Below are 94886 nucleotides of genomic sequence, written 5' to 3' on the forward strand. Positions count from 1 at the left end.
CCAGTTCGGAGCCGGGTTGAGCCTGCCGTCCGGCGAAAACGGGACGATATTCGTGGATGCTACGGCAGACATCCGCAGCCGTATGACGTCGGCGAGCGGCAGCATCGGCTATCGTTACAACTTCTAAAGTAGACGCAATACAATAGAATACACCGGGGCAGTTCCATTAGTCGCAAAGTGGAGCTGTCCCGGACTTCTTGTTAATGCAGATGACTTTTGGAGTCCTGAACGCATATTGACATTGGATAAATCTGTTTTACTTTTTCCCTCATGCAATTTGTTTGCCGTTTATTCGCTTTTTTGTTTGCCATTATTGTTTTGTCTTCATGTTCTGTTACTTATGGGAATAAAGAAATTCAAGATGAAGTGCTGGTCGCCAAAATCAAGGCGGGGGAATACAGTAAGCCCATGCTCTATGAGCGTCTCGGACAACCGTCTGATGTTAAATCCGGTTCCAATCGCGAAAGCCGGTGGATTTACCGTTTCCGCAAGGCGGACAATGACATGTTCGCCTATGCTCCGATGGGGGCGGGATTACTGATCGGAGGAAAGAATGGCGACGTGCTGACACGTACGTTTTACTTTAACAGCAACGGGATTTTAGAGAATGCTACGTATTCGGTCGAGAAACTTTATACCTCCAATTTGATGTCTCTGGGCAGGACGATTCGTGCAAATCTGGATTCGAACGACTCTCAGAAGAGGGTCGAGAATGAAATGAAGGTGATCGGGAAACCGTTCGATTCCGATTTGGCTGCTGATAATCAGAAACTTGAAGATGCATTGTCCTCGGATTGAATTCGTATGACAAAAGGAATTTTTGCCGATTGAACGAAAAGCGGGACAGAAGTGTCGAACCGTTATCAATGATGCTCTGAAGAGTTTGGAAGGAGAGAGCCGAATCTTTAGCTAAAAAGGCATTATTGAGTTTCATATATAGGTAGTAGTTGGGAATCCCGCAGATATAAGGTCAAGGCCGTCTGCGGGATTCTTTTTTTGCGTTGCCTGCCTGCCGGATTGACTGCCACCGTGCGGGAAGGCATGATGGAAATAAATATGAAGAGCAACGTTCTTGGTATAGCTTTGGTTCTGGCAATGACCGGAATGGCATCGGCCGACGAGGCCCGGATGAAGGATATTCTGACATCATGGGATTCCCGGATGACCGAATGGAATGCGGCCTATGAATTTGCCCAGCCGGAACGGCGTGCAGAACTGGAGAAGACGAAGCCCGATCCCAAGACGATCGTTCGTGCCCTCTGGAAGGAAACATCCCCTCTTCTTCAGAAGCCGGAATCATTGCCAGCCGTGGTGTGGCTGCTGGAACATCCCGAGGCGATTGCTTCATCATTCGATGCGGCTTCTCAGAAAAAGATCGCTGCTTCTTTGCTTGAATCCGTGGAGCATTATCTGGTCAGTTCTCCGGGTATTGGTCGGGTGGCTCCGGTGCTGGGACAGTCGAGTAATTTGCGTTGCCGTGAAATTCTGGAAAAGATCCGTACGGTGAACCAGAATCCCAAGGATCAGGGGATGGCGGCGATGGGGCTTGTGCTGTCCATGCGGGAAAAGAATAGCATGCTGCAGGATGATCCGAAGCTGAATGCCTTCCGCTTGAAATATTTGCGAGAAGCCATCCAGAAGAGTTTCGAGGAATCTTTTGGTGACTTGGGTAAAGTGAAGGATATTGCTCGGGAATTGCTGTACGACATTAACAACCTCAGTACCCGCCGCAAGGCCCCGGCGTTCAGTTTGCCAACGGCAGAAGGGGCTTTTGTCAGTATTCCCAAGGCTGTTCCTACGCTTCTTGTGTTCTGGAAGCCGGATTCCGTTCAATCTGCGTCTCTGGTGGCTAAATCCAATGTGCTGAAGGAGAAGTATCCGAATCTGGATATTGTGCCGATTTGTCTTTCTGAACCGGCGAAGGCTGCGGAGACGATCCGCGCCATGAATATTTCTATTCCCGGGTTGTATGATGCGAAGGGCAGTGTGTTCCAACTGTATCGAATTGCCCAGGTTCCGTCCGTATATTTACTGGACAAGGAAGGAGTGGTGCGTCTGAGAGGTGTGCCGGACATGTTGTTTGAATCAATTTTGGACCAGACGATGTCCCGGCTCAATAGCGGGCAGAAAGATCCTGCCGTCGTTCCTCCGCCTTCTGCCGCCTCTCAGCAGCAGGCCGTTCCTGTCGTCCCCAAACCTGTCGCTGTGCCTGCGCCCGTGCCGAATGCGAATGATTCTCAATCGAAACCGGCCGGACAGGGGGGACTTATTGCTCCTCCCCCTCTGCGGCCCATGCCGGAAGATGCGTGACCTTATGGATGATTGCCGATTGATTGAGTCAGCGCGCAAGGTGGCTATCCGTCTGCGTAGTGCGGGATATGTTTGCTATTTTGCCGGGGGATGCGTCCGAGACCGTCTTTTGGAGGTGCCTTTGCATGATGTGGATATCGCAACGTCTGCCGTGCCGGATGAGGTATTGGCCCTGTTTCCGAAGGGAAGGGCGGTAGGAGCCCATTTCGGTGTCGTGCTGGTTCCGTGCGACGACATTTACTTTGATGTGGCGACATTCCGCAAGGATGGGGACTACAAGGATGGGAGACGCCCGGAATCGGTCCATTATTCATCCCCCCGAGAAGATGCCTTCCGCCGTGATTTTACGGTTAACGGGATGTTTGAAGATCCGGAAACCGGGGAAATTATCGACTATGTGGGCGGCCTTGAAGATTTGGAGAAGAAGCTGATCCGTTGTATCGGTCATGCGGAGGAGCGTTTCCGGGAGGATTCCCTTCGCCTGATGCGCGCCGTGCGGCTTGCGGTAACGAAAGGGTTTGATATTGAGTCTTCCACCTGGGATGCGATCCGAGATCATGCCGACTGGCTGGGACGGATTGCTCCGGAGAGGATTCGTGACGAGTTTGACAAGATCCTGCTTTCGCCGCATCGCCGCCGCGGAGTGGAAATGCTGGTGGAGAGCGGCCTGATCAAATGGATCATTCCGGAAATCATGGAACTTGTCGGTTGCGACCAGCCGCCCCAATGGCATCCGGAGGGCGATGTTTATATCCATACGATGATGATGCTGGATCGCTTGGAGGACGATGGTACCGAGCCGTCGCTGGAATTGGTGCTGGCAACGTTGCTCCACGATATCGGCAAGCCTGCGAGCAGGTTTCTGGATCCGGAAGATGACCGCATCAGGTTTTCCGGACATGAGGCGGTGGGACGCGACATGGTATCCGGTATTTTGCGGAGACTGCATTATCCGAATTCTGTGGTGGATGCGGTTTCCTTCATGGTGGGGCGTCACATGCAGTTTATTAATGTGGACAAGATGAGACGCGGGAAGGTACGCCAGTTTATGGCGTCTCCCGTGTTCGATGATGAAATGAAGCTGCACCGCGCCGATTGCCTGTGTTCTAATGGAGACTTGGGACATTATCGTTTTTTGGAGGAAAGACGGCGGGAGATAGAGAATGAACCTATTCTTCCTTCTCCCTTCGTGACGGGACGGGATCTGATCGCGATGGGGATGAAATGCGGTCCCGTTTTCAGAACGATGCTGGATGGCTTGTTTCTGGAGCAGATTGAAGGACGCCTTAAAACGCGGGAGGAAGCTCTTGAAGCGGCCAGGCAATACTGGAAGTCCGGCAAGTTTCCAGGCACGGAAGGCGAACCTCCGGTTTGAAAAGCGATCTTGTCATTTTGAAAACGGGGTGCCTATTTGAATTGAATCTCCGGAGGGATTCTGTTAAGTGTAACTAGAAATATGTATCCGGAGATGGCGGTGTTTTGGATGATGAACGATTGACGCCGGCACCCATCCGGAGTTTCCCAGAAGGATTTTGTTATGATGCGCCCCGTTATTTATCAGCTTTTTGTCAGACATTTTTCCAATGACAAAATAGACGGCATCCCTTGGGGGAGGAAAGAGCAGAATGGATGCGGGACATTTAACGGAGTTACGAATGAGGCTCTTGACGGACTGGTAGCCATGGGTGTAACCCATCTTTGGCTGACGGGGGTGATCCGGCATGCGACGTGTACGAATTATCCCGATTTGCCGGCCCAGCCCGAGAGTATTGTGAAGGGATTGGCAGGAAGTCCGTATGCGATCGTAGATTATTATGATGTGGATCCCGACCTGGCGGAAAATCCCCTGTTACGGATGGAGGAGTTCGAAGATTTGCTGGCGCGCTGCCATCGCAAGGGGCTTGTTCCGTTGATTGATTTTGTGGGGAACCATGTGTCGCGCGGGTATGAATCCCGTCATGGCGACCATGACGGATTCGGGGATCATGACGATACGTCTTGTTTTTATCATCCGGACAATTCCTTTTTCTACCTGCAATACGGAATCGGGGAGGGCAATCCTCCTTTCCGCCTGCCGTCGGGGGAATGGAAAAAGGAACTTTTCATGGCAAGAGTGACGGGAAACAATGCCGTGACGTGGCAGCCGAGCCGGTATGATTGGTATGAAACCGTCAAATTGAATTTCGGCTTCAATTTTCTGGATGGTCCGGGAGCAGCCCGGAATTTGCCCGGAATAATGGCTGCCGGAAACCAGGTGCCCGGGACGTGGCGGAGCATGGATGAGATTCTCGCTTTCTGGCAGGCCAAGGGAGTGGGCGGATTCCGGTGCGATATGGCGCACATGGTGCCGATGCCGTTCTGGAAGTGGGCGATTGCCCGGGCACGCGTGCGTGACAGGGGCGTTTTCTTCATCGCGGAGGCGTATGACGACCATATGAAGACGACGGAGGGTGATCCTATGCCTGATTTGCTCGATTGCGGGTTTGCTGCGGTGTACGACGCCGGCATGTACCATTTGGCGACGGATATTTACCAGAAGGGAGCCTGGGCCAACGATATGGACCATTTGAATAAAACGGGCAATATGTTTATGGAACGCGGGGTGAGGTATTTGGAAAACCACGATGAACCGCGCATGTCGTCTCCGGAGCATTGGGGAGGGAAGGGCCGGGTTGTCATGCCCGCCGTGGAAGCTGCTGTTCTGGGAGCGGGAAGAGGGCCTGTGCTGATATACAATGGACAGGAAGTGGGGGAGGATGCCCAGGGACCTTCGGGTTATGGCGGGACGGATGGCAGGACGAGCATTTTCGATTACACATGCTTGCCCAGGTTGCAGAAGTGGCTGGATCACGGGAGATTCGATGTAGAGAAGCTCCCGGAGGAAGACAGGCGGCTGCGGGAGTTCCATGTAAAATTCCTTAACTTGCTGAAACATCCCGCAATGGCGGAGGGAGATTTTTACGGTCTCAACTGGGCCAATATGCAAACTCCCGGATATGGCAGGGAGAAGGGGGAAAAGGTTTCCGGTCATTGGGTGTACAGTTACCTGAAGCATGATAGAGCGTCTGGCCGGAGCGTGCTGGTTGTGGCCAATCTGTCGCCGCACAAGAATTTCCCCGATCTGCGCGTATCCATTCCGGAGAATGCTTTGACGTGGTGCGGCAAGGCGGGTGGCGGGTATGTGCGATTTACCGATCTTTTGGAAGAAGAGACTCCGGCTATTGAGGTATCTGTCCGGGAATTGCTGGAGCCCGGGATTAGGGTGCCTTTGGATAGCGGGCAGGTTTGTGCGATGGAGTTGACCTGTGATGGGGAAGGAATAAGTACCGACTAAAAACAGTATCCCATGAAGAACAGGAATTACAGAGAATTGAAAGGAGTTGCAGAATCCGCCCGTCTGGCTCTTGCCCCGACATTGGCAACCAATGCTCTGGTAGCATGGGTTTGGACGGCTGGTCAGATTCCGGAAGGGAACGAGTGGACAGGGTGGTGCATGATTGTCTTGATGGGGCTTTGCTTCTATCTCTACGGAATGTGGGAAAATGACCGTCTGGATGCCCGTTGGGATGCAAGACATGGCTTGGATAGACCCGTACCCCGGGGCGATGTGAGTGTTTGGACTCTGCGGTGGCTGTCGATGGCGGCCGGGACGCTTGGTCTGATTTTGAGCGGGGCTGTCGGGGGGAATGTCCTGCTGGGCCTGCTTCTGATTGCAGTGATCATTTTCTATAACTGGATGCACAAGCAGTGGTCGAAGGTGGCGCTTGTACTGATGGGGGGAAGCCGGGGTGTATGGGCTTTTCTGGCATGTGTGGCTGCCCTTGTGCAGATTTCAGGGATGAGCTTCGATGCCTTGATAGGAGAGAAGCTGCTGATGTATAACATTCTCTGGTACCCGGCGAGCCTGGCTCTTTATACGATGATTTGCACGTGGGTGGCTCAAGGTGAGACGGAGAGTCCGACGCGGAAGAAATTTGCCGTGGCCCTGCTCTCGGGAATGTGCCTTCACGATGCCGTGTGGCTGGCGTGTTTGCAGGCATGGAGTGCCTGCGGGATGGCTTTTGGAGTGTATGGTCTGGTTCTTTTACTGAGGCTTTTGAAACAGAAGGTTTCGTGACGGAATGGATGATTAGGTTTGTAATAAGCCTGTGGATGTGAATAATCAGTTGGAACGCGAGAACGATGACTGAGCTTATTGAACAAATAGGACCTTTATTTTGGGTTTTGTGCGCCTTTTCCCTGTATGGACTTGCCGTTGTGGCGGAGCGCTTCCTGTATTTTCACCGTGTACGGATTAATATCGGGGATTTCTTGAAGGGACTGGCTCTGTTGATCAGAAAGAGGAATTTCAATGAGGCATACCATGAGGCATCCATGATGCCCGGCCCGGTAGCCCGCGTGGTGGAGTCGGTGTTGAGCCGTCCTTCCCTGCCTTTGCTGGAGCTGAGGTCTGTGGCGGAAGAATCCTCTCAGCTGGAAGTGTACAAGATCGAAAAGAATATTCGCGGCTTGCTGGTGGTGGCGACTTTATCTCCTTTGATCGGTGTGCTGGGAACGATTTTTGCGTTGGTGAGGTTTTATTCTCAACCAGGTGTTTTCGAGGGCAAGGTGCCGAACCTGGTGATGTCCGAGGCAATGTTCCAGGCATTGTTGTCTTCGGCATTCGGACTTTTGGTGGCTATTCCGGCCTATATTTTTTATGCTTATCTGTCGTCTCGGGCTCGCCTGGTGATTCACGAAGTTCAGCGTGCGGGGATGGAAGCGGTTTATCTGGTTTCCGATATGCGTCATGAGGAAGGTAGCGAGGCGATTGACGATGACGGGGATGAATCCGATGATGAGGAGAGAGGAAAGCCTGCCGGGGCTGTTTCCCGTGGATAAATTCCAGCTCTGTTTGCTATGAAATTGGAGTCCACATTGCCGAAAGGCGCTTTTTTCGTGCATCTGGCAGTTATCCTGGATGTCGTGGTTCTCTTGTTTGTAGTGACGTTGATTACGACGGGTATTGTTCCCAAGTACGGATTCAATGTGAAGACGCCTCCTTCCGAATTTTTGATTAATATCCAGGGGGAATACTATGTCGTATCGGTTACGGCCGGCGAATCTCCCGTGGTTTTCTTCGATAACCGCAGGTTGGAGAATGGCGTTGCCGGGCTGGAGAAGGAATTGGATGATATTGTCGCGAAAGAGGGTAGCGAGGGAGCGGGCCGCATTACGATTATTTTGAATATGGATCAGGCTGTGAGTCGGGCCATGGAGCAGAAGCTGATTGAGATGGTGTTGGAACATGGGTTAACGTGCGCCGTGGCCGGATCGCCTTTGGATTAACCGTGTGTGTTGTTGTTCAATAGTTGTGAAGGGTTAAATCCGGTATGATGGTCAAAATCCCAAGGAAGTGGAGAAAGAAAAGGGAGGATCACAATGCCGGGCTGGTGTTCGACTGGAGGGGGACGGGATTTTTCTCCTGGCGGGTGGTTTTATTTTTTATCCCTTTTGCTCTGTTGCTGATTGTGGGGATGAATTGTGTCGAGGTATCCGTTCTGGATTCGAATTTACGCAAGTCGCATTATTCTGGGATGGTGTTTTTTTTGGAGTCGGACTCATCCGGGAAAACGATTCCGGGCAGAAACAATGCTTCTCCTATTCTGGATCGGACTCCGGTTTGGGCAGATCCTGCCTACTTGGGGAATAGCGGCGGTGCTTTTGTTCCGTTGACTGCCGGGTTGGGAGACCATGAGGCGCACCTTGTGGATGTCGACATGGGAACGCCCAGTAAGTTGCAGACATCTCTGTTGTCGCAATTATCCTATCCTTCCCCTTCTGTGGAAAAATGGCTGGTGCCGTCTGCTGACAGGCCGGTCGTTTTTATTCCGGAGGCTTCGTCTCCCGACGATGATTTGTCCGGGATGGAGCCGGTGGCTGATGTGAAGCCGACCATGGGCAGGAATTTCATGGGGCTTCAGACGTCGTTTTGGGTTGTCGTATCGCCGTGGGGTGTGCCGACGCATGTTGTGGTGACGGAAGGCTCGGGAAATGAAGCAGCCGACGAGGCGGCCATGGGGTATATCCGCGAGTTGAGATGGATTCCTTCCCGGAAAGACAGGAGCGGGATGATTATGGTAACATGGAAAGAGGAAGAGGAGGAGGGGATATGATGTTTCAGGTGGAGGAATTTCTGGTATTTCTTTTTTTGGCGGCGATGATCTTCTTCGCTTGCGTGTATGTAACGGCTTTGCTGTGGGATTGGTGGGCGAAATGGAGAAGAGGCGTTTCCCGTTGGGTTTGCAGGCTTTGCGGCATGCGTTTTTATGTACGTCGCGGTACGGGTACCCATGAATGTCCGCACTGTGGAGCGCTGAATAGTGGACAGAGGCGTTTCAGGCGTTAAGGGAGCGGGCATGAATTGTCCGGTTGTTTTTTGTGGATTACAAAAAATGTTTTTTGTGGTTGTGATCATTCGTTCACGGACGAAGGAACATCACAAATATGAGAATTTACATTAATCCTGATTACAGCATTGCCGGCGAAGAGCATTTCCGGTTATCGCGCGGCGACTCACGGGAATTGGAGGTCTTTTTCATGGAACCTTATCCCGGTACCGGATTCCGGAAACTGAATCACTTGACGATGCGCTTTGGCGCCAAACCGAAGGGAGATTACCAGTTCGATGGTTTTCTAGTTTATACGGATCATTTTGAATTAAGGGAGGATTCGAGGAAAAATCCGTACTACGCAGGCATGATTCATTTTGATTCGGCTGTTTTGTCCGATCTGCTGGCCAATGACGACTATGTAGAACTCATTGCCGAATTGGAACTGAAGATCGGTTCCCTGACTGTGACCGTGCCGACGAGGCAGTTGAACCTGCAAATTCATAATGATGTGATCAAGGGGACGGAGGGACTGCCGGTACCGGTGCCTGAGTATGTGACGGAGGAATATGTTGCTTCAGAACTGCAGCGTCGAATAGATGCAAGCTTGGAAGGCTATACGGTTCGCCTTGAAGGGGCAACCGGAGAGGTTGAGGAAGCTGTCTCCGGTATTCGCGAGGTAAAGGAAACGGTGACATCCGCTGCTGCTGCTGCTGCATTGTCGGCTGAAGGAGCATCCGGTTATGCCGCAACTGCGCTTGCCGCCGCAAAGGAAGCGAATCAAGGGGCGGCTGTCGTTGCTGCGGCTTTGGCCGAAATGCAAGGACTGACAATCGGAACAGTAACGACTTTGGATGCGGGGACACAGGCAACGGCTTCCGTGGTAAATGGTAAACTGAATTTAGGAATTCCACGAGGAGAGGTAGGCGCTGCCGGTTCTCCCGGCGTACAGGGACCCAAGGGGGAACCCGGGGCTCCGGGAGCCAGAGGGGAAACCGGAGCTCAGGGGCCGCAAGGCATCCAGGGCATTCAGGGGCCGAAAGGCGATCCGGGCGGAGTCACGTCGATTGGCGGGAAGACGGGGGCGGTTCTCCTGGGCGAGAATTTGTCGATGACGGGGCTGACGTTGAATGCGGCAGGCGGCGGGGAGATTGATTTGTCGAATTACGACGGGCCTGTCCATCTTTCCTACAAGGGAAAGAATGTGCTGAGTACGCGTGATGAAACGTGGGAGAGGACGGCTGTGCTTGATCTGGGGCCGTTGAGCGGCAGCGGCAATGTGAGCGTAGCGGTTGGACAGGGAATAGCCGTTGCCGCGGGGATCAATGCATCGACCCTGGATGGATGGGGGGCATCGAGCTTTGTTCGCACGGCAAATATCGGGACATACGCGGTCACCTCATTCGGCGGTAAGAAGGGGGCTATTGGCGTCGGCTCCAACCTGAGCATGTCTGGAAATACGCTGAACGCCTCCGGAGGAAGTGGCGGCGGAGGAGTATCGTCCGTGAATGGGCTGACGGGAGCTTTGGAATTGAAGATGGGGACGATAAGTCACCCGGATGATTCGGAGGTTATGGCGTTGTATGTGTATGCCTCAGATGAGTACGGAAATCAGTCGAATGCTTCCGATGCGTATATGATGGGGATGTATGGGGCGGCGGGCGGCCCGTATACGCAGTGCCTGGATTTCTCGCACATTCCGGCGGATTTGTCGAATTACCAGGGGGAAGTGAACATCCGTGATGCCTACGGGAACCGCGTACTCTATGGCGCATCAGGCGAGGTGCATGTGGGCTCCGGCACCGGGAAGGTGGCTTTGTATGGGCCGGCTTCGACGCTGGAGGTGACGGGGGGCATCAATATTTCAACCCAGGGTGGAATGTATCTGAACGGGACGAAGATTCACAATTGAACAAGATGATGAAGAAGATGGAAAAGAAACAGACGGTGTGTATGTTCTGCTACAGGGGCGAGGAGGAGGTGATCCTGATGTCGGTGGATACTCTCCGTCGCCGGATGCCTTATGCGAACATTCATATATTCGATGACGCGGGGGATCCGCTTCCGGATCATATCGTTGAAAGCCTCCGGCAATCCGCCGGCGTGCATTACCACGTAACCGGCTTTGCCCGCGGAAGGAACCTGAATGGGAAAGCGGCGGTATGCGGAGTGCTCGACAGCCTGCTTGCAGCGGCGCGGGAGGATGGAAATGAGGAGGGGTATGTGATCAAGACGGATCCCGACACATTGTTTTTGAGGCCGGACGAATATCTGGCGATGATGGAGTCCGGCTGTGCCTGGATGACTCATCCAGTGGTGGACCGTTTTTTCAGCGGCATGTTCTATGCTTTATCGGTGAAGTATTTGCCGCAGATATCGGCGAATGCCCGTCTCATGGAGATGCCGGAAGATGCGCACGAAGACTCCGTAGTAGGGAGCCTTGCCAATATTGCCGTGCACAACAGTCCGGATGGGTTCCATTGGTTCAATGTGTGGAATGAGAGGCACCGGCACCGTTTTTGTTCGTTTGATCCGCACCGGATGGATGAGCGGGAGTATGTGCGCTATTGCACGCGCTACGCGCATATCCTGACGGTAGGCAATACGGGAGTGGCAGGTCTTCCCCAGGCCTACCGGGTAAAAATGATGCGGGACGTACTGGATGAGTTTTACAAGATCGAACAATCGGCGTCCGGGTTCATGAAAGAGGAGGAGCCTGAACGGAAAAGAGAATAATTCGATCAAGAGAAAGGAATGGGCGTGAGGTATGTTAAAGTAGCCTGTTCCATGTAATGGCCGGATACGCATTGGACTGGAGGAAGGGAGAGCAAGGGATGGATGTGCGTATCCGGCTTTTGATGAAAGGTTGCCGTTTTTGGGATCGTATTTAATTAGTAAATGAAGAAGTTATTGTGGATTTCATGCCTTTGCCTTGCGATGGCTCTGTTTGTATCGTTTAAACCACGATATACGATATCGCTTTTGCAGTTCAATATATGGCAGGAAGGTACGGTTGTTTCTGGAGGTTTTGATACCGTTGCTGATGAAATTGCCAAGGCGGATGCCGATTTTGTGACCTTGAGCGAAGTGCGCAATTACAAGGACACCCGATTTTGTGACCGGATTGTGGAAAAACTACGAGAGAAGGGGAAAACCTATTACTCATTTTATTCCAACGATTCCGGAATTTTGAGCAAGTACCCGATCAAGGAATCTTCAACGGTTTACCCTCTCAAGAACGATCAGGGATCGATTTATAAGGCGGTTGTGGACGTGAATGGCCGGGAGTTTGCCGTCTATACGGCTCATCTTGATTATCGTCACTGTGCTTCCTACCTGCCGCGCGGTTATTCCGGGACGGATTGGCACCGGTTGCCGGAAGCTGTCAAGGATGTGGATGCCGTGCTGAAGGATAACCGGGATTCGCAGCGGAGTATAGCTATTGCCAAGTTTCTGGAAGAAGCAGCCAAAGACAAGGCTATGGGACGCATTGTCCTATTGGGGGGAGATTTCAATGAACCATCCCATTTGGATTGGACGGAGAGTACGGCCCGTTTGTTTGACCACAATGGTCTTGTCATACCGTGGGATGTAACGGTTGCTCTGGAGAAAGCGGGATTCATGGATGCCTACCGAGAAAAGTATCCCAATCCCGTGACACATCCCGGCTTCACGTTTCCGACGGATTGTCCGGGGGTTCCTCTTCAGAAACTGGCTTGGTCTCCCAGTGCTGATGACCGGGAACGTATTGACTACGTTTTTTATCTTCCGGAACAGAAATTATCATTGAGCAAGATTCATATGATTGGTCCCAGCGGAATGGTGTGCCGCAATCAGCGGATTCCTGCCGATACCAAAGATCCGGTAGAAAAACCTTCCAATCTGCAAAAATGGCCAACGGACCATCGCGCCCTGTACGCCGAATTTGCCTATTAGACAATTTTTTTGGAATAGCAGCAGTGGATTATAAGAACAGCCGTCTCCGTTGCAAAACGGAGACGGCTGTTCGAATATATCGTTACGATAAGGTGGAGAATTGGAAGTGCATCCAATCGTAGTCGCGTTCTCGTCCGAGGGAGATTCCTCCTTCACTTTCGACGATCTTCCAGAATGTGTCGTATTCCGGAGAGGAAAACCTGGCCTTGGGGGCGTGGGTGTTGAGTCCGTTGTGGTCGGGATCCAGATCGATAGCTATCCCAAAAGCATGCATGGAGAGGGATTTTCCTCCGACGATGGCGCGATTGGAGTAGCAACCTCCGTAGAGATCCAACCCCAGAGCTGAGATTCTATCTATGCCGTAGGCATCTTTCGTTTGTTGGAAGATGCTGGTGATGGCATCGGCAACCTGTTCGTGACAGGTGATTTTTTCTACACTGGTTCCGGTGTCCCAGGAGAGTTTTAGCGGGTAGGGTACACGAATGGTGACGAGGTGGGTTCCCGGTTGTCCGAAGATGGATTTGCCGGAGCGAACTTCGGCTTGGGTAGGCCAGTGGCGGGAGGGAGATTCGAGGTTGAGGGCTTCTGCGACGGCATGGAGGGTTTTGTCTCCGGGAATTCCGTCGGCATCAAGTCCGAGGTCGGTTTGGATATCGTTCCAGTTTCCCTGGGGGAGATCGAGGATTTTTGCGATGGCTTCCGCAGTCTTAGGACCGGGTATGCCATCGGCATTAATGCCGAGTTGGCGTTGTATGGTTCTCCAATTCATGAGTATATGCTGTAATGGTTGTGTGGTGGAAATATTCCCCGATTGAGTTGGGAATTGGTTTCCTTTCCTGTGAATATATCAAACATTGTGAAAAATCGGGACAAAAGTCGAGGAAGGAGAATATGTGCCCGGATTTGTTTCTTCATGGAGAATGAGTTATTGCCGGCGGAACGGTGCCGAATATTTCCTTGGGAAACGAAAGAGAATGGCCAGGATCGCAAAGGCCCCCATGACGAATGGATAGTACAGGTAGCGCATAATACCGACGGGGGAAATACCGGATAGACCAGTAGCCATGAGGAGTTGCGCTCCATAGGGAATAAGGGCCTGGGTCAGGCAGGAGAAGGTATCCAGCAAACTAGCGCTTTTGCTGGGATTGATACGGAATTTTTCCGAAATGTCTTTGGTGATAGAGCCTACGGTGATGATGGCTATCGTGTTATTGGCGGTGCAGAGGTTACAAAGACAGACGATGGCGGCGATGCATCCTTCGGCTCCGCGGCGTCCGCGAATTCGGCTTGTGAGTTTGTCAATGATGTAAGTGATGCCTCCGTTGAGACGGATCATTTCCAACATTCCTCCAGCCATGAGAGTGACGATGATGAGTTCTCCCATATCGGCGATGCCTTTGCCCATGGCGTTGATCCAAATCAGGGGCATGCATGACTGCGTAGCTGCTCCAATGATGCCCGTAGCGGCGATTCCGATGGCCAGGACGGCGAAGACGTTGATGCCCGCAATAGCCATTCCGAGGACGATCAAGTAGGGGAGGACTTTGATCCATTCCACTTGAGAGACGGGAACGACATGGCCCATTCCGGTGCCTTCATAAATGTAGAAAAGGGTGACGAGGAGAGCTGCCGGAATGACGATCAGGCTGTTGGCTTTGAATTTGTCGCTCATGGCGCATCCCTGGGTTCGTGTGGCGGCAATGGTGGTATCGGAAATGAAGGAGAGGTTATCGCCAAAGAAGGCTCCTCCTACGACAATGCCTACCATGAAGGGAAGGGGAATCCCGGATTTTTCTGCGATGCCGATAGCAACCGGAGTCAGGGCTACGATGGTTCCTACCGAGGTTCCTACGGAAAGGGAGATAAAACATGCGGCGATGAAAATACCAGCCATGAGCAGATTGTCCGGCAGGATGAAGAGGGCCAGGTTGACGGTGGCGTCAATGGATCCCATGGCCTTGGCCGATTGGGCGAAGGCTCCGGCAAGGATGAAAATCCAGATCATCATCAGGATGTTCCTGTTGGCCGTTCCGGCGGAGAAATAGTCGATTTTCCGCGAGAGGGACATTCCCTTGGTGATGACGATGCTCCAGGCACTGGCTAGCAGGAAGGCGACGGCTATCGGTACCTTATAGAAATCCTGGGCGATAAGAGCTATCAGAAGGTAGAAACCGGTGAAAACAAAGAGGGGACTGAGTGCCCAGAGGCTTGGCTTGGGTGAGGGGGGATCCTGGAGCGAAGATTGAGTCATGGGAAGGAACGAATGAGAACGAAGGAATGCGCTGGGAGATTATAAATGATGATATTTCCCTTGTCTGTCATGATTTTTTAATTCCTTGTCCCGTGCCCGAATGTCCCCAATGCCAGTTCCGGCAGCAATGTTGATTTCATCAAGGGACAAAACTTTTTCTTTTTCCTTGGAAGCGAGTTGTACAATCGTCTTTTGGAAGGTTGATTATTTCATTACTCTGCGAGAACGCTCATGTTAATCCGGTATGTATTCGCCGGAAGCGATGGCCCACAAGTAAAAGGAAGCGATCGAACAGAACGGGGAATAAAGCTCTTGGAAAGCCATAAAGCATTTTTTATCCAATTCTTCCCGGTGGTGGAGGAGTGTCAATCCTTTCCGAATCCCGAAATCTCCCCAGCTGAGAACATTCGGACGCTGGAGAGAAAAAATCATCAACATTTCAGCAGTCCAGGGACCGACTCCGGGCATGGATGTGAGGGTACGCAGGAGTTCTGCATCATTCATGAGAAGGAGGGCTTCCCTTGTAATGGCTTTTTCGGCGAAGGCAGCGGCGATGCGATGGATGAAGGTGGCTTTGCGAAGTGACATGCCGCAGGATTTCAACTCTTCCGGAGAATGGGCAAGAATGGCTGGAGAGGTGACGGTTCCCCCGATGAAGTCAAGAAAGCGTTTGGATACGCTGTCTGCCGCTTTGCCGGATATTTGCTGGGCGATGATAGAGAAGGTGAGTGCGGTAAGGGGATCCGGGGTGAGCTTTCTTTTGATGATTCCGAGAGAGGCGATGGCATGAGCCATGCGAGGATCTCTTGATGAAAGATGGTCGGTTTCCCTGGTTCCGTATTCAAAATAATTCATGAGCTTCGAGAGAGAGAAGTTGCCGTTTGATCGGGAGCCCGCCCGAGTAGCCTACGAGACTGCCATTGGTACCGATGACTCTGTGGCAGGGGATGATGATGGGGATGGGATTGCGTCCATTGGCCATACCGACGGCTCGGACGGCGCGAGGGTTTCCTATGGCGGTGGCAATGGTTTTATAAGAAACGGTTGTGCCGTAGGGAATGTTCCTGAGTTCTTGCCAGACGCAGAGCATGAAGGGAGTGCCCACTGGCGACAGAGGAATTGAGAAATCCGTTAGTTTTCCGGCGAAATACTCGCCAAGCTGGCGGCATGCTTCCTGAAGGATTGGCGATGATGATGCGGATACGATGGGAACGGTCGGATGTGTCGCTGCTCTGCCGGGCAGGAGGATACGGGAAATGGCTCCTCCGGTTTCTTCAATAAGAAGGCGTCCCAGGGGAGATGTCAGTTCGGCGATCATGGTGCTTGCAGAGAGTTATTCCCGGGTGGAGACGACACGTCCCCGGGCAGTTCTCATACTCGGTTCCTGTTCGGCGTCGCATGGGGCCGGCTGTTCTTCGGCAGATTCACTGGTCTGGAATGACGGAACAAAGGAGAGGAAACCTGCCAGCAGAGGAAGCAATGTAGCCAAAGGGGAGGGGATGGCCATGAGGATGGCAATAGCCAGTCCCTTGGCAAAGGCGGTCATGAAGCGGTCTCTGCCGCTGAACCACTGCCAGAGAAAGGCGATGGTTCCTATAAGTATGGAGACGAAGATGGAGATGATGAGGAAGAATCCCCCCGTGCCGGCTTCCCCTCCGGAGAGGAGGATATCGGTTGCTAGAATGAGGATGACCAGTCCTGGGGCAAGACCGAATCGGGAAAGGGTTTTCCTGTGGGTGGGGATGGATGCGGTGTTCATTGCCGTATAACGATTGCCGACAGAATGACGGCATTGTCTATTGGACAGGTTTCGGCTCTTTTCCGTTCAGCTCTGGCGGAGTTTCTTCTTGTCCAGAAAGTGCAGGGCAAGAGCAGCCAGGATGAGAGCCGACTCTACATAGTAAAAGAGGTACAGGGCTGACTTGGCATCGGAGAAGCCGTAGGAATGAAGGCCGACTCCCATGGTGTTGACTCCCCACCATGCGAAAGCGATGATGATGCCTCCGATCATGTTGCCCAGGTGGAGGCCGAAACTCTTGATATATCCCCCGGTTCGGGCGTGGAGAATAATCAATTGCCACAAGACGATCATCAGAGCTCCGTTTTCTTTAGGATCCCAGCCCCAGAACCGTCCCCAGGCTTCATTGCCCCAGATACCCCCGAAAACGGTACCGATCAGGTTGAAGAGGAGGGAGAAGGCGAGTGCTCCGTATGCCATGCGGGTGAGTATTCTGGATGTGTTCTCGGTGAGCAACCCCATGGGTTTGGAGAAGACGGCAACATGAGAAATGATGGCTGCCAGAAGCCCGGCGGCATACCCGAGGACGATAGTGATGACGTGTGTGGAGAGCAGGAAGTTGGAACGGAGGACGGCTACTAGCGGATCCATGTGGTCGGCTGCCTGGCCCGACTCGTAGAGGATGCCCATCTGGCAGGCGAGACCTCCCAGGACGAGTCCGGTGGCTAGGATGATGCCGCGTTTGCTGTAAGCTTCCATGACGAGGGAGACGATGACTCCGGCACAGGCGATGAAGGCGATTGTCTCATAGGTGTTGCCGACCGGGGAACGCAGGGTGATAGTGCTGCGGATGATCATGGAGACGAGCAGAACGATGGCTCCTGCCGCTCCCAGAAACCAGGCTCCATGGAGGCCATTACCGAAGACGAGCTTGTAAATCCTTGCTCCGAGTCCCTGTTTCCCCTGATCGGGAGATGGCAGGAGGCTGCCGATAATCAGCAGGATGAATCCGGCGACAAAAAAGGCTAGGGCCGTGTAGAGGGGATCCATGTTGTAGTAAATCAACTCGCGGTCAAGGCGGTTGCGGTAGCTGACGGAGGCAGCCGTGTTGTTGGCGACCAGGGTGGAGAGGAAGATTTGTTCTGCTTCATGCGTGAAGTCTTTGTCGTTATTGATTGCTCCCTTTCTTGCCTTGATTGCGCAGGAGGTAAAATTGGAGGCTTGCAATTTACTGGGGAAAGACGTCCAGTTGCCATTGATGCGATGGTACCACCTCGGGAAACCCGGGGCGTTCATCCTTTCGGGATCCTGCAGAGCTATGACGGGCATGAACATCCACAGTTCCATTTGGCGGAGGTTCTGGGCCAGACCGGATATTTCGCGGCCGGTGGCATCGGTCATTTGCTGGGAGGCAATGCGGTTGGCATGGGCGTAGATCGTTTCCTTCAGAGGTTCCAATTGCTGGAAGGTATATTGCTTCCTTTTATCCGGCATAGGGGGGAGGCCCAGGCGGGTGACGGTTTCTTCCCGATTGATGAGGAAGACGGGCATTTGAGAAGCAAATTCCGGGCGGAGCATGCAATCCAGTGCCCATTCCTCAGGGGAGAGTGTGATTTTTTTCCCGTTGGAGCGGAAGGAAACGCTCTTTTTTCCGTGGGTTCTCAGGAGGTTGAAGCCGGCATAGGTCGAGAAGGGTTTGATTCGCCCTCCATCTTCTACGGCGATTCCCGCAGCTGCTTCTTTCATTTCTTGGGACCAGGGAATATAGTGGTCGATATCGACTATGCGGACGGCAGGCCGGGCAGCCATCATGCCGATGGCAAAGACGGCCAGAATCCCCAGAACGATTGAGGTAAAGAGTAGTTTTTTCCTGCGTCCTCGCCCGTGGTCGGAGGATACAGGGAGGGGAGTGGCTTCTCCGGTTTTTTCTTCCTGTTTCGGAGAGATTCTTGCATTTTTATTTTTCAGGTATTTGGCAAACATCATCCCGTAATACAGGAGGAGGCCGAGAGTGATGATGTAGGAAGCCCATTTGGGACCTTGTTCCAGAGGATTGTGGGAGGCGCGCAGGATCGAAGTCATTTCTCCTCCATTGTTTCCCCAGCTCATTTGATAGAGAGTCCACCCGTGGATGCGGAAGGGCTCGTTCATGCGGATATGGATATGGTCCGCATCGGTGATCCTGTAGTCTTTGTCGGTGATACTGATGACGGATTCGTAGGATTTCGGTTTCTGGGTACCGGGATAGAATTCCGGCGTGAAACGGTGCAGCATGATGCCGAAATCCATTTCCGGGTAGTATTTGCATTGTCCCGGGGTGAGTGGGATTTCTTCGATGACCTGGGTTTGCCAATTACCCAGGGCGACGCAAGCCAGCAGAACGGCGATACCGGCATGTGCCAGCATGAGTCCCCAGCGGGAAAAGTTTTTGCGAAGCTGGATGATGCCGCCGATGACCAGGTTGATGAGTAAAAGAATGCAGGTGATCAACATTCCTGGCAGAGGAATGCCGAATGTGTTGCTGTTACCTAAGGGGATGATGACGAACAGTGAACTGAAGAAAGAATCTGCCGCCAGTTCAGGCATGGTGCCTCCGGCATAGGATGCCTGGTAAATTGTTCCGTAAAACGTCAAAACCAATAGAATGCCCATCAGGATGATGCCGGTGAGCAACGAGCCGGACAGGCGCATAAGGAAAGCGGAGATCTTTTTGAGGGCTGAGTCTGGAGATGGCGTTTCTTGTTCAGACATGGAGGGAAGGTACACAGTTGAACCGGGAAGGGCAAGAAAGGAACTCTCGGGTTTGGTGAATTTGCCCGGAGGGTAACCGGGATGGAAATGAGGTAAAAGAAACCCGCACCGCCGGGGAGCGCTACGGGTTTCGCAGAGAAAATAATGACGGAAATCTTTAGAAATTATCAGCCAGAAGTTCAAAGAATGCCTGGGGATGTTTACATGCCGGGCAAAGCTTGGGGGCTTCGGTTGCTTTTTCGATGTAACCGCAATTGCGGCATTTCCACCAAACTTCACCGTCTTTGAGGAAGACAGTACCGTCTTTGATGTTTTGGGCGAGCTGGAGGTAGCGGTCTTCGTGATGTTTTTCCACGGTAGCGATGCGGCGGAAGGATTCTGCTATGGCGGGGAAGCCTTCCTGTTCGGCTACGTCGGCCATGGCAGGATACATGTCCGACCATTCTTCGTGTTCTCCTTCAGCGGCGGCGAGCAGGCAGGCGACGGTATCTTTCAATTCAATGGAAGAGGCGGTTGTCATGATGTCCGCACAGGCGTTTTTAAGGTATTTGAAAAAGACCTTGGCGTGTTCTTTTTCATTGTCGGCTGTTTCCGTGAAGATTGCCGAGATTTGTTCGTAACCTTCCTTCTTGGCTACGCTGGCAAAGTAAGTATAGCGCATGCGAGCCTGGGATTCTCCGACAAATGCCTTCAGGAGGTTCTTTTCTGTTTCTGTTCCTTTGAGTTCTTTCATGATTACAGGTGGGTTAGGTTATGGGGGTAAATTATCACTCTTGATGATGAAGACAAGAATTATTCTAAATTATTTTTTCCAATGAAAATCAAATTATTGCTGTGTCAGGCGTAGTTTCTCCGGAGGAGGACGAAGTAGAAGAAGGTGATCAAAATGGCGTCGATTCCGATTAGAATCATGATAAAGAGCGATCTGATTCCATGGATGGAGTTCTTTTGAAGGATGGTGTAGGGATGGCTTTCGATTTGAGTGACGATGGCTTGAAGTTCGTCGTGTTTTTTGTTGCGTTTGTTCGTCAGATCCTGAATTGCCTGGGTGTAGTTTTTGTTGAGAGCCCCGAAGGATGGGTTTTTGGCGAGCAGCTTGCGATAGTAGTTTGAGGAAATGAGGCCTTGCTCGTTGAGAGAGGATTCGGAAATTTGGGTGAGAAGCTGATCAAGCGTGGATTTCTCATCAAGAGCGTTTTGTTCGACTGCCTCGAATTTCTTTTTGAGATTCAGATTTGCTTGCAGGATTTGTTCATTTTTTTTATCGACCGTTTTTTTGAGCTGATTTAGCTTTGCTTCAAGAACATTACGTGCGGCGAGTTCCTTGCCTAGGTCGGGGTGTGAAGAGTAGTAACTGCCAAGTTTGTTGCGTTCGGTGATAATGGTGTTGTCCAGCCGGGTGGTGTTGTTGATGATGGCGTCTTCGTTTTTTTGAATGGTTTTGTTAGTTTGTTCCCGGACCAGATTGAGGTGAGCGTCGATTGATTCGATTCGTTGTTTGATGGTTAATGTTTGCCCGGCAATGTCTTTTTCTTGCAATAGAGTGAGGGTAAATGATTCTGATGGGTTCAAAGCGGAGCTTTTTTTCAGTTGGTCGGCAACTTTACCGATTTTTTCAACGTATTGTTTGTCAATGTCGAGAAGGCGGTTTTGAATATCCGAGATTTCTGCTTTCAATTTTTCCCGCGTAACTTGTTTGGGGGCGCAATCTCTTTGGAAACTGGTGAATTCGTCACTTTGCTCTTCATAGGCCAGACCAGCGTAATAAAGTCCGACGGTGGCTCCGGCAGTAAGGATCAGGAATAGAATAAACCTCATGATGTTCCAATGGTGATAGCAACATACTGGGGCAGATTGCCCGGAAGTGCAAGATAATCGCATAGGAAATATGCCCGGAAGACAGGAATCCAAGCGGGATTTCATGTCATTTTCACGGATGTGGCAAGATCGTGCAGGCACGGGACGGAAAATGTGCTACAGTCCGTCGGGTTCTCTGGAGAGGAACGTTCTTTTTTTCGTGGAATTAGAATTTGTTTTTATTTAAACTTATTTAATATTAGTATTTTATGGAAAACTCAAGGAGAATGTGGGCACATGCTGCCGCTTTGATGACCATTTTTATTTGGGGGACGACATTTGTGTCTACCAAGGTGTTGTTGAGAGATTTTTCTCCCTTGGAGATTTTGTTGACCCGCTTTGTCATCGGATATGTTTTCCTCCAGATGATTTATAGAAAAAAAATCGTATGGGAAAGGCCGTCGCGGGAGATCTTTTACGTTTTGGCCGGATTGTGTGGCGTGACTCTGTATTTCCTGCTGGAAAATATAGCGTTGACGTACACGCTGGCATCGAATGTGGGCGTAGTCGTATGTGTATCTCCGTTTCTAACGGCTATTCTGGCATCCGTGTTTCTGAAAGGGGAGAAGCAGGGGGGATTGTTTTATGTGGGGTTTGCCGTAGCGATTTCCGGCATTGCCATGATGAGTTTTAGTGGTAACAGACTGGTAGAGGTCAATCCATTGGGGGACTTTCTAGCTCTCCTGGCTGCTCTGGTTTGGTCTTTGTATTCTATTCTGATGAAGGTAATTTCCCGCTTTCAGAGCGATATGGTGGCGGCAACGCGCCGGATTTTTTTCTACGGGATCGTGTTGATGTTGCCGGTTTTGTGGTTGGTGGACGAACCGTGGTCATGGGTAGCGTTCGAGAAGCCGGTTAACTGGATCAATATCCTCTATCTGGGGCTCGGGGCGTCGGCCATTTGTTTTGTCTCCTGGAACTGGACCTTGCGGATACTGGGAGCAGTCAAGGTGAGTGTCTATATCTATTTGGTGCCGGTGATTACGGTGATGTCTTCGGCCTTGATTTTGGGTGAGCCTCTGACATGGATGTCCATTTCGGGAACTTTGCTGACGCTGGCCGGACTGGTCATGTCCGGTAGGAAACCGCGAGGACGGAAAGCCTGATTGCTTGCGGCATTTGGGAAAAGACGCTCTAATTGGAGATACGCTCCAGGGGGGCTTCTTTGGAGGAAAGGAGGATGCGCAATGAGTTGCGGTCAATTTTTCCCATGGGATTGCGCGGTACATCCATGACGGCTAGCCTGGAGAGACGTTGGAAGCCCGGGGCGAATGTATTCCATTGGTCGGCAGCTTTGCGCAGGGCGGCAGCATCGGGATGGCAGGCAACCAGCATGGCGCCGCGACGCGAACAGGGAAGGGATTCCACGACGACTCCCGGACACATGCCGGACATGGAGAGTTCCAGTGCATCGGGATCGACGAGTTCTCCCAGGATCTTGACCAGCCGGTCGGCGCGACGGACAAAGGTCAATGTGTTGCCGTGGATTTCTACGATGTCGTTGTTGGTCCACCATTCTCGTGGAGAAATGGTTCTCAGAGAAAAACCGCCCATGCGGTTTTCTGTGACGACGCCGAAGAAGCGCCCTTCTCCCCGCAGGGAGAGACGTCCGTCCTCGGATTCGCGGACTTCCCAATGAGGCAGAATGGTGAGACGGTCGGTATGAAAAGGATCTGATGGTGAAGCGGTAGCAATTTGGGAACCGGCTTCCGTCATTCCGTAGCTTTGGACAACGGGCCATCCCAGTTCACGTGCCCGGAGACCATTGGCCTGCGACAGGGAGCCACCTCCAACAAGGACGCATGCCAATCCCGGAGGGGCGGTGATACCGTCCTGGACAATATCTACAACCTGAGTGGGCACAAGGGAGGTCCATGCAGCTCCGCATTGTCCAAGGAAATCAGTGTAGTCCCGAGCATTCCATTTACCTGTATAGGCGTGGACGTGGGTGCCGGCTATGGCGGCCCGGATGTATGTCATGGCTCCGCCGACATGCCAGGCAGGAAGCGGACAACACCAGTCTCCGTGGTCGGCTCCCATGTGTTGAATGGCTCCAAGCGCATTACATTCAAGAGCATCCCTGGTGAACAGAATAGCTTTCGGAGAACCGCCGGACGAACCGGATGTCGCAAAGGCGATGCAGCCGGGGGGGATTTCACCAATGAGAAAATCGGCAACGCTGTCTGCCCAAGGACGCATATGGGGGGCTGAGGCAAAAAAAGGACGAGGGGAATCCGCGTCCGGAAGTGGCCATGGAAAAATGCGATCCTGGGCAAGCATAGCTTGAAGGGAAGGGTATCAGTGATCCAGACCTGTTTTTCGGAGGGAATGCCAGCGTTCTTCCATTCTGGGGCGCAAGGTTTGTTCGATCCAGGCGTAGGCGGCTTCCAAACCGTCGGATTTGAAGATACGACCAATCTGGGCTTCGACGCCGGTGGGGTTGCCTGTCCGGCGAAGGAATTCGTTACTGGTAAATTCGATGAAGAGTTTGCCGTTGATCTTATGTTCTTCGGAGAGGATCCATTCCCTGACGTAAAGTGCGAGGATGGCGTCGCCAACCCATGCTTCCACTCTCAGACGCTCTTCCGTAGCTTTGTCAATGTGATGGTAAAGGGTATTGTCGGCAGTCATACGCAGGAAGTAAGGAGGTTAGGTTGAAGATAAATAGGCTGAAGGAGAAGAATCATCCTGGCGATGGAAGTGGAACCGATTCCGAATGAAACGGACAATAGGACTTATGCCAGGGATCCGGACTGAGCCCCCGTGAAATTAGGCTGGGGAAGGCTTTCCGGAACACTAGTCGGCTGGGGTGCCGGTGGTGGGGTATTCTGAGGAGATTGCGGTTGGGATTCCGGGCTGGTGGGCAGTGTCGGAAGCGTGCTTGGATTCGGCGAAGCGGGAGTAGGGGAGAAGTTGGGGATGACGGATTTCTGTACCGGATTGCGGGGCTCTATCTTGTTGCGCAGAGCAGCTTCCGATTCCGAGTTCCAATAGCCGGAGTCCAGTTCGATATAGATGTTGGAGTAGGGAAGCGCAGTTGTTGTTTTGATGACCAGGACATTGAATTGCTTGGTAGCATCTTCGATCTGACCGTTGATGATTTTACTGGGCAATTCGAAGTACATGCGCCCGGGAAGCATTTTATACACCTGGTTGCGGTATTTTTTGATGCCGGGGGCATAATCTTCCTCAATGCTGCGGAGCTCGGAACAGATCATGATGCGAGGCTGGACATGGCCTTCCGCCTCAATGGTGTCAAGTACCTGGCTGAAAACGACGTCGGATGGCTGGGTTGCCAGCAGTGTGATTACTCCGGTACCCATGTAGGCCGGATAGGAGGATTCCGCGATGACGACCCAGTTGCGCGCTCCCATCAAAGCAAGGTTGTCCGTAAGCTGAGCCTGCCAGACTTCGTCACCATACATGGGCGACTGGCAACCGGACTGGCTCAGCCCAATAAGGAGGCATACGACAACTGTCTTGATGGGTGACATGAATCTACGTAGGGAGAACTGGCTTTCGCATCTTCGCGTGTATATTCCGGAATTCCCTTATTGCGACATGGGAGACCGTTAGATATCCATATGCCTGGAACGGGCTTCCCGGTCTTGGGCTGTTCCCGTTCCCGGAGTCGTGGCGAACGGCCCTCCGGCAAGCGGTGCTTCTTCGGCGAAGGCAACGCCGGGGGTTTCGACGGGAATTCCCTGAACGGGGAAATCCTTGCGAAGAGGGTGATAGGGATATCCGTCCCACATGAGGATGCGGCGAAGGTCGGGATGGCCTTCGAAAGGAATACCCATGAGATCCCAGATTTCGCGTTCCTGCCAGTTGGCACCGCCATACAGATCCGTGACGGTGGGGATGGATTCTCCTTCGTTGACGCGGACCTTAAAGGTAACATTGACTCCTTTTTCAGCCTGGGAAACGGTGTAGAGGACTTCAAAGCGCGGATCGGAGCCGAAGTTGTCAACCGAGCAGAGATTGACCAGGATATCGAATCCCAGGGCTTCACGGATCCAGCGGAGGGCTTCGTGGATGTCGGCGGCGCCAATGACCAGCGTCTCATCGCCCCGGAAGGAAACACGGTCAAGGATAACCTTGCCGAAATGGGCGACGATCTGGTCGGCTGCTTGCGTCTGGGCGGCTTGGATCTGTTGCATGGACATGAGTGAGAAAACGGATGTAAATTGTATAAGGAAAGGGAGGAAATTACTGAATCGGGAAGGAGGGCGCAGCCGGCTTGGGGGCGTTGGCGGGCTTGGGTTCCGATTTGACGAATAGTTCCTTGGCGGGTTTTTCCGTGGTGATCTTCTTCTGGAGTGTGATCAGGGCTTCAAGCAGTGCTTCCGGGCGGGGCGGGCAACCCGAGATGTACACATCGACAGGCAATAGCTTGTCAATCCCCTGAAGTACGGAGTAGGAACGGAACATTCCTCCGGTGGAAGCACAGGCCCCCATGGCGATGCACCATTTGGGCTCCGGCATCTGATCCCAGATGCGGCGGACGGCAAGAGCCATTTTGTAGGTGACCGTTCCGGCCACAATCATGACGTCGGCTTGCCGAGGGGAGAAACGGAGTACTTCCGATCCGAATCGGGAAATGTCGAATCGGGATGCCGCTGTTGCCATCAATTCAATGGCACAGCAGGAAAGCCCCATGGGCATAGGCCATAAAGAGTTTTTATGCAACCAGTTAAGTGCTGCGTCAATGGTGGTGAAGACGAAATTGCCATCGGCATTTGAATCCAGACATCCGGTTTCCTGCGAGGTGGTGGTATCTTGTGAGCCCATAGGATAGATAAAACTGCTTGCAGTGAGATTAGCGACCTGTCCGCATCTCTCAAGCCTTAAATATCATTTGATGCCAGATAAGTCTTTTTTGTGTCACGGAGAGGAAGATTACAGGATTCTTCATCTCTCTACGCGCGCGATTATGAAAAATTTCCTGTGTTTGGGTCATTTACAGATTGACATTTCATGATCTCGTTAGCAATCTCTCCGAACCCCGTTCGCGTAGGAATTCTTTCATTGCGAAGAATGACGGCGCGTTCGCGGAGTGTAACCCAATTCGACAATATTAGCGACATGTCAACCAATTCCTGCGCGTCAAGCGCTTCCCCTGACAAGATTGTATATACCTTTGGCGGAGGGACTGCCGAAGGTAACTCCAGCATGAAAAACCTGCTCGGTGGCAAAGGTGCCAACCTTGCTGAAATGGCCGGTATCGGTTTGCCCGTGCCTCCCGGATTTACCATTACGACGGAAGTTTGTACGTATTACTACGACAACGGGTGCACTTATCCCGCAACCATGGAAGCCGACATCAAGGCTGGTATTGCCAACATGGAGGCTATCATGGGCACCAAGTTCGGCGATACGGAAAACATGCCCCTTCTCGTGGCTGTCCGTTCCGGAGCTCGCGAATCCATGCCCGGCATGATGGATACGATTCTGAATCTCGGCCTGAATGACAAGAGTGTTGCAGCCCTTGCCAAGGCTACCGGCAATCCCCGTTTCGCTTGGGACTGCTACCGCCGTTTTGTTCAGATGTACGGCGACGTCGTTCTCGGAGTGCAGAAAGCCCCCGGAGAAGATCATGACCCCTTTGAAGCCGCCATTGCCCAAATCAAGGTAGAACGCCATGGCAAAGCCGAAATCGAAGATACGAAACTGACTGCCGACGACCTGAAGGAACTCGTTGCCCGTTTCAAGAAACTCGTCAAGGACAGCGTGGGCAAGGAATTCCCGGAATGCCCGTGGGAACAGCTGCAGGGCGCCATCGGTGCCGTATTCAGCTCCTGGAACAATGACCGGGCTATCGTTTACCGCCGCAAGTACAATATTCCTTCCGAATGGGGTACCGCCGTCAATGTACAGGCCATGGTGTTCGGCAACACGGGTGAAGAATCCGGTTCCGGCGTCGCCTTCACGCGTAACCCGGCTACAGGCGAGAAGGAATTCTACGGTGAATTCCTCATGAACGCGCAGGGCGAAGACGTGGTGGCCGGTGTCCGTACTCCCGCTCCCGTTGCCGAATTGGCCAAGGTGATGCCCGAAGCCCATACGGAACTGATGCGTATCCGTGCCGTCCTCGAAGAACATTTCAAGGATATGCAGGACTTCGAATTCACCATTCAGAACCGTGAAGTTTTCATGTTGCAAACCCGTAACGGCAAACGTACTGGTGTTGCAGCTTTCCGCATCGCCTGCGAATTGGTGGAAGAAGGCCTCATCGACTGGAAGACGGCAGTCCGTCGCGTCCCCGCCGACCAGGTTGACCAGCTTCTGACCCCCGTGTTTAACCGGGAAGCCCTTAAGGAAGCAAAAGTGATTGCCTCCGGTTTGCCCGCAGGCCCCGGTGCTGCTGCCGGTAGGTTTTACCTGAACGCCGAACGTGCCGTTGACGCGGCCGAACGTGGTGAAAAGGTTCTTCTTGTCCGCATGGAAACTTCTCCGGAAGACCTTCGCGGCATGATCGCCGCAGAAGGCATCCTGACTGCCCGAGGCGGTGTTTCCTCCCACGCTGCCCTTGTCGCCCGCCAGATGGGCAAAGTGTGCGTTTGCGGTGCCGATGCCCTGCAAATCGACTACGTCGCCCGTACGATGACGGTTGATGGAGTCACCTACGACGAAGGCGACTACCTCTCCATCGACGGTAACACAGGTTGCGTTTTCGCCGGCAAGGTGGAAACATCTCCCTCTGAGATCATTCAGGTGCTCATTCGCAAGACGATGAAACCGGAAGACAGCCGTGTGTACCAGAATTTCGCCAAACTGATGGAATGGTGCGACGCATGCACCAAGATGAAGGTTCGCACGAATGCCGACTCTCCGAAGCAGGCCCAGACAGCTATTGCTTTCGGTGCCGTTGGCATTGGTCTCTGCCGCACGGAGCACATGTTCTTCGAAGGCGACCGCATCGACTTCATGCGTGAAATGATCCTTTCCGCCGGAGTGAGCGCCCGTGAAGCCGCCGTGAACAAGCTGCTTCCCTTCCAGAAAGCAGACTTCAAGGGAATCTTCAAGGCACTCAAGGGATTACCCGCTACCATCCGCCTTCTCGACCCGCCTCTGCACGAATTCCTTCCCCAGACGAAGGAGCAGCAGCTCGACTTGTCTGAAAAGATCGGTATGCCCGTGGAAGTAATCATGCGCCGTGTGTCGGAATTGCACGAATTCAATCCGATGCTCGGCCACCGCGGTTGCCGTCTCGGCATCTCCTTCCCGGAAGTGACGAGAATGCAGGCCCGCGCCATCCTTGAAGCCGCTGTAGAAGTGACTGAAGAAGAAGGCTACGATGTTATTCCCGAAATCATGGTGCCTCTCGTCGGCTTCAAGAAGGAACTCGACATCCAGAAGGCCATTATCGACGAAGTCGCCAAGAAGGTGTTCGAAGAGAAGGGCAAGGGCGTGACCTACCATGTCGGTACAATGATCGAAATCCCCCGTGCCGCCGTAACGGCTGATGAAATCGCCAAGACTGCCGAATTCTTCTCCTTCGGGACGAACGACCTGACGCAGACCGGTCTGGGGATGAGCCGTGACGACTCCGGTTCTTTCCTCGGCAGGTATGGAGATCTGGAAATCATCAAGAAAAACGTTTTCGCCTCCATCGATCAGGAAGGCGTTGGCAAGTTGATGGAAATCGCCTGCGAACTCGGACGCAAGACCAACCCCGATATCAAGTTGGGCATTTGCGGTGAACACGGTGGAGACCCCGCTTCTGTCAAGTTCTGCAACAAGTTGAAACTGAACTACGTGAGCTGCTCTCCGTATCGCGTGCCGACGGCTCGCCTTGCCGCTGCCCAGGCTGCCCTTGAGCAGGACGCCTGATCAACACCCCTCTGAGGCAGCGGGAGGGAGTTCTTCCCTCCTACTGCCCGATGGTTTTTTCCGAATCCCTGCGGGCTGGTAAAAGCCTGCAGGGATTTTTTTAACGAATTTTTTGTGTAAAATTTCTTGGCTTTTCCCCGAAAAAACGAATGATCCCCCTCCTCCCAGTAAGATGAACGAGAAACAGACAGGAAACATGGACCTCCTTGGAAAGCGCTCGGAAATGAAAACCATCATTTATTTGAGTATCCCCGTGTTGATTGCCAATTTGACCAACATGGGAATGGGGTGTGTGGATACGATTGTTGCCGGCAGCGCATCGTCCGTCGATATGGCCTCCGTATCGCTCGGAGCCTCCGTATTTATTCCCGTCCAATTGTTTGCCTGTGGCATCCTGATGGTGCTGGGACCGATCGTCGCCAATTACCGTGGCAGGGATGTGGCAAGGCGCAGCGGCTACGTTATGCACAACGGTCTCTGGCTTGCCTTGTTGCTGGGAGCTTGCGTAATAGGCATCGAATCCTTTGCCGGCTCGGTCTTCGATTGGATTTCGCCGGACCCGGCTATGCGCCGTATCGCAACGGGGTACTTGCACGCCATCCTGTGGGGGGCCCCGGCCAACTTGATCTTCGTTGCACTGCGCAGTTTGAACGAGGGTTCCAACATGACGCGTCCGGCCATGTTTGTAGGCATTAGCTCACTGCTGTTGAACATCCCTCTTAATTACATATTCGTTTTCGGATGGTTCGGGTTGCCGGCCATGGGGGGCTCCGGATGCGGCGCGGCAACGGCAGTCATTTACTGGTTTCAGGCACTTGCCATGTTCGGGATTGTTTATCTTCACCCGGAACACAGACTTTATCGCCGGCATATCATCGCTTTGAGGAGACCTGCGCGCGACATGTTGGGGCGCGTACTGAAAATCGGATTTCCGGTCGGGATATCCATGTTTTGCGAGGTACTCCTCTTTTGTGGTGCCTCCTTGGTACTGGCTCCTCTTGGGTACATTCAGGTAGGAAGTCATCAGGTTGCCTGTAACGTAGCCTCAATGCTATTCATGATTCCATTGTCCATTGGCCTTGCGGCTTCGATACGCGTTGCCTATCATAATGGGGCACGGGATAGGGCTGGAGCCTTGTCCGCCATTCGTTCATCCTATGCCCTGGTACTGGGAATTCTGGTCTTAAGCGCCCTGTTCATCATCTTTTTCAACAGGCAAGTTGTTATGCTGTTCAATGATGATCCTGCCATTGTAGGTACAGCATCAATGCTGCTCCTGTTGGGGGTTATCTACCAGCTGCCGGATTGTCTCCAGGTCGTGAGTGCAGGCATATTGCGTGGTTTCCGGGATACGGGAGCCATCAGCATTATTACCTTTATCTCCTACTGGATCATCGGGTTTCCGGTTGGATTCATCTTGTCGCGCACGACATGGGTGACATCCGAAATCATGGGAGCAAACGGAATTTGGATAGGATTCATATTCGGTCTTAGTGCGGCATCTATCATGTTGATATTCAGGGTTATTAAAACATGCCGGAGAGAATTTTCCCTGATGAGTGCAGAAACTCATCAATAAAATTATTCCGTTTTAATTAAAAAAATCTTGTCAAAATGAACCTATGTATGTAGCCTATCGTCCGTCCTCGCCGGAGATGGTGAGCGACAAAGAAGGTGTTACGGAGTGGTAGCTCAGTTCGGTTAGAGCGCCAGCCTGTCACGCTGGAGGTCGCGGGTTCGAGCCCCGTCCGCTTCGCCACCACCTTTTTGTCAAAATCGCCGTCCTCTCCTTATGGAGAAGGGCGGTTTTTGTTTTCGCTTCCGGGCTATATTGCTTGTGGCATTTCCTCCGGGCTTTCTGGTGATCTTATACTCTTTATTTTGGACTGTAGTGTTGACAAACCCTACCCGTGTGTGGGAAGAATATACAACTCTTCATGCTCCATTGCGAGCAATGGGGAGTTTCTGGACGATGCGAGGTTCTTTCCCTCTCGTACCGTTGTATTGCGTCTTCTGCTCCTGTCGGAAGGGATTCCGGCAGGAGTAGTTGAAGCTGATGGGGACAGGAAGAAGGAAAGACTTTTCTTGTCCTGAAAGATTTGGAAATTGACTTTTTAGCAGTGGGAGGCTATCCAATTCCGGCTATGTTGCAAGCAGGTATCGTAGGTCTCCCCAATGTCGGCAAATCCACTTTGTTCAACGCCGTTACAAGAACGCGCAAGGCCCAGGCGGCCAATTACCCCTTTTGTACGATTGATCCCAATGTCGGTATGGTAACAGTGCCGGATTCCAGGCTGGATGTGCTCTCGGAAATGTCCAAATCGGAAAAAATCGTTCCGACAGTTATCGAATTTGTTGATATTGCCGGCTTGGTCAAAGGCGCTTCCGAAGGGGCCGGCCTTGGGAACCAGTTTTTGGCCAACATCCGCGAAGTGGATGCTATTGTCCAGGTCGTGCGTTGTTTTGACAATGACGACATCATTCATGAACTGGGCTCCGTCGATCCTTTGAGAGACATTGAAATCATCAATTCCGAACTGATCCTCGCCGATATCACAGCTATGGAAAAGCGTCGTACTTCCCGTGAACGCAAGGCACGGGGAGGTGACAAAGAATCAAAAGAGGAAATCGCGTTGATTGATAAACTGCTTCCCCATCTCTACGAAGGCACTCCTGCCATCATGTTGGAGGAATCTTTGTCGGACGACGAAGTGAAGCTCCTGAAGACCTTCTGTCTTTTGTCCGGCAAAAAGAGTATCTTTGCTTGCAACGTCAATGAAGACGAACTGGCTCAGGCCATCAATGATCCGGAAGGGCATCCATACGTTTCCCGCGTCCGTCAATACGCTGCGGAGCACCACAATGCCGAAGCTATTGTCATCTCCGCCCGAATCGAGGAGGAATTGATCGACATTGATCCGGAAGAAGCGAAAGAATACCTTCTGGACCTCGGCGTCAGGGATTCCGGCGTATCCGATTTGATACGTGCCGTGTACCATCTTCTGGGACTGAGAACTTATCTCACCACAGGCGTCAAGGAAACGCGTGCCTGGACCATTCCGGCCGGTGCCAAGGCTCCCCAGGCGGCCGGTGTCATCCATACGGATTTCGAACGAGGATTCATCGCTGCGGAAATCGTTGCCTTTGACGATCTCGTTGCCTGCGGCTCCAAAGTCCACGCCAAAGAACAGGGCAAACTCCGTATCGAAGGCAAGGAATACGTTGTTCAGGACGGGGATGTCATCGAATTCCGCTTTAACGTGTGATCCGCCGGTAAGGATTATTTCTTCCTCTTTTTTCCAGGAATCATAAAAAGTTCTGGACAATCGTTCTTATCTCATATATACACCTTTCCGCCTTCAAGGCAAAGCCCACAAAAGGCAGGATAGCTCAGTGGTAGAGCAGAGGACTCATAAGCCTTTGGTCGCGAGTTCAAATCTCGCTCCTGCTACCATTTCAGAACAAAAAAATCCCTTGGAATGAATTCCAGGGGATTTTTTGTTTAGAAGGCATCCGCCGCCTTTGACGAAGAGCCAATTTACTTCGGAGACCTACTTTTGAAAAAACTGTGCGTTTGCTCTGTCGATTGCTTGGTTGCCATAGTCCATGCAGACTTTTTGTAATTTTCTTACCGGAGGCGGCGTATATATACCCGTGATACGCGATACAGTGAAATCAGGAAGAACGGATGCCGGAATGAACCGTGACGGCAAGAGTGGGGTGAAAAAGTCGTTGCGCCATGCATTGATGGCGACTGCTGTGGTTGTGGCGGCTTCTTGTATGTATTCCCAGGCCGGGGATGCCGTAGGATCTCCCGTTTTGGGGACTCCCGATATGCCTTTGGAACAGAGGATCGACAAAATTCTTGCCCAGTTGACGACTGAAGAGAAGGTGGCTCTCTGTTATGGTCGGAGCTGGATGGAGGCCGGGGAGGTAAAGCGCCTTGGTATCGGCCAGTTGAAAATGGCGGATGGTCCACAAGGGGTGACGCGATTTACGGAGCCTTGTGCATTGCCTGTGGGTATTAGCCTTTCCTGCACGTGGAATCCTGAGGCGGCGCATGAATACGGCAAGGTGATTGCCGAGGAAATGCTAGCTTTGAAACGTCACATGATTCTCGGGCCCGGAGTCAACCTGATGAGGACTCCGCGCTGTGGGCGCAATTTCGAATATTATGGCGAAGAACCCTATTTGAGCGGGACGATGGCTGCCGCCTATATTCAGGGAGTGCAAAGCCTTGATGTGGCCGCTTGTGTGAAGCATTTTGTAGCGAACAATCAGGAAAATCACCGCTGTTTGTCCAGTTCCAATGTTGATGAACGGACTCTGCGCGAACTTTACATGGTGCCATTTGAAATAGCTGTCAAGGAGGGCAAACCATGGTCGCTTATGTCGTCCTACAATCGTTTGAACGGGATTCATGCTGCTGAACATAAGTGGCTTCAGGATGATGTCCTCAAAAAGGAATGGGGGTTTGACGGTTTGGTCGTTTCCGACTGGAACGCTGTGGTCAGTGCGAAAGGTTCCGCACTGGGCGGACTTGATCTGGAAATGGGGTCAGGGCATTTCAGCAAGGATTCTGCGTTGTTGAATCTTGTCAAATCGGGCGAAGTTCCGATGGATGTGTTGGATGACAAAGTGCGCCGTATGCTGCGTCTGATGGCCCGGACACATGTGCTGGATCCGGAGCTTCAGAAGACCGGGGAAGTTCAAACTCCCGCTCACCAGAAAAAGGTAAGGGAACTTGCCTCCGAGGGCATGGTACTGTTGAAAAATGACAGGGGAGTGCTGCCTCTGGATGCATCGAAGTTGAAGAAAGTGCTGGTGGTCGGCCCCAATGCCGATAAGGAACATCGTGGTGGCGGCGGTTCCGGCGGCGTCAATTCTCCGTATGAAATTACGCCTTTACAGGGTATACGCCAGGTGTTGGGAGACAGGGTGGAATATGTTGCCGGCCTGACTTTTGACAATAATTCCGTGTTCCCCTCCCGCTACCTCCGCTCGGTTGACGGCCAAGAGGGGTTAACAGGAGAATATTACGATAATCCGAATTTGGAGGGGGCTCCCGTTGTCAGGGGGATTTCCAAGGCGATTGATTGTAAATGGGGCAAGGCCATGTTCGGCATTCCTTCCGATCCGAAGATGCCGACCAACCGGCTTTCCGTCCGCTGGACGGGTAAACTGGTTGCTCCCGTGACGGGGCCGATGAAGCTCGGCGTCAATGCCGATGACGGCGTGCGTGTCTGGTTGGACGGCAAGTTGATTATCGACCAGTGGAAACCCGGCATTCACAATCTGTTGGCTGATGTCAGCCTCCAGAAGGGCAGGGAATATGACCTCAAAGTCGAATATAACGATGTCGGAGGGGATGCTTACGCTCAACTGGTCTGGCAGGATCCCCGCCAGAACCCGGATGCCGCTGTTGCCGCCGCCAAGGATGCCGATGCGGTTATTTTCGTCGGCGGCACCCACCATGGCTATGACCGTGAAGGCGGCTGGGGTGAATCCAGTACGGATATTCCCAATTTGGAACTGATTGGCGCCCAGTCCGAATTGATTGAAAAGCTGGCCAAGGAGAATAAAAATATCATCGTTGTTCTCGTCAATGGTTCCGTTGTGAAACTGGATCCCTGGATCGACCATGTTCCGTCTGTCCTGGAGGCTTGGTATGGAGGGCAGGAAGCTGGGAATGCCATTGCGGACATCTTGTTTGGCAAGGTCAACCCGAGCGGTAAATTGACCTGTACCTTTGGGAAAGAGGAGAAGGATTATGCCTGCCATGCCCAGGGAACCTATCCCGGAACTCTCGGTCCCTTGTCCGTCGACCCCCATACCGATTACAAGGAAGGTATCTTCATCGGTTACCGCTGGTTTGATCAGCAGGGGATTGAACCGCGTTTCCCGTTTGGCTATGGCCTCTCTTACACAACGTTCACGATTGCTCCCCCTTCCGTGTCTGCCCGTGAGATCACCGCTGGCGATACTCTCAAGGTGACGACGCAAGTGAGCAATACCGGTTCCCGCGAAGGTGCCGAAATTGTCCAGCTTTACGTTTCCGATCCCAAGGCGTCTGTGCCGCGTCCCCCCAAGGAACTGAAAGGGTTCCGCAAGGTATTCCTGAAACCGGGAGAAACAAAGACCGTGGAATTCGAGTTAGCCCCCCGAGCGTTTTCTTTCTGGGATACGGAAAAGCATGATTGGAAGGCGGAACCGGGAGAATTTGAAATTCGCCTCGGTAATTCCAGTCGCAACCTTACTCCTCCGGTATCCGTGACGATGAGTCGCTAGATGGCTGTACCAACAAGTTATCTTAATAATCCCGGGTGGCAAGAGGGCTGCCCGGGATTGTTGTTGAGGAGCGGGCGAGTCTGGAACAAGTGACTTTTCCAGATTCAGAGAAGCGAGAATGAAGGCGCATTCTGTAGGGAAAGACATGTCATTGACGGAATGGCGTGGATGGGGCTTGCCCAGCTGGAAAAATGTCAGTAAGTACGGGTTTTACATTTTTTTATGTTGAATACAATTTTATCAGGTCTGGGTACTGCCGGGGTTATCGTTATTGTGATCCTGTTGTTCAATTTCATGATTTTTGTTCATGAACTGGGACACTTTTTTGCTGCGCGGTGGAGGGGAATGTATGTGGACCGGTTCCAGATTTGGTTTGGCAAGCCATTGTGGAAGAAGACGATCAATGGCGTGCAATGGGGACTGGGGTGGATCCCTGCCGGCGGATTTGTGTCGCTGCCCCAGATGGCGCCGATGGAGGCGATCGAAGGAGAGGTGGAACTTCCCAAGGATTTGAAGCCGGTAACGGCTCTGGACAAGATTATTGTAGCGGCTGCCGGACCGGTTTCCTCGTTTTTGCTGGCGGTGGCGTTTGCTCTGGTGGTATGGGGATTGGGTAAACCGGGCGTAGAGTTTCCTGTGACGACTGTTGGGTATATTCCTGCCGATTCTCCGGCTGCTGCATCGGGATTGAAGCCGGGTGACAAGATTCTGGAGATTGACGGTAATCCTGTAACGCAGTGGACTGGTAATATGGAGGGGGTACGGGAACGTATTATGCTGGGTGAAGGGACGAAGATCCGTTTCCTTGTCCAGCGTCCCGGTGTGGACAAACCGCTTGAATTCGAGAGTGGGTTCAAAATTCCTGAAACCAGATGGTGGCAGAGAAGCGCAATGCGTCAGATAGGGATCCTGCCTGCCGGTTCCTGTGTGGTCGGTGAAGTCGTGGCGGGAAGTCCGGCGGAGAAGGCCGGTTTGAAGTCGGGAGATGTTCTGATGGCATTGAACGGTGAGAAGTTGTGGAGCCCGGCGGCAGTTGCGTTATCGGCAAAGGCAGGCGTTCCGATGAAGTTGACCGTGCGCCATGCTGACGGCAAGGAGTCTATCGCGGATGTGACCCCTGAAATTCCCGCGAATTGGAAGGGACATTCCGAGGCGCGGGCCATTACGGGAATTCAGTGGAAGTTGGGAGATGAGATCAGGGAGACGACTTTATATCCGACTCCCTGGGAACAGGTCGGACAGAGTTTGAAATGGATGGGGGATACGATGAAGAAGGTTTTTGCCCCCAATAGCGATATAAGTATGGAGCACCTGAGCGGTCCTATCGGTATTGCCGGGTATTTTTACAATATGCTTCAGACGGATGGAGGCTGGAAACTGGCGTTGTGGTTTGCCGTAGTTTTGAATATCAATCTGGCTGTCTTGAATATTCTGCCTCTGCCCGTGGTGGATGGCGGACACGTTGTTCTGGGGACGGCGGAGATTTTACTGAAGCGTCCGGTGAGCGGACGGATCCTGGATTTTGTGCAGACGGGGTTTGTGTTCCTGTTGATGGGCTTTTTCCTGTTCGTATCGTTCAAGGATGTGGGGGATTTCTTCAAGCCGTCTGATGCTGAAAAGGAATTGCCGGCTCCTGTGTTTGCTGCGGTGGCCGGATCTATCTCTTCGGGAACGGCTTCTGTTTCCCAAGATTGATTGTCAGGATTTTTGGGATTGAATCTCAATGAGTTCTCTCGTCTATTCGTTCGCCGTTTATACCGTTCTGTCGCAGTTTACGCCCGGCCCCAATAATTTGATGGCTATGGCGAACGCCTCCCGCCATGGTGTAGAGGGTACCCGTCGATTCACGATTGGGGTTGTGTTGGCCAATGTCGTGTTTCTGTCGGTATGTTGCCTGGCGCAGGAGTATCTGCGCCGTCTGATTCCTGAACTGGGACCGTGGATGAAGTGGGCTTCCTGTGCCTACATGGTTTTCCTCGGGATCATGATTGCCAAGGATGCCGGAAAAGGCGGGAATGGGGAATTGCCTTCCTTTTCCATCAACACGGTGTTCAAAGGGTTTATTTTGCAGACAATCAACCCGAAACTGATTCTTTTTTGCCTGACGGTTGCCGGAGGATATCTTATTCCTATTGCAGACGGTCATCCGTGGATTCTTGTTCTGTTGATTGCGTTTATGGGAGGTTCGGCCTACGTGGCGAATACGATGTGGGCTGTTTTTGGTGCCGGAATCGACCGTTTCCTGTCAAAGTTCAGGAAGGAAATCGATTGGGCGATGGCTATTCTTGTCCTGTTGTGCGCTATTGAGATGGCGACATTTTGATAAAAAAAACCGCAAGGACAAAGATTCCCCTGCGGTTGGAAGTTGTGAATGATGGAGGTCGGTCGTCTTTGGTCCCTCCGATGTTTGTCAGGGGTTTATTCCAGCTTTTTCCAAGGAAGGGCGGCAAGGAGATCGTCATACCCCAGTCCTGTACCTTCCGGGACGGTGATGACGGGAGCAAGACCGCCCAAGGCTTCGATGAAGGCATCTTTTTTGAAGAGGAGATGAGTGCAGAGTCCGCAGAGGGGGATTTCTTCGCTGGGAGTGTCCTGATAGTATTGAGCTGCCGTGTAGGTGGCCCACAGCTGTCCGATGGGATGGTCCATGAACGAGGTGAAGACATGTTTCCCCGAGCCGGGAGACGGCATTTTTTCCCGTGCAGGTTTGATGATGCGGATGGGAGGGGACGTTGTATCCAAATGAGGCTGGTGGTCCAGGTCGGAGCCTTGATCGTAGGCTAGGCGCATGCCTTCCGACATGAGGCGGGACCAGCTTTCGCGGGTGTAGGGGCAAGGATCTTCGACGAAGTCGACCAGCTGCCGCAGGGAAGGGGACATCTCCCTCCAGAATTCATCGGCTTCCCGTTCGTTCAAACTGGAGTTGAAGTCGATTCTCCAACGCCAGTTCGGGGCGATGGATGCCAGAGTGGCAAGTCGTTCCAAGGTAGATTTCGGGCTCGACATCGCTTTGAGCTTACCGGCCCGGAAGCCATTGATACCCATGATGCGGACGGAAGCCGGGCTGACACACGGCGGCAGGGTTGCGTGGCTCTCCGGAATATTCAGTCCGTGCAGGAGGTTGATTCCCTTGTGCCGGGCGTCTGCATCGACATTGGCGCATTTCAAGGCACGCTTGCCGAGAGTAAGAGGGGAGCCTGCTTTGAGTGCTTCCAGTTCTTCATCAAGAGTCGCATCACCGAGTTCGGGCCAGGGATGGATACATCCCACGCCTCCTTCGTCCGTCATGATCAGGGCACCATACCTGTGGAATTCTGCTGCATGGGCATTCAATTGCCCTTCGGCGATCAATGAGTAAATATGGTAAAACACAGTTCTCCAATTACCATATATAAAAGAATTTGTCACGATTAAAAGGAAATCTGATGAGAGAGAATATCTGAATCCGTTCGTTTCTCCGTTAAAAACCCGGTGGGGAATTTTCTGAAAATTATCGCCAAACGTGACGATTTCGTGTAAAACCTCCGTGGCGTTGCACGCGGATGCCCTCCGCCCGCCAAAACCACTACCATATGGACACAATATATTGGATTATCATGATCGCATTGATGCTTCTGGCATCGTTCGATCTTATCAATGGAGTTGCCAACGATGCGGTCAACTTCCTGAATTCGGCTATAGGTTCCAAAGCGGCACCTGTGCGCGTGATTCTGACAGTTGCATCGATCGGCGTTTTGATTGGCGCTGTTCTTTCGAGCGGCATGATGGAAATTGCCCGAAGCGGGATTTTCAATCCCGGCATGTTCACCTTCCATGAGGTCATGTTCCTGTTTCTCGGGGTGATGATTGCCGAGGTGATTTTGCTGGATACCTTTAATACGTTCGGGTTGCCGACTTCGACGACGGTTTCGCTCGTTTTCGGATTGCTGGGATCGTCGGTGGCAACGTCCCTCTTCAAGATTTATTCCGATAGCGGCAAGAATGCTCTTGGGCTTTTAGAATATATCAATACGGACAAGTGCATTGAAATTATCAGCGGTATTCTGCTCTCTGTCGTCATTGCTTTTACCGTGGGCACCATTGTGATGTGGGTATCCCGCCTTGCCTTTTCTTTCCGCTATCAGAAACCGTTCCTCTGGGTCGGTTCCCTGTGGTGTGGTTTGGGAATGACGGCGATTTGTTATTTCGCTCTGTTCAAGGGTATGAAGAGCATGCCGATCATGAATCCGGAGTTCCTGGCGATGCTGGACAAAAACATGGGGATTTCCCTTCTGTTGACTTTCATCGGATGTTCCGCATTCATGGCTATCCTGCAGCATCTCTTCATGGTGAATATTTTGAAACTGACCGTTCTTGCTGGTACTTTTTCCCTGGCACTAGCTTTTGCCGGCAATGACCTTGTGAACTTCATCGGCGTTTTCATGGGAGGGCTTGGCGCGTTTCAGATTGCTATGGACCATGTGGCGGCAGGCGGCAGCCTTGCAGGACTGCATATGGGGCAGCTTGCCGGAGAGGCTCATGCGAATCCAATGATTTTGCTGACAGCCGGAGGCATTATGGTCCTAGCTCTTTGGTTTTCCAAGAAAGCCCGTAGCGTCATTGCTACGGGTGTCGAATTGTCCCGTCAGGGAGATGGAGGCATTGAACGTTTTGGTTCCGTGCCTCCGGCACGCGCAATTGTCCGTTCGGCCATTGCAATGGGAGCGGGAGTGAAGAAGTTGATTCCAGGGCGTATGCTCGTCCGGATAAACCACCGCTGGAATCCGGCCCCTATTCCGCTGGAATCCAAAGACCGGGTGGCATTTGACTTGATCCGGGCAACGGTGAATTTGACGGTGGCCGCCATGCTGATTACTTGGGCGACATCCTACAAACTGCCATTGTCCACAACGTATGTAACCTTCATGGTTGCCATGGGGTCTTCATTGGCTGACAAAGCCTGGGGCCGTGAAAGCGCCGTGTACCGGGTAACGGGGGTTTTGACGGTGATTTCCGGTTGGTTCATGACGGGGCTTGCCGCGTTTACCATGGCCGGCATCATGGCGATCATTCTTCACTACGGGCAGGGATATGCTATTTTCCCCATGCTGGCATTGACAGTGTTTATCTTGGTGAAATCCGCCGTGTTGCACCGCCATCGCGAGAGCAAGTTCTCCCAGGAACGTTTCGATGAAATTACGGAAGACAACATCATCGACGTTTGCAACAAGCAGGTATCCGACAGTGTGAGCACACTGACGAAAATTTATTCCGAAACCCTGGATGCCTTGATCCAGCAGGATCGCAAGGCTCTGAAAGAACTGGCCTCCGATGCGGAGGATCTGGCGACGACCAGCAAGGAACACCACAAGTACGACATCCTTCCGGTACTTTACAAGATGCAGTCCCGCTCGCTGGATACCGGCTATCATTTCGTCCAGGCACTGGATCATTTGAATGAGGCTGTGGCAAGCCTCCAACAGTTTACCGATTTTATTTTCTCCTATGTGGACAACAATCACACGCCGTTGACGGTTGACCAGACGTCTGATTTGAAAGAAGTACATCAGGAGATGCTGAAACTGCTCAATGACGTGTCGCTGATGCTCAAGACGAGTAACTACTCCAAGTTCGACTTTACCGTGGTTGCCCAGGAGCAGTTGTTGCAATTGATTGCCCGTGCAACCAAGCGGCAGATCAAGCGTGCGCAGAGAAACCAGACGAGGACGCGTTCCTCGATTCTGTACCTCAATATGCTTCAGGAGATCCGTTTTATGGCTGTCCAGCTTAGAGCATTGGCCAATGACCAGCGCAATTTTGTGACGGCTTGATTTCAGTTGAGAATCCTGTTTTTCACAAGGGGTGTTCCATATGATAGATGGGACACCCCTTGTTTTTCCCCGGCTCTGGCAGGCTTTTCAGAAGGTAGACGTACGATTCTCCTGGAAATGTATGACAAATACATTAGCTTTATGAAATTTTTTGAAAGGTTCATTCCGATACTACGTATTTATGGATGAAGAGACGCCCCACGAAAGAGAATGAATTAAAGAGAGAGAATCATTCTTTAACAGTAGGTGTTTTTCATAGGTAGTAGTAGCTGAGTCTCAGTTGTAAGAAATTGCAACTGAGACTCTTTCTATTGTTGAGAATGACTTTTCCTTCGAGCCTGGCGAATTCCCATGTTTCGCCCGGACTGTATGGGTAAAGCAAAAGCCAATCGTCTCTTGCCCTGATGCAATGTCGTAGCAGCCCCCCGTCACTGGAGTTGAGGTGTGGCCGGGCGAAGAAATCGTCAAGTCATACAGGTACGCTTTTTCCGGTAGGATGGAGTGGGTACTTTCTTCTTAGTGAGGAGGATAAGGGATATCATACGGGAAGGTAAAGGATAGGACAGAAAAGGCTTTTCTTTTGGGGTGCTTTGCGATACAGTGTTTGCTCCGATATATTATTGGTTATTAACTCCATTATAATCTGCCATGAGCAAAAACGATACACACAACACCTGTCCTGCTGAAAAACAAATGACTGGAGCTGAAGTCCTAGTCGCTTGCCTAGTCCGCGAAGGTGTCGATGTCGTCTTTGCCTATCCGGGAGGTGCCAGTATGCCGATGCACCAGGCTCTCAGCCATGAACCGCGCATTCGTACGATTCTTCCCCGGCATGAACAAGGCGGCAGCTTTGCTGCGGAAGGGTATGGTCGCGTAACCGGCAAGCCCGGTGTGTGCATTTCCACTTCCGGCCCTGGGGCTACGAACATGATTACCGCTATTGCGGACGCCTATCTGGATTCAACTCCTCTGGTTGCCATTACCGCACAGGTGATGACCAGTCTGATTGGGCGCGGCGCTTTCCAGGAAACCGACGTGTTCGGCATGACGGCTCCAATCGTCAAGCATAGCTATTTGGTGACTGATCCGAACGAAATCCCTCGTGTACTCAAGGAAGCTTTTCATATTGCCCAGACGGGACGTCCTGGTCCTGTGGTGATTGATATGCCGAAAGATTGCCAGGAAAAATTGATTACTCCGGATTTCGATCAGCCGATGGATCTTCCTGGCTATCATCCGGTTCCTCCCTGTCCGTCGGAACGTCTCAAAACGATTATTCCCTTATTGCTTGAGGCCAAGCGTCCGGTGATTTATGCCGGCGGTGGTATCATTTCCGCCGATGCCTCCGGCGAGTTGCTTGAATTTGCCGAATTGGCGCAGATTCCGGTTGCAACGACGCTGATGGGCGTGGGGGCTTTTCCGGAAACGCACGAGCTTTCCCTGCGTTGGCTGGGTATGCACGGTGCCGTGTTTGCCAACAATGCGGTGAATGAAGCCGATGTGGTTATTGCTCTTGGAGCGCGTTTCGATGACCGGGTGACTGGTAGTGTGGCTCAGTTCTGTCCCAATGCTACGATTATTCATATTGATATTGACGCCAGCGAAATCAATAAGAACAAGGTGGTTCAGTACCCGTTCCGGGCCGATGTCAAACAGGCTTTGCAGGTGCTGATCGACGGTTTGAAAGATGCCGGTTGCCAGCGCAAGAGTTCTGGCTTCGACCGTAATCCCGACTGGTTCACGATCATCGACGAATGGAAGAAGCTTTGTCCTTTCACCTATGAAGAGCGTTCCGGGTATATTTCTCCCCAGTACGTGATTGAAGAATTATACAATCAGACGGCCGGTCTGGATCCCATTATCGCTACCGGGGTGGGCCAGCACCAGATGTTTGCGGCGCAGTTCTTCAAGTTTGCCAAGCCTCGGCGGTTGGCAACTTCCGGAGGGCTTGGCTCCATGGGATATGGACTTCCTGCCGCAATGGGAGCCCAGATGGCTTTCCCGGACAAGCTTGTCATCAATATCGATGGTGACGGTTCTATTTTGATGAATATTCAGGAACTGGCGACGATTCATGTGGAGCGCATGCCTGTCAAATGTATTATCCTGAATAACCAGCACCTTGGGATGGTGGTGCAGTGGGAAGATTTGAAGTACGATTCCAACCGTGCCCAGACCTTCCTGGCCGACCCCCATGACCAGTATGATCCTACCCACCACACCGAGGAGGTCATTTATCCCGATTTTCCCACGGTATGTGCCGGATTCGGCATCAAATGCGAACGTGTTGTGGACAAGACTGAATTACCGGCTGCTATCAAACGCATGGTGGAAACGCCTGGTCCGTACGTACTTGATGTCATGATCCCTCATGATGTCCATGTCTTGCCGATTATTCCGGGAGGCATGTCCTACAAAGATGTCATTCTGGAACGTATCGCCGGAGACGGAACGGGTAAGAAGGCTTCCGATCTCGGCAAGGAAATTCCGACGGCTCTGTAAAGGGCCTCTCAAATAACGGTTTGTAGAATTCAATCAATCCCCTCTTTCTTTCTCCATGGAAAGGGGGGATTTTATTTTTATGAGTTTAGAGAGGGCGTTTTGAGGCGGTCCCCCCCCCCTCTTAAAGGGAGGTCGGATAAAACAATGAAAATCCTCTCATGCTGTCGGACTGAGAGGATTCTTTTCTGAAAACGGAACAATCAATTTTTCTTTTTCACAAAATCCGCAGGATAACTGATTTTGTTGATGATTTCATCGTTTTTCAGCCGTATCCAGGTTTTGAATCCTTTTTCTCCTTCGGTCAATTCAATAACTCGGGCGCCGTTTGCCAGATTGTTGTAAACGGTATTGCCTCCAGTGTAACGGCCATATGCCAGCAGGATGCCTTTCCAATCGACAGCATAATCATTGTCATGGTCGTGGCCGACAAATACCCCCAGGATGTCCCTCATTTCTTTCATGGAGGCAAACAGGCCAGAGTTGAGCTGGGGGGCGCAGATTTTTTCCTTGCGCGTACCTACCAGGATGGCTGTTTCATCCGAGGCGGCTTGGCTGTATTCCGGTAACGGGATGTGAAAGAATGCCAGCGAGGGCAGAGGAGTACCTCCGTTTTGCTGAGTGTAGCGAGCGCTGTTGTTGCGATACCACTGAATTTGGTCGAATTTGATGTAATCGTAACCTCCTATTCCTTTGAGTTGTGAATTGGAGTGAGAGTCGAAACCGTACAGAACGGCTGTATCTTTTTTATTATCGGAAGATTTAATCGGCAGAACGAAATTGGTGACACCGGAGAGGCTATCGACGGTGGAAGTCATGTTGTACGGTACGGATTCGATGATCCTGAACAGTTGCTCCCGTGACAATCCCTGCTCGTTGTCATGGTTGCCAAATGTCACGGCAAAGGGAATCTTGCGCTTGGAGGGCAGATCCAGGATCGTCCGGAATCCTTCTTCCGCCGGCTTTCCGAAGATAACATCCCCCGTGAAAACGACCAAATCGGGTTTTTCCGTATCCAGGACTTCATTGATTCTCTCTATGGCAATACTCGATTTCGGATTGTTGTAAATGTAATGAACATCGGTAAACTGGACAATTTTGAATTTGCCGTCTTCATTGAATTTCAGCGAGGGACTTAATGCTTGGGCAATAGGAAGAATTCCCAGCAGGAGAAGCATCCCCATAAATGCGGATTTTGTTTTCATGATCAATGTTTTTGAAGGACAATGGCTTTTTTACATGTTAATTGATGGTGATGTCGAATTGGTCATACTGTTCCGTTCACCCAGGCATTGTCGGCTAAACTGGCGAGTGCTGGCAAAAGGCGCCGGATTGTGTTGTAAAAAAATCAGAAATAATCCAATCTTATCCATATAAATTTATGATTGTTTCGATAGGATGTCAAGTCAAATGACAGTGGCATCATTACGCTGCTTACAGATGAGGTGGCAGTGCCTCTTAAGGTTCGATTATCCCAGCATCACGGTATATGCAGAACGCAAAATATCGTTGGCAAAAAAGATTAAAAGTCTTCAACCGGAACTTGATCAAACTGTTGCATCTGGAACTTGTCCTCGAAGCCTCAATTTTTGATTGATTTTGATTATCAATCGTTTCCAAGAAAATAAATTTTAAAATCCATATTGAATTGAAATTTTGAAATAATATGTTTAATTGTTTGCATCGATTTTTTCTGAAGGCAATCGATTGAACTATTAACCAGTATGATCCAGTCTATGAACTATTATTCTCTTGCGAAGACGCTTATTTGTACGGCCATGGTAACGGGCGGTACCGCTTATGCCGGGACGAATGCAACGATTGTTACCTACCAGTCGCCGCAACCCGTATCCAAGCCATTGGTGCCGGTGACTCCCAAGGCAGGGACGAATCCATTCCAGGGGTCGGTAAGCGTAGGCTATGCAACAAAATATACGTCTCGTGGCTTGGCATTCAAGGACTCGGGGAGCGATAACGTTATTCCGGTGGAACTTCTGGGTAAATATCAGATCAACGACAAGTGCGCGGCGATTGCAGGTATCAAATATGTCTGGATGACAGCCAATCGGTTTGATCATGGTCGCGCGAATACGGGAGTGACGGATGAAGGTTCTGCTTTTATTGGAGGCGAGCACAAGTGGAACGATAAACTGACAACGTCCCTCTACTATTCGTTTGTCAATGGAGGGATTCCCGGATCCTTGAATGATTATGGTGCCAGAAAGGATAGTTCCGGCTTCATCTTCAATAGTTCAAAGTTGGAGGAGCATAGTGTCGTTGCCAATATTCATTACGATTTCGACAAGGCGGAGAACGGGTGGTTTGTCAATTCGAACGTGCGGTATACGTTTCGATGGATGTCCGGTTGGTGGTTCGCCAATACATTGGGATACCAGTATGAAATGACCCCGCAGATGTCACTGGTCGTCTCGGGCACGTGGAATGCTACGGCGGGGTATTTTGCCGGCAGTTCATTGAATGCGAATGGTACTCAGGGAATTTCCCTGGATGTGGCGTTGCCGCTTAAAACTACTCAAAACGTGACAGTAAGACCGTTTGTCAGCGCTCTCTGGCTGGGTAACGGCGGTATGGCAGCCAATCACCGTGGTGCAACGGAAAGAAAGCCGTACCACAAGGTGACGCAGGTGTACCGCAATTTTACACCTGTGTTCGGTGTAAACGTCATGTACAGTTTCTAACAGGCATTTCAAGATTCCTGTTCTATTCTACAGCCGTTTCGGAGGAGTTGTTTCCTCCGAAACGTTTTTTTGTCAATGCTAGCGTGCGGTTACGACGATTCCTTTGTTTTTATCGACAAAGGCGAAAATGATTGAACTGGCGAAAGAAAAGAATCCGATTGTCAGAAATGTTTTGTGGAAAGCTTGCAGGATGGAAGACGAACTGGTGTCTACTGCATTGCCATAGCCGTCCATAAGCAGGGAAGCGACGGCGATGCTGATGGCGATGGATAGTTGCATGATCATGGAGAGCAGGGAATTGCCGCTACTGGCGAACTCATCAGGCAAGTCAATGAGGGTGAGGGTATTCATGCAGGTAAACTGGATGGAATTAACCGTGCCGAGGAAGGCAAGCAGGAGGATGAGGATGATTTCCGGCGTAGCAGGAGAAATCCTGTAGAAGCACATGAGAAGGGAACCGATGAGCAATGTATTGGCAACCATGATGTTGCGGTAACCCAGGTGTCGGATCAATGGCGTAGCTATGGTTTTGGCAAGCAGATTGCACATAGCCAGCGGGATGAGCGAAAGTCCGGATTTGAAAGCAGAATATCCCATGCCTACCTGAAAGAAGAGAGGGATCAGATACGGCAGGCAGCTGCCCCCCAGACGACTGGCGAGGTTACCGGCGATTCCAATGGCAAAGTTACGGATGCGGAAAAGAGATGGGCTGAAAAGAGGAGTGTCTTTTCGCATGGAAAAAATCCAGTAGAAGATTTGCAGGAGTCCTCCGGCCGAGCACAGGATAGCCATCCTGGATTTATCGGCAAGTCCTCCCTGTCCTTCGAGTCCCATGGAGACAAGTACGGCCGAGGCGGCAAAGACGAGGAAACCGGACCAGTCGAATTTCTGCTTTTTGACGGCAGTCAGGTTCGGCATGATCTTGAGTGTTGCCCAGAGGCCGACCAGTCCTACGGGAATGTTAATCAGGAAGATCCAGTGCCAAGTGGCATATTGGACAAGAACCCCTCCCAGGACGGGTCCGAGCAAGGGACCGAGGAGGCCGGGAATCGTGACAAAATTAAGGACTTTGAGGAACATCCATCGTGGATAGGACCTCAACACGACGAGTCGGCCTACCGGCATCAGGAAGGCCCCTCCGATACCCTGGATGATACGGGAAGATGTCATCATGCCGACTGAAGTGGAGAGCGCGGATAGCAGGGAGCCGAGCATGAAAAACGAGATGGCAAAGAGAAAAACTTTCCGCGAACCGAATTTGTCCGAAATCCATCCCGATGCCGGGATCAGGATGCACACGGTGAGCATGTAGGCAATGACGATATTATGCAGTTTGAGCGGGTCACTGTGGAAACTGCGGGCGATTGACGGAATGGCCGTGTTGAGGATGGTGCCGTCCAGAAGCTGCATGAAAAATGCCGAAGCAACGAGCAGGGGCAGGTAACGCATGGCCTGGGGTGGCATTGGGAACTTGAACATAATTCCGGCGGAGTATCGGTCTGAATGGAGGAGCGGATCAAGGGTGGTTCGTGTCTGACGAGGCGGAGGAGGAGTGTTTTCGTGTCAGCCTGCGGTTACGGAAGTAAAAAAATCCCCGGCTGTTGTTGCTCATAGGGAACGAAAACAGCCGGGGTGGGTGTGGAGGGAAAGATGCCTCTTAAAGAACCTCGTCCAAAGAGGCAATGATGTCGTCGATGTGTTCCAGACCGATCGACAGGCGCAGCAGTTCGGGGGTGATCCCGCAGTTTTGCAGGGCTTCTTCGGAGAGCTGTGAGTGGGTCGTGCTGGCGGGGTGGGCGATCAGGCTTTTGGCATCGCCAACATTGGCGAGGTGTGAGAAGAGTTTGATGTTGTCGATGATCTGCACGGCTTTCTCGTACCCTTCCTTGGGGCCGAAGACGACCATGCCTCCGAAGCCGTTCCTGAGGTATTTAGTGGCGATATGATATGATGGATCTTCTTCCAGGCCAGGGTAGCGGACCCATGCGACTTTAGGATGCTGCTGGAGGTGGCGTGCGACGGCCAGTGCGTTTTCCGAGTGTTTTCGTATGCGCAGGGGGAGGCTTTCTACTCCTTGCAGAAATTGCCAGGCTGAGTCGGGAGCAAGGGTTGCTCCGAGGTTGCGCAGGAGGACGGTTCTCATTCTCAGAATAAAAGCCAGAGGCTGGAGAACTCCCAGATCATGGGCGAAACGGAGGCCGTGGTATCCGTCGTCCGGCTCGTTGTAGAGAGCGAATTTGGGATCAGTCCAATCGAACTTGCCCGCATCGACGACGATGCCGCCTATGCCTGTTCCATGGCCTCCTATCCATTTGGTGAGCGAGTGGATAACGACATCTGCTCCATAGTCGATGGGACGGAGCAGGGTGGGGGGCGTGAAGGTGGAATCGACGATGAGGGGCAAATGATATTTTTTGGCTATGGCCGAGTAGCGTTCGATGTCCGCCGCATCAAGGGCGGGATTACCGATGACTTCAATGTAAAGTGCCCGTGTTTTCTCATTGATAGCGTCTTCCACGGCATTGAAGTCGTTGACTTTGATGAATTTTGTCGTGATGCCGTAGTTGGGCAGGATGGCATCGAACATGGTGTAGGTGCCGCCGTAGAGGTTGGAAGCGGCAACGAGTTCATCTCCGGCCTTGAGAATGTTCATGATCGTGTACTGGATGGCAGCCGTACCGGAGGCCAGAGAGAGGGCTCCGACGCCACCTTCCAGTGCGGCGATACGTTGTTCCAGTACATCGTTAGTGGGGTTCATCAGGCGGGCGTAGATGTTCCCCAGTTCTTTTAGTGCAAACAGGTTGGCCCCATGTTCGGCACTTTTGAAAACGTAGGAGGAAGTCCGGTATACGGGGACAGCCCGGGATAGGGTATCGCTTTCGACCGGTTGTCCGGCGTGGATGGCAAGTGTTTCTGGCTTGTAGTTCATTACAAATAGTGATAAGGTTAAAAGAACATTCAAAGGAATTTAACCGAGAAGTGCGGTTGTTTCTTCAGGAGTGATGGAGGTGACGGCCAAGTGCTCTGCAGCATTGCGGGAGTCTTCGGCAAGTGGTGTGGAGAGATAGCGCTCCGTAGCGGAAGCTCCGATGGCGACAATGTTTTTACCGGAGTATTCCGGCAATGAGGCCAGTTTCAGGGCCGCAGCAACGGTAGCTCCTGTCGAAATTCCTGCTGGTATCCCTTCGATGGTTGCCAGATTACGGGCTGTCGTAAGGGCTTCGTTGTCCGTGATGGCAAGCACTTCGTCAAGAACGGACAGATCAAGGTTACCGGGAATGAATCCTGCGCCGATCCCTTGGATTTTGTGAGGCCCCGGTGCTCCACCGGATATGACCGGACTGCCGGCAGGTTCAACTGCGATGATGCGAGCGCGTGTATGTTCCTTAAGGAATTTGCCCGTACCGCTGATCGTGCCGCCGGTCCCTACTCCCGCTATGAAAGCGGCTATGTTTCCATCGGTCGCATTCAGGATTTCCGGTCCGGTGGTACGGTAGTGGACCTTAGGGTTTTCAGGATTGTCGAACTGGCTTGGAATGAAGGCGTTACTTCCATATTGCTGCTTGAGTTTGCGGGCGATGGCGATAGAACCTTTCATGCCGAGGGAACCGGGTGTCAGGTAAATTTCGGCTCCCAGATGGAGCAGCAGGGTCCGGCGTTCCAGCGACATGGTTTCCGGCATTGTCAGGATCAGGCGGTAGCCTTTGGCGGCGGCAATGGCAGCCAGGGCGATACCCGTGTTTCCGGAGGTTGGTTCGATGATTGTGCCGCCCTGCTTCAGAAGACCCTGTTCTTCCGCTGATTCGATCATCGCCTTGGCTATTCGGTCCTTTACGCTGAATAGAGGATTGCGGAATTCAGCCTTGAGATAAACGGAGGCCCCGAGGTCTTGCGTCAGGCGGTTAAGCCTGACAAGAGGAGTATTCCCGACTGTGTCGAGAACCGATGGGTAGAGTGTGTTATTTGCCATGACTTAAAGTTGAGTATTTTGATTGATAAACTGGAGAACAGGGCTTTTTTGCCTGAGATCAGAGAGAAAAGCAAGTAAAAATAGAGTAAATCGATTTTTTTTCTTCAGAATATGTAAAAACCAGTGTAAACCGATGGCATGAAGATTCCGCAGAAACTGGATTATGCCGTTCGAGTGATGGTGCAGCTGGCTCGCCGGTACGAACAGCCCGAATTGTCCCAGATAGACGTGTTGGGGGAAAGCGAAGCGATATCGGTTCATTTTCTTGCTCAGATACTGAACGAGTTGCGCAAATGCGGACTGGTGGAGAGCCGGAGGGGTAAGAACGGAGGGTATATTCTTGCCCATACCCCATCGTCGATTTCCCTTCTGGATGTGATTCATGCAATGGACGGAACGCTTCTCGCACATGACACGGCACAATCCGGTGAGTCTTCTCGTTCCGTCAGTGCGGCTTGGGAGAAACTTAATGCCGCCGCTGAACGCGAAGCCGGCAATATTACATTGGAGAATCTTGTCCATGATTCCCGGTTGCCCATGTTCTATATTTGAGTACAATGGCGGCACGCATCATGAAAAGGAAGTTATTATTGTGTTCCGTTCTCGCCGGTTTGTTGGCAGGTTCTCTTGCCGCCCAGGAGCCTCGTACTGACGGAATGACGGAACGTCAGGAGACTCCGGCTGCTGCCGATGCCGGGCTGACGCCTGAGGAAGCAGCCCGGAAGGCCAAGGAGGAACGGTGGGATTTGATGCGCAAGATTTTCGGCTATTTTTTCCTGACCGTTTTGATTGTCTGGATGTTCTGGCCGAAAAAGCGCCATGAGGAGGAACTTGAGGATCTGGAACCGGCCGAGGATGAAACTACCGATGGTAATGATGAAGAATCACGATCCTAAGAGTACGGGAAAATTGAAGGAAGCGTTTCTGCTATTTGACGGAAGGAGCCGTCAGTTTCAGGCAGATGATTTGCGGCGGGCAGTAAATGCGGATGGGAAGGAGGCTGTACCCGATCCCGCGGGTGATGAGGATGGGATGACCGTCGATGTATTGCAGGCCGGAGATCACGTCATTATGTGGAATCTTGCCGATCAGGTCACCCAATGGCCTGCCTCCCGGAAGGCAGATTTGCCCTCCATGCGTATGGCCTGAGACGGTTAGATTGACCCCGTCCGGGATAAGAGGGGCGATATTGTGGGAGTGGGACATGAGGATGTAGGGCATGTCTTTGCGTTCCCGTTTGGGTACTCCGTCCCTGATGACCATGGAGCGTCGCGAAACGATGTCTCCCACTCCTCCAAGCTGGATGACGGCACCGTTTTTTCCGGTGATGGTCGTGGAACCCGGGTTGAAGACGCGGATGCCTGCTTTTTCCAGTTCTTTCTGGATGGCAGGCCATCCGTAATAAGTATCATGATTGCCGAGTACGGCATAGACGGGGGCTTTGCATTGTGCCAGCAGGGGAGCATAAACGGATGGAGCCATAGCGGACGATCTGTTGGAGCCGCTGGGAAAATCGCCGAGAAGGAGGACGGCATCCGGTTGTTGGGCATCGCAGATGGAAACGATCTTCAGAAGGAGGCTCTCGTCGTCGGGTGACAAATGGAGGTCGGAGATCAGGATGAGGCTTATTGATTTGTCCGTTCCCGTCCATTCCGGAATGTTCCATGTGAAGGATTCTTCCCTGATACTTAGCGAAGTAATCCATCCCCACAAGAAGATTGCTGCTATAATTGCCAATGTAATCCAAACTTTGCGAGAATAATTGGGGAGGACAAATACGCGGAACATTGTCAAAGGCGGTAGAGGAGGGAATAAACGGAATAAGATTGCCGGCCAGGTTCTGTAAGCCAGATTCTGTCCACGTCTTTGCAGGCGCTGTGCGACCATTTTTCTCACCGGAAACCGAAGTTTCCGGCGCCCGCCCTTTTCAGGGGGCGAATGCGACTAATACCCGGAGATTCAGCGAGCAGGCTACTCTTCCCCTGTTTGTCTTGCATCGCGCGGGGTTTACCATGCCTCCTCGGTCACCCTTGGAGCGGTGAGCTCTTACCTCGCCTTTTCACCCTTACCCGGGCGAACCCGGGCGGTTTGTTTTCTGTGGCACTTTCCGTCCGGAAGGTCTTTGGACCTTCCGTCTCCCGCTTTCACGGGACACGCTGCCTTGTGATGTCCAGACTTTCCTCTATGCCTTCCCGAGAGAAGGTACAGCGGTCGCCCGAACCTGGCCGGCGCAACAGTTGATACCCGCTAGCCGGGACATGGTAAAGCACAAACTGGCTCTTTCGGTGGCGATCATGACGAAACGGCCTTTCCCGGGGCTGGGCGTTTTGAAACGAAGTAATTCCTGATACCGTCGGCGACGGAGCGAGCGTATTCCCGATAGATGGAGGGAAGCCTTTTTCCGGAAAAGTATTGGTAGCCGGCATAGTCGCCCATCACCATGCGACGTGCCGTGATGGAGTTGAGCATGGCATAAGGTTCGGTATAGATGACAGGACCGGGATAGAGGCTGTTTGCCAGGAGATTGCGGCACCAGAGGTAATCGTTGCCGGGGACTTCCTTGACTTTTTTGCTGGGAACGGCATACACGAATGGAGGGAGTTGCAGGCGCCGAACCATTGAGGCGGCTACATGGGCCGAGAGTTCCGCTTCGACGGGATGAACTTTACCCAGAAGTTTGGAAAGCATACCCCGGCGCAATTCAGGGTCGTCCAGTTCCTCGCGGGAGTAGGATCCGTTGAGGAGTAAATGGAGTTTGTCAACTGGCTTGGGGCCGGAACCGGCATCGAAGTGGATGCAGACGGTGAGATCGGGTTTGAACTCGCGGAGTTTGGCGGCGCGGGCATTGATTTCTACCCGGCGGACGAAAAACATGTCTGCTTCCCGTTGCAGGCTGGGAGTTACCTTGGTATTGCGCATTTTAGCAAGCCTTTTGGCAATGATTTCCGGGGTGAGGGTACTGACCGGCGTGGCGGAGTCGCGCAGGAGGAGGACATTCGCTCCCATGCCTTTGAGGTAGCGGGCGAGCAGTTCTGAGACGATGAGCGTGCTTGTGCCTTCGCGGACGGGATATTTGCCTTCGACGAGTGTTTCCCTCTGTTCACGGTAGGCCCACTTGCCGCCAAGATGTCCCGGATCAATGGCGATACGGACACCGTCGAGCGGTTTGCGTGATGTTTTCATTGGGGGGAGTTCCGACGGGGTTCTCCATGTTTTCCCAATGCCGGAGACCGGCGTATTCCATGGAATGAAACCATCGAACAGGGAGATGCCCCCCGATTTGGGGACAAGCCAGGAACGGCAATCCTCCGGATCGCAAAAAACGCGGTTCAGAATACCGATGAGTTCCTGTTTGCTGGCATAGGGATTGCCGAGTGCCATGATTTCTTCCGGTGACGGACCACCGTAGGGGTAGAGGCGCTGGGAACCGTCTGCATCGGCTTGCCGGGCCGGGGCATGAACGGTCAGAAGCAGGACGGTGCACAGGAAGAGCAGACGCTTTTTGAAGCGGAGTGCGGGAGTACCGGGAACCATGCCCGTTATGATGCCCTAAACTTTGCGGGCGTCAAGGGCTCCCTGATCCACCGTGATATGGAGAAGTTCACCGCAGGAAACGGCGGCGGGATTTCTTACAAGATTACCGGATTCCGTTCGGACAAGGGCATATCCTCGGCGGAGGGTTTTCTCGGGGCTGGTTGCACGGATACGGGATTCCTGAAGGTCGATGGTAGCCTTGAGGGCTTGTAGTTTGTTGCGGACAGCTGTTTCGAGCTTTTGCCGCAGGACATCGAGTTGTTCTTTACGGTGTTCGTTCAGAATTTTGGGATGGCGGGATTTGATCTTAACTTCCAGGGCATCCAGCAGGTGGCTTTGCCGTGTCAGGCGGTTTCCGACGGATTCCCCTAGTTCATATTCGAGGGAGTCCAGTTCCTGGGCAAAGGGGGCGATCAAATCGGAGGGATGCGTCAATCGGCTGCGCTCATAGAATTCCAGATTAAGTCTGGCTCGGGAGAGCGTATGCGAAACCCTGGCCATCAGGGAACGCCGGGCCGTTTCGAGTTTCTGGAGAAGGGCTGGGCCGTCCGGTGTTGCGAGGACGGCAGCTGCCGTGGGGGTGGGGGCACGCAGGTCTGAGGCGAAGTCGGCAATGGTGAAGTCGATTTCATGTCCTACTCCGCTAATGACAGGGAGAGGACAGGCGACGATGGCTCGCGCGACGATTTCTTCGTTGAAGTTCCAGAGATCTTCAATGGAACCGCCGCCCCGGGCGACAATCAGGGTATCGATGGCGGGCAGTCCGTTGGAGGGAGCGTTGCCCCAGGCGCGGATAGCCGAGGCGATATGGACTTCCGCTCCTTCTCCCTGGACGGGGACCGGAATCAAATAGACGCGCACCCATGGGGCTCTCTCTTCAAAAATATGCCTCATGTCTTGCAGAGCGGCTCCTGTGGCGGAGGTGACCAGTCCGACAGCTTTCGGGAATGCGGGAATAGGTTTCTTGAGTTCGGGGGCGAAGAGGCCTTCGGCTTCCAGTTTCTGCTTCAATTCCATGAAGCGCATCTGGAGTTCCCCGATGCCGGATTCTTCCACCTTCGTCAGGTTCAACTGCACCTGTCCCCGTTTTTCATAGACTGAGGCTTCGCCAAAGACGCGCACCTTGAGCCCGTCGCGGAATTGGACTCGGCATGACGTAGCGCGGAAGCGGAAGAAGACACAGGAGATCTGCGCTCCAGCATCCTTCAGTGTAAAGTAGATGTGGCCGCTGGAGGGTATGCTGAGGTTGCTGATTTCGCCCTCGACCCATTGGGTGCCGACAGAAATGCGCACCGCATTGCCGATGCGGTCCATGAGCTGGGTGACCGATAGGGCGTTCCTGGCGGGATCGGGGGAGACGGAGCCCGGCTGTTGCAGGGAGAAAGCCATGGAGGGGGAATTAAATGTCGTGCTGGGTGAGCTTCAGGGCTTCGTAAGCGATTTGCTTGCACTTGGCCAGATCAAGCTTGCCCGTGGGCAGAATCGGGATTTCGTTGACGGGAATGATCTCCTTCGGACACCATATCGCCGGATTGCCTTGATCCAGAAGGGCATACCGTAACGACATGATTTGCTGGGGAATATACTCGCGAATGGTCGTGGAAAGCATGGCGATGGCCTCGCCTCTTTGCTGATCGGGGATGGAGACGACGGCTAGATGGCGTTCTTCATCTCCCGGATCCATATGGAAGGCTTGCATGAGGGCGGCTTCCACGGCTTCGTGGGAAACCATTTCTCCGGCGATTTTCGAGAACCGAGCGAGTCTGCCTTCAATACGCAGGAACCCCTGCATGTCGCAGGAGCCGATATCTCCCGTACGGAACCATCCGTCCTGGAATATCTGGCGGTTGAGTTTCTCTTTGCCGAGGTAACCGCCAAAAATGTTGACCCCTTTCAGCCAGATCATCCCCTTGTAGTTCATGGGGAGGCGTTTGTCGCTGTATGGATCGGTGATGCGGACGGCAATTCCAGGCAGACATTCTCCGACGGAGTTTTTCTTGAATCCGGGGATGACGTGGGGAGAACCGGGAACGGGTTTCGGATTCTCGAAATTGACCGCACAGACGGGAGACGCCTCAGAAAGGCCATAGCCTTCCAGCGGAGTTACGGCAAATTTATCAGTGAAGGACTTGGCGAGATCCGCCGGAAGTTTTTCTGCTCCTACAATGAGGTACTGTACTCCGCTGAACGTGTCGGCTGGGCAACGACGCATGAATCCGCGCAGGAATGTGGGCGTTGAGACGACCAGGCCGGTATTATACAGCTTGATCAATTCTCCTAGACGCTTGACTTCCACCGGGGAGGGGTAGGTGACGTAGTCGTGTCCGGCTATTAAAGGAAAGAAGAGACCGATGGTAATACCGAAGCCGTGGAAGACGGGCAGGGAACTCAGGAAACGGCTTTTGGGTTTCAGGACAATTCGAGAGGCGCACTGGGCAATGTTGCCCATGATGTTGCGGTGGGAGAGAGGAACTCCCTTCGGTTCGCTGGATGAGCCGGAGGTAAAGAGGAGGATGGCCTCGTCTTCCGCTGAAAAGTCGTCGAGCTTCAACCATTTGATCAGCATGTGGGCCGGTGTGATGCGGGAGATGATGACCCAGCGGGCTACACTCTTGGAGATTCCCTGCAGTTCACGTTCAATGAAAATCAGGTCTCTCTGGGGCGGCCAGGGGAAAGCCTGGAGTTTGCGCATGAAGGTATCCGCCGTAATAAACCGTTCGATGCCCGATTGGACGACGGCACTTTTGAACGCGCTTTCCGAGTTGGCGTAGTTGATGTTGACGGGCACTTTGCCGGCGAAGATGCAGGCCAGGTTGGCGATGGTGGCACCCTTGCCAGGCGGAAGAATGATACCGATGCGGCGGTCGGAGGTAATTTGGGTCAGCCTTTTGGAAAAGGCGATGGAGGCGCCGAGGAGCTTGCCGAATGTGAGGGTGGAGTCGTCGATGCCGTCGATAATGCGGGCATCCATGTGCTGCTTCATTCCCGTAAGGACGGCAGCGGCCAGGGAGCCTTGCAATTGAGGAAGGGTGGCGAACTGATCGGCGGAGGCTTCCATCCAGGCTTCGGCTGTTCGTGTAGCGATATCGGGTCCTTCCTCCAGCTTGGGGAGAATGGATATGTAGGTAGTCCCTTCAGATTCCGTAGGTACTTCAGCTTTCAGAATGGAGGATCCGTAATAGGCGACAAATACCGGAGTGGGAGGGATGTTGAAGTCTCCCAGGGCTTCTAGAATGTAGTCGGGGATATGGCAGAGGGAACCTTTGATTGAAGAGACAACGCCGGGAAGATAAATAATGGTTTTGTGGTCGGCGAGTTTTTCCTGGAGAAAATCCCGCAGTTTTTTTAGGTCGCTCATATCCACCCGGAAAGAAATGCCGGCGGAGGACTTTGCGTTCAGATAGTGTTCGACGGGAGAGTCCAGGGGGCATGTCTCTTCCATCAGGTAAAAGGCGTTGGCGGTTCCGACTTGTTTTTCAAGGGCGAGCAGAGCCTTGAGCGAAATTTTGTTGAGGATCAGGAAGTCTCCCTGTCCTGTCAGATTGTGTTGTCCTGTCAATGGCATGATGCAGATGTGGGGGAAAGTCGGTCTCGGGTCATTGTAACTGCATCCTGTGACAATTCAAGATGGAATGCCGGCGCATCCCGAATGACGGGGATGAAAAAAGACGGAGAATCGTGCTTGCCAAGGTCGTCCTCTCATGGCTTGATGCGGTAAGCCTGTTTCTGCATTAGCATTTATGATGACGAATCCATTCCGGAAGTTTGCCTTCAAACTCACATTTTATTCCTTATTTCTCCTTTATATAGTAGGGGATCTTTATGTATGGGACGGGTATCTTTCCGGGAGATTCCGGGCGCATTTCAAGCCGATGGACAACCCGTTCAACGATAATTCGGATGCGATCGCTCTCGTTTACGGGGAACCTATTACCAGAAACCAGCTTGAACGCCGCAAGGCGGAAATCGCCTACACGCGCGGATGGCGCCGGGGGTGGGATCCCACTTCGTCAGAAGTGTTGACTCCCCAGCAGCAGGAGACTTTGCGCATTCAGGCTATGTACGACTTGGTTGAAGCTGCCCTGCTGCGTTTGAAAACGCGTACCAATGACATGAGGCTGCCCGATCAGGGAGAATTGTCCGGCCGGTATTTTAAGGAGCTCCGAGCGCGTTTCCCAGAAGGGGAACAGGCGTTTCTTGAGGCGCTTCATGTGCAGGAACTAACTGATAAGGAGTTGGCTGACAAGATTACAGCTCGCTTGAAACAGCAGGCGATGCTAGTTCGGAGCATTGATGAGTCGGTGCCCGTGTCCGATACGGATCTCAAGGTTTATTATGATCGCGTCCGGGAAAAAATCAAGGTTCCCCGCCACCGTACGCTCAAACACATTTTCAAGGCGGGTCTGCACCATGATTCCAGTGAGGTCAAGAAGAAGATGGAGGCTGTGGCTGCCGAATTGCAAAGCGGAGTTTCATTTTCCGATCTGGCGGCAAGGCACAGTGAGGACACTGCCACCGCCAGGAAGGGCGGGGAACTGGGCGTGGTGACGGCAGACAGGAAGGATTTGCTGAAGGGTGTAGATTTATTTGCCCTCCCCGACGGCGAGCCAGTGCTGGTGGAAAGTCCTTTGGGCTGGCACATTTTCCAGGCCGGACCTGTTGTCGAGGAGAGAATCCCTTCTTTTGAAGAGGCAAAACCGACATTGAAGAGTGCGCTGGAGAGTGTTCGGCGTGATCGTGCGGCAAGTCTTTATGCCGATGAACTTCGGCGGGAGGCTCATGCCAAAAAGAGGATTATTGTTTCGGACGCAAAGTAGGTTTTTCCCTTTTTGACGGTTCCATGCAAACGCCCCCGGAGGAGACTTGTCCGCCGGGGGCGCGTTGTTGCGAATACGGGAACCGTACTCAAGTAGTTTGGGTGGGAGGCTCTTCGTTGGTTTCCGCTTGACGGAAAACAGGATTGGGTGGAGGCAGTGTCGCCAGGAGGTGGAGCAGGCTGTCCCTGTCCGTCCGGCGTTTTTTCTCGTTGTGTTCTTCCTCCTCCTGTTGAATGGCTGCAAGTTTGGTGTCTTCCACGAGGGCTTTGAATTTGTCCGCCTGGGAGTATTCTCCTGTTTCATTACGGAAGATGTCGGCGAGCCAGAGCCGTTTTTCCCTGATACTCAGAAGGTCGTTGTCCATGCTGTGCGACGGGGCGTTTTATCGATTGTTGTTGTCGTTGTTGTTTCGGAGCAGCCGGATGCAGATGGTATTGCCATTCTTCGTTGTGCGATAAACGTAGGGGCGTTCGTCTCCGAATTTACGGACGTATCCCTGGCCGATCAGATCCCTGAGGATATTCGTGACCGTATTGGGATGGAGCCCCGTATGCTCGACAATGGTGCTATGCCGGTGATGACCGGATACGATGGACAAGATCACCTGGGCGCTGCTGAGCCTGAAGTTTGCCAACCGGACATTGGAGGCAAAGTTCTGGATGCATTCGATGGCTTTCATATCGGTGTTTTTATTTGTGCCTCGGCATGAGGCCGTATTGTGGATAACTGCTTGTTCCGCGATGGGTGAAGATTGTTTATTCTCACCTTGTTCCCGTGTTATTCACAAGTTGTCCACAGTACTTGAATATATTGTTTATTGTTGTTGGTTAGTGTATTATATTATGTTTTGATAGGAGTTGTTGCAATTATTCACATATCCGGCGCGGGTTATTCACACGGTTTCCGAGAATCCGCTTGAGCGGATGGGTATCGTTGGAATGTGACTGGACGGCATTGGTCGTGGCGGCCAGAGGCAGGATGACCTTGTGGAATTCCTGAGCAAGGCTTTGTCTGAGACTCTGGCTGGTAGTCAGAGGGACGGCGAGTTTTTCCGCCAGGTGGGTAACCAACGCTTCCGTGAAGAGCGGATCGAATAATTCTCCGTCTTCCAGATCGGCGATGTAGGAGATTCGGAGGCTGGAGGCACGCGCCAGGATCCGTCTTCCCTGGAGAGTCCAATCGTTGCAATCGACATCAAGTACGCGCAGGCAGTCTGATGGCAGATTGAACCGTGCCGCATAAGGCGAGTTGGTATCCATATCTGCTTCTGGGTACAGGGTGGTGCTGCGGGTGGCGAATGTCCACCTGGCGAGTGTCAGAGTTTCCCTTCGTGCCGGATGATAGTGGAGGTGGCAATAGCGTGCTGCCGACGATTGGTTGGGATTCAGCGATATCAAGGGTGCTTCGCCAATCCGGCTTAAGGCGGCGTTGCAAATGCCGAGTACGCTGTAGGGCGATTCTTCGTATTTCATAATGTTCTGTTGATCTCTTCCTTGACCGGAGACGGTGGGGGAACATTGACTTGGAACCCTCCGCGTTCCGGAATTCAGTCACTTTTACGGGAAAAAACAGAATTTGGCTTCTTGTATTCGAAGTGGGGAATACCTGCCTCCGAGGTGTTGTCTGCGGCACGTATTGCGCTGGTCTCAAATATGATGTGAAATTTGGAAAATATGGTTATTTGTTCAACGCATGAGCGAGAAATTGCCAAAACAGAAGATAAGATCCCGGAAGCAATCCCGCTTGATCCGGGAGAATGTACGTGTCGGAGAGACCTACCGTGCAACGGTGCTTTCTGGAGGTTGCCTGGAAGTAAAAGCCGGAAAAACGTCCGGGATTTGCTATGGGGTGGTCGTTGGGAAGACGAGTATTGTTTTCCGGGCCGTATCGCCCGTGCTGCAAATGGAGTGGTTGGGGAAGTCCGTTGGCAGACAGGAAGTTGTCATGATGGATAATCCTTATCTGGTATGAACGAAGAGTATTTCCAACCTCGCCCGGAAGACTGGGCGGATGCCCGGGAGATGACCAGGCGTTACTATGCATGGGCAGGCCGTTCTGCGGAGAAGGATTTCTTGCTTCACTTGGAGCGAGGAGTTCTGGTGAATGAGAGCGGACTTGTCCTGATGGCTCGTCCCGTGTTTTCCCGGGACTTCCGTGCTCATATCATCAACCCCGAATACAGTTATGATGAAAAAGGATGCGATGCCTGGTTCATCCACTTCATGGCGGGGAAGCCTCTTCTGGTCCCCCGGTTTGTGCCGGATTACGCAAGGTTTCCTCTGGCCGGATTCATCCGGGGCGGGCGATTGCGGAACCGTCCTGCATTTTATCCGGTGGAACGGACTCTGAGGCTTGCCTGCCAAGGAAGAAGCATCTGCCATGACAACAACGATTCCAACCAATAATAACAAAAGAAAGAACAACACGATATGGGATTCATGAAAACACCATCCATACCTGTAGCCCCGACTCCTGCCCCCCCCGTGCAGAAGGAAGAGGTGCTGCAGGATACCGCCGGGGATTACAACGCGAGAGTCAGAAGGCGGAAAACGCTTCTCTCTACCGTGATGCATGACCGGGGAGAAGCCGAGGCCAGCCTTCGGGAGCTTTCTTCTCCCGGAGAATTGAGGAAAACACTCGGGTGACGATTTTTCGTCGCTCTATCGACAACTACGATTATGGTTCAATCCAATCAATTGGAATCCACCTTGGCTGCCTTCTCTTCTCTGAAGACAGCCCGCGCTCCCTGGGAGCCTTGGTGGGATGCCCTGCGGGAGTATGTCCTGCCCCGCAGGGTCTCGGAGGAGGAAGAATCTTCCCTTCCCGGCGGCACTGCCGGAGAACACCTCTACGACACGACAGCTGTGGAGGCATGCCAGAAGCTGGCTAGCGGGCATATGAGTTACATTACCCCGAGTCATGAAGTCTGGTTCAAATGGGCCGCTCCCGACGGTATTGGCGGGGATGAGGCGGAAAGCTGGTACAACGAATGTTCGGAAATTGCACTCAAGGAATTATCGGTTTCCAATTTTTATACGGAAATCCACGAATGTTTTCTTGACCGCGTCGCTTTCGGTACGGGGAGTTTGTACTCCGGTGTGAGTTCTACGGGGGCTTTGATGTTCACCCACATTCCCTGCGGCAGATTTTGCTGTGCAGAAAATGAAGAAGGAAAGGTGGATACGTACTTCCGCGAGTTTTCGTTGAGCGCCTACCAGGCGGAACGGATGTTCGGACGGAGGAACCTCGGCCCCAAAGCCCGCAAAATCATTGAAGAAGGCAATGACCTCCATACCGCCGTTTTGCGCTTCCTGCATGCCGTCCGTCCCAGAGTGTCCAGAAACAGGAAACGGGAGGATGCCCTCAATATGCCGTACGAAAGCCTTTATATTTCCCTTGATGACCGTACGCTGACGGAAGAGGGAGGATATCGGGAGTTTCCATACCTGGTAAGCCGGTTCTTGAAATGGGGGGATACCCCTTATGGACTGGCTCCGGGGAGGCTTGTTTTTCCGGAAATTCGGCAAGCTCAATTTCTCAACAGGATACTTGATACACTCGGTGAAGTGGCCGCCTTCCCCCGCATTCTGGAACTTGCCAACCAAATCGGCGAGGTCGACATGCGTGCCGGAGGCCGCACGGTCATTACTCCCGAAGCCGCTTCATTGCATCTGCCGAAGGAGTGGGCTACTCAGGGAAGATATGACATCGGCATGGATCGCCTGGACAAGAAACAGGATGCCATCCGTAGAGCTTTCTACCTTCCTATGCTGGAGTTGTGGGGTAGCCGGGCCGGATCAATGACAGCGACGGAGGTGATGGCCCGGGAAAACGAACGAGTTCTGATGTTTTCTCCGTCTTTTACATTGTTTGTCAGCGACCTGTACCCGATCATGTGTCGCATTTTCGCACTTCTTTTCCGGCAGGGAAAATTTCCCCGGCCACCCGAGGCTGTGATGAAGAAGGGAGCAGACGGACTTCTGGGTATCGGCGAACCGCGTGTCGTGTACCAGTCCCGGATTGCCCTGGTGTTGCGCCGTATCCAGAGCGAAGGAATCGACAGGAGCCTTCAGCGCCTGGGAATGATGAGCTCCTATTCTCCCGGTTTGCTGGACCATGTGGACTGGGATGCCTGTTTCCGTATGGCGTGCCGGTTTGACGGGGCGCCGGAGAAAATGCTGAAGAGTATGAAAGAGGTGCGGAAAATTCGCCGGGAACGAGAAGAAGAATCGCGCCAGACAGTGGCCGGACAAAACGGCGAATCTACCCAGATGCAGCAGGATGAAAGCGGGAATAGTGAAGCACTGGCCTCTCTCCTGGCCGAATTGACCGGACAGAACGCATCTCCGTCCGTGTCTTCAATACCGGAAGGAGGCATGATGCCATGAATGAATATCCTGTACCGTATCGTACGGAGGGAAACGGAAAGGAAGGGATTCTGGAAGAATGCCTGTTCTTGCAAAAAAGCCGCCGCCGGCAGCTTTTACGTGTGATGGGTTCCGAAGAAGGAGGGGAAGTCCTGAAGGAACTGGAAAGACATTTCGAGGTTCATTTGCCCGTCTTTCAAGGGCAATCCGGCTCATTCGATCCTCTGGATGCCATGCGGCGTGATGCGTACCGGGAGGTCTTCCTCTATGTACGGCATCAATTGAATCTTGCCCGGAGGGAGAGGGAAAGCGTTCCTGAACCTTTGGAGGAAGAAATGGAAACGGAGGCCGGATTCCGGACTCCTGAACAATAAGCAACAACAATAATAATCAAATCATATGGAACAACAAAACCAAGATAAGGAACAACTCAGGAAAACCCTCCTGCAAGATGCCGCTGCAGCTCCCGAAGCTGAACAGCAGCCCGGGCTCGCATCTGCCGGAGAGGAAACGAATAACATGCCGGATTCTCCCGCCAGGGAGACCTCTGCGGATGTATCACCGGAAAATTCTTCGGATATTCCGTTTCCGGTCGTAGACGGCATTGTTACTCCGGACGGAAATTTCGTACCGGAATGGTATAAGAAATTCGAGGAGCTCAAGGATGTCGAGAAATCGCTGACTAAATTCCGTTCCCCGGCAGCTTTGGCTAAAAGCTATGCTGCCATGGAGAAGATGCGGAATTATCCCGGACATGATCAAAAAGACAGGATGGTGACCTTTCGCCGTATGGTGGGGTTGCCCGATACGTGCGAGGAATTTTCCCTGGAGTGTCCGGAAGGCATCTCTCCGGAGGAATGGAACACAGAGATGGCCCGTGACATGGCCGGCATTGCCTACGAGTACGGCGTGCCTCCACAGGCTATGGCTGCCCTTAGCCAGAGATATGCCGTGGAATACCAGAAGGCTGCTGCCGATGCTCAGGCCCGGCTGGAAGAACAGATGAACATTGCGGAACAATCTCTCCAGCAGGAGTGGGGGGGGGCCTATGAACGCAATATGAGGCAGGCGGCCACGATGGTGGAGAGACTGTCGGAACGCGCAGGCATTGATGCTTCCGAATTGATGGAGAATCCTTCTTTCGGCGGCAATCCCGAGTTCATCCGCCTGATGAGGGAGGTTGCTCTCATGGTTGGAGAATCTCCCTTGAAGGGAGAAAGTACTCCGGCACCGGATTCCTCCAATGAGGCCAGGCGTATTGAGTCGGATCCCGCGCATCCACTTCACGATGCCTACATGAACGTCAACCACCCCAATCACAAGTTTGCTAACGAAACCTATGATCGCATGATCTTTGGCAGGAGGTAAGTTATTAAGGAACAATAAAACACCACAGTTGAATTTTAGAATTTAACTGTGGTGTTTGTTTTTCATTGGAAGGTTTATTTATGCTTTTTATGTCGCTTGACGAAAAGTTTGGCGGCAGCCATGTAAGCTTGGGAAGCGATACCGGCAGGGTCGTGTTCAAAGATGGTTCTGCCAAAGCTCGGGGCTTCGCCGAGGCGGATGGAACGAGGGATGACAGTGGAGTAGAGGGTGTCGGGCAGGTACTGCTGGACTTGCTCGACGACTTGTCTGGAAAGGTTGGTGCGACCATCGTACATGGTCATCAGCACTCCTTCATGCCGTAGGGTCGGATTGACGCCGGAAAGGCATATTTGTGAGATGACATGCAGGATTTTGGCAAGTCCTTCCAAGCCGAACCACTCGCATTGAAGGGGGGTTAGGACTTCATCGCAGGCGGCGAGGGATGAGGTCATCAGGACGCCGAGGGAAGGAGGTGTGTCGAGAATGCAGAAGTCGTAATTGTCTGCATCACGGAGAGGTTGGAGAGTTTCCCTGAGGCGGACGAGGTGGTTGCCCGACTGGGCAAGTTCGATTTCCACTCCTGCCAGATCCATGTTGGCCGGGATGAGTGACAAGTTTTTACGTCCGGTTTCGAGGATACATTCTTCAATGGACTGGGAACCGATCAGGGCCGGGTAAAGGCTGGTGCCTTCGGGGGCATCTATACCGAGTCCGCTGGTAGCGTTGGCCTGCGGGTCAAGATCGATAAGCAGGATCTTCTTTTTCAACTGGGCAAGGGCTGCGGCCAGATTGATGGCTGTCGTTGTTTTTCCGACCCCGCCTTTCTGGTTGGCAATGGCGATGACGTTCATAGTGGTGTGATGGGGAGGGTGGAGAGACTGAGCGCCGGACGGTTGTTGGGGGCAACAGAACCATCCGGCGCTCGGGATGTGGATAACTGGACTGGCCGGATGTTTTAACGGTCGTCTCCGTAGCCGTAGTGTTCGGCGACGTAATCGACGTCTTTGTCTCCGCGCCCTGAACAATTGATCAGGATGGCTCCGGACTTCATGGTTTTGGCGAGTTTCATACCGTAGGCAACGGCATGTGAACTTTCCAAGGCCGGGATGATCCCTTCATAGCGGGAGAGTTTGAAGAAGGCGTCGATGGCTTCGTCATCCGTGACTGTATCATAGGTGACACGACCGATGTCGTGCAGGTAGGCATGTTCTGGGCCGACGGACGGATAGTCCAGGCCGCTGGCGACGGAATGGACGGGGGCCGGATTTCCTTCTTCGTCCTGAAGCATGATGCTTTCGAATCCGTGCAGGATGCCTTTTTTCCCGTAGGTGATTGATGCGGAGTGGTCACCGAGTTTCGGGCCTTTGCCGAGAGGTTCGACACCGTAGATGTCGACGGGATCACCAAGGAAGGCGGTGAAGAAGCCCATGGAATTGCTGCCGCCGCCGACACAGGCGCAGATGGCGTCCGGAAGGAGTCCGGTCATTTCCAGGAATTGTTCACGTGCTTCAACGCCGACGCACATCTGGAAATCTCGGACCATGAGAGGGAAGGGATGAGGGCCTACGACGGAGCCGATGCAGTAGATGGAATCCTTGTAGCTTTCAAGGTAGGAACGAAAGGCGGAGTCCACTGCTTCCTTAAGTGTCGCATTGCCTTCCGTGACGGGGATGACTTTGGCACCGAGGATTTTCATACGGGTGACGTTGGGCGCTTGTTTGGCGATGTCGACGGCTCCCATGTGTACTTCACATTCCAATCCGAAGAAGGCGGCAGCTGTTGCCAGGGCAACGCCGTGTTGCCCGGCTCCCGTTTCGGCAATAAGTTTCTTTTTTCCCATGTATTTGGCCAGAAGTCCTTCTCCCATGCAGTGGTTAAGCTTGTGAGCGCCCGTGTGGTTGAGGTCCTCGCGCTTGAGGTAGAGCTGGCACGTACCCAGCAGGCGGGAGAGGCGTTCGCAATGGTAGACCGGCGTAGGACGTCCCTGGAACTGGCGCCGGATGCGGCGCAGTTCGTTGATGAATTGGGCGGAATGGCAGATGGCTTGGTAGGCCTCCGCAATTTCCTGAAAGGCGGGAAGGAGTTCCGGTGGGAGGTACATGCCTCCGTATTCGCCAAAATAGCCGTTTTCGTCAGGGAAGTTGCGCAGGTAGGTATTGAGATTGATGTCCATGTCGTATGTTATTGAAAATGGTGCGGAAGTCGGGAAAGAAACTCGGGGACGGGATGACAGAGCATTCCGCGTCAATGATGAATCGGAACGGGAACCCCATCTTCAAAAAAGGGAGACTGAAACAGTCTCCCTTGATGAAGGTTTGGGATGATGCATTTATTCCTCTTCTTCTCTTTCCTGAGAGGAAGAAGAAACGGATTTGCGTATATCCTGCAATGCAGCGATGAAGTCATCCAGAATTTCGGCGGGAACCATAATGCGGTCCCGGTTGGAACTGACCTTTTCAGTAATGCGGATTACCTGTCCTCTGGAATTCTGCTTGAGATCCAAAAAGAAAGTTTTGCGATCGGCTATGATTTTTTCAGTACAAATAATATCGTCCTCCACGGTCGTTTAACGAGCCTCCGGTTTGGTTAGGATTTCTGTATAAACCCGAAGCCCCCGCCGGGTCAAATCAATTTTCCTGCAGGCTGTGTCACGGTTTCGACGTGATGAAAACCTTTTGGACGGGATGACGGAGAAGGGGGGCCTTCTTACCGTGGTGTCATGTCTGACCTGACACAACAACAAAAGGAAAAAGTGCGGGAATACCGTGAACAGGCAGAACGGAAGTTGGCAGACCGCGGGATGAAACCCGTGTGGGCCAGGATTCTGTCCTACCTGATAGCGGCTTTGCTTGCCGGGGCCATAGGCTGGCTGTCCGGCTGCAGCGGATCGTTGACGTGGGATTTCCCAAGCGACGATGGATTGCCGTACGATGGAAAAACAAGACAACAACCGGTTGCGGAGGAGGCTTGAGAAGGTATGTGCGAATACTTGAAAAGTCTTTCCACCGGACAGCTGGCCAAAATGGGCGTCGGTGCCGTGTTTGCCGTCGCGTTCGGGGTCGTGTACCACGATTACCGGACATTGGCGGAGAAACATGCCGAGGTCTTGCGCGAAGCTTCTGTTTCCATTTCGGAGATGGCGCTGAGTATCAGGGATTTGGCCAATCGGGTCGATAAACTCGAAGGAAGGAGGGATTATTAGTGTAATTTGATGTAAAATTGTATGACAAAAAGCTAATCAAAAAAATGAACACAGGAATGTTTCCTGTTGTCTTACCCACATAAGCAACATGGTTTCCAAATGAAGGAGAGAGCATTTGGGGACCCTCACTAGAGAAAGTGTTGGTTTCATAGGTAGTAGTAAACGGATAACGCCTGTATGCTTGATGGCATGCGGGCGTTTATTCTTGTGGTCGTTGATGGAGTCAAAAACACGTCCTGTTTTTAACATGACTTCCAGAGAACTGGAATGATTCCAGGGAAAGTGCTAGCTTGCGCTCATGAGCAGTGACCGCAGGTCCATTTCGATTCGTGGAGCCCGAGAGCATAATTTAAAGAATGTTGATGTAGATATTCCTCTGGGGGCGTTAACTGTGGTAACGGGGCCGTCGGGATCCGGAAAAACGAGTCTGGCGATGCATACTTTGTATGCCGAGGGGCAACGGCGTTATATGGAAACGTTTTCCCCCTATGTCCGGCAGTTCATGGACAGGATGAAGAAGCCCGATGTGGACTCCGTTGGCAATATCCTCCCGGCAATTGCCTTGCAGCAGCGCAATTCAATCCGCACGTCGCGCTCGACTGTGGGTACGATGACGGGACTGCATGAGTACTGGAAGTTCATTTTTTCCCGCCTGGCCGTAGGGCATGACCCGGAGACGGGGAGGGAGGTTCATCCGATGACGCCGGCCGAGATTTGTGACAAGGCTTTTGCCTCATGGCCGGAGGGGTGCAATCTTCTTGTGGCTTTTTGCGTTCGCAGGCCGGAAGGCATGGATGACGAAGCCATGCGCCGCGATTTGTCCGCGCAGGGATATGTGCGGGTTCTGGCAGCCGGAAAGCCGGAACGCTTGGAGGAGGATTCTCCTGCCGGCTTGGCGAGCGGAATTGCTTCTGCTGATGCCGAGGACGGCGTGGTGGTTATTCAGGACCGTATCCGCCTGGTGGAAGGCTCCCGAAAACGCCTGATGGAGGCCGTGGACGCGGCGATGAATCTGGGAGGAAATGTCGTGTGGCTGATTCCCTCCACGGATGGAGCGGAGTGGGGGGATCCGGTGTCTTTCCGCGGCGACTGGTTCCCGCTGATGGAACCCGTTCCGGGGTTGTTTTCATCCAATTCTCCCCTGGGGGCCTGTCCGGCATGCAAAGGCTATGGACGCATTATTTCCATTGATTATTCACGGGCTATCGACCCGGCTCGCAGCCTGAAGGACGGCGCCCTGCACATTTTTGAATCAGGGCGCGTGGCCGAATGCAAAAAGGATCTGATGCGTGCGGTCAAACGCGTGGGCGGCATTCGAACGAATGTCCCGTGGAACAAGCTGACGGACAGGGAACGCAGCTGGGTGATGGAGGGAGAAACTCCCGATTGGAGGGCTGCGTGGGAAGAGGACAAGTGGTATGGCCTGGTCGGTTTCTTTAAGGCTTTGGAGTCCCAGACGCACAAGATGATGATTCGTGTCTGGCTGAGTAAATTCCGTGAATATTCGACTTGTCCGGAATGTTGCGGCAGGCGTCTGCGAAAGGAATCCATGTGTTTTACAATCGACGGAAAAACGCTGCCGGATCTTCACGGAATGCCTATGGACGAATTGCTCGCATGGGTGGATGATCACATTGTACCTCATGCCGGCAATGATTCGTCATTAAAAAACGCGGTTGCTGAATTGCGTTCTCGCATTGCGTATTTGAACGAGGTCGGACTTGGATATATCACGTCCGACCGCACGACACGTACCTTGTCCGGCGGGGAAATCGAACGCGTAAGCTTGACGACTTGCCTGGGGGCCTCTTTGACGGATACCCTGTTCGTGTTGGACGAGCCGACCGTCGGCTTGCATCCTCGCGACACGGGACGCCTGGTGGATGCCATGCGGCGTCTTCGTCACCGGGGCAATACGCTGGTAGTGGTGGAGCATGAGGAATCCGTTATGCGAGCTGCCGATTACCTGATCGATATGGGACCGGGTTCCGGAGCAGCGGGCGGAAAACTCGTATACTCCGGAGAACCGGAGGGAATTTCCGGTATCGATGAGTCCGTGACTGGTGCCTATCTGAGCGGAAGACAAAGTATTCCCATTCCGGAAAAACGCCTTAAGCCTGCCCGCTGGCTCCGTATTCGCGGAGCGTCATGCAACAATTTGAACGGCTTGGACGTGGATGTTCCCCTGGGGGTATACACCTGCCTGACGGGCGTGAGCGGTTCCGGTAAAAGTACACTGGCTCACGATGTCATTTATCTGAACAATTGCCGCTATCGCGGCGAATCGACGGAAGAACGTCCGGGCTGTGTGCGAAGCATTGACGGTTGGCAGCATCTTTCCCAGGCGGTCATGGTTGACCAGAGTCCGCTGATTCGTACGCCCCGTTCGACTCCTGCCGTGTACGCGGGTATTTTCGAAGATGTCCGCGCTTTGTTTGCCAAAACGGAAGCGGCCAGATCCCGAGGCCTGACAAACGGTTTTTTTTCCTTTAACCATGGGGATGGAAGATGTCCCCGGTGTGCCGGTATGGGGAGTGAAAAGGTGGAAATGCAGTTTTTGTCGGACATTTTCGTCCCGTGTCCTCTTTGCGACGGTACCCGGTATGGGCAGGAGGCTCTGTCCATCTACATCCGAGGCAAGAACGTGTCTGACGTGCTGCAGATGACCGCCCGGCAGGCGATGGAATTTTTTGCATGCGAACACTCGGCACAAGGCAGGCGCATCATGTCCAAACTCGACCTTCTGGTGCATGTCGGCCTGGGACATATTGTTCTTGGGCAGCCACTCAATACTCTGTCCGGAGGGGAAAACCAGCGGTTGAAGCTGGCCAAGATCCTGCTGGACGAAGATAAGAACAGCAAGGACGGCAAGGGAAAAGGTAAACTTCTGATTCTGGACGAACCGGGAACGGGGCTTCATTTCTCGGATCTTGACGTATTGCTGAAACTGTTCCGCCGCTTGACGGAATCCGGACATTCGGTACTGGTCATCGAGCACAATATGGAACTGGTCAAGACCGCGGACTATGTGATCGACCTTGGCCCGGAAGGCGGCGTAGGGGGAGGCCGTGTCGTGAGTGTCGGTACTCCGGAGGAAATCGTTGCCGCGCAGCAGGGATTTACTTGGAAATTCCTAGGAGATGCCTTGGAAGGAAGACCCGCCGAGTTCCCGGACAACAGTGAACCGGGGGAAGTAGACGACATTCCCGAAGGTGTTCTGGCCTTGCGAGGAGCCCGTCATCACAACCTCAAAAACGTGGATCTTGATGTCGTGCGCGGCGATATGACCGTGTTGACTGGCCTGTCGGGTTCCGGAAAGAGTTCCCTGGCCTTCGACATCTTTTTTGCCGAAGGACAGAGGCGTTTCATGGATGTCATGTCTCCTTACGCCCGTCAGTTCACCGAACAGATGGAAAGCCCGGATATCGACCGTCTGACAGGGCTGCCTCCGACTGTCGCCATTGAGCAGAATGTATCGCGCGGAGGAACCAAGTCCACGGTAGGAACGGTGACGGAAATCTGGCAGTTCCTGCGCCTCCTGTACGCCAAACTGGGAGTATGCTACTGCCCGAAATGCCAGGTGGAAGTCGGACGGCGTTCCGATGGGGAGGTTGTCGAACTGGTTTCCCGCCTGTTGACGGAACATGGCAGAGTCGCCTTGGCGGCTCCCGTCGTTCGTGGTCGCAAGGGGCATTACAATGATTTGGCAAAATGGGCGGCAGGCAAGGGTTACAAGGCTTTCTGGATTGACGGTGCCTGGGTGGATATGGACAACTTTGTGCCTCTGGACCGCTACTCCAACCACGATGTCGATCTTGTTACGGGACAGCCCGACCGGACAACATCTCCGCAGGAACTGGCGGATATGGTGGCTCAAGCTCTGGAGCTGGGCGAGGGATTCCTCCATGTGGTAACGGGTAAATCCTCCCGGAAAAATCCACCTTTGCTCCTGGGGACCAGGCTGGCTTGCCCTCAGTGCGGAGAGTCTTTCCCGGAACCGGAACCTTCGACATTTTCCTTCAACTCTCCCAGAGGGTGGTGTCCGTCCTGCCGCGGTCACGGCTTTGTGGCCGGTGTTCGCATGAAGGAAGAAGGGGCGGAGTCTCTGACTGAAGCGGAGTTGCGCTACGACCGCGATGTCGAGCGCAGCCTTGGGGATGAAGACTCCTCCCTGCGTGTCTGCCCGGATTGCGGAGGCGAACGTCTGAATGCCTTTGCCCGCAATGTACGCTTGCAGGGGATGCGGCCTGGGGAATTGTCTGCATTGTCCGCCGTGGATGCCGCCCGGCTTGTCTCATCGTGGCATTTTGACGGGCGTGAGGCTGTCATTGCTCGGGATTCCCTGGCGGAAATCATCCAGAGACTCGAATTTCTGGATCGCGTCGGTCTTGGCTATCTGTCTCTGGACCGCAGCGCGACGACGCTATCCGGCGGAGAAACCCAGCGCATTCGCCTGGCGGCTCAGCTCGGTTCCCACTTGCGTGGCATCCTTTACGTATTGGATGAACCGACGATTGGCCTGCACCCTCGCGACAACGACCGCTTGCTGGGAACTCTGGATGAATTGAAGCAGCGCGGCAACACTCTTCTCATTGTCGAACACGATGAGGAAACGATGCGGCGCGCCGATCACATTGTCGACCTGGGACCCGGAGCCGGCATCCATGGCGGTCGAATCATGGCCCAAGGCTCGTTTGCCGAAATTGCCGCTATGCCGGAATCCGTGACAGGCTTGGCTTTCCGGGAACGGCCTAAACATCCCTACCGCGGCCGACGCAGGAAAATTCCGGCAGCCACGGACAAAACCGGATGGTTGTCCATTGAAGGTTGCCGAGTCCATAATCTCAATGATATCCACGCCAGGATACCGATCGGTCTTCTGACGGTCATTACCGGCGTCTCCGGTGCCGGAAAGACGTCTTTGATGAACGATACCGTATACTGGGCGGCCCGTAGCGCTCTCGGAGAAAAGCTTGACCGTGAACGGCGTTCCGGCTGGGATACTGCCATGGGGTTCGGTTGCTTCCGGGCCGTGTACCAGGTAGATCAGTCTCCTATCGGCAAGACGCCGCGTTCGACACCGGCAACGTATGTCGGGTTCATGGATGACATTCGTACCCTCTTTGCCCAGACGGAGGATGCCAGGCGACTCGGTTTCGACAAAGGGCGCTTCTCCTTCAATACATCCCGCGGCGCCTGTGAATCGTGCAAGGGAACGGGCATGCAGAAACTGGAAATGGACTTTCTGCCTCCGTGTTATGTGAAGTGTCCCTCCTGCAATGGGAAACGCTACAATGACGCCACTCTGGCCGTCCGCTATAAAGGGAAGACCATTTCCGACGTGTTGGAAATGAATTTCGAGGAAGCCGCCGAATTCTTCGAATCCCAGCCGCGTATCGGCGCTCCTCTGCAATTGCTGGTGGATACCGGGTTGGGCTATCTGACTCTGGGACAGGCGTCCAACACCTTGTCCGGGGGCGAATCCCAACGCTTGAAACTGGTGGCTGAATTGATCAAGGGACTATTGATTTCCCGGCGAGCGACGTTGAAGGGCAGGGAATTGCCGAAAGACCTCTACCTCATTGAAGAACCTTCCATCGGGCTCCACCCCCACGACGTACGCCGTCTCATCGACGTCCTGCACCGCCTTGTGGATCAAGGCAACACCGTCGTCGTCATCGAACACAACACTGAAATCATGGCGGAAGCCGACTACATCATCGACATGGGCCCCGGACCGGGTGATGAAGGAGGCTCTATCGTAGCGGCAGGAACGCCGGAACGCATTGCCGGAGGTAAGTCACCTACGGCTCGCTACATTGCGGAGGAGTTGAAGGAGAAGGAGTAACGAAACGTTTTTCTGCAAGGCGAAAAAATGCCCTCCCGGGTTTTATCCGGGAGGGGTTGTTAAGCAAGAAGAGGAGAGAGTAAATATCGGCAGGGGACTGTTCTATTCCGTCGTCGTTTGGGCCATTTCCTTCATGAATGGATGGTTTTTGATCGCGATGACTTTGCCTCGATCGTCTACATCGAATTCGTAGACGTGCGGGCCGACCGAGATTTTGGTGATGTAACCATTGTCATTGCGTTCCAGCCAGGAGTGTTGGACGTTGAATTGGACCCTGTTGGGGTTCTGGGTTACGGTGAATGAGTACATGGGAACCTTGTTAAGTCCGGCTGACAGGAAGTCCAGGAAGAGTACGACCTCGTTGATGTTGGCTTTGTAGCCTCTGTTGTAGCGGTCAATGGCTCCCACGAGGCGGGCTTCCGAACCGGCCCAATTGTGGTTGGCCTGCGTTGCGAGGGTTTCCTGCTTGGCGGCGAGGAACCATCCTATGTTGCCGCGCATGAAGGTGAGATCCTTGTACGGGCATGCGTGCCAATAATTGTCCCAAGCCTGGTTCCAGGGGGTGATCCCGTCCCAGAGGTTTTTCTCTTTGAAACGTTCCCGGGTTTTTTCCTGATCGATCCAACCGTCTTCTCCGGGGACGACGACTTCCGTTTCCCCTCCGTTGTTGGCGGCATAGATGAGCATCTCATTCCATCGCTTGGCAAGATCCTTGTTTTTGCGTCCATAGACGTAAGCATCCAGGGAATGGCAGATTTCATGTCCCATGACGAACGTGAAGTAGTCTCCGGTGGCTGCGCCTTTACCGAGATATTTTTCGGCAGCTTCCTTGAGGTCTCCGGCGCTTTCACAGGCAGGGCCGCCAACGTCGTTTCCGAACGTATTCTTATTGGATTTGAAGACATAGGCCATGGCTTCGCGGCCGTCGCCCATGTTTTGGTCAATGGAGATGTGGTCGTCCGGGAAGAGGACGCGCGGGTGGTATTTCAGGAAATCCCTGATAGCAAGGAGTTGGCCTTCCGTACATTTGTTGTTGTCAGCCAAGGCGAGGCCGGAAGCGAGATAGCGTTCGCGGTCCAACCCTTGCAGTCCCAGTGTATTGGCGACGTCAATGCGGTGCTCGGCGCTGTCGGGTTTCATGCAATGCAGAGTGACCCAGTTCATGACGAAGATGCCGGGAACATGATGCATGGGACCGAAAGTCGTGTTGCCGTCTTTATCCTTTTTGACCCATGCATCGAGCTTGCCGCGCTTGAGGAAGGGGAATTTGGCGATGTGGTTTTTGAGCATCTGGTAGGCTTTCTCCCGGTATTCGGCGGAGGGGAGGCTGACGGCCCAAGTGATCCATTCGCGACTCAGGTTGCGGTATCTGTTAAGCAATTCCTGATTGTTGGCTTCGAGAACTTTGCCGAGATCTTTCTCGTGACCGCGGTAGATTTTTTCAATGGCTGCCAGGTTGCGGGCGGCAGCGTTGACGCTAACTCCGTTGGCCATGGAAAGCATGCCGTCGTTGTAAGCTCCCAATACGATATCGATAATACCGTCCCCGTTAAAATCATCCAATGCTCCGAAGGTGCCGTTCATGGCTCTCAGGACGGTATTGTCTCCTTTTTTGGGGATATTGCCCTTCTCATCTGTCAGGATGAGATTGCCTTGGAGATCGGTGTCGAGGATGTTTTTTCCTCCTTTGTTGATCCAGTAGTGAATGGATCCCCAGTTGATCCCGTGAAGGAGGTCGGGTTTACCGTCTCTGTTCAAGTCCGCAAAGTAAGGGGCCAGATTGTATGAGTTGCTGACGATATGTTCCGCTTCGGTTTTCAGTTTGGTTTGTCCGGGCTTACCGACGTTTTTATGGAAGAAGAGTCCGGAACTGCTGTTGCCGACGAGTAGGTCGGGCAGGCCGTCGTTGTCAAAGTCGCCGAATGCGAGTGCATTGGACGGACATTTGAAATCTCCTTCCTGGTCGTTGACAATTGTACCCGTTTTCTGGAAGATAGGGGAATTTCCGGCTGAGGGCTGGAGTTCGTACGTATGCAATGTCCCGTCGTTGGTCCTGACGATGAGAAGAGGGATTTTTTTACGTGGTTGCGGCAGGATGGCGATGGATGCCGCTTCCAGTTCTTTTCCGGAATCGTCCTTGACGACGGAAGGAGCGGAGAATTGCCCCTTCTGATTTTTGTAGGCCCAGATGCGGTTGTTGCCGCAGACGAGCAGGTCGGGTTTGCCGTTGCTGTCCCAATCGAAGGAAACGGGGATGCGTGAACCGGTTTTCCCGGAACCCTCTCCGATGGGCGGGAGATCCCGGAACGAGGTGAATTTGCTGACCGGAGATTTGGGAACGGTTGTTTCGTCGCCAACGTCGATTCGGGTGGTGGAAAATCCGCCTCGGCCGTCTGCAACCGTAACGGAGAAGCTATCCCTGCCTTTAAAATTCGCTCCCGACGTGTAGGTGAAGGTGCCGTCGCCGTTGTATTTGACGGTTCCGAATTTGCTCTGGCCGTACCGGGAAACGGAGAGTTTGTCCTGATCCGGGTCGAAGGTGTAGAGATGAAGGATACTGCCCGTCTGGGATGGTTTGCCGCGGGTGACAAGGGCGTCCTGGGGATACGCTTTGGGCGCGTGGTTGTCGAAGAGGACGCCGACGGCGTTGGTGTCGATAGGTTTGTCGAAAAGATGGATCTGATCCAGAAGGCCTTTGTAGCCGCCTCCTCCTTGAATGGCGCCGAAACCGGTATATTCTCCCGGGAGAATTCCCGGGGTTCCTGTTCCCTTGCCGCTAGGCTTGCCGTCCAGGAAGATAACGACCTGGCCGCTGTCCGCCTTCCTCATGATCACGATATGGTGCCATTCGTTGTCGTTGACGGGAGCGGATGTTGTGGCAAGAACTTTGCCGCTCTGAACGACGGCCAGTTTGCCTTCAGGTGTGATGATTCCCCACTGCATGCCGGCCACATCTCCGACAATGCCGGGAGGGGAATCGGCGGTGCCTTCTGTATCCGTCTTTATCCAGTAGGAGAGGGTGGCCGAACCTTTTAAGGTATCCAGCGGCTGACGGGACTGGAGGAATTGACCGGGGGAATCGAAACGGATGCCGGAGAATTGCCGTCCGGATGCCCATGATTTTACAGGATCCAGTTTATCGTTGAGAGAGAGTCCGTTGGTTCCTACCGAATCGTCGGCGGTTGTAACCGGTTGAGAAAAGGGGAAGGGCATATTGTGCCAGTCCCTGGCTTCGTCGAAATTCCAATGTGATTTCAGCCCGGTCAGGTCTTCTGCTGCCGCGCCTGTATTGGCCGTGACAAAGCCAAGTCCAAGAAGGCCGACATGCAGGAGGAATTGTCGGGGATGGAGGTAATGATGTAACATATTGATAAGCGATTAGGAACGCCTATTAATATGACAAAAATCAAGGCAAGATCAATGTTTTTTTGAATAGATATTCATGATGAAATCGACAATGGGGGCCGGATCTTTCAGGCTGTGAGGATGGTGTCCGCAGCCCGGTTTGTGGATGACGGTGATGGGGCCTCCGAGTTTTTTGTAACGGGTTTCGACAATTGCCGTATTTTCTTCGACGGGTACGACATCGTCGGCATCGCCTACGACTGCCAGAATCGGAATGCGGGCCTTGGCGAGGACGTTAAGGTTATCGACAGGATTTCCTTTGTAGGCAAGAGCTTCGGTTTCCGTCATGCCGTACACTTCGAGGAGTCTTTTCCAGTCCTCGGGGGAACCGTTGCTTTTTCCTTTGCCGGCAGGCCAGCTCTTGAAATCGCAGACCGGAGCGTCTACATACAAGGCCATGACTTGTCCGGGGTGCCTGGATGCCCAGTTGTAGGCAAAGAGGCCGCCGCGGCTGAATCCTTCCAGAACGGTTTTTGGGGAGAGACCGTAGGCTTTCGTGACGATTTGGTAGTACTCGTCCATGATATCCAGTGCCTTGGGCGCTCCATACATGTTGCTCACATCAATATATCCGACGGCAAATCCCTGTTTCAGAAGAGCTTGGTCGGCTTGCGGTTCATGTCCGAAGAATTCCGTTCTCCAGATCCAGGGCTTTCCTTGAGCCCATTGTTGGGGGAGGACGAGGAGAGCTTGTTTGCCGGCTACTGTAAAGTCGTGGCGAATACCTCCTCCCCAGTTGGAGACGGTGGCTTTGCCGATTACATCCGGAGGAAGCTTGTCAATGGGAATACCTTGCGGAATTCCCGGGCGTTTGTGACCAGCGGCAGACAACCAGGCGAATTTGTAGAGTGCTGCGTTGTCGTACAATTGACGGCGAGCTGGAGCGTCGGGGAAATCCTGGGGCAGAGGAGTATTCCATACCGTCGATAAGCCGTCGATGACGGCATGGGCGATCATTTCATGGCCGCGTTCGGCGGGATGGACTCCGTCTCCAGCGTACACGAAGTCTGGATGAGTCTGTTTTTCCTGTTCGATATCTTTCTGAAGGGAAGGGCGGATATCGATGATTTTCCAGCCGGATTTTTTCTGATCGACGAGCCATGTACCGAATGTTTCCAGGACATTGTTATAGGAATCGGTATCCGTTTCGGGATGATCGGCCCTGAAAAGGGGTGGTGTGACGAAGATGATCTCTGCCTTGATGGCTTCCGCTTTCTTTTTCAAGAGGTTGATTCCTTTTTGATAGGCTTTGAGACATTTCTGGTCCAGAGGCATGTAAATTCCGTCGTTCATGCCGTAGCAGGCGATGATGACCGTTGGATGGTAGAGCTTCAAAATATTGTCGAGGCGGTCATGCAGGCAGGGCCGGGGAAAGGCTCCTCCAGCATGTCCCGGCTCCGAGAGTCCGGAAACGGTTTCGCTCGGCAGACAAAAATTGACAATCTCCGCATCGGCGAACCTGGGTGTTTGGCGTAGCGCGTTTTCCACAAGGGCGGGCCATTGTCCGGCATACGGGATGCTATCCCCTAAAAATGCTACTTTTTCACGGGAAAATGCCGGTGTCAGGGCTAATAGTACAATCAATATCAGGGAGTATATTGCTTTCATTGCTTTCCTTTCATCTACGGCTTGACGGGGCGGGATTCAATCAAAAAGTGTATTTCGGACATTATCTCATGAGCTTCCTCTCTTTTTTAATCAGTCTGTTTCTCCAATGGTATATCAATATATGTCTTGTGCTTGAGGCTGATTTCCGTATAATTATTCCCCCGTTACATTAACATGGATCAGGTAGAGCAGAAAGAGAGACCGTTGCAATTGGGACTGGCCGGACTTGGTACAGTTGGGACAGGTGTTTACGAAACCCTTCAACGGAATCACGATATTCTGGAAGCGCGTGCCAAAATTCCTTTTTCCGTCAAAAAGGTAGCAGTGAGGGATTTGGACAAGCCCCGCGAGGTGGAAATCCCCTCCGGTCACTTGACGGATAACTGGCGGGATCTGGTGCAGGACCCTGATATTGATATCATCATCGAGTTGATTGGCGGAACGAAGGATGCCTATGACTTGATCGTTTCTTCTTTGAAGGCAGGTAAACCCGTCGTGACAGGGAACAAGGCTCTATTGGCCGAACGGGGAACTGAAATTTTCATGTTGTCTGCCAAGTTGGGAGTTCCCATTTACTTCGAAGCCTCTGCCGGGGGAGGAATCCCCATTATTGCAAGTTTACGTAATTCTTTGATATGTAATCATATTACGTCGATTGTCGGCATTATTAACGGGACATCGAATTATATTCTTTCCGCCATGGAAGATCATGGCGCCACGTTTCGTGATGCTCTTGCCAAGGCTCAGGAACTCGGTTATGCAGAAGCGGATCCCACGTTTGACGTCAATGGATGGGATGCCGGCCACAAGGCTTTGATCCTGGCGATGCTGGCGTACGGGATGACGATCAGCCCGGCAAAGATTTTTGTCAGTGGTATTGAAAATCTTTCTCCTTGCGACTTTAAGTTTGCCGACAAACTGGGGTACACGATTAAATTGCTTGTCATTATAAGGAGCCATGAGAATGGTGAACTGGAGTTGCGCGTGCAGCCGAGTTTTGTTCCCAAGTGGCACATTCTGGCTTCCGTCTCCGGAGTATTCAACGCTATTGCCGTAACGGGCGATATTGTTGGGGAAACTCTTTTTTACGGACGTGGGGCCGGCAAGAATCCGACTTCCTCCGCCGTCATCAGCGATGCTATTACGGCTATGCGCGAAAGTCGCCACCCCAAGTATCATACGGGCTTCAACCCCTATGCTTCCGCCTGCAAGGTCATGGATGTGGATGATACCGTGACGCCCTACTACGTGCGTTTCCAGGTAGCGGACCGTGCCGGCGTTATAGCGGAAATGGCCGGCATCCTGGCTCGCCACGGTATTGGCATCTCGGCGACTTCTTCTTCGTTCAGCCATGTGGATGCAGAGGGAAATGTATGGAACGACCTCGTGTTCATGCTCCATTCCTGCCCGTGGGGGCAGTTGCAAAATGCCCTGACGGGGATTGTTTTGCTTGCCAATGTAGGAGCATATCCCAGTGTGCTGCGTATAGAACACCTTGTTTCCGAATCCTGATTACTCATTATAAGAAAATCCTATGTCACTGATCGTTCAAAAGTACGGAGGCACGTCCGTCGGCAGTATTGACCGCATCCGCAATGTAGCAAGGCGCATTCATGATTTGATCCGGGAGGGTAACCAGGTGGTTGCCGTAGTTTCCGCAATGAGCGGCGTTACCGACGGATTGATCTCTCTGGCTAAAAGCATTTCCGAAGCTCCCTGCGAACGGGAACTGGATGTTCTAATGGCGACGGGCGAACAGCAGTCCATTGCGCTTCTGACGATGGCTCTCCATGAACTGGGCATCAAGGCGGTTTCCATCACCGGTTCCCAGGCGGGGATTTGTACATTCGGTTCTCATACGCGCGGTCGTATCAAATCCATCGAACCGGTCATGATGAAGAAGTATCTTGACGAGGGTTACGCCTTGATTTGCGCCGGTTTCCAGGGCGTGACGGAAGACGGGCTGATCCATACGCTGGGCCGGGGCGGTTCCGATTTGTCCGCCATCGCCATCGCTTCGGCGATTAAAGCGGATATCTGCCAGATTTTGACTGATGTGGATGGTGTTTACACTTGTGACCCCCGCGTGGTGAAGAATGCTGTCAAACTGGATGAAATCTCTTATGACGAAATGCTGGAAATGGCCTCCAGCGGATCCAAGGTCATGCAAACACGCTCCGTCGAATTTGCTAAAAAATTCGGCGTTGTTTTTGAAGTTCGCAGTTCTCTGAATAACAACCCAGGTACTATCGTGCACGAAGAAATCCCCTCCATGGAAGCAATCGCCGTTCGCGGCGTGTCAATTGAACGTAACCAAGCCCGCGTAACAGTGGCCAATATCCCGGTTCAGAACGGTTATGCCGCCAAAATTCTGTCGGTTTTGGGTGATGCGGAAATCAATTTGGATATGATCGTCTCCAACGTGGCCCATGACGGTTTGGTTCGCCAGTCGTTTACCATGCATATGAACGATCTCGGGCGTGCACAAGCGGCTTTGAAGCCGGTGTTGCCGGAGCTGGGACCCAATGCCAACATAGAAACGGAAGCCGCGCTCGGCAAGATTTCCGTCGTCGGTATCGGGATGCGTTCCCATACCGGTGTTGCCGCGACGATGTTCCGGGCGTTGGCCGATGCCGACATTAAGGTCGGTATGATTTCTACATCGGAAATTAAAATTACCGTCACTGTGGATGAATCCGATTTGGACCGTGCCGCGCAGGTTGTTCACCAGGCATTTCATCTTGATGAAATCAACCGTTTGGCCTGATTGGTCTGCGGATAATTCAATTTGTTTTTTAGGTAGGAGCAGTCCGGTTTGTATGAGCCGGACTGCTTGTGCTTTATGTTCGTTCCATGAAGCTGGAACTTTCGGGAAATAGTAAAAATGTTTATTGGTGCTTGCTTGAGACACTTATATAGTGTAATGGCGGTCATGCGCTTGTTTGCCTTATTTGCCTGTTTGACCACGTCCCTGGGATTGATTGGATGTGAGTCCGTTGGTGGGCGGGAACCTGCCGTATCGTATATCCCGACCGCTACACCTATTCCGGTTGCCGTTCCTGTGCCGGAGATGCCCGTTTCTCGTTCGCTTCCATCCAATTTCCCGTCGCGTCCTCTTGCATTGCCTTCGTCTCCTCCGCGTACACCCCATTGTGCCAGCGCATGCGTGATGGATGCTTTGACCGGGCGGGTTCTATACTCCCACAACGGTTCTCAGAGGCGCCAGGTGGCAAGTACCCAGAAACTGGTGACGGCTCTTGTCGTTCTTGACCACGGGTCTCTCAACAGCAATGTCGTAATCGAACCTTCCGATACGCATGCCGACCCGACCAAACTGGGATTAAGAGCCGGTCAAACCTATAACAAAGGAGAACTCCTCCATGCCTTGATGGTCAGAAGCTACAACGATGTAGCTCTCGCTCTTGCCCGAGATACGGCCGGTTCCGTTCCCCGCTTCGTGAACATGATGAATGCCAAGGCCAGAAGCATGGGGATGTATAACTCGCGTTTTGCCAATCCGAATGGATTACCCGCCGACCAGTATTCCACGGCGATCGACATGGCTCGTTGTGCCTATTTCGCCTACCGCAACCCGTCTCTCCGCAACATGGTCTGTACGCCGACATTTAATTTTTCTCTTTCCAGCGGTCGCAATACACTGCTGCGCAATACGAACAAGTTATTGGAAAAATATCCGTGGGTGACAGGGATGAAGACCGGTTATACAAACGCTGCCGGCCGTTGCCTGGTTTCCTCCGGAGGCGTCAACGGTCGTCATGCCATTGTGGTAGTTCTGGGGTGTAAACCCAGCCTGATTTGGCAGGAATCCGAGAATTTGCTGAAGTGGGCCTTGCAGATCTGAGATATTTGGGGAGTGTTGAGAGAAGTAGAAATTTTTTACTTCCTGGATGGTGTTTGGTGCGATGAAGTAGACTCCCGGATTATTAAACGCGTTTTCAGAATTCGTTCCGCAGGGTTCAAAACGATACCGGGATTGATCATTTTGTTGAGCAGGAGCTTGGCCGCTGTCTGCCCAAGCTTTGTTGAACCGTGGTGAGGGCAATTTCGGAGTTTTCATCCACCAATGGGAAAACGGTTCAGACAGTGAAAACCGAAATGTGTGATCCATTTTCATTGTTCCTTTCTACTTCGGAGTTGAAACGATGTCTATGAATCACACATGCATTTGAAACAAGCATCTCCCATCCCTATATCCCAATACTGCCGCATCGGTCAATTCATGACCAACTCTGGGATTTTTGTTTCGGGGTCATCTCCCTCCCGGGGGGCCGTCCATGCCAAGACAAACACCTTCCTGTAAAACGGATAGAAAAGACGATATTTATAGATATGAAAGCTCTATCCCAGCGTCTGGAACGGCAAGTTCGCGTAAATGGGTTCCGATATGTCATGAGAGAAACTCAACTTGTCAAATTATCGCTTTTCGCTAAGGGAACCGACTTGTTTGAGGCTTCATCCTGCCCTTGCCGCAGAACAGTCTACAACTGGGAAAAAAGAGGCATTCTTTGTATCCTGTGTCTGGGAAGCAGTCGGTTTGTCGACCTCCGGGCGACGAGGGAGCGATTACAAGGGTAGCATTTATCCGCTCATTAACCTCGCTACCGTTGAACACACTTGATATTCGTCATCAATTCTAGCGATTTTTGCATCCTTATTTCATTTTAAATTGATTTTCCATGCAATTCTCGCTAATTTTTCTCTATTCGATCACATGGCTTCTTTCCTGTCCAAACAGTTCGGGACTGTTCCTGTCAACACACGTACTCTTAAGTCCGCGCTTAAGGAGTACAAGGCGCCTATGGCCAAAATATCCCTCCTGCAGAGAGAAGGCGTTATTCTCAACCTTCGCCGGGATCTTTACCTGTGTCTTCCCGAAGATGGGGAAGGCACCTATTCGCGTGAGCTTGTCGCGAATCATCTTCTTCATCCCTCCTATGTTTCCTATGAAACGGTGTTATCCCGGGCAGGAGTGATTCCGGAGCGGGTGACTCTCCTCAAGTCCTCCTGCATGAAGCGAAGCAAGGTGTTTGACAACGCGACAGGCCGCTACGAATACATTCAGGTGCCTGAGGCTTATTTCCCGATTGGCCTGACCCGGCAAAAGACGGAAGAAGGGTATTTCTACCTGACAGCGACTCCCGAAAAAGCCTTGTGCGATCTGATCGTATCTTCGTCCAATCTCCGCATTCAGTCGATGAAGACCATGCGGTCTTACCTGGAGGAGTATCTGAGAGCTGACTGGGACATGATTTCAGAAATGGATATCTCCATTATCCGGGCATGTGCCGAAAAGACGAACAAGAAAAAGAACGAATTGAATTTTCTGGAAAGGACGATTTGCCGTGAACGTGTTTGATGAAATGCTGGCTTCCTATGAGACAGAGAACGATAACGACAGGCTGAACGCCGTGCATGAGATCATGCAGCAAGTAGCTCTCGGAGGCCTTTACAATGGCGGCTTCTTCAACAAGGCCGCTTTTTACGGAGGGACATGCCTGCGTATCTTCCACGGATTGGACCGTTTTTCCGAAGACATGGATTTTTCTCTCCTCGCCCCCGATCCCGGATTTCGTCTGGATCCCTATTTCGATGCCATTACCGCCGAGTTTGCCGCTTTGGGACAAAGCATCGATATTACGACCAAGGAAAAGACGGCGCAGAGTACGATCCAGTCCGCTTTCCTGAAAAGCGATACGGCCCAGTACGACATCCATTTGGGGCGCGACCGAAAAATCAAAATCAAGATTGAAGTAGATACGACGCCTCCTCTTGGATTCTCCACCGAGCAGAAACTTCTCTTGCAGCCGTTTTCCTTCTATACCAATTGTTTTACGCTGCCAGATCTTTTTGCCGGGAAGATGCATGCTCTCATCTATCGTTCATGGAAGAATCGGGTCAAGGGACGCGACTGGTACGATTTCGAATGGTATGTACGCAAAAACGTCGCCATGGACTTCAAGCATTTTTGTGAGCGAGCCTATCAATTTGGATCAGAAGAACCGGGGAGGCTCACACCGGATCGCTTCCGCGCAATCCTGAAAGACAAAATCAAGGAGACTGACATCCGGCAGGTCAAGGATGACGTCATGCCTTTCATCAAGGAACAGAACAAGCTTAATATCTGGTCAACAGAGTACTTCCTGCAATTAGCGGACATGGTGAAGTTGTCCTAAATACTCGACCTCATTCGACCAGCAAGCCCCTTATTGCATTCGTTTGATTTACTCCATGCTCGGGAATTCACTGATGCAGTAAATTTACGAATATGAAGTAAATTATCCGTAGGGGGTCGAGCCACCTCTCGAGTACCAATAATAACCCTCTTTAAGTGAATAACTTGGAGGGGGGCTTGTTGTTGATAGGGAAATGGTCAATTTCATGAAACGGCCACAATCTGTGTACAAAATGTGTACACTTTGAGAGTGTTTTTAGTCTTATTTGACAAGGTATTTCTGTCATAAAGATCACACAAGACAATATGTTCGGGAATCCGTGTTTGATTTACCGCTCTATACCTTGTTTGGGAGATACGGTTTCACAGAAACAGGAATCGGGAACATGAAATTGTGCCGATTTGAGTTAATTGGACGTTAATGCCAGATGCCTTGTCATATCTTATTGATTCATTTCTTTCCGTCGCCCTATTCTGAATCTGCTTTCCTGCAACAATCGTCTATTATGAGTAATTCTCCTTATTTTATTCATTGGTCCGGTTCTCCGGATATAGCTCCATTTTTGAATTATTTTATAGAATTGGGACTGCTCAAGTTTTCGGGGATCCATGAACATTCTCTGGATATGCATTGCAATGACGGGATTAAAATCTGTTATATTCTCAAAGGAACGCATACGTGGCAAGTCGATGATAAATGCTACCAGTTGTATCCGGGAGACGGCTTTATTACATGTCCCTGGCAACGTCACGGCAATCCCTTGGGCAGGCATGAACGAGGCGTTGTTTCCTGGATGATTATTCGTCCGGAAATCTTTGAAAGAAGCGGAAAAATGAAATTGGGTGAATGGTCCCGGCTCATGGCAACAACGCAAAATCATATCGGCCGTCTTTTTGCCGGTAACAAATCGGCTCTTATTCCCCAGGCTGGTTCTCTGCTTTCGTTCTACAGGAGTCTGAATGATGAACTCGTTTCTCATCAAACGGGATACGTGGAACGGATCAATCTTATTCTGGATTCCATGTTGGTGGAAGCAGCCCGCCTTCTGGAAAGAACCAGTGTGGATGGGTTACGGCATGATGGCTGGTTGGAAACTCTGCGGGAAAGAATGAATTACTGGGCTTTCGAACAACGCGTTACGATGGACAAAATGGTGTACTCGTTCAATATGAGCCAATCGACCTTCGAGAAAAAGTCAGGTTCTTAACGGGCTTTACGCCAAGCGAGTATCTGTCCAAGCTCAGATTGGAAAAAGCCAAAATGCTGCTTGCGCAAAATAGGTTGTCAATCAAGGAAATCGCAAGTCAAAGCGGCTTCTCTTCATCCCAGTATTTTGCCGTATCGTTTGCCAAATGGCAGGGAATGTCTCCATCCGAATACAGGGAAAACATGAGGCGGAAGAAGGCTTCCCTGCATTCCTTGCGACAAATGGTGTATGAAGGGGAGGTTTCATGAAATTGAGCCACAAGTCCGACTTTCCCGTGACCTTTGTTATCGAAGCCAACCCAATCGGCCATGGCCCGTGGATGATCTACAAGACGGTGACCGTCAAGCCCGGAGAAGTTTGGGAACATGAGTTTCCGTCGGATTTTGATGCTCGCTGGATTCGTCTTTCGGGGGACAAGGATACGACTGCCACTGCGTGGCTGATTTATGAATGAAGTCTGACTCTGCTCATTTTAAGGGAATGGTTCGTGTTAGTTGGGCCGGACTGTTCGTTCGTTCCTCCCTGCGTCCTCATATTTTGAGGTAACCGGCAGCTTTTTCTTTTCTTCGCTTTTTCCCGGAGTTCTGAATTATGAAGTAATACGATATCTAAAATGCAGATGGTAAATCTATTATAGTAATGTTGAGAGAAGATTCTCAATACTTATCCGCTTGATTTTTTGAAAGTTTCCAAGAAATTCATTGGAAGAAAAAAACAAGATCAATCGGCACTTTCATGCTTGATTGTATCTCAATCTCTCCTAGAATAAATAGGATCTTTTTGTCTTTCTATGAAACTTCGTCTTCCTCTTCAATTGAAGGCTGCGGTTCTCGCATGCCTTGCTCTTCTTCCTGTAACTTCATATTCATCTGATAGTTATAGCGTCAGTTTAGGCAGTACGGCTTCCGGGACTGGCTTAGGACTTGTTGCAACCAGTGAATGGTTCAGCACTAACACAACTGGTTCTTTTACCTTGCAAGGTAATGACGGAGTCGAGCGGCCGACTCTGACCATCGACAAAATGTCTGTTTGGTCATATGCCACATCCCCCAACTCCATGCTGCACGGATACAGCTCCAATGCGGATCTTTCCTTGCAAGTTAGCGATATCGGTTTTGATACGTACGACGTTTATGTCTATTTTGCAGAAACGAACTATAAACCAGCAGGTTTTGCTCCGATTGTCGTCAATGGACAATCTTATACGGGATCGACGTCCGGATCAGTTCAAGGAGATACCGTCTGGGGAACATGGAACGGACTTGAACCACTTTCTCTCCTGGGATCTAATGCATTGCTTATCGAAGGTCTGACGGCAGAGGAACTCACCATCGGATTTGCCGCCGGAAGCCCGGGCATACATTCGGTGGCTGGATTCCAGATTGTCAAATCCGCCACCGAAACGCTTTATTCAGCCAACCTGGCGGATAAGACTACAGCCAACTGGTCGGACGCCATCTGGACCAAGTCTGGAATAACCGGCGCCTGGGGCAATTCGACTGAGACGTCCAATTCCAAGGCCGGCATCACTGCCTCGTCTTCCGGAACGACATTGATCGTAGGAGGAACTGCCGGAGAACCGGTTAAAATGGGAACCCTCTCTCTGGAAAGTGGCAAGCTGACGCTCGATTCCGGGGTAATCGAAATGGGATACAGGGAGAAAATCCTCGTCTCAGACGGAGCGGAACTAACCTTGGGAGACAGCTTGACTCTCAATTCCACCAATCTCATCTTCGGAGGTACGGGTACCATTTACTACAACACGTCTGCGACATCTTATGAGCAGTCAAGCCTCGGTTCAGAGAATACCCTGATTTTCAAGGATGGCATGAACGTCACACTGAAAGCGGTTGCATCCATAGGAAAATTGAAAACGGGAACCGGCAAACTGACGTTGGGGGCTTCCGGTGTGTACAATATCAATGGACTGGTATTTGAAACGGGAGATTCGGCTCTGACTGGCCTTACGGCAACTCTGGATGCAAATGGCCCCGGACTGAATTTGGGAACCAATACTTCTCTATCATCCATTAACATGCAGGGCGGCAAGCTCGTTTGGGATCAAAGTAAAACTCTATCCTTGGGATCTCTCTCCGTTTTGAAAGGATCCAACAATCTGGGGCAAGGAACAATCAACGTTACGGGAAAGCTTGAAATTAAGAGTAGTCTCCTTGGTCTTTCTTCTTCCGATTCCCTGTTGAGTGCCGGTTCCCTCAATCTCTGGAACGGTACTGTCTCCGGAATCAGCTTGAATATATCCGGAGGCTTGGACGGATACGGAGGAGACGGAACATTGGCTACCGTCAGGAATTCCTCCATTGTAGTCGATAAAAGCTACACGGCTGGAGTTTCATCAGCATCCGGCTTCCATACGGTTGTCTTCGAAAATTCGAATCTCCTTGTCAAGGGGAGTTCAACCAATAACTCTGTGGCCTACGGCATAGGGCTGGGAAACTGGGGATTCGGATCTTCCATGACTCTCGACGGGGGAAAAATCGTCACGGTCAGCAATTTCGCAATTACGTTGGACGGGCCTAGTTCTCTTGACATCAAGAACGGAGGATTTGTCGGAGCTCCGGGATTGGTCATGAATGTCCGGGGAAATTTGTCCGGCAATGCCGATAATGGATCCACTTTGACTTTGGATTCCGGAATTTTAGTTCTGGGTGCGGGAGGGATCACAACAAAAGGAAACGTCACGGCAGCATCCATTACGATCAAACAAGGAACCCTCGCTTCTTCCGCCGACGAGTGGAACTCGTCACTCAACATGACGATCGGAAGTGCTTCATCCGGTCAAGCTACTATCGATACTGAAAAATACGATATCTCAGGGGACGACTACACTTACGCAAAAAACGGCAAGGGTGCCAAGATTACCTTGAGTGGTATCCTTTCCGGTCCGGGTGGACTCGTCAAGGACGGTGCAGGCTGGCTTACTCTGTCCGGACCGGGATCCAATACCTACTCCGGCGGGACAACCCTCAATGCCGGAGGTATCGAAATTGCCAAGGAATCCGCACTGGGCCAGGGCAACCTGACCATCAATGCATCGACGTTCCTCCTGCTTTCATCGAATGCCACTGTGGGTGGCAATTTGGTGTTGAATGGGAAGAGCACGATCACCATGCCCTCCGGCAATTTGCTGAAAGTCACCGGCAATGTTACGTATGGAACGGATGCCGTAACGACCTTGAAACTGACTGGGGATTTTACGACAGGCTCGTCCACTCCTACGATCCTCGTCCAGGCGGACAGTTATAATTTTTCAGATGATTCTTCCCATTGGAATATCCTGTTTACAAAGCGTTCCTCCGCCGATATCGTCTTCGGTAACGGGGCTATTTCCTTCACGAATCTTCAATATACGGCCGGGGAAAATATCACTTGGAACGGAGGTAATTCCGGAATGTGGGAATCCATCGGAAGTGGATGGATCAAAACGGGAACGTCGCAGGATGAGGTCTATTACGATGCCGATAACGTTACGTTCTCTCCCGATCATGCGGGAACGGTAACCCTTCAGGAACAACTGGCTCCGGGAAAAATGACGGTTAACGGCGATTACACGTTTTCCGGAATCGGCTCGTTAAACGGTTCATTCGACTTGGAAGTCCAGGGGGGGAATGTGATCATGCAAGTACCGGTCAACCGTACGGGGGGCAATACGACTGTTTCCGCCGGATCCCTGTGGGTATCCAACGCTGACGCGGCAATGGGGCAAATCACGCTGGGAGCAGAAGGAACCTTGCAGCTCGGTAGTTCTTCTTCCATTTTGACGGATTTCGATCATCAGGAACTGAAGGAGGGTGGCAACTTGCAGATATGGGGAAGAGGGAACCTGAGCGCGTCGGGGGGGAGCGATGGAAATCACACGACGTTCAAGGTAGGGGAAGGATTCCACGGAACAATCGAAATGAAGTCGGGATTGATCAATTGGGAAACTTCAGAGAATGTCCTCATGGGTAATGCAGAAGCCAACGGACCGACTCTTATCTTGAACGGAGGCGGTGTTGTTACGACGGGTACTCCGGAAACACAAGTTTATAATCCAATTACCATTGGTGCAAATGGAGCGGTTATCCGATCCTACGGAGCGAAATATGCCACCTACTACGGCCCCATTACGGGCTCCGGCAAAATATCCCATACGGACGGAGGATATGTAACATTCAAGGACATGACCGGTTTCTCAGGAGAATTTGTCAATGAGCGCGGTTCCGTCACCTTTGACTCTGCCATCCATTTTTCCAATCTGACTTCCAATTCCAGTAACGACAAATCCCTGATTACTTTGACGGGAAAAGCCGGTAGTTCCGTAACAGGAACCATCAAACTGGCTGCCAATTCATCCCTGACGATGGATATTGGCAAGGAAAATACGCTGGAAACCACCAATTTCCTCGTTTCCGGCACCGCCGCCCAAACGATTACGCTGACATCCGGCACCCTGAAGGTAACGGGTACCAACAATGCCCGCAAACAATCGGATCTTTCTTTCTCGCTCAATACAGCCGGTACGGGCAGCAACACGACAACTCTCCATATTGCGGCCAATGCCGCCATTGATGCGGCCGACACGGTCCTTGCCACCGGATGGGAAGGCAACTCGACAATTAATCTTGAAGGAGGCACGATCAATGTCAAGGGGCTGTGCAGCAGCAATCCGACCAATGCCGTGGCCATCAACCTTAAAAGCGGTACCGTCAAACTTGGGGACTACGGTATCACGGACTACAAGTGGAGTGTCACCGGAAACCAAACCGACGCAAAGGTTTCCCTTACGTTGGGTACTGTCGAAATCATTGCTCAAGCCGATTTGAGTATTGATCCCCATCGTCTGGATGACAATGCCACGGATATCGTGACTTTGACGGATGCGGTTACCGGAACAACCTTTAACACCAACAACCATACGATAATGGTCAATGACTGCCTTGTAGGCGACGGCAAAGTCGTCAAAACGGGAGCCGGTACTCTCATCCTCCAAAAAGCAGGCACCTATGCCGGAGGTACCGTGATTAACGCCGGGACATTGCGGGCATCTCATGCCTCCGCATTGGGGGCAAGCGATGTTACTGTCAACGAGGAAGGTATTCTGCAATTGACGGCCTCCGATCCCTACTCCAACAATGTCGTCCTGACCGATACCGATTCCAAATTGCTGTGGGATACCGGCTCCGAAGGTACTCTGACAGGAACGATGAACGGTTCGATATCCGGTTCCGGAATTTTGGAAAAAACGGGTACCGGGACCATGAAGATGCTATCAGCCCAGACTCTGGAGAATTTCAATGGTACAATTCACGTGATCGGGGGGCAGCTTCAGTTGGGCAACGCCGTCAACGGTCAATCGGTTAGTACCGGCAAGTCCCGCATTATTCTGGAAACCGGTTCCGACCTGTTCCTTAATGGAGGAGACAATGCCAGGCATATTGTCGCCGGAGATGTTACCGTCCAAGGCAAGAGCCGGATTTCCCTTTATGCCGGGTTCAACGGTCAAATCGCACTGGATCTGCAAGGAGCCATGATGCTGAACAATGATTTGACGCTCGTGAAAACATGGGCCAAGCAAATCGGCATTAGCGGTAAATTGTCAGGGAAGGGTAATCTGGTTTATGACCCGACGATTAAGGACAACGCTGCCTGGCAGGAAAACAACAAATTGATCATTTCCTCCGCCAATACGGACTACGAAGGAACGGTTCGCATGATTGAGGCGACCACCACGGCAAAAAAACGTCCGGGCTGGCTGATCTTGCAGAATGATGATGCCCTCTCGTCCGCGCAGGTGGAATTGGTTTCTACCCAGGCTTACCTCGTTGTGGATACGGGCAATGCTACGTTGAAAGGGTTGACGGGCTCCGGTTATGTCAGCTCCGGAGAAGGCAGCAACACATTGACTCTGGATATTACCGGTAGTCTTTCCAATGCCTTCAACGGTACCATCGGCGATAAGATGAAGACGACGGGTGAAAATGCCTATGCGGCCAATGGGAGCCTGTCTCTTGTGAAAAACGGCGGTGGTGAATTGATTCTGAGCGGTGCCAATTCCTACACGGGAGGTACCACCGTCCAGGCAGGAACGCTCACAATAACCAATGCTTCCTCTCTTGGCAGCGGCAATGTCCATCTGGGAAGCGGAGCCACTCTGAAATCCGGCATCAGATGGGACAATTCCCTGGTATTGGACGGAGAAGCAGCCGTGGAATCCAGTCATGACAACGCTCTGTTTGCAGGTTCGACATCCGGAAACAATACCCTTGTCAAGAAGGGGGCTTCCCTCCTTACCTTCTGCGATGCTCCCGCCGATGAACAGAACGATGGAACCACCGCTCACACTGCCATCTACCAGCATGGCGATACAATCGTCTCGGAAGGAGAACTCCAACTAGGTATTCTCTGGAAAACGTACGATCAAAAAACCGAACACCGTTTCGGTACGGGAACGGTTTACATCGAAGATACGGCCAAATTCAGTTTGGGCCTCAGTTACAACACGTATGGTACCGTGAAGTTTGCCTCGGACATCACCACGAAGAATGGAGGGACTCTGGAAGTTCTCGACGGCAATCACGAACTGACGGGAACACTGACCTTCGGTCAAAATGCCGGGGATACCACGACATTCCAGGATGCGGGATGGGGAGCCAAAACCTATGGCACTGTGATTTCCGGCAAAGTCTCGGGTCGCGGAACGTTGAATATCGTCAATGGAGACCAGGGAGCTTCCGATAATTTGCTGACATTGAGCAATGCTTCCAATGATTTCAATGGCACCGTCAATGTTCATAACGTGCGGTTGCGCCTGAATTCCAGTTTGGAAGGGGCATCGATTAACCTCACGGAAAGCATCAAGGAAAAACCTGACAATACGGCATTGGTTGTCAATGGGGATGAGATTACAATAGGAGGCATCTCCGGCATTGCCGAATCCTCCGTTTATGCTCAGGGAGGAGCTAGAACCTTGACTGTCGAGACAGACGGCAATGCCAATTACGCCGGTATCATCAAAGACTGGTCCGGAGTCAATGACGGTTCTGTTTTATCACTGGTAAAGGATGGAACCGGAAAACAGACACTGGCGCAAGCGGCATATACCGGTTCAACTTCCATTCTGGATGGAACTCTTGAGCTTACCTCGGCTTTCACATCCTCTTCACTGACAATATCCGGCAACGGGTATTTGAAAGGAACCGATTTGACTCTTCAGGGAACCAAGTCTCTTGTTCTTGATCTCAAGAACAGGACGACGGCTGCTCCGGCATTTATCAACTTAAGCGGAAATATCACGGGAGATACAAATTTCAGCTTGGTTCTGCATAATTTCGGCCGCGATCAAAAGAATCAGGAAGGTGCCTATGCCCTCATCACAACAACAGGAGCGGCTTCTTTGAATACCCCGGAATATCTTTCAACATGGTGGACATACGATCCGCAATCCACGGATTACTACAATTACAACCTGAAGCTCGGCGACGATCGGAAAACGCTTTATCTTCAGTTAACTGAGATAGGTTCGTGGACATGGGACGGCAACTCGTCCGGAGATCACGTATGGAGTTCGTCCAATCAAAATCCATGGACACACGAAGCCAAATACTCGGAAGGTCCCGATGGAGTAAAGATCGTTTTTGACGATTCCGCGTCACCTTCCGTTCTCATTTCCGGTCAGGTCAAACCACGTTCCGTCGATGTCAACAATAACACGATTGGCTACATGTTCTCTGCGGACGACCATACAGCCGGAAGCGGGATCGTGGATGCCGGGGAAAGCAGCAAGACTGCTTTGACCAAGAAAGGTGCCGGCAAGCTTTCTCTGGCATCCAATCTCAAGAATACCTATTCGGGAGGGACTTATCTCTACGACGGTACGATTGAAATGGGGAACTCCGATTCCCTGGGAACAGGGATTGTCGATTTCCTGGGCGGTACGTTGGGCAACGTCGCGGGAACGGATGTGACGATTACCAACGTGTTGACCGACGCCATTCCCGAATCGGCTATCGGCATCACGGACAAGCAAGCCATCAAGCTTCTTGCCGCTTCCGGGACAACGCTGATAGTAGACCATTCCTCGGGCGGCGGCCTCGTCTTCGATGACTCCGGTAGGAACGATGCGGCAGTCTCCATTTCCGGTACGGGACTTGTACAATTGTCCGGACTGGTTGGGGATGCGAAACTTTCCGGAACGGTTTCCGTTTCAGACGAATCTTCGCTGGAACTGGTCAATGCGGTCCAGCAAGGTTCGGTTACCCTCTCCGGGAAGCTCTCCGGCGTGGCGGGTACCCTTGAAAAAACCTCCGGTACTCTCGTTCTGAACCTCCTCAACGAAGGGGATACCTTCGGCGGTACGTTGAAGGCCGCCACCCTCACCGTCAGCGCCGTCGGTTCGACGGCTACCGACAAATCCCTGGGACTTTCCGGCACGATGTCGGCCTCCGGTCTGATCCTTTCCGACGGAGCCGAACTCAAGTTGCTTTCCAACGGAAAACTTGCCGTCGATGGGACCATCTCCGTCAACTCCGACTCCGGCCTCACCCTCGCCGGCGGTACGCTGACGCTGGGCAATGCTTCCGGGGTTGCGACAGATGATGTCCTCTCTGGCACGCAAGGCACGGTCACTTTAGGCAACGGAACTCTCACCGCGGCCACAGGCAGCTCGGGCTGGACAGCCTCCCACGACATGACCCTTTCGGGCACGGGCGAAAACGGAACGCTCGTCAGCCTCGGCGACGGACAGACTATTACCCTGGGCGGAGTCCTGAACGGCTCCGGCCTCTTGACCAAGCAAGGGGGAGGCACCCTCGTCCTCGGCAACGGCGGCAATACCGTCTCCGGCGAGATCGCGCTGGAAGAAGGCCAGCTCGAACTTGCCGACGGAGCCAGCCTCGGCACATCCCATGTTACCGTCTCGGGCGGTACTCTCGAATTGAACGGCATGGCCTCCTCCGGATCCTCTCTGACGGTACGGGGCGGCGCCCTGTCCGGAGCCTCGAACTACGCCCCCGCAGGCGGAGTCA

Annotated in this window: 71 protein-coding genes, 2 tRNA genes and 1 other RNA gene; 43 read left to right on the forward strand and 31 right to left on the reverse strand. The window is 52.4% G+C overall.

Features of this window, described 5'->3' with window-relative positions; all coding sequences use genetic code 11:
- Positions 1 to 318: 318 nt before the first annotated feature.
- The 11 genes from QET40_RS02750 (at position 319) to QET40_RS02800 (ending at position 12617) form a co-directional block, all read left to right on the forward strand.
- Entirely contained in the window at positions 319 to 798 is a 480-nt protein-coding gene (locus QET40_RS02750; protein ID WP_280125647.1) for a hypothetical protein, read from the forward strand.
- Positions 799 to 1041: 243 nt separating this feature from the next.
- On the forward strand, positions 1042 to 2310 hold the full coding sequence (locus QET40_RS02755) for a TlpA disulfide reductase family protein (protein WP_280125648.1): 1269 nt from the start codon (positions 1042 to 1044) through the stop codon (positions 2308 to 2310).
- Positions 2303 to 3685 (forward strand): CCA tRNA nucleotidyltransferase, encoded by a 1383-nt coding sequence (locus QET40_RS02760; protein WP_280125649.1) that lies wholly within the window; start codon positions 2303 to 2305, stop codon positions 3683 to 3685. The genes QET40_RS02755 and QET40_RS02760 overlap by 8 nt, the downstream gene beginning before the upstream one ends.
- A 162-nt stretch (positions 3686 to 3847) precedes the next feature.
- Positions 3848 to 5644, forward strand: coding sequence for an alpha-amylase family glycosyl hydrolase (locus tag QET40_RS02765; protein WP_280125650.1), 1797 nt, complete (start codon positions 3848 to 3850; stop codon positions 5642 to 5644).
- A 12-nt stretch (positions 5645 to 5656) separates the two neighbouring features.
- Complete coding sequence (locus tag QET40_RS02770) at positions 5657 to 6427, forward strand: hypothetical protein (protein WP_280125651.1); 771 nt, start codon at positions 5657 to 5659, stop codon at positions 6425 to 6427.
- Between the two features lie 65 nt (positions 6428 to 6492).
- On the forward strand, positions 6493 to 7191 hold the full coding sequence (locus QET40_RS02775; RefSeq protein WP_280125652.1) for a MotA/TolQ/ExbB proton channel family protein: 699 nt from the start codon (positions 6493 to 6495) through the stop codon (positions 7189 to 7191).
- An 18-nt stretch (positions 7192 to 7209) separates the two neighbouring features.
- On the forward strand, positions 7210 to 7638 hold the full coding sequence (locus QET40_RS02780; RefSeq protein ID WP_280125653.1) for a hypothetical protein: 429 nt from the start codon (positions 7210 to 7212) through the stop codon (positions 7636 to 7638).
- A 44-nt stretch (positions 7639 to 7682) separates the two neighbouring features.
- Positions 7683 to 8465, forward strand: coding sequence for a hypothetical protein (locus QET40_RS02785; protein WP_280125654.1), 783 nt, complete (start codon positions 7683 to 7685; stop codon positions 8463 to 8465).
- 331 nt (positions 8466 to 8796) lie between these two features.
- On the forward strand, positions 8797 to 10593 hold the full coding sequence (locus tag QET40_RS02790; RefSeq protein ID WP_280125655.1) for a collagen-like protein: 1797 nt from the start codon (positions 8797 to 8799) through the stop codon (positions 10591 to 10593).
- 41 nt (positions 10594 to 10634) lie between these two features.
- Positions 10635 to 11417: a hypothetical protein gene (locus QET40_RS02795; RefSeq protein ID WP_280125656.1), complete on the forward strand. Its 783-nt coding sequence runs from the start codon at positions 10635 to 10637 to the stop codon at positions 11415 to 11417.
- A 246-nt stretch (positions 11418 to 11663) separates the two neighbouring features.
- The gene (locus tag QET40_RS02800) at positions 11664 to 12617 is read left to right on the forward strand and encodes an endonuclease/exonuclease/phosphatase family protein (protein ID WP_280125657.1); all 954 of its coding nucleotides are present in this window, start codon (positions 11664 to 11666) and stop codon (positions 12615 to 12617) included.
- Between the two features lie 82 nt (positions 12618 to 12699).
- Here the strand turns inward: QET40_RS02800 and QET40_RS02805 are convergent, their stop codons facing one another.
- The 8 genes from QET40_RS02805 to QET40_RS02840 form a co-directional block, all read right to left on the reverse strand.
- Positions 12700 to 13386 (reverse strand): M15 family metallopeptidase, encoded by a 687-nt coding sequence (locus QET40_RS02805; protein WP_280125658.1) that lies wholly within the window; start codon positions 13384 to 13386, stop codon positions 12700 to 12702.
- Between the two features lie 156 nt (positions 13387 to 13542).
- Entirely contained in the window at positions 13543 to 14868 is a 1326-nt protein-coding gene (locus QET40_RS02810) for a Na+/H+ antiporter NhaC family protein (protein WP_280125659.1), read from the reverse strand.
- A gap of 234 nt (positions 14869 to 15102) precedes the next feature.
- Positions 15103 to 15723 carry a hypothetical protein gene (locus QET40_RS02815; RefSeq protein WP_280125660.1) on the reverse strand — a complete coding sequence of 207 codons (621 nt, stop codon included), beginning with the start codon at positions 15721 to 15723 and terminating at the stop codon, positions 15103 to 15105.
- The gene (locus QET40_RS02820; RefSeq protein WP_280125661.1) at positions 15710 to 16186 is read right to left on the reverse strand and encodes a methylated-DNA--[protein]-cysteine S-methyltransferase; all 477 of its coding nucleotides are present in this window, start codon (positions 16184 to 16186) and stop codon (positions 15710 to 15712) included. Before QET40_RS02820 ends, QET40_RS02815 begins: the two co-directional genes overlap by 14 nt.
- A gap of 15 nt (positions 16187 to 16201) precedes the next feature.
- Entirely contained in the window at positions 16202 to 16627 is a 426-nt protein-coding gene (locus QET40_RS02825; protein WP_280125662.1) for a hypothetical protein, read from the reverse strand.
- Between the two features lie 66 nt (positions 16628 to 16693).
- Positions 16694 to 19357 carry a cytochrome c biogenesis protein CcsA gene (ccsA, locus tag QET40_RS02830; RefSeq protein ID WP_280125663.1) on the reverse strand — a complete coding sequence of 888 codons (2664 nt, stop codon included), beginning with the start codon at positions 19355 to 19357 and terminating at the stop codon, positions 16694 to 16696.
- A 157-nt stretch (positions 19358 to 19514) separates the two neighbouring features.
- Positions 19515 to 20093, reverse strand: coding sequence for a rubrerythrin (gene rbr / locus QET40_RS02835; protein ID WP_345783047.1), 579 nt, complete (start codon positions 20091 to 20093; stop codon positions 19515 to 19517).
- 101 nt (positions 20094 to 20194) lie between these two features.
- Positions 20195 to 21175, reverse strand: a complete 981-nt coding sequence (locus QET40_RS02840) for a hypothetical protein (RefSeq protein WP_280125665.1) — start codon at positions 21173 to 21175, stop codon at positions 20195 to 20197.
- A 266-nt stretch (positions 21176 to 21441) separates the two neighbouring features.
- On the opposite strand from QET40_RS02840, the gene QET40_RS02845 reads away from it, so the two are divergent.
- The gene (locus tag QET40_RS02845) at positions 21442 to 22320 is read left to right on the forward strand and encodes a DMT family transporter (RefSeq protein ID WP_280125717.1); all 879 of its coding nucleotides are present in this window, start codon (positions 21442 to 21444) and stop codon (positions 22318 to 22320) included.
- 28 nt (positions 22321 to 22348) lie between these two features.
- Here QET40_RS02845 and QET40_RS02850 read toward each other — a convergent pair whose 3' ends face one another.
- From QET40_RS02850 to nuoB, 5 genes are all read right to left on the reverse strand, one after another.
- Positions 22349 to 23413 carry an AMP-binding protein gene (locus QET40_RS02850; protein WP_280125666.1) on the reverse strand — a complete coding sequence of 355 codons (1065 nt, stop codon included), beginning with the start codon at positions 23411 to 23413 and terminating at the stop codon, positions 22349 to 22351.
- A gap of 99 nt (positions 23414 to 23512) precedes the next feature.
- The gene (locus tag QET40_RS02855) at positions 23513 to 23845 is read right to left on the reverse strand and encodes a hypothetical protein (RefSeq protein WP_280125667.1); all 333 of its coding nucleotides are present in this window, start codon (positions 23843 to 23845) and stop codon (positions 23513 to 23515) included.
- A gap of 104 nt (positions 23846 to 23949) precedes the next feature.
- Positions 23950 to 24708 (reverse strand): RbsD/FucU domain-containing protein, encoded by a 759-nt coding sequence (locus QET40_RS02860; RefSeq protein WP_280125668.1) that lies wholly within the window; start codon positions 24706 to 24708, stop codon positions 23950 to 23952.
- 78 nt (positions 24709 to 24786) lie between these two features.
- Positions 24787 to 25374 carry an NADH-quinone oxidoreductase subunit C gene (locus QET40_RS02865; RefSeq protein WP_280125669.1) on the reverse strand — a complete coding sequence of 196 codons (588 nt, stop codon included), beginning with the start codon at positions 25372 to 25374 and terminating at the stop codon, positions 24787 to 24789.
- Between the two features lie 49 nt (positions 25375 to 25423).
- A complete protein-coding gene (gene nuoB, locus QET40_RS02870; protein WP_280125670.1) occupies positions 25424 to 26005 on the reverse strand; it encodes an NADH-quinone oxidoreductase subunit NuoB in 582 nt (193 codons plus the stop codon).
- 294 nt (positions 26006 to 26299) lie between these two features.
- Here nuoB and ppdK point away from each other — a divergent pair, with 294 nt between their 5' ends.
- The 8 genes from ppdK to QET40_RS02910 all read left to right on the forward strand — a co-directional run bounded on the left by ppdK (position 26300) and on the right by QET40_RS02910 (position 37658).
- Positions 26300 to 29047, forward strand: a complete 2748-nt coding sequence (ppdK, locus tag QET40_RS02875; protein WP_280125671.1) for a pyruvate, phosphate dikinase — start codon at positions 26300 to 26302, stop codon at positions 29045 to 29047.
- Positions 29048 to 29270: 223 nt separating this feature from the next.
- Entirely contained in the window at positions 29271 to 30626 is a 1356-nt protein-coding gene (locus QET40_RS02880; RefSeq protein ID WP_280125672.1) for an MATE family efflux transporter, read from the forward strand.
- Positions 30627 to 30728: 102 nt separating this feature from the next.
- Positions 30729 to 30806: transfer RNA gene (locus QET40_RS02885), tRNA-Asp, on the forward strand.
- 385 nt (positions 30807 to 31191) lie between these two features.
- The gene (ychF, locus tag QET40_RS02890) at positions 31192 to 32313 is read left to right on the forward strand and encodes a redox-regulated ATPase YchF (protein WP_280125673.1); all 1122 of its coding nucleotides are present in this window, start codon (positions 31192 to 31194) and stop codon (positions 32311 to 32313) included.
- 113 nt (positions 32314 to 32426) lie between these two features.
- A tRNA-Met gene (locus QET40_RS02895) sits at positions 32427 to 32501 on the forward strand.
- A 200-nt stretch (positions 32502 to 32701) separates the two neighbouring features.
- Positions 32702 to 35335: a glycoside hydrolase family 3 C-terminal domain-containing protein gene (locus QET40_RS02900; protein WP_280125674.1), complete on the forward strand. Its 2634-nt coding sequence runs from the start codon at positions 32702 to 32704 to the stop codon at positions 35333 to 35335.
- 222 nt (positions 35336 to 35557) lie between these two features.
- Positions 35558 to 37030 (forward strand): RIP metalloprotease RseP, encoded by a 1473-nt coding sequence (gene rseP, locus QET40_RS02905; RefSeq protein WP_280125675.1) that lies wholly within the window; start codon positions 35558 to 35560, stop codon positions 37028 to 37030.
- A 28-nt stretch (positions 37031 to 37058) separates the two neighbouring features.
- Positions 37059 to 37658 (forward strand): LysE family translocator, encoded by a 600-nt coding sequence (locus QET40_RS02910; protein WP_280125676.1) that lies wholly within the window; start codon positions 37059 to 37061, stop codon positions 37656 to 37658.
- A 95-nt stretch (positions 37659 to 37753) separates the two neighbouring features.
- Here QET40_RS02910 and QET40_RS02915 read toward each other — a convergent pair whose 3' ends face one another.
- Complete coding sequence (locus tag QET40_RS02915) at positions 37754 to 38707, reverse strand: hypothetical protein (protein ID WP_280125677.1); 954 nt, start codon at positions 38705 to 38707, stop codon at positions 37754 to 37756.
- Positions 38708 to 38931: 224 nt separating this feature from the next.
- Between QET40_RS02915 and QET40_RS02920 the strand changes: the two genes are divergently transcribed.
- Together QET40_RS02920 and ilvB are read left to right on the forward strand one after the other, a co-directional pair.
- The gene (locus QET40_RS02920; protein WP_280125678.1) at positions 38932 to 41145 is read left to right on the forward strand and encodes an inorganic phosphate transporter; all 2214 of its coding nucleotides are present in this window, start codon (positions 38932 to 38934) and stop codon (positions 41143 to 41145) included.
- Between the two features lie 648 nt (positions 41146 to 41793).
- Positions 41794 to 43647 carry a biosynthetic-type acetolactate synthase large subunit gene (ilvB, locus tag QET40_RS02925; protein ID WP_280125679.1) on the forward strand — a complete coding sequence of 618 codons (1854 nt, stop codon included), beginning with the start codon at positions 41794 to 41796 and terminating at the stop codon, positions 43645 to 43647.
- A 200-nt stretch (positions 43648 to 43847) separates the two neighbouring features.
- Here ilvB and QET40_RS02930 read toward each other — a convergent pair whose 3' ends face one another.
- A complete protein-coding gene (locus QET40_RS02930) occupies positions 43848 to 44828 on the reverse strand; it encodes a metallophosphoesterase family protein (protein ID WP_345783048.1) in 981 nt (326 codons plus the stop codon).
- 540 nt (positions 44829 to 45368) lie between these two features.
- Between QET40_RS02930 and QET40_RS02935 the strand changes: the two genes are divergently transcribed.
- Positions 45369 to 46343: a hypothetical protein gene (locus tag QET40_RS02935; RefSeq protein WP_280125681.1), complete on the forward strand. Its 975-nt coding sequence runs from the start codon at positions 45369 to 45371 to the stop codon at positions 46341 to 46343.
- A gap of 78 nt (positions 46344 to 46421) precedes the next feature.
- Here QET40_RS02935 and mdtD read toward each other — a convergent pair whose 3' ends face one another.
- The 3 genes from mdtD to cysK form a co-directional block, all read right to left on the reverse strand.
- The gene (gene mdtD / locus QET40_RS02940; RefSeq protein WP_280125682.1) at positions 46422 to 47822 is read right to left on the reverse strand and encodes a multidrug transporter subunit MdtD; all 1401 of its coding nucleotides are present in this window, start codon (positions 47820 to 47822) and stop codon (positions 46422 to 46424) included.
- A gap of 178 nt (positions 47823 to 48000) precedes the next feature.
- A complete protein-coding gene (locus QET40_RS02945; protein WP_280125683.1) occupies positions 48001 to 49272 on the reverse strand; it encodes an O-acetylhomoserine aminocarboxypropyltransferase/cysteine synthase in 1272 nt (423 codons plus the stop codon).
- Between the two features lie 39 nt (positions 49273 to 49311).
- The gene (gene cysK / locus QET40_RS02950; protein ID WP_280125684.1) at positions 49312 to 50313 is read right to left on the reverse strand and encodes a cysteine synthase A; all 1002 of its coding nucleotides are present in this window, start codon (positions 50311 to 50313) and stop codon (positions 49312 to 49314) included.
- 138 nt (positions 50314 to 50451) lie between these two features.
- On the opposite strand from cysK, the gene QET40_RS02955 reads away from it, so the two are divergent.
- The gene (locus QET40_RS02955) at positions 50452 to 50865 is read left to right on the forward strand and encodes an Rrf2 family transcriptional regulator (RefSeq protein WP_280125685.1); all 414 of its coding nucleotides are present in this window, start codon (positions 50452 to 50454) and stop codon (positions 50863 to 50865) included.
- A gap of 20 nt (positions 50866 to 50885) precedes the next feature.
- Positions 50886 to 51209 (forward strand): hypothetical protein, encoded by a 324-nt coding sequence (locus QET40_RS02960; protein ID WP_280125686.1) that lies wholly within the window; start codon positions 50886 to 50888, stop codon positions 51207 to 51209.
- A gap of 31 nt (positions 51210 to 51240) precedes the next feature.
- On the opposite strand, the gene QET40_RS02965 is transcribed toward QET40_RS02960, so the two are convergent.
- From QET40_RS02965 to QET40_RS02985, 5 genes are all read right to left on the reverse strand, one after another.
- The gene (locus QET40_RS02965) at positions 51241 to 52101 is read right to left on the reverse strand and encodes a metallophosphoesterase (protein ID WP_280125687.1); all 861 of its coding nucleotides are present in this window, start codon (positions 52099 to 52101) and stop codon (positions 51241 to 51243) included.
- 39 nt (positions 52102 to 52140) lie between these two features.
- Positions 52141 to 52540: RNase P RNA component class A (gene rnpB, locus QET40_RS02970), an RNA gene on the reverse strand.
- A gap of 65 nt (positions 52541 to 52605) precedes the next feature.
- A complete protein-coding gene (locus QET40_RS02975) occupies positions 52606 to 53847 on the reverse strand; it encodes an N-acetylmuramoyl-L-alanine amidase (RefSeq protein WP_280125688.1) in 1242 nt (413 codons plus the stop codon).
- 15 nt (positions 53848 to 53862) lie between these two features.
- Positions 53863 to 55236, reverse strand: a complete 1374-nt coding sequence (gene xseA / locus QET40_RS02980; protein WP_280125689.1) for an exodeoxyribonuclease VII large subunit — start codon at positions 55234 to 55236, stop codon at positions 53863 to 53865.
- Positions 55237 to 55246: 10 nt separating this feature from the next.
- Complete coding sequence (locus tag QET40_RS02985; RefSeq protein WP_280125690.1) at positions 55247 to 57412, reverse strand: AMP-binding protein; 2166 nt, start codon at positions 57410 to 57412, stop codon at positions 55247 to 55249.
- A 307-nt stretch (positions 57413 to 57719) separates the two neighbouring features.
- Here QET40_RS02985 and QET40_RS02990 point away from each other — a divergent pair, with 307 nt between their 5' ends.
- Positions 57720 to 58664: a peptidylprolyl isomerase gene (locus QET40_RS02990; RefSeq protein ID WP_280125691.1), complete on the forward strand. Its 945-nt coding sequence runs from the start codon at positions 57720 to 57722 to the stop codon at positions 58662 to 58664.
- An 88-nt stretch (positions 58665 to 58752) separates the two neighbouring features.
- Here QET40_RS02990 and QET40_RS02995 read toward each other — a convergent pair whose 3' ends face one another.
- The 3 genes from QET40_RS02995 to QET40_RS03005 form a co-directional block, all read right to left on the reverse strand.
- Entirely contained in the window at positions 58753 to 59028 is a 276-nt protein-coding gene (locus QET40_RS02995; RefSeq protein WP_280125692.1) for a hypothetical protein, read from the reverse strand.
- Positions 59029 to 59046: 18 nt separating this feature from the next.
- On the reverse strand, positions 59047 to 59343 hold the full coding sequence (locus tag QET40_RS03000; protein WP_280125693.1) for a MarR family winged helix-turn-helix transcriptional regulator: 297 nt from the start codon (positions 59341 to 59343) through the stop codon (positions 59047 to 59049).
- 187 nt (positions 59344 to 59530) lie between these two features.
- The gene (locus QET40_RS03005; RefSeq protein WP_280125694.1) at positions 59531 to 60136 is read right to left on the reverse strand and encodes a hypothetical protein; all 606 of its coding nucleotides are present in this window, start codon (positions 60134 to 60136) and stop codon (positions 59531 to 59533) included.
- Positions 60137 to 60356: 220 nt separating this feature from the next.
- Between QET40_RS03005 and QET40_RS03010 the strand changes: the two genes are divergently transcribed.
- From QET40_RS03010 to QET40_RS03035, 6 genes are read left to right on the forward strand one after another with little or no spacing between them, the layout of a single operon-like run.
- Positions 60357 to 60635 (forward strand): hypothetical protein, encoded by a 279-nt coding sequence (locus QET40_RS03010; RefSeq protein WP_280125695.1) that lies wholly within the window; start codon positions 60357 to 60359, stop codon positions 60633 to 60635.
- The gene (locus QET40_RS03015) at positions 60632 to 61069 is read left to right on the forward strand and encodes a hypothetical protein (RefSeq protein WP_280125696.1); all 438 of its coding nucleotides are present in this window, start codon (positions 60632 to 60634) and stop codon (positions 61067 to 61069) included. Before QET40_RS03010 ends, QET40_RS03015 begins: the two co-directional genes overlap by 4 nt.
- 33 nt (positions 61070 to 61102) lie before the next feature.
- On the forward strand, positions 61103 to 61309 hold the full coding sequence (locus tag QET40_RS03020; RefSeq protein WP_280125697.1) for a hypothetical protein: 207 nt from the start codon (positions 61103 to 61105) through the stop codon (positions 61307 to 61309).
- 33 nt (positions 61310 to 61342) lie between these two features.
- Positions 61343 to 63052, forward strand: coding sequence for a portal protein (locus tag QET40_RS03025; protein ID WP_280125698.1), 1710 nt, complete (start codon positions 61343 to 61345; stop codon positions 63050 to 63052).
- A complete protein-coding gene (locus QET40_RS03030; protein WP_280125699.1) occupies positions 63049 to 63405 on the forward strand; it encodes a hypothetical protein in 357 nt (118 codons plus the stop codon). Before QET40_RS03025 ends, QET40_RS03030 begins: the two co-directional genes overlap by 4 nt.
- Before the next feature lie 25 nt (positions 63406 to 63430).
- Positions 63431 to 64399: a hypothetical protein gene (locus tag QET40_RS03035; protein ID WP_280125700.1), complete on the forward strand. Its 969-nt coding sequence runs from the start codon at positions 63431 to 63433 to the stop codon at positions 64397 to 64399.
- A gap of 74 nt (positions 64400 to 64473) precedes the next feature.
- Here the strand turns inward: QET40_RS03035 and QET40_RS03040 are convergent, their stop codons facing one another.
- The 3 genes from QET40_RS03040 to QET40_RS03050 form a co-directional block, all read right to left on the reverse strand.
- Positions 64474 to 65250, reverse strand: a complete 777-nt coding sequence (locus QET40_RS03040) for a ParA family protein (RefSeq protein WP_280125701.1) — start codon at positions 65248 to 65250, stop codon at positions 64474 to 64476.
- A gap of 104 nt (positions 65251 to 65354) precedes the next feature.
- A complete protein-coding gene (gene trpB / locus QET40_RS03045) occupies positions 65355 to 66566 on the reverse strand; it encodes a tryptophan synthase subunit beta (RefSeq protein WP_345783049.1) in 1212 nt (403 codons plus the stop codon).
- 162 nt (positions 66567 to 66728) lie between these two features.
- Complete coding sequence (locus QET40_RS03050) at positions 66729 to 66959, reverse strand: RNA-binding protein (RefSeq protein ID WP_280125703.1); 231 nt, start codon at positions 66957 to 66959, stop codon at positions 66729 to 66731.
- Positions 66960 to 67118: 159 nt separating this feature from the next.
- Here QET40_RS03050 and QET40_RS03055 point away from each other — a divergent pair, with 159 nt between their 5' ends.
- The 3 genes from QET40_RS03055 (at position 67119) to uvrA (ending at position 73449) form a co-directional block, all read left to right on the forward strand.
- Positions 67119 to 67370, forward strand: a complete 252-nt coding sequence (locus tag QET40_RS03055) for a hypothetical protein (RefSeq protein WP_280125704.1) — start codon at positions 67119 to 67121, stop codon at positions 67368 to 67370.
- An 18-nt stretch (positions 67371 to 67388) separates the two neighbouring features.
- A complete protein-coding gene (locus QET40_RS03060) occupies positions 67389 to 67601 on the forward strand; it encodes a hypothetical protein (RefSeq protein WP_280125705.1) in 213 nt (70 codons plus the stop codon).
- A 298-nt stretch (positions 67602 to 67899) separates the two neighbouring features.
- Positions 67900 to 73449, forward strand: coding sequence for an excinuclease ABC subunit UvrA (gene uvrA, locus QET40_RS03065; protein WP_280125706.1), 5550 nt, complete (start codon positions 67900 to 67902; stop codon positions 73447 to 73449).
- A gap of 102 nt (positions 73450 to 73551) precedes the next feature.
- On the opposite strand, the gene QET40_RS03070 is transcribed toward uvrA, so the two are convergent.
- Complete coding sequence (locus QET40_RS03070) at positions 73552 to 76815, reverse strand: FG-GAP-like repeat-containing protein (protein ID WP_280125707.1); 3264 nt, start codon at positions 76813 to 76815, stop codon at positions 73552 to 73554.
- A gap of 51 nt (positions 76816 to 76866) precedes the next feature.
- The gene (locus tag QET40_RS03075; RefSeq protein ID WP_280125708.1) at positions 76867 to 78462 is read right to left on the reverse strand and encodes a GDSL-type esterase/lipase family protein; all 1596 of its coding nucleotides are present in this window, start codon (positions 78460 to 78462) and stop codon (positions 76867 to 76869) included.
- Between the two features lie 174 nt (positions 78463 to 78636).
- On the opposite strand from QET40_RS03075, the gene QET40_RS03080 reads away from it, so the two are divergent.
- The 8 genes from QET40_RS03080 to QET40_RS03115 form a co-directional block, all read left to right on the forward strand.
- Positions 78637 to 79974: a homoserine dehydrogenase gene (locus QET40_RS03080; RefSeq protein WP_280125709.1), complete on the forward strand. Its 1338-nt coding sequence runs from the start codon at positions 78637 to 78639 to the stop codon at positions 79972 to 79974.
- 22 nt (positions 79975 to 79996) lie between these two features.
- Positions 79997 to 81229: an aspartate kinase gene (locus QET40_RS03085; RefSeq protein ID WP_280125710.1), complete on the forward strand. Its 1233-nt coding sequence runs from the start codon at positions 79997 to 79999 to the stop codon at positions 81227 to 81229.
- A 165-nt stretch (positions 81230 to 81394) separates the two neighbouring features.
- On the forward strand, positions 81395 to 82324 hold the full coding sequence (locus QET40_RS03090; RefSeq protein WP_280125711.1) for a D-alanyl-D-alanine carboxypeptidase family protein: 930 nt from the start codon (positions 81395 to 81397) through the stop codon (positions 82322 to 82324).
- Positions 82325 to 83194: 870 nt separating this feature from the next.
- Positions 83195 to 83839, forward strand: coding sequence for a hypothetical protein (locus tag QET40_RS03095; RefSeq protein ID WP_280125712.1), 645 nt, complete (start codon positions 83195 to 83197; stop codon positions 83837 to 83839).
- Positions 83840 to 83843: 4 nt separating this feature from the next.
- Positions 83844 to 84656: a nucleotidyl transferase AbiEii/AbiGii toxin family protein gene (locus tag QET40_RS03100; protein WP_345783050.1), complete on the forward strand. Its 813-nt coding sequence runs from the start codon at positions 83844 to 83846 to the stop codon at positions 84654 to 84656.
- A gap of 505 nt (positions 84657 to 85161) precedes the next feature.
- Positions 85162 to 85863 carry an AraC family ligand binding domain-containing protein gene (locus QET40_RS03105; RefSeq protein ID WP_280125714.1) on the forward strand — a complete coding sequence of 234 codons (702 nt, stop codon included), beginning with the start codon at positions 85162 to 85164 and terminating at the stop codon, positions 85861 to 85863.
- Positions 85864 to 86107: 244 nt separating this feature from the next.
- Positions 86108 to 86317 (forward strand): hypothetical protein, encoded by a 210-nt coding sequence (locus tag QET40_RS03110; protein ID WP_280125715.1) that lies wholly within the window; start codon positions 86108 to 86110, stop codon positions 86315 to 86317.
- A 336-nt stretch (positions 86318 to 86653) separates the two neighbouring features.
- Positions 86654 to 94886 (forward strand): autotransporter-associated beta strand repeat-containing protein (locus QET40_RS03115; protein WP_280125716.1); only part of this gene is annotated, 8233 nt, incomplete at its 3' end.

Origin of the sequence: Akkermansia sp. N21169 (assembly GCF_029854675.1) — a bacterium.
GTDB lineage: Bacteria > Verrucomicrobiota > Verrucomicrobiia > Verrucomicrobiales > Akkermansiaceae > Akkermansia.

Coding starts and splice junctions, on each gene's coding strand:
- QET40_RS02755 (WP_280125648.1), top strand. CDS start 1,042: ATGATGGAAATAAATATGAAGAGCAACGTTCTTGGTATAGCTTTGGTT.
- QET40_RS02760 (WP_280125649.1), top strand. CDS start 2,303: ATGCGTGACCTTATGGATGATTGCCGATTGATTGAGTCAGCGCGCAAG.
- QET40_RS02765 (WP_280125650.1), top strand. CDS start 3,848: ATGATGCGCCCCGTTATTTATCAGCTTTTTGTCAGACATTTTTCCAAT.
- QET40_RS02770 (WP_280125651.1), top strand. CDS start 5,657: ATGAAGAACAGGAATTACAGAGAATTGAAAGGAGTTGCAGAATCCGCC.
- QET40_RS02775 (WP_280125652.1), top strand. CDS start 6,493: ATGACTGAGCTTATTGAACAAATAGGACCTTTATTTTGGGTTTTGTGC.
- QET40_RS02780 (WP_280125653.1), top strand. CDS start 7,210: ATGAAATTGGAGTCCACATTGCCGAAAGGCGCTTTTTTCGTGCATCTG.
- QET40_RS02785 (WP_280125654.1), top strand. CDS start 7,683: ATGATGGTCAAAATCCCAAGGAAGTGGAGAAAGAAAAGGGAGGATCAC.
- QET40_RS02790 (WP_280125655.1), top strand. CDS start 8,797: ATGAGAATTTACATTAATCCTGATTACAGCATTGCCGGCGAAGAGCAT.
- QET40_RS02795 (WP_280125656.1), top strand. CDS start 10,635: ATGTTCTGCTACAGGGGCGAGGAGGAGGTGATCCTGATGTCGGTGGAT.
- QET40_RS02805 (WP_280125658.1), bottom strand. CDS start 13,386: ATGAATTGGAGAACCATACAACGCCAACTCGGCATTAATGCCGATGGC.
- QET40_RS02810 (WP_280125659.1), bottom strand. CDS start 14,868: ATGACTCAATCTTCGCTCCAGGATCCCCCCTCACCCAAGCCAAGCCTC.
- QET40_RS02815 (WP_280125660.1), bottom strand. CDS start 15,723: ATGAATTATTTTGAATACGGAACCAGGGAAACCGACCATCTTTCATCA.
- QET40_RS02820 (WP_280125661.1), bottom strand. CDS start 16,186: ATGATCGCCGAACTGACATCTCCCCTGGGACGCCTTCTTATTGAAGAA.
- QET40_RS02825 (WP_280125662.1), bottom strand. CDS start 16,627: ATGAACACCGCATCCATCCCCACCCACAGGAAAACCCTTTCCCGATTC.
- ccsA (WP_280125663.1), bottom strand. CDS start 19,357: ATGTCTGAACAAGAAACGCCATCTCCAGACTCAGCCCTCAAAAAGATC.
- QET40_RS02840 (WP_280125665.1), bottom strand. CDS start 21,175: ATGAGGTTTATTCTATTCCTGATCCTTACTGCCGGAGCCACCGTCGGA.
- QET40_RS02845 (WP_280125717.1), top strand. CDS start 21,442: ATGTGGGCACATGCTGCCGCTTTGATGACCATTTTTATTTGGGGGACG.
- QET40_RS02850 (WP_280125666.1), bottom strand. CDS start 23,413: ATGCGTCCTTGGGCAGACAGCGTTGCCGATTTTCTCATTGGTGAAATC.
- QET40_RS02855 (WP_280125667.1), bottom strand. CDS start 23,845: ATGACTGCCGACAATACCCTTTACCATCACATTGACAAAGCTACGGAA.
- QET40_RS02860 (WP_280125668.1), bottom strand. CDS start 24,708: ATGTCACCCATCAAGACAGTTGTCGTATGCCTCCTTATTGGGCTGAGC.
- QET40_RS02865 (WP_280125669.1), bottom strand. CDS start 25,374: ATGCAACAGATCCAAGCCGCCCAGACGCAAGCAGCCGACCAGATCGTC.
- nuoB (WP_280125670.1), bottom strand. CDS start 26,005: ATGGGCTCACAAGATACCACCACCTCGCAGGAAACCGGATGTCTGGAT.
- ppdK (WP_280125671.1), top strand. CDS start 26,300: ATGTCAACCAATTCCTGCGCGTCAAGCGCTTCCCCTGACAAGATTGTA.
- QET40_RS02880 (WP_280125672.1), top strand. CDS start 29,271: ATGAAAACCATCATTTATTTGAGTATCCCCGTGTTGATTGCCAATTTG.
- ychF (WP_280125673.1), top strand. CDS start 31,192: ATGTTGCAAGCAGGTATCGTAGGTCTCCCCAATGTCGGCAAATCCACT.
- rseP (WP_280125675.1), top strand. CDS start 35,558: ATGTTGAATACAATTTTATCAGGTCTGGGTACTGCCGGGGTTATCGTT.
- QET40_RS02910 (WP_280125676.1), top strand. CDS start 37,059: ATGAGTTCTCTCGTCTATTCGTTCGCCGTTTATACCGTTCTGTCGCAG.
- QET40_RS02920 (WP_280125678.1), top strand. CDS start 38,932: ATGATCGCATTGATGCTTCTGGCATCGTTCGATCTTATCAATGGAGTT.
- ilvB (WP_280125679.1), top strand. CDS start 41,794: ATGAGCAAAAACGATACACACAACACCTGTCCTGCTGAAAAACAAATG.
- QET40_RS02930 (WP_345783048.1), bottom strand. CDS start 44,828: ATGGGGATGCTTCTCCTGCTGGGAATTCTTCCTATTGCCCAAGCATTA.
- QET40_RS02935 (WP_280125681.1), top strand. CDS start 45,369: ATGATCCAGTCTATGAACTATTATTCTCTTGCGAAGACGCTTATTTGT.
- mdtD (WP_280125682.1), bottom strand. CDS start 47,822: ATGTTCAAGTTCCCAATGCCACCCCAGGCCATGCGTTACCTGCCCCTG.
- QET40_RS02945 (WP_280125683.1), bottom strand. CDS start 49,272: ATGAACTACAAGCCAGAAACACTTGCCATCCACGCCGGACAACCGGTC.
- cysK (WP_280125684.1), bottom strand. CDS start 50,313: ATGGCAAATAACACACTCTACCCATCGGTTCTCGACACAGTCGGGAAT.
- QET40_RS02955 (WP_280125685.1), top strand. CDS start 50,452: ATGAAGATTCCGCAGAAACTGGATTATGCCGTTCGAGTGATGGTGCAG.
- QET40_RS02960 (WP_280125686.1), top strand. CDS start 50,886: ATGAAAAGGAAGTTATTATTGTGTTCCGTTCTCGCCGGTTTGTTGGCA.
- QET40_RS02965 (WP_280125687.1), bottom strand. CDS start 52,101: ATGTTCCGCGTATTTGTCCTCCCCAATTATTCTCGCAAAGTTTGGATT.
- QET40_RS02975 (WP_280125688.1), bottom strand. CDS start 53,847: ATGGTTCCCGGTACTCCCGCACTCCGCTTCAAAAAGCGTCTGCTCTTC.
- xseA (WP_280125689.1), bottom strand. CDS start 55,236: ATGGCTTTCTCCCTGCAACAGCCGGGCTCCGTCTCCCCCGATCCCGCC.
- QET40_RS02985 (WP_280125690.1), bottom strand. CDS start 57,412: ATGCCATTGACAGGACAACACAATCTGACAGGACAGGGAGACTTCCTG.
- QET40_RS02990 (WP_280125691.1), top strand. CDS start 57,720: ATGGACAACCCGTTCAACGATAATTCGGATGCGATCGCTCTCGTTTAC.
- QET40_RS02995 (WP_280125692.1), bottom strand. CDS start 59,028: ATGGACAACGACCTTCTGAGTATCAGGGAAAAACGGCTCTGGCTCGCC.
- QET40_RS03000 (WP_280125693.1), bottom strand. CDS start 59,343: ATGAAAGCCATCGAATGCATCCAGAACTTTGCCTCCAATGTCCGGTTG.
- QET40_RS03005 (WP_280125694.1), bottom strand. CDS start 60,136: ATGAAATACGAAGAATCGCCCTACAGCGTACTCGGCATTTGCAACGCC.
- QET40_RS03010 (WP_280125695.1), top strand. CDS start 60,357: ATGAGCGAGAAATTGCCAAAACAGAAGATAAGATCCCGGAAGCAATCC.
- QET40_RS03015 (WP_280125696.1), top strand. CDS start 60,632: ATGAACGAAGAGTATTTCCAACCTCGCCCGGAAGACTGGGCGGATGCC.
- QET40_RS03020 (WP_280125697.1), top strand. CDS start 61,103: ATGAAAACACCATCCATACCTGTAGCCCCGACTCCTGCCCCCCCCGTG.
- QET40_RS03025 (WP_280125698.1), top strand. CDS start 61,343: ATGGTTCAATCCAATCAATTGGAATCCACCTTGGCTGCCTTCTCTTCT.
- QET40_RS03030 (WP_280125699.1), top strand. CDS start 63,049: ATGAATGAATATCCTGTACCGTATCGTACGGAGGGAAACGGAAAGGAA.
- QET40_RS03035 (WP_280125700.1), top strand. CDS start 63,431: ATGGAACAACAAAACCAAGATAAGGAACAACTCAGGAAAACCCTCCTG.
- QET40_RS03040 (WP_280125701.1), bottom strand. CDS start 65,250: ATGAACGTCATCGCCATTGCCAACCAGAAAGGCGGGGTCGGAAAAACA.
- QET40_RS03055 (WP_280125704.1), top strand. CDS start 67,119: ATGTCTGACCTGACACAACAACAAAAGGAAAAAGTGCGGGAATACCGT.
- uvrA (WP_280125706.1), top strand. CDS start 67,900: ATGAGCAGTGACCGCAGGTCCATTTCGATTCGTGGAGCCCGAGAGCAT.
- QET40_RS03070 (WP_280125707.1), bottom strand. CDS start 76,815: ATGTTACATCATTACCTCCATCCCCGACAATTCCTCCTGCATGTCGGC.
- QET40_RS03075 (WP_280125708.1), bottom strand. CDS start 78,462: ATGAAAGCAATATACTCCCTGATATTGATTGTACTATTAGCCCTGACA.
- QET40_RS03080 (WP_280125709.1), top strand. CDS start 78,637: ATGGATCAGGTAGAGCAGAAAGAGAGACCGTTGCAATTGGGACTGGCC.
- QET40_RS03085 (WP_280125710.1), top strand. CDS start 79,997: ATGTCACTGATCGTTCAAAAGTACGGAGGCACGTCCGTCGGCAGTATT.
- QET40_RS03090 (WP_280125711.1), top strand. CDS start 81,395: ATGCGCTTGTTTGCCTTATTTGCCTGTTTGACCACGTCCCTGGGATTG.
- QET40_RS03095 (WP_280125712.1), top strand. CDS start 83,195: ATGGCTTCTTTCCTGTCCAAACAGTTCGGGACTGTTCCTGTCAACACA.
- QET40_RS03100 (WP_345783050.1), top strand. CDS start 83,844: ATGCTGGCTTCCTATGAGACAGAGAACGATAACGACAGGCTGAACGCC.
- QET40_RS03105 (WP_280125714.1), top strand. CDS start 85,162: ATGAGTAATTCTCCTTATTTTATTCATTGGTCCGGTTCTCCGGATATA.
- QET40_RS03110 (WP_280125715.1), top strand. CDS start 86,108: ATGAAATTGAGCCACAAGTCCGACTTTCCCGTGACCTTTGTTATCGAA.